The sequence below is a fragment of the Actinoplanes sp. NPDC089786 genome (genome assembly GCF_040684855.1).
Lineage (GTDB): Bacteria > Actinomycetota > Actinomycetes > Mycobacteriales > Micromonosporaceae > Actinoplanes.
In genome coordinates this window covers 226,468-332,522 of the sequence record NZ_JBFBGU010000006.1, presented here as the reverse complement: position 1 = coordinate 332,522, position 106,055 = coordinate 226,468, and the positions used below count along the sequence as shown (strand labels likewise).

Here is a 106,055-nt window from a genome sequence, read left to right as displayed (position 1 = left end):
CAACAGCCGGGCGACACCGCCTGCCCCGGCCACCAAACCTATCCCCAACCAAACAAACGCAACGACCCACGCCACTTAATGAAAGACGGAGGCTAACCATGCCCGTTCTTGAGCAAGGAGGACGGACGACGACCCCGCCACAGCGAGATCATAGATCTTGACCGGCCTACGTGTAACGTCATCGTTCTAGAGACTGTCGGCGGACTCGGGTGCTAACCTGACTCTCTTGCAACCGCACCAATGACCTCCTTACGAAGGGGCATTCCGGTGACCTTGGACCTTCGGCACCTTTATTTTGGTAAGGCCTCAGCCGAAATGAGGTGGCGACAGATCCAGATCGTTTTCTTAAAACCTATCTGGACCGCTGGAATGTACCCGATCAGATCGACAGTCAAGGCAAATTCTTGGTTCTTGGCCCTAAGGGTTCCGGGAAAAGTGCCGCTGCGAACTTTGTCGGGTTGACCTGGATCCGCAAATACGGCGAGCATGCCGTCTTCAGAACAACTGTTGATTTCGATGAGCTCAACCGAACACAGAGTCCATTGTATTCGCTCGACAAGAAGCTTGTCAGCCAGGAGGTGACAGCGTTAACAGATTCGGCATGGAAGCTCTTTATCGGCGTCCGGCTACTGGACAGCCTAGCTGAGGACAATGCTTGTAGCCTTGGCAAGGACCCGCAACTACTGCGACTCCTGCAAGACCTAAAAACTGCCGGGTTAGCCTCTGACGATTATCCTCAGGTGTTGAGAAGAGTTCGAGAAAGAAAAGGGACTATCTCGATACCGAAGTTTTTGAGCGGCGAACTGAAGAGTACAGAAACAGACTCGCTGGGCCCGGGGCAATTGGGTGACGCGATAATTGGCTTGGTTACGAAGGCCGGGACGCCAAATCGGCACATCCTTGCTATCGATGGGCTAGACAAAGCCATCGGCGAAAATGACACTTACTGGAGAACACTCGCGGCGCTCGTGCGCGTCGGCGATACTGTCACACGAAGACTCCGCGAAGAGGGTAATAGAAGCGTCTACATAGTGATCATGTGCAGGACCGATGTATTTCGGAGAATTAGCTTCGCAGACTCGGCAAAGATCGCTGCTGACAGCGGCATACACATCGCATGGGGTGCAGAGATGCAGAACCCTCGCGAGGTAGCGCTCTGGGAATACGTAGCTCAAAAGGCTCAGGTTGATCCGGACGAGCTCATAGCCTGCCTGCCCGACCATCTAAAAGTAGGTAGGGGCCGCGGCAAGCGAATTGCGTCAATGCAGTACATTCTGCAATTCACGAGATATACCCCGCGCGACATTGAGCCTCCTCTTCACCGCAATCCAGGCAAGAGCTCGCAATTCGGGACGCGTAAGCGCTGAACAGCTCCGGGCCGGTGCAGAATCATTTGCTACATCCTACCTGCTTCCCGAAATAACATCAGAAGCGACGGGACTCCTCCCTAGCGAAGCGATAGCCAAACTTCCTCGTATACTTAATAGTCTGCCTGCCACAATTTTCGACCACGACGATCTCGCTAACGCTATGGATGAGGCGCAGATCTCGGGCTTGGTAAGCGCAGACGATCTTGGAGAATACCTTTTTCTGCAAGGTGCATTAGGTAACTATCGACCTCAGGTGCGTTACGTTCAGTTCTATCACCGACGCGACACGTATGACTTCAATCCAAGAGGACCTTGGATTCTGCACACAGGTCTGGCTTATGCGCTCAACATTCCGTTCTCAAAGACCTAAGGACTCGAACCTATCAACGCCACTCGCCATCCTGGAAGGGCAGGTTCAATTCAACGCCGGCCGCAGCCGCACGTTGCCACGGACTACACTGATCAATGGGCGTTCGGGCAGCATGACGCAACAACAAACAGGGCGACAGTAACGCCGAGTGAAGCTAAGCGCTGATGCTCGAGAGCCAAGAAACGATGAGGTGAAGGAAAGTTTCCTTCTTTGCTTCGGTGACCAAGAGCGTCACGGAAGCAACTGCTAGAGAAGCCACCGCAGCCCAGAGCGCTATGCGGCTCACCTTGACTGCATCGGCAGATGCTCCCAGTGAGGCCACCGTTGAGAGAATGTCTCGGTAATCCCTATCGGCAATCAGCAATCTTTTGAACCAGCTCTCTTGGCGTTCCCGGAGTTCATCGTTGACGCTTACCGGCGTGAACCTCGCGCGCCCTTCGCGCTCGTCGTTCTCTACGATCCATGGGGCATAGTCTAACGTGAACTCCGCCTCCTCTTGGTCTCTCCAGGTGCGCTTCCAGAACTGGTCAACGTCACTCGCTACAGTGGTCAGATCAAGGCTTATAGTAAGAAACTTACGTCGCAGATAATTGAGTTGCTTAAGTCGGAAGGCACCGTGCCTTACCTTTGCTCTGTCTCGCATCTCCGCGTATTCTCCCTCGGTCACAGACAAGAAGTCAGATACCGAAAGAGTGACTAAGAAATGCCTGATCCTGCTATCGGCCCAGTATGCGATTGCGCGCTTGGCATTTTCGCCGTATCCGTCGAGCAATGTAGGAATGCTGGAGATCTCGCGCCAGTTGCCCCAGAGTCCCCACGTGCGCCTTCCCTCCAGTGCCGGACACAGACGACTATCGGCCTGCGAAAGTAGCAATTTGGGAAGGTCTGGCGACGTCCGGTGAAGCACATTCTCTGTGAATCCGATGGCCCTAAGTGCAGCGGAGAAACCTTGACCTATTCGATCGCCCTTCGTTGGATCAAACTGATCCATCAGGAGTAGATCAGCTAAGGGCTGCGGCTCCTGGTGGTCGGCGAAGAACCCAGGGCATCGCTTACTCATCCATTCGCGTGCCGTGTCGTGCAAGGCGCGGCGAGCTTCCTGTGTGGCTCTAAATGCGGCCCACATTCGATCTTCGGCTCGCGGTCGACCGCGCCGAATGACTATCGTAGGTTCATGCTTTGCGTGCCAGACATCGTCGAGGTGTCGCGTGGCCAGTTTTGTTAGATGAAAGAAGGCAATAACCGCCGTTAAGCCAACACCTATTTGAACGGCTTTTAGCTCCACTGCATCGAAGTCTTCCGGCAAACTTTCCCGAGTTCCGTCGGGAATCAAGATCTTGCTGTCGACATTAACGACGTCAGCCAGAGGCCACCACCGCCAGCCACCGCCCGAGCGGGAGCTATCAAGATACTCCCTGTTGCTTTCGATGTGACCGATCCATCGCCTTGGCCGGTCCAGTTGCTTGCCTTGATGACCTTTTCTAGGGATGCAAGTTGACTTGGCGGAAAGAGTTCGACCACCCACAGGCCCGGAACGTCCACGTGCTCCTGAAATGGGACAGTTAAGTTATGCAAGCGGTCGTCGAGGCTCCAAGACTTATGCCGGTCATGTTCATTGAATGCGACGAAGAAATTTCTTAAGTACGGCAGTTGATTCTGTAGACGTCGAGGAAGAACCCTTCGGAGACGTGACCGCGAAATCCGACCAATAGCCCGGTAAGGATAGTCGTACCACCGGCGGCCTTCCCCTATTGCCGTTACTCTCCGGTAGTTCTCTTCGAATGCGGCGTGAGAGAACGCTGAGGGGGCGTTCTCGCTAGGCTCTTCATTACCTGATTTGGGGCCAGACTTCCTCTCACCCACGTGGCCACCGCCTTGTCGCGATCGAACTCGCCAACGAGAATGGCCCCCTCACATGATTGACCGAACAGCGTCGGCCAAGTGGTCGAGCGGGCTTCACGACGGCCGAACCATCGTAAGGCGACCGACTGCTCTCTTCGTTAGTCACACAGCTTCCCCACCCTGCAAGCTTCCCCACCCTGCAAGCCAAGGGCCTTCGCTGCGCGCTGAGGGGGAGCATCCAAGCCTCACGGCGGCGTAGCAATCCGGCCAGCCGGCTCGCGTAGTCACTCAGTTGGTCACTCAAGAACCAGAAGAGGCCATGTCCGGTGTCGGACATGGCCTCTGAGCTGGTGGGCGATACTGGGATCGAACCAGTGACCTCTTCCGTGTCAAGGAAGCGCGCTCCCGCTGCGCCAATCGCCCGCTTGGCTATTCGCCGAGGTGGAGACGGGATTTGAACCCGTGTAGACGGCTTTGCAGGCCGTTGCCTCGCCTCTCGGCCACTCCACCGAGTTGACCCCGCACGGTTTAGCTGTGGCGGCCTCTCCGAGCGGACGACGGGATTCGAACCCGCGACCCTCACCTTGGCAAGGTGATGCGCTACCAGCTGCGCTACGTCCGCTTGTCCCCCGGCACGTTCCCGGCTGACGAGGAGAAACTTTAGCCGGTCCCAGCACCCCTTGCCAAACCGGGGTACCCCCGGCGCGTCGCATGGAGTTCTACCAGCGGAAACGTGGTGATCACGAACGGCGCGGGCGGGTGGAGGGGATGACGGCGCGGGGAGGGAGCCTGACCAGCACGGGGAGAGGTACGGCGCGGAGACGGTGCCTGACCGGCGCGGGGAGAGGTAAGGCGCGGGGAGAGGTAAGGCGCGGGGAGGGGTAAGGCGCGGGGGCGCGCGGGGCGGCTGAGGCGCAAGGGTGTGCGGGAGACGACCAGGGGCGCGGCGGAGGGGAAGTTGGGGGTGGAGGGCAGCGGATGCGGGCGGGGCGCGATTAGATGAAGGGTATGAAGATCCGTCAGGTCACTGCGGCGGAGCGGGCTGAGGTGGTGTTTCCGCTTACCGCTTACGCGTTTGAGCCGACTGCCGACTTCGAGGGTCTGCGGGAAAAATATCGGGCTCGGATGCGGTACTTCGAGCATGTGACGACGCTGGTGGCTGAGGAAGCGGGTGGCGAGGCCGTGGCCTGCGTGGCGGCCTATCCGATGCTTCAGAATGTTCGGGGGCGGGTGCTGGACATGGCCGGCGTCTCGTCGGTTGCGTCGCAGCCCGCGAGCCGGCGCAAGGGGTACGTGCGGGAGCTGCTGTGGCAGCTTCTGCGGCAGATGCGTGATCAAGGGGCCGTGGTCAGCACGCTCTACCCGTTCCGGCCGTCGTTCTATGGGCGGTTCGGGTTTGTCGGGATGCCCCGGCGGCGGCGGGTCGGGTTTGCGCCTGGTGGGTTGCCTGCCGTCGAACTTCCGGGGTACGTCGAGCAGGTGCCGATGGCTGAGGGGTTCGCCGAATACACGGGGCTGCTCAGCCGGATGTGCGCGCAGACGCATGGGTTCGCGCTGTTCGACGAGTTGCGCACCCGGGAGTTCGGGGAAGCGAAAGTGTGGCTGGCGCTGGCGCGCGCGGAACAGGGCGAGGTGCTCGGCGCTCTGGCGTACGAGATCAAGAATTTCGGTGATGTGCTCGACGGGCGGGATCTGCTGGCCACGGGGCCGTTGGGGCGGGCTCTGCTGCTGCAGTTCCTCGGGCGCCACGTCGACCAGGTCCGGAAGGTGACGCTGTCGGTCGGCGCTGATGTGGTGCCGGAGCTGTGGGGCACCGACCTGGAAGTGACGCTCGAGGGGCTGGTCGACTTCCCCACGCACGGCGGGCCGATGGCTCGGGTGCTGGACATGCGGGGGCTGGACGGGATCGCGGCGCGCGACGGTGACGTGACCGTCGAGGTGGTCGATGACGCGTTCATCGGCGGCGTGCACCGGCTGGTCGGCGACGGCGGCCAGCTCAGCGTGACCACCGGCGGGGCGTCGCAGGCGCGGTTGACCGTCGCCGGTCTCAGTGCGCTGGTGTACGGGGTGCTGGATCCGGTCGAGGTGATGTCCCGCGGCCTGGGCGAGATCGAGTACCCGGCCGTCGAGAAGCTGCGGGCGATGTTCCCACGCGAGATGCCGTACCTGTTCGCCGACTTCTGAGCAAGAACTTCTGAGCAGAGCCTCTGAGCAGAGCCTCTGAGCAGAGCCTCTGAGCAAGAACCTCCGCGCAAGAACAGCCCTTAACCAGGCCGAACAGACCTTGTCAGCACGCTCCGGATCCGGCCATGATCGGAGCGCACAGGGCCTGGCGGGGCCTGACAAGGGACGGAAAGCACAGATGGCCAAGCATCGCGCGGGGCGCGGCGTCGACCGGTGGATTCTCCCGGCCGTCGGCGTGGTCGCGGTCGCGGGGCTGGCGGTGGCCGGCGGTGTCGCCGCGCTTGGCGGGGACGATGCTTCGCGTGCGGGCAACTCGACCCGGCTGGGCTGCGAGAACCCGGTGCGGGTGGTGACCGCCTCCTCGTTCGCGCCGGTGCTGACCGCGCTCCAGCCGCAACTCGACCGCGGCGATGTGTGCGTACGCGTGGAATTGACCGTGGCCGACGGCCGGGACGCGATCGCCAAGGCCGAGAAGATCGGCGCCGACGTCTGGATCCCGGACGACGCGGCCTGGTCGGGGTCGGCGGGCCGGCTCAACCTGGCCCAGGCGCCCCTGGCCGGCGCGGGCACCACGCTGGCCACCAGCCCGCTCTACATGGTCACCGACCCGGCCACCGGCAGGAAGTTGCGGGACCGGGGCGGCAGCTGGCTGGCGCTGTCCCAGCTCGTCGGCTCGGACAGCGCGGTGCGGCTGGTGATCCGCGATCCGCAGGGCTCCGGCGACGGCATGCTCGGCGCCGGCGCCCCGGCCGAGGCGGTCTGGCTGGCCCGGGACATGGACGCGTCCGCGCTCTGGCTCTCGCGGGCGCAACACCGCACCAGGATCGTCGCGGGAAGCGAGCCGGCCATGCCGGGGCGGTCCGGCGAGGTGGGGGTGATCCCGGAGTACGCCCTGACGAAGGCCCTCCCCGCGGCGAAGACGAAGCCGGCCGTGCTGCCGGGCACCGACCACGCCGCGATGCTGCGCTACACCTGGTATCCGCTGGCCTCGGCGCTCACCGACCCGGGCCGGGCGGCGGCGCTGGAACGGCTCCGGCTGCGCCTGACCACGGCCGACCAGCCGCTGCGGGACGCCGGCCTTCGCACGCCGGCGCAGGCGCAGGCGGCGGTCGGGTCGCTGCCGGCGCCGTCGGCCAGGCCGCTGGGGGTGCTCGGGGCGCACAACGTCGACCACGTCTTCGCCACCTGGTACCAGGCCGACCGGCGGACCGACCTGCTGGTGGCGGTGGACGTGTCCGGCTCGATGGCCGCCGACACACCGGGTTCCGCACAATCCAAGATCGCTCTGGTACGGCGGGGAGTGTCGTCGGTGGGCGGGTTGCTGCCGGACGACTCGCGGATGGGGCTGTGGGAGTTCGGCAGCGAGCTCGACGGGAGCCGTGACTACAAGCAGTTGCTGGGGATGGGTGCCCTGACCGACGGTCACCGGCGCGCGTTACGCGCGTCGGTCGGGCGGCTCACCGCGCAGGAGACCGGGACGGGGTTGTACGACACGATCCTGGCGGCGTACCGGTCGGCTCGCGACTCGTACCGGTCCGGCGTACCCAATCAGGTTCTGGTCTTCACCGACGGTAAGAACGAGTCGGACGAGAAGTCGCTGACCGCGCCGCAACTGGCGGCCGCGCTGGCCAAGGCGGCCGACCCGAAGCGGCCGGTGCTGCTCAGTGTGGTCACGTTCGGTGATGTGAGCGAGGCGAAGGTCGTCGAGAACGCGCTTCAGCCGGTGGCCGGCTATGTGGACGTGCTGCGGTCGGCGGACGAGGTGTCGGCGGTGTTCATCCACGTCGTGGCGGGTGGACTGCACCACTGAGGCGCCACGGACAGGTCCCACGGGAATCGATGTCCGGCCGCCTTCTACCCTGGTGCGGTGACTGATCTCGACGAGACCCTCGTACAGCCCGATCTCATTGCCACGCACTACCTGACGAGCATCGATGAAGTGACCGAGCACCTGCGGGCCGCGAACCAGCTGGGCCTGGGCGTCCGGGTGCGCAGCTACCTCGAGACCGACGAGGAGCTCGACGGGTTGATCGAGCGCTGGGAGGTCGAGCTGCTCACCGGGTCGCCGGTCCACGAAGGTGAGACGGCCGAGGAGGAGCCGACCGAGGCTGCCGCAGCCGAGTAACGCTGTCCGATATGCGAGCATTGCGGCATGGTGCTTGCTCGACGGACACTGCTGGCCACCGGCGCGGCCGCGCTGGTCAGCTCGACGACCGGGGTCGCGCGCGGCTCGGCGACCGAGGTCGCGCACGGCTCGACGACCGGGGTCGCGCGCGGCTCGGCTGCCGGCGGCGCGCGCGGGTCGGAGAAGGACTGGGCCGCGCTTGACGCCTCGCTCGACGGGTCGGTGGAACGGCCGGGGAGCAGCGGGTACGACGCGGCCCGGCGGTTGTACGACCCGCGGTTCGATGGCGTACGGCCACCCGCGGTTGCTCGCTGCGCCCATGCCGCCGACGTCGCCGAGGCGGTGAACTTCGCCCGGCGCAACGGGGTGCCGGTGGTGCTGCGCGGCGGCGGGCACTCCTATGTCGGCGCCTCGACCAGTGCGTCCGCCCTGGTGCTGGATCTGCGACGGCTCGCCGCGGTCGGCTACGACGCGGCGAGCCGGACCGCCACCATCGGCGGTGGGGCGCGGCTGATGGAGGTGTACGAGCGGCTGGGCGCCCGCGGCGTGTCCATCCCGTCCGGGTCCTGCGGCACCGTGGGGATCAGCGGCATCACCTCGGGCGGCGGGATCGGGATGGCGTCGGCCGCGCATGGGATGACCTGCGACGCCGTGGTCGGGGCGCGGCTCGTCACCGCGGACGGGCGGGAACGCGTCGTCGACGCGGCCCGGGACCCGGAGTTGTTCTGGGCGTTGCGCGGTGGTGGCGGCGGGCAGTTCGGGGTGGTCACGCAGTGGCGGATGCGGACCTTCCCGGCCGCGACCACGGGACAGTTCACCCTCGCCTACCCGTGGGCCGACGCGTCCGCGGCGGTGGCCGGTTGGCAGCGCGCCATCACGGGCGCGGGCGGCGCCTGGTCGTCGTTCCAGTTCATCGCCGGGGCGGATCGTTCTCTGGGCGTACGCATCAACGGGTTTGTCATCGGCGCCGCACCGGACGACCAGGCCCGCGCCATCGAGCGGGCGATCGGCCGCGAGCCGCAGTCGGTGAAGCTGAGCCGGCGGCCCTACCTGGACGTCGTGCACGACCGGACGAACAGCCTCGACAGCCGCACCGAGATCGTCGGCAGTGACGTCTTCGCCGGGCCGCTGCCCGAGCGGGCGATCGCCGCGATCATGGCCGCGGTGCGTGACCGGGCCAACGCGGGACGGCCCGGCGTCGCCAAGCTCAAGCAGCTCACGGGCGCCCCGGCCCGGGTGCGGACCGACGCCACCGCCTTCCCGTGGCGCGGCTCCCACACGCTGATGCAGTGGCTGATCATGCCCGGGGCGGGCGACGCGGCGACCGTCCGGGACGCGTACGCCTGGATCGACCGCGGCCATCGCGCGGTCGCCCCGTGGTCGGTCGGGCGCTACGTCAACTACCTCGAACCCGACCCGGCGCAGCTGGCCCGCTATCACGGGCCGAACCTGGCCCGGCTGCGCCGCGTCCGCGCGACGGCCGACCCGGGCAAGCTGTTCCGGTCGGCGTACGCGCTTTAGCCGATCTTTTCGCCGTAGACCTTGTTGACGTTCAGGACCAGCAGGACGCGGCGGTCGGCGACCATCACCGACCGGTACTCGTCCCAGTCGGGGTGCTCGCCGGCCGCGCTGCGGTAGTAGTCGACCAGGGCCTCGACCTCGGGGCCGTTCGGGTCGGCGCCCGGCCCGATCAGCTCGACCGGGCCCTCGGCGGTGGCCCACGACCGCCCGTCGGCGCTGGTCACCTCGAGCGCGGCGCGCGGGTCGCGGCGCAGGTTGGCCGTCTTCGCGCGGCCCGCGGTCACCGAGACATAGATCTTCTCGGCGGTCTGGTCGTAGTACGGCGTGACCGGCGAGAGCTGAGGCAGGCCGCTCGCCTTGATGGTGGCCAGCACACCCAGGCGGCTCGACGCGAGCAGGGCCCGCGGGTCGAAATCAGTCATGGTCGAATCATGCCTCAGTGGAACGGCCGGAAGGGCAGGCGCTTGCCGTCGAGGAGGCGGGCGCCGGCCTTGACCTTGGCCTCGGCGGGGTCCTCCAGGTTCCAGAGAGCGGCCAGCTTCTCGGCCTCTTCCCAGCCGTACCCGGCGGCGAAGTACGCGTTCCGCTCGGGCTCATCGGGGTCATGCGGCTCGGACGGGGTCACGCTGGGTGAGAGCGGCGGGAGCGGCGGCGGTGCGGAGACGAAGGTTCCCACCCCGGGCGCCTGCGCGGACGGGATCGCGTCGCCCTGGATGAACCCGTGCATCTGCACCAGGCCGACCAGCAGGCCCGCACCCAGCACCGCGCTGCCCGCCGACTGCATGATCATCCGGCGGCGCCGGTAGATGCGGGACAGCAGTTGGACGCGGGCGTAGACCACGCCGGGGTGGGGTGCGAGGTACTCGTGGTCCTCCATCGCCTTCAGGAGACGATGCTTCGGGTGAGACACATCCCCTTAGACGGATTCCGCGTCGGTTCTGTGCACCGCCACCTCGCCCGGATTGGGTCGTGACCTGGCGTACATCAAACTCGCCGGCGCCGGACCCCAACCGCGGTGACCGCATCCGGTCAGCGAATCACCCGGCCACCCCGGTGCGGCGACCATGCGGGCATGGGAATCGCGCACGTTGTGCTTCTGATGGCGGCCACCGTGCCGGTGGCGGCCCCACCGGCCGGCGCCTGCTCGAACCCGCAGCCGGCCCAGCCGGTGATCACCGCGCTGCCGTGGGCGCAGCGGACGCTGGACCCGGCCTCGGTGTGGCCGTTCAGCACCGGCCGGGGGGTCACCGTCGCGGTCGTCGACTCCGGCGTCGACCGCGATCATCCGCAGCTGCGGGCGCGCGGGGCGGTGCTCCGCGGCGAGGACTTCCACCTGGTCGGCAGCCTGCCCGGCGCGTTCGACTGCGACTCGCACGGTACGGCCGTGGCCAGCATCGTCGCGGCGCGGCCGGTGGCCGGGGCCGGTTTCGCGGGGCTCGCTCCGGGGGCCACGATCCTGCCGGTACGGGTGAGCGATCGCGGCCTCACCGATGACGGCGCCGTGGAGATGATCGACCCGGACGTGCTCGCCCGCGGCATCTGGTACGCGGCCGACCACGGCGCCAAGGTGATGAACCTGTCCCTGGCCGGCGCCGGCGACCACCCGCGGATCCGGGACGCGATCCGGCACGCCGTGGCCAAGGACGTGGTCGTGGTGGCGGCGGCCGGGAACGGGCAGCGGGGCCGGGCGCCGCAGGTGTCGTACCCGGCGGCCTACGACGGGGTGCTCGGGGTCGGCGCGATCGACGAGGCCGGGCAGCGACTGGACGGCTCGCAGATCGGCTCGCAGGTCGACCTGGTCGCGCCGGGCGGCGACGTGCTCGCCGCGAGCCGGGCCGGCGGGCACCAGTACTGGCAGGGCACCAGCTTCGCGGCGCCGTTCGTGGCGGCCACCGCGGCGCTGGTCCGCTCGGCCTGGCCGGAGCTGTCCGCGCCCGAGGTGGCGAAGCGGATCCTGGCCACGGCCACGCCGGCGCCGGGCGGGCAGGGCAGCCGGGCGTACGGGGCGGGGCTGGTGAACCCGTACCGCGCTGTTACCGACCAGTTGGTAACTTCGGCGCCGGCCAGCGTGCCGCCGGTGTCCCGGCCGCTCGCCCCGGTGCCACGCGCCCCGGTCCCGGCGCTGCCGATCCTCGCGGTCGCCGTGGCGGTGTGCCTGGTCCTGCTGCTCGGCCGGTTCGTGGTGGCCCGCGGCGTCCGCCCCCCGCGTCGCGCCGCGCCACTGGCAGATCGCCCCGCCACGGTCGATGTGCCTGATCGCCTCTTCTGAGGAACAGCACGAAGGAGGGGAGCGACCGGCCGGTCGCTCCCCTCCTTCGTCCGCTCAGTTGAACGCTGCGCTCTGGACCAGCTGTTTGGTCTGCGTGTGCGCGTCCGAGAAGCCCCTGTGCACCTCGCCCATGCCACCGGTGAGCATCTCCCACATGTTGGAGAGGGAGAGGGCGAACTGTTCCATCGGGGTGGTGCCGTCCGTCGCGGCCATCTGAGCGACGATGTCCTGCCACTCCTCGAAGGCCGCCGCGTTGCCGGTCTTGAGGTGGAAAACGTTGTCGATGATCTCCGACACCAGCGCGATCATCTGCTGGTGGGCGTCACCCATCGGCTCGAGGCCAACCATGATCCGTGCCATCGTCATGCCCTCCCTGCGGCGGACGGGTTGAGCGCCCGCTCCATGTTGACGTTGCTGAGCTGCCGGTTGGCGAGCGCCTCCGAGTCGTCCATGATGTTCGCCGTGCGGCCGAACGTGGTGCCCATCAGCTCGGACGACGAGATCAACTTGCCCGACGCCTGGTGGAAGTCATCCAGCAGCTGTTCCCACATCACCGACGACCCGCCGGTGTTGAAGTACGGTCGCAGCTGGTCGCCGAGGCCGGCCACCCGCTGCTGGTACCCCGCCATGTCGCTGGACACGGTCACCATGTTCTGACCGCCGCCGGCAATCGCCTCGGTCTCGCCGTTCATTCCTTCGAAAATCACGTTCACTCCTTCCCGTCCTTCGTCCTGGTGCCGAAGGTAGGTCGGGGCGCCGGGCCGGGACCGGGGTCGTCACCTTCCTGCCAGCGCCCGTTCGCGCGGCGCCGTCGGCGCGACGATCGCTTCATGAGTACGGTCATCGTCCGGCGCCCGGCGCGCCGGCCGGCCCCCGAGCCGCCCTCCGGCGAGCTGATCCTGGAGGCTCCGCCGGAGATCCCCGAGCCCACCCAGCGGCAGCTCTCGCAGATCCTCTACCTGCTGCCGATGGTCGGCCTCCTGGGTTTCTACGGGCTGAACTCCGGCTCGAACGGCTCGTCGACGCGGCTGATCGTGGTCGGCGTGGTCGGCGCGGTGCTGGTCCTGGTGATCATCGTGATGCTCATGCGCGGCAGCGGCCCGAGCAGCTCGGCGATGGCCCAGGCGCGGCGGCTCTACCTGCGCCGGTTGGCCCAGCACCGGGCCCGGATGCGGCGCGACATCGAGCGGCAGCGGGCGGCGACCGCGTTCCTGCACCCGGCGCCGGACGCGCTGTGGGCGGTCGCCGCCGGACCCCGGCTGTGGGAGCGGCGGGCCGACGACGAGGACTTCGCGGTGGTACGGGTGGGCACCGGGCCGCAGTCGCCGGCGACCACCCTGGTCCCGCCCAGCACCAAGCCGCTCGAGGAGCTGGAACCGTTGTCCGCCCTGGCCCTGCGCCGGTTCATCCGGGCGCACGCGGCGGTGCCGGGGATGCCGCTGGCGATGCCGCTGACCGGGTTCGCCCGGGTGCATGTGCAGGGCGACCGGGAGCGGGGCGCGGCGCTGGTCCGGGCCATGCTCGGCCAGCTGGTCGCGCTGCACGCCCCGGACGACGTACGCGTCGCGGTCTGCGCCCCGCACGATCGCCTCCCCGAATGGGACTGGGTGAAGTGGCTGCCGCACGCGGGACACCCGGCGCTGACCGACGCGGCCGGGCCGGTGCGGCTGGTCGCGCCGAGCCTCAACGCGCTGGAGCAGCTGCTGGCCGGGATGCTCGCCAACCGGCCCCGGTTCGACCCGAACGGCCGCTACCCGGTCGGATCGCCGCAGCTCGTGGTCGTCCGTGACGGCGCCGACCTGCACGGTCCCGAGCACCTGGGCGGCGGGCTGGAAGGCGTGGTGGTGCTCGACCTCGGGCCGGCGCCACGGGCGATGGACCGGGGCACGCTGGTGCTGGAGGTGTCGCCGGAGGGTGAGCTGGCGGTGCTGGGGATGGACGGGCGCACCGTGCTGGGCGCCGCGGACGGGCTGGCCACCACGGCCGCCGAAGGGCTGGCCCGGCAGCTCGCGCCGCTGCGGCTGTCCGGCTCCGACCCGGGCGAGCCGGCCCTGGCCGCCGACCTGGGGCTGGAGGACCTGCTCGGCCTGGGCGACCCGTGGACGCACCGGCCGGAGCACGGCTGGCGGCCGCGGCCGGCCCGGGACCGGCTGCGGGTGCGGTTCGGCGTGGGCGCGGACGGCGTACCCATCGAACTGGATCTGAAGGAGTCGGCCGAGGACGGCATGGGCCCGCACGGTCTGCTGATCGGCGCCACCGGCTCGGGCAAGTCGGAGCTGCTGCGCACGCTGGTGCTCGGGCTCGCGGTCACGCATCCGCCGAACGAGCTGAACTTCGCGCTGATCGACTTCAAGGGCGGCGCGACGTTCGCGCGGATGGACGCGCTGCCGCACACCAGCGCCGTGATCACCAACCTGGTCGACGCGTTGCCGCTGGTCGACCGCATGACCGACGCGCTCAACGGCGAGCTGAGACGCCGGCAGGAACTGTTGCACGCGGCCGGGAACTTCGCGTCGTTCCGGGACTACGAGCGGGCCCGGGTGGCCGGCGCCCCGCTCCCCCAGGTGCCCACCCTGCTGGTGGTCTGCGACGAGTTCAGCGAGCTGCTGTCGGCCAAGCCCGACTTCATCGACATGTTCGTCCAGATCGGACGGTTGGGCCGGTCGCTGGGCGTGCACCTGCTGCTGGCCAGTCAGCGGCTCGAGGAGGGGCGGCTGCGCGGGCTGGACGGGCACCTCTCCTACCGGATCGGGCTGCGCACGTTCTCGGCGATGGAGAGCCGGGCGGTGATCGGGGTGACCGACGCGTTCGAGCTGCCGCGCGCGCCGGGGCACGGCTATTTCCAGTACGGCATGGAGCCGCTGGTGCGCTTCAAGTCGGCGTACGTGTCCGGGGTGCACCGGCGGCCCGGACCCGGCGCGATCACGGGCGACGACACCGATGACATCGAGCTGCTGGACTGGACCACCGCCTACCTGCGCCCGGCCGCCGCGCCCGTGACACCGGTGTCGGACCCGGACCGGGACACCGGTGACAGCCTGCTGGACATCCTGGTCGGCCGGCTCGCCGGGCAGGGCACACCGGCCCATCAGGTGTGGCTGCCACCGCTGTCCGCCCCGCCCACGCTGGACGTGGCGGCCAGCGGCGGGTTCGAGCCCCTCAACGCGTTCATCGGCATCGTCGACAAGCCGCTGGAGCAGTGCCGGGACCCGTACCTGATCGACCTCTCCGCGGGCGCCGGGCACCTGCTGGTGATGGGCGGGCCGCGCAGCGGCAAGAGCACCGCGCTGCGTACCGTGATCGCCTCGCTGGCCCTCGCCCACTCGCCGCGCGACGTGCAGTTCTACTGCCTCGACTTCGGCGGCGGCGGGCTCAGCGCGCTGCGCGGGCTGCCGCACGTCGGCGGGATCGCCAACCGGCAGAACACCGGCGCGGTACGGCGGACCGTCGCCCAGGTGACCACGCTGCTGAACGAGCGGGAACGGTGGTTCGCCGAGCACGAGATCGACGGGATCGCCGACTACCGCGAGGCCCGGGCCCGGGGCGAGCACGCCGGGCAGGCGTACGGCGACGTGTTCCTGGTCGTGGACGGCTGGGGCACGGTCCGCAAGGAGTTCGACGACCTGGAGGACCGGTTCACCGACCTGGCGGCGCGGGGCCTCGCCTACGGGGTGCACCTGATCGTCTCGGCGGCGCGGTCGTTCGAGCTGCGGCCGGCCATGCGGGACCTGTTCGCCACCAGGGTCGAGCTGCGGCTCGGCGAGCCGGTCGACACCATGATCGACCGGGCCGCGGCGCAGCGGGTGCCGGAGAACGCGCCGGGCCGGGGCATCGCGCCGTCCAAGCATCAGATGCACCTGGCGCTGCCGCGGATCGACGGGGTACGCGCGGAGGACGGGCTGCGGGAGGCCACCGCCGCGCTGGTGCAGGCCGTCGCCCAGCAGTGGCCGCGGGAGCGTGCTCCGCGCGTACGGCTGCTTCCCGCTCTGGTTCCGCACACCGACCTGCCGGCGCCGGACGACGGCCTGGCCCTGCCGATCGGCCTCGACGAACAGGATCTCGGGCCGGCGCGGGTGGACTTCGCGGCCGAGCCGCACCTGGTCCTGGTCGGTGACGGACGGTCCGGAAAAACCGGCTTCCTGCGTACGCTGGCCAAGCGGATCGTCGCCGGCCGGTCGCCGCAGCAGGCCCGGATCATCCTGGTCGACCACCGGCGCGGGCTGCTCGGCGAGGTGCCCGAGACCCATCTGCTCGGCCACGGCACCAGCGCCGGCGGCACCCGCAAGCTGATGACCGAGGCGGCGCTGGCCCTGCGGCAGCGGCTCCCCGGGCCCGATGTGACGCCGGATCAGCTGCGCAAACGGTCGTGGTGGACGGGACCCGAGCTGTTCGTCCTGATCGACGACCTCGACCTGGTGGCCAGCCGGATGGACGATCCGCTCCAGCCGATGTTCGAGTTCCTGCCGCAGGGCCGCGAACTCGGCCTGCACCTCGTGGTGACCCGGCGCAGCGGCGGGGCCGGGCGGGCGCTGTTCGAACCGTTCCTGTCCCGGCTCCGGGACGTCGGCACGCCCGGCGTGCTGCTCAGCGGCGACCGCGCCGAGGGACCGCTGCTCGGCGGGCTGCGCGCCGAGCACCTGCCGCCCGGGCGCGGCCGGCTCATCACCCGCGGCGAGCCACCCCGGATGATCCAGCTCGCCTGGCACCCACCGTCCGATGAGGACTGACATCGTGAGGAAGGTTGACGACATGGCGGATCTCATGGACGCCGAGACCGGCGGGCTGCGCGACGTGGCCCAAGCGCTCGACCCGGCGGACATCATGGCCGCGAAGGAAGCGGCGACGAGGGCGAAGGCGTCCACGGCACTATGTGGCGACCCGATGCCCGGCTGCCGGCAGTTCAGCCTGGCGGCCGCCCAGGTCGCGGACGACATCATCACGTTCTGCACGGCGGTGGAGGCCGGGGTCCCGGCGTACGCCGCGATGATCCAGGCCGGCGCCGACAACTACGACGCCGGCGAGACCAACGCCGTCAAGGAGATGAGATGAACCGTGGGACAGCCTGACCTGACCGGCGCCATGCAGCGGATCCTCGACCAGGCCGTGGCGCAGCTGAACGGCCACGTTCCGGCCCTGGAGGACAGCGGCGCGGCCTGGCAGACCGTGGCCGACGGCTTGGGTGTCACCGCCGGAACCCTCCGCAACACGTCGCTCGGGGTGTCCGACACGTGGAAGGACGAGATCGGCACGTCGTGCAGCGAACAGCTGGACGGCAGCGCCGGCACGGTCGGCGGCTGGGAGACGGCGCTGACCGCGGCGAACCTGCCGGCCATGGTCGCGCAGCTGGGGGCGGCGGTGCGAACCACCGTGCAGGGCATCCGCGACAAGGCGAACGAGTACAACCAGGTCGCGGCCACGGTCGTCGCCGACGAGGCCGGCCTCGCGGCCCTCGAGATCGAGCTCGCCGGGATCGTGCAGGCGGCGGCGGCGATGCTGGCGGAGCTCGACGGCCAGTTCGCGGATGCGGCCGCCCGGGTCTCCGGCGCGTCCGCCGGCACGGCCTGGGACGGGCCGGGCGCCGGCGCGGCGGCGGCCGCCGGGGCCGAGATCGGTGGGGCCGAACCCGCCGGCGCCGGCGCGGGCGCCGGCGCCGACCCCTCGACAATGGCGGCGACGGCCCCCGAGGGCGTCGGTGGTGGTGGTTCCGCTCCCGCGCCGGTCTCACCCGGCGCGACCATCCCGCCCATGTCCCCGGTCTCCCCCGGACTCGCCGGGTCGCTCCCGCCGTTGAGCCCGAGCCCCTCTCTCACGCCCCCCTACACCCCCTCACTCACCCCTTCGCTGGCCGGCGGGGCCATCACCCCGATCAGTGGCATCTCCCCGGCGGGCATCGGCTCGGCCGGGCTGGGCGGCGGCGGGATCGGCGGGATCGGCGGCGGGATCGGCGGCGGGATCGCCCCGGTCGTCGGGGCGGGCGTGATTCCGCAAGCCGGGCGCAATCTCACCGGCGGGGCGCCCGTGGCCGGTGGCGCGCCGGCGGCCGGTGCGGTGGGTCGTGCCCCGGCGGGCGTTGCCGGCTCCGGCGCGGCGCGCGGGCGGCTCATCCCGCCGCTGTACGGCGCGGGCATGCACGGCGGCGGCGGCAGCGGCGGCCGGCCCGGCCCCGGCGACGAGGCCGACACCCATCGCCACCGCCCGCTCCACGACGTCCCCGGCGTGCCACCGGCCCTGCGAGGCCGCACCGGCCCGATGGCCGCCACCCCCGACTTCCTCACCGGCACCACCACCCCGGCCGACCCCGCCGAGCCGCTCCGCGAGGACATGTGGGAGGCCGAGCGCCCGCCGGACCCCTTCCACCGACGCTGAACCGCCTTGGGGCGTCGAGTCAGGAGGGCTCGATGACGGTCACGCCGGGCCAGCGGGCGGCCGGGCGGTGGCGGGCCAGGCGGGTGCGGGAGAACGGGACGTCGACGCGGGCCGGGTTGCGGCGCCAGACGCCGGCCAGGAGATCGCCGAGGCCGTGCGGCGCGCAGATGTCGATCTCGCCCGGGCGATTGCGGCGTACGGCCACCGCGGTCGCGAATTCCGGCCAGGTGGCGACCGCGTCGGCGACCGACGGGAAGGGCGGGACGGGCGGGCCGCCGAACTTCACGTGGTACCAGGTGTGGACGGCGGCCTGGTTCTTGGCCTCCCAGGGCGGCTCGGGCCAGAGCTCGGCCAGCCGCCCGGTCGCCCGGTCGTCGTCGCCGCGGTCGAGGTGGGCCGGGTCGAAGTAGACGACGTCGACGTCGCGTACCACCGACGGGTCGAAACCCGGACCGTACAGCTCACCCCACACCAGGTCGCGCAGCGCGCCCGCGCCGACCCAGGCGTCGGGCAGCCCGGACGCCGCGACGGTGTCGAGAACCCGGGTCATCCAGCGGGACGAGGTGACGATTGCCCGGAGTCGCTCGGCGTCGGTGGCCATGCACACATTGTTCACCGGTCGGCTGCGGGCGCCTCCTAAGGTGGGTCGGCATGGGGGCTATTTCGCGACGGCGGGCATTGCTGGCATTGGGTGGGACGGCGGCGGTGGCCGGCGGTCTGGAGTGGATGGCGCCGGGGGTCGCCAGTGCGGCCGACGACGCGTACCCGTCGAACACCGCTCTTTACGCCGACCCGGCGCTGACCGAGGGGGTCGACTACGGCCGGCGCTACCGTCGCCACGCCGCATCGCAGCAGGACCAGGGCCCCTTCCCGCAGACGACGATCCTGGCGCTGCACGGCGGCGGGATCGAGCTGGGCACGTCGGAGCTGGGCCTGGCCGTGGCCGGCTACCACCCGGCGACGATGGCGGCCACGGCGCCGGCGCACGACTACTGGATGTTCGAGGGGCTGCGGCGCAGCGGGAACAGTGAGCTGCACGTGACCGCCACGCATTGCGACGACCCGGTGGCCGTGCTGCTCGCGGCCGGCGCCACCCGCGTGGTGAGCCTGCACGGGTGCACCACCCAGCAGGCCGGTCTGCCCGCGAACACCCAGGCGGTGCTGGTCGGCGGGCTCGACGCCACGCTCAAGGGCCGGCTGCTGACCGCCTTCCAGAACGCGGGCGTCCAGGCGGTCGACGCGGCCGGCGCCACCGACCTGGGCGGCACCGACCCGCGCAACATCTGCAACCGCACGTTCACCGGCGCCGGCGCCCAGCTCGAGCTGACCACGCCGCTGCGAGACGCGATGTTCGGCACCAACACGGCCGCCGAGCGGAAGAACACCACGACCGACCTATTCTGGCGGTTCGTCGCCGCCACCCGGACAGCACTGAGCTGAGGAGTCGCAACGATGCGGATCGAGGCACGCGGACTGACGTTCGACGTGGTGACCGGCGGGCCCGAGGACGGCACTCCGGTGCTGCTCCTGCACGGGTTCCCGCAGGACCAGCGCGAGTTCGATCTGATCCGGCCCAAGCTGCACGCCGCGGGGCTGCGGACCATCGCGTACGACCAGCGCGGTTACGCCCCGGGCGCCCGCCCGGCCGACGTGGCGGCGTACACGACGGCCGAGGCGGCCGAGGACGCCGTCGCCGTCCTCGACCAGCTCGGGATCGACCGGGTCCACCTGATCGGACATGACTGGGGCGCCGGCGTCGCCTGGGTGATCGCCGCCCGGCACGCCGATCGGGTGCACACCCTGACCGCGGTCTCGGTGCCCCATCTGAACGCGATGGGCGAGGCGCTCCGGACGGACGAGAGCCAGCGCGAGCGCTTCGGCTACCAGGCCGTCCTGTCCGCGCCGGACGGCGAGGACACCTGCCGGGCCGACGACTTCGCCTGGTTCCGCGAGATCCTCGCCCCGATCGGCGAGCGCGGCGAGCTGTACGTCGACGCGATGCGCGACCCGGCCCGGCTGACCGGCGGGGTCAACTGGTACCGCGCGATCCAGGTGGCCGGGCGGGTCGAGCTCGACCCGGTCACGGTGCCCACCACCTTCGTCTGGAGCGATCAGGACTCGGCGGTCGGCGAGACCGCCGCGCGCCTCTGCGCCGACTGGGTGACCGCCGACTACCGCCTCGTCACGCTCGAGGGCGTCAGCCACTGGATCCCCGAGGAGGCGCCCGGCGCGCTGGCCGACGCGGCGCTGGCCCGGATCACCGCGGCGGGCTAACCTGCGAAAAACAGGAGGTCAGCATGGACAAGGTGGTCCATTTCGAGGTGCCGTTCGACGACGGCGAACGGGCGACGTCGTTCTACCGTGAGGCGTTCGGGTGGGATCTCAACCCGATGCCCCAGTACCAGTACGTGCTGGCGACGACCACGCCCAGCGACGAGTCGGGGCGGGCCGGTGAGGCCGGCGGCATCAACGGCGGCATGCTGAAGCGGCAGGGCCCGATCCAGGCGCCGCTGATCACGATCGGGGTCGACGACCTCGACGACGCGCTGGCCCGGGTGGAGAAGCTGGGCGGCACGGTGGCGATCGGCCGCCAGCCGGTCGGCGACATGGGCTGGAGCGCCTACTTCCACGACACCGAGGGCAACCTGGTCGGCCTCTGGCAGAACGCCTGAGGTCAGACCGGATCACGGGCATGGGCCGGGTCGAGGCCCGCGCCCAGCGGCACCCGGGACACCAGGGTCGCCGGAAGCCGCACCGGCCGGACCTTGCCGTAGCCGAGCATGCCCAGCACCTCCCGGCCGGCCAGCGGATACGCCCGCCCCTGGTCGGTGACCACCATCAGCGTGCCGGCGCCGGCCGCCGCGCTGGGCAGCACCTCGGCCACCGCCACCCGGCCCGGCGGGACGTGCACGCGGTCGGCCAGGGGCAGCCCGCCGGCCGTACGCCCCCGGGTCGGCACCGAGGTCGCGGGCAGCCGGCCACCCACGCGCACCCGCGGAACCCCCGCGCCGTCGTCGTACGTGACACACACCGGGCCGCCGCCGGCCGGGGCGAACTGCGGACGGGTCGCGGGCGCCGCGCCGGGTGACGCCTCGGGCCCGCCGGTAGCCGCGGTGGCCGCCGCCGACACCCCGAGCGGGATCAGCGCCGGCTCGTTGCCGGGGTAGGCGTCGGCCGTGACCGGGGCGGCGAGCTGGATCTCGGACTGGAACGCGGTGATCGGCCGCAGCCGGTCCTCCTCGGCCAGGTAGTACTGCGCCTCGCCGCCGGTGTCGACCACGAGCAGCTGACCGGCCCTCAGGTCGGCCCGGCCCGGCACGGCCCGCGACGGGCGGCCGGCCCGGCGTACCGGAAGCGGGCCGATCGCCTCGCCCGCCGGAAGCACGTCGACCAGCGCGGTTCCCACCCGGGCCACCGGCTCCGCGCGCAGCGCGAGCCCGACCAAGGTCGCGTCCGTGTGCCGGATCCGGTGCCGCCGGCCGTGCCAGATCAGGTGTTCGTCGCCGGACTCGGGCACCTTGACCAGCAGCGCCTGCTCCCCGATCGGGCGGGCGCCGGCCGGGTCGGCGCCGACCAGCAGAGTCGAGGTGTCGACGGCGGCGCCGGTCGCGTCGGCCGACGTCTGCGAGCACAGCGACCAGCCCGCGCCGAGCACGCCGGCGGCGGCGGGCAGCGTGTCGGGGGCGTCCGGGATGCCGATCGCCGGGCCGCGCGCGACGCCCATCAGCGACTCCCGGGAGACCGAGCGGGTGGGACCGTTGGCACCCAGCGCGAGCAGCGCGGACGTGTAGTTGAGGACCGGGTGCAGCGTCTGGTCGAGGTAGACGTAGCGGGCGCCGGTCTCCTTGACCACGATCACCGCCTTCCCGTCCCGCCAGGCGTTGTTGCCGCCGGGCCGGAAGAAGCCGTACGCGCCCACGGCGACCAGCCCCAGCACGGCCAGCGCGACGCTCCCCCAGGCGGCGATGGCCGGGCGGCGGAACGGCGGCTGTTCCGGGTCGGTCTCGTGGATGACCAGGGCGGAGTGCACCCGCTGGCCCAGGAAGCGGTGCGCCTGAAGCAGGTCGCGGCGGGTGGCCATGTCAGCCCGCCAGCCCGCGGACCAGGCCGAACAGCTGCAGCACGGCGCACAGCACCGGCACACAGGCGAGCACCAGCACGGTCTCGAAGTGCTCGGCGTACCGGCCGAGGGCGGCGCCGGGCGGGCGGCGGCTGTAGGTGAGCCCGGCCGCCACGGCCAGCGCGACCAGGGCGAGCAGGATCGGCACGGCGAACTCCGGCGGATGGATCGCGCGCCAGGTGGCGGCCAGGGCCACGGCGATGGTCACGGCCGCGATCAGCAACGGCAGGCGGTGGCGTACGGCCGGATAGAGGCGCGCGCGTACGCCGTACCCGAGCGCCAGCACGGCCAGCAGGATCACCGTCGACACGCCCCGCCCGGTGGCGAGCAGCAGGGCGGCGACCGACGCGGTCAGCGCCCCGCCCCAGAGCATCCCGGTGAGCAGCGCGTCGGACCGGATCACCGCCTGCTCGACCGCCGACCGGGCCGGCTGCGGGTCGTCGCGCACCAGGTCGGCCGCGGTGCGTGGCAGCGTCGGCGCGGGCAGTCGGCCGAGCCGTGCGGCCAGCGGCCCCAGCAGCGGCGAGAACAGGAACACCACCGACGCCACGGCCGCCGCCGCTCCGGCCGGCGTGGCCAGGCCGATCAGGACGAACGCGGCCGCCGGTCCGCAGAGCAGCGCCGCCACCGCCGCCGCGACGAACACCGGCACCCGGTCGGCCACCCCGATCACCCCGGCCGTGGCCGCCACCAGCACCGCCGCACATCCCCCCAGGATCGGCACGCCGATGGTCAGCTCCCCGCCCAGGAACGCGGCCGGCAGCGCCAGCCCGGCCAGCACCGCCCCGGCGCCGGAGTCGCCGCCGGTCCGGGCCAGCAGTGTCCCGCCGGCCAGCAGGGCCGCCGCCACCAGCAACGCCGCCGGCCCGGCCCCGGCCCGCGCGACGGCCACCAGGATCAGCCCGACCGCGGGGGCGGCCGCCGCCAGCCCGGCGATCCGGGTGTGCCGCGGTCCCCACAGCCGGCCCGCCCGCCCGGCCGCGCCGGCGATCGCGTCGACCAGGTCGTCGTACTCCAGCTCGGGCCAGACCAGCGAGCCCGGCACCAGGTGCAGCACCTCGCCGTCGCGGACATGCTGGGCGGCGAGGGTGGCGGCCGGCTCGATCGGGGCGCCGTCCGGGCGGCGCAGCACCCAACCCGCGTCCGGGGTGGTGTCGGTGGGCGCGGCCCGGCGCAGCAGGCCGGGCAGCAGGTCGGCGACCGGGGCCCGGTCGGGCAGGGCCAGGTCGATCCGGCGGGCCGGGGCCGCCACGGTCACCCGCACCAGGCCGGTGGTGTTCATGATGGATCCCCCTGTTGACGAGGCAGCATCCTGCCGGGCGGTGGGTGCGCGGTGGCCCGCCTTCCTACGATGGGCGGGCAGTGGGTGCGAGGGAACGGCAACGGCCGCTAGCGGACATGAGGATGAGCGCGCCATGACGATCGACGACGAGTACGGCGACCTGGTGCCGCTGGGCGACGGCCCGGGCTCGGCCCTGGCCGCGGTGCAGGCCGGCAGCGGTGCGGCGTGGGTGCTGAAGGTGCTGCCGGGGCGACTCGACCGGCGGACCCGCTCCGAGGTGGAGGGTGAGCTGCGCAAGCTCGCCGGTCCGGCGGCGGGCGCGCCGATCGTGGTGGCCGACCGGCTCGTCGACCTGCCCGACGGCCGCACGGCGCTGCGCCGGGAGTTGTGCACGCAGTCGCTGCCCGAGCTGATCGAGGCGTTCGGCCCGCTGTCCGTGCCGGACACGGTCGCGCTGGGCGGGGCGCTGGCCGAGGCGCTGGCCGTGGCCGGGGTCGTGCACGGCGGCGTGACCCCGGGCAACGTGCTGTTCCGGGAGTCGGGCGAGCCGGTGCTGACCGACTTCGGGGTGGCCGTGCGGCGGGCGTACCCGCCGGAGCACGACACCGGCTACCGGGCGCCGGAGACGATCCGGGACGGCGTGCTGGACGAGCGCGCTGACCGGTACGGGCTGGGCGCGATCCTGCACCTGGCCCTGGCCGGGTCGCCGCCGTTCCCGGCCCGGCCCGGCGAGCCCGAGGGCGATCACCTGCTGCGGGTGCTGACCGAGCCGCCGCCCCCGATCGAACGCGACGACCTGCCGTCCTGGCTGGCCGACCTGGTCCGCGACCTGCTGGAGAAGGACCCGGAGCGACGGCCGGCCGAGGTGGCCGGTCGGCTGGCCGGACCGGTGGCCGACATCGGACCGCGGCCGGCCGGCGCCCCGATCATCGAGTTCGGCCCGGAGAAACCACGGCGTCTCCCCCGGCCTTCGGTGCTGGCCGCCGCGGCCGTGGCGGCGCTGCTCGCCGTGGTGGTGGCCCTGGTCGTGCTCAACCAGCCCCGGGACATGGACGTGCCGCCGGTGAACCCGCCGGTCGCCGCCGCGTCCAGCGCCGCGCCGTCGCCGGGCGCGAGCGCCCCCGGTGTACACCTGGAACTGGCCCCGCCCAAGGACCTCGGCACCGTGGTCGAACTGACCTGGACCAGCGACCTGCCCAACCTGGACTTCGTGGTGGCCTGGGCCCCGGGCGGTGGGAAGGCCGAGACAAAGCCCGTGGGTCGTCGGACGACCCACCGGGTGCAGGTGGAGCGGGGCCGCATGTACTGCTTCGAGGTCCAGGCCACGAACGGACTGGAGAGCTGGGTCAGCGCGCCCAAGGCCATCCGCGGCGCCGTCTGCCGTCGCTAGCCGGCGGAAGCAGGGGGCGGGGGTTGAGCAGGGCGCGGACGCGGGCGAGGCGACCGCGCCGGGCCAGGCCGCCACGAACCGCCCGGACCGACGTCCAGGCCCGGACGACCTCCTCGTCGGCCGGCCGCGCGCCCGACCACAGCGTCCGGTCGACGGTCTTGGCCAGGGTACGGATCTCGGCCACCGTCCCGTCGTCGGCGACCGGCCCGGCGGCGGCGCCCAGGTCACGCACGGTCATGCCGGGCGTGACCGGCACGCCGTACGCCCGCAGCCGATCCCGCACCTCGGCCCACGCGCCCAGCACGGCCGCCGCACCGTCCCGCCGCCGGCGCCGCCACGACCGCACCGTCCACAGTGCCGGCACGCCGACCGGCCAGCCCAGGAGCAGCACCGCCAGCACGGCCGTCCAGGTCAGGACCGGCCGATCCGGGGCGGGCGACGGCGCCGGCCCGATCGTCGTGATCTGCGGCTCGCGCAGGTCCTGGGTCGGCGGCAGCGCGGCCCGGGCGCCGGAGACCGCCGCGGCCAGCCCGGTCCCGGCCGTGGCCGTGGCGCCGGAGGCCGACTCGAACGGGTCCAGCGGCACCCAGCCGACCCCTTGGACCGCCACCTCGGGCCAGGCGTAGATGTTGCCGTTCCGGACCACGATGTCGCCGTTCGCCTCGGGCCGGGGCGTGCGGTAGCCGACCACGAGCCGCGCCGGGATGCCGACGATCCGGGCCAGCGCGACGTACGCCGCGGCGAACTGCTCGCTCGTGCCGTCCTTGGTGTCCAGCAGGAACTTCTTGATCTGCGGCCAGCCGTGCCCGGTAGGCAGGGGCCGCCCGTCCGCCGCGTGGTAGCGGGTGCTCAGGAACTTCTCGAGCACCAGCGCGCCCTGGAACGTCGGCAGCTGGCCGCTCATCGCCTCGTCGGCCAGCCGCTGCACCTCGTCGGGCACGTCGGGGAGGTCGTTCAGACCGCTGGACGCCGTCGGGTCGATCGCGGCGCTGCCGAGCGTCGTCCCGTCCACGGCCACGTCAGGCTGCCACCAGCTCAGCGTGTACTCCGCCGGCCCGGACGGCACGTCCTCCCGCAGCAGGGTGCCGTACTCGGGGATGACCAGCGGCTCGATCCCGGTCACCGAGGCGGGCCAGGTCTGGCTGGGCAGCCACGGCCCGCCGGTGTCGGTGACGGTCAGGTCGGCCGTCCGGAGGCTGGTGCCGATCAGCACCTGCGGTCCCGGCGGCAGCAGCGTGCCCATCCGACGGTACCTCGCCGACGGATTCCAGCTCACCCCGTCGAAGTCGTCGAGCACCACCAGCGGCCAGCGGTCCACATCGGACCCACGGGCGACCCGGAACACCTCGGTGTTCCGATTTCCGAGCCGGAAGGCGACCTCGTCCAGCGGGTTGGCCGGCAGCAACGCCGGCACGGGCGCGGGCCGGCCGTTGTACAACGAGAACCGGGCCCGGCCGTCCGGCAGCAGAACCAGACACAGACCGGCCAGGAGTACGCTCGCCGCGCCGGCCGCCACCAGCCTCGGCAGCGTCGCCCGGGTGGCCAGCGTGAGCGCCGCCGCCACGGCGTAGGCCAGCGCCCCGGCCACCGCGGCGCCCGGCGTCAGCGCGGCGTAGCACTGGCTCAGCACCACCACGGCCAGGCTCGGCAGCAGCGCGGCCAGCGGCGACCGCAGCCGCAGCACCAGTTCCGCGCCCAGCACCGCGGCCACCGTGACCAGCAGCGGGACGAACAGCAGCAGGCCGGCGTCGGGCCGGGCCGGCCAGGTCGACTCCAGCACCTGCTGCCAGGAGGAGGTCACCCCGCCGGCCAGGGCGGTGATGGTGGACCCGGTCGGCAGCCCGGCCAGCGTCGTGCCGAACAGCAGCGTCTCGGCCACGGCCAGCAGACCGGCCACGGTGGACAGCAGGGGGCGCCAGTCGAGCAGGACCGGGCGGCGCCCGCAGATCAGCGTCACGGCCAGCACCACGGCCGCCGGGATCAGGACCGGCGCGAGCAGCGGGGTCAGGCCGTAGACCGGCGCGAAGAACAGCCCGGCGATGACGGCGGCCAGCACCGGGCCGGCCGCACGCCAGGTCAGCCCAGTGATTCGTTCCACTGCCGCACCGCCTGTGCCGCACCGAGCGCGCGGAACACGCGTACCCCGGCCGGAGCCTCCAGCCACCCGCCCAGGGCGACCACCACCACCTCGGCGAACCCGGACCGCCGGGCCAGCACCGCCTCCACCGTTGTGCCGCCCCCGGTGATCAGCACCAGTCCCCCGCCGGGCCGCACCCGCGGGACGTCGCCGGCGGCGTCCTGCCGCACCTCGCTCAGCTCGTCCAGCAGCCGTCTCGTGGCCAGCGGCCCGCCCTGCACCGCGACCTCCCGGCCCGACCAGGTGAGCAGGCGGGTGTCCTGGGCGGCCCGGGTCGACGCGCACAGCAGCGAGGCGGCCAGATCCACCGCCTCCTCGAAGAACGCCGGGGTCAGCGCGCCCGGCCGGTTGTCCAGCAGCACCGTGGTACGGCCGCGGCGCGGGTCGGCCAGGTCACGGACCATCAGCCGGCCGGTTCGCGCGGTCGCCTTCCAGTGCAGGTGGCGCACCTCGTCGCCGGGCACGTACTCGCGGACGTCGAGCAGCTCGACCGACCCGCGCAGGGTGACGTCCGGCGCGCCCTCGTGGTGGTGCCGGGGCACGCCCGCGACCAGCGCCCGGGCGGCGTGCTGACGCGGATGCACCCACAGCGTGGTGGTCTCGCCGGTGGCCAGCGCCCGCCGGGCCAGATCGAACGGGTCGGCGCGGTGCAGGGTCAGCGGGCCGACCGTCAACCGTCCGCGTACGGCCGTGGGCAACTCGTAGTTGCGGGTCGCTTCCGCCCCCGGCAGCAGCCCGGGCAACCGCACCTCGCGCGTCGCCCCACCGGCGGCGTCCTCGGCGGTGAAGCCGGCCTGGCGACGCTTCCCGGTGCTGCGGACGCGCAGCCGGGCCAGCGCCGGCCGGCCCCGCTCGACCCGATCGGGATGCACCACCCGGTGCACCCGGACCTCCAGCGGCGGCGCGGTCAGCGCGACCGCGACCAGCACCGCCCCGGCCAGGATCGCGCCCAGCGTGGTCAGCACCGGGAACCGCAGCCACAGGCCGGCCGCCAGCAGCAGCACCGCCGCCACAGAGGCCGCGATGCCCCGGCCGGTGAGCCGCACGGTCAGGCGCTCGCGGTCGGCACCGGCACCGCGGCCAGCACCTCGGCCACGATTCCGTCGGTGCTGCGCAGGTTGAGCTCGGCCTCGGCGGTGCGGATCAGGCGGTGGCCCAGCACCGGCACGGCCACGTCCTTGATGTCGTCCGGGGTGACATAGCTGCGGCCGTCGATCGCGGCGATCGCCCGAGCCGCCCGGACCAGCGCGATGCTGCCCCGGACGCTGGCGCCGTAGCGCAGGGCGGCGTGGTCGCGGGTGGCTTCGGAGAGGCGTACGGCGTAGTCGGCCACCGCCGGGTCGACGTGCTGTCCGCGTACCTCATCGATCGCCTTCCGCAGCGCGGCCGTGTCGACGACCGCCGAGAGGTCGTCGGCGCTCGCGCCCGCCGCGCTGCCCAGCACCACGCCCACCTCGGACTCGCGGTCGGGATAGCCCACCGACAGCCGCATCAGGAAGCGGTCGAGCTGGGCCTCGGGCAGGCGGTAGGTGCCTTCCAGCTCGATCGGGTTCTGGGTGGCGACGACCAGGAACGGGCGCGGCACCTCGTGCGACTCGCCGTCCACCGTGACCCGCCGCTCCTCCAGCACCTCGAGCAGCGCCGACTGGGTCTTGGGGGTGCCGCGGTTGATCTCGTCGGCCACCACCACGTTGGCGAACACCGCGCCCGGGTGGAAGGCGAACGTCTCCTCCCGCTGGCGGTAGACGGTCACCCCGGTGATGTCGCTGGGCAGCAGGTCGGGGGTGAACTGGATCCGGCTCCACTTGCCGCCGATGCTGCGCGCCATCGCCCGGGCCAGCGTGGTCTTGCCCAGGCCGGGAACGTCCTCGATGAGCAGGTGCCCCTCGGCCAGCAGCCCGGCCACGGCCAGCCGGACCAGCTCGTCCTTGCCCTTGATGACCTCACGGACGTTGGCCGAGATCGCCGCGGCGATCTCGGCGGCGCTCGCCGCTACCACGACGAGAGGCGGTTGGAGGAGACGCCGTTGACGGTCGCCCAGATCGTTCCGCCCGAACCGTTGTACGCGAAACGGTCGTCCACCATCAGATAGCCCTTCTCATTCGTCGTCAGCTTGACGCCGTTGAATCTTCCCCACCTCGACGAGTAGATGTCGATGTCCATGCTGGAGTTGGGCGGGAAACCTCGGATCTCGGTCTTGATCCAGGCGCAGTCGGGCCGATTGCAGTCGGGGCTGTGTGTGGTCCCCCCGCCCCGCGACACCCTCACCGATCTCGACGTGGCGGCGGCCGGCAGCAGCACCCTCGTCGAGGCGGCCGTCCCGCGCCCGGCCGCGTTCTGCGCCGCCACCGTGATCTTGTAATTCTTGGCCCGGGTCAGCCCGCTGAGCGTGGTCGACCGGGTGTTCCGGCCGACCGTGCGGCTGCCGCTCGACCCGCCCGACCAGGTCACCCGATAACCGGTGACGGCCGAGCCGTTCTCCTTCGCCGCCCCCCAGGACACCCGGATGTTCCCGCCGGACACCGTGGCCCGCAGCCCCGGCGGCAGGCCCGGTGGTGACGGCGGGTTGGTGGTGGTCGTCCTCTGCGGCGTCGGCCGGTTCGGCGGTGGGTCGGCCGGCGCCTGGTTCTGCGTCCGCCCGGTCGGACGGTTCGGCGGCGTCGTCGTGGTGCCCTGGTTGCGCGGCCGGTTGGCGGACTGCTGCGTCGGCCCGTTCACCGTCGGGCCGGGGTTGGCCGGCGGGGTCGTCTCGCCCGGCGGCGGCACCGGCCGCCGGTCGTCCTTGCCGGCCGGGGCGGGCGGCGTCACCTTGTCGAGCCGGCCGCGGTCGCCGACCACGTACACCTGGTCGCCCTGGCTGCCCTCGACGTACACCCGCTGGTCCTCGCCGCGGGACAGCCGGGTCGTCTGCTTGTCCTTCGGCAGGAGGCCCTCACGCTGCTGCCGGCCGTCCCGGTCGAACGTGCGGACCGATTTGCCCTGGTTGTCGAGCAGGACCACCGCGTCGCGCCCCGCGACCGGCGTCTCGTACTTGCCCGGCGGCAGCGTCACCGAGATGTCGGCCGCCACCCGGCCCTGGCCGAGGCCGGTGGCGTCGACGATGTGCATCTGACTGGCGCCCGGATCGAGCACGGCCACCCGGCCGGACATGTCAGCCGTCGCGATCTTGGCGTCGGCGGGCAGGTCGCGGCCGATCCGGACCGGGCGGCCCAGCCCGTTGCCGTCGACCGGGGTGAACGTGTCGGCGTCGGTGTCCACGAAGACGGCCTGCTTGCCGACCACGGTCAGCGAGCCGGCGTGTCCGGCCGGCGCGCTCGCCCGGCAATCCACCTGCTCCGCCTCCGGCGTCAGGAGACACAGCCCGTTCGAGTCGCGGTGCTGAAGCCACAGGGTGCCGTCCGGGGTGACCACGGGGGTGCCGAGCGGACCGCCGGGACCGGCCGGGATGGTGACCGGGTCGTCGCCACCGAAGCGGACGATCCGCCCCTGCTCCGGATAGACGTAGTAGGGGCCGCCCTTGGCCTCCAGCGCCACCGGCTCCTCGCCGTTAGCCGGGGCCTGCAGCTTGTAGCCCTCTTCGACCTCGAGCGTGGACTTGCCGAAGCGCACGGCGCGGTTGCCGCCGAGCACGTACCCGGCCGTGTCGCCCTGGACCACCTGGGTGTCTTCGGAGTCCATGCCTTCCGCCCGGAACTTGGCGTCCACCGCGCCGTTGCCGTTCACGTGGAAGACCGTGTTCTCCTTGGGCTGGGCGATCCAGTGCCCGAGCTGGGCGAACCGGAGGCCGCCGGAGGAGGCGGAGGCGTCGGTGACGGCCGCGGTCACCCCGGCCGCCACGACGAGGGCGAGCAGGATCAGCGGCAGGCGCCCACCACGGCGCGGCCGCAACACGCGAAGAAGTCGGCTCGTCACTCTCGCGAGCATAGAAGAAGGTGTACATGATCGGTCCATTACGGATACATCGCGGTCAATCACCGGTCGTGGGCAACGACAACTCGAAGATCGCCCCGCCCCGGTCGGCGTTGAAGACCCGCAGCGTGCCACCGTGCGACTGGGCCACCCAGCGCACGATGGCCAGACCCAGCCCGTTCGACCCGCCGTGGCTCTTGAACCGCTCGAACGTCTCCTTGGCCATCGCCGGATCGATGCCCGGACCCTGGTCGGCCACGATCACCCGGCCACCGGCCACGGTCACCTGGACGACCGCCGGCTTGCCCTCGACCCGGCCGTGCCGCAGCGCGTTCTCCAGCAGGTTGCCCACCGCCCGCTGCATCAGGCCCGCGTCGGCCCGCACCTTGGTCGGCGCCGTGGTCACCGTGACCGTGGCCTCGCCGGTCGGCGTCTCCTCGACCACGGCCGCGACCAGTTGGTCCAGCCACACCGGCTCGATCACCATCGGCTCCACACCGGCCGCCAGCCGGGCGCGCATCAGCACCCCCTCGACGATGGTGCCCATCCGGCGGGCCAGCTCGACCGTCCGGGGCAGCAGCTCGGCGCGGTCCTGCGGGTTGGCCACCGCGGCCTCGGCCAGGGCGCGCAGGGCCGCGGTGGGCGTACGCAGATCGTGCGCGGTGTCGGCCAGCAACGCCTCCTGCTGCTCCAGGGCCACCGCGGCCGGCCGGATCGCCCGGGTCGCCAGCAGGAACGACGCGACCCCGACGCCGCCCAGCAGCAGGATGCCGCCGCCGAGCAGATAGAGGGTCAGCTCCCGGTGCTCGGCCAGCTCGGCCGACGGGTCCCACATGGCGACCACGGCGCCGGCATACTTGCCGGTCTTGAAGCGGAACGGCTCGGCGTACACCCGGATCAGCCGGCCGTCGACGGTCTCGTAGCCCGTCTGGATCCGGCCGGTCGCCACCGCCGCCCGGGCCAGGCGCTGCATGACCTCGTCGGGCACCGGCACACAGTCGCGCTCGCTCCGGAAGGCGGTGAACGTCTCGGTGGGACCGGGCAGCACCGCGAACTCCGGGCAGTTCTCGCTCAGCGGGTCATCGGGCAGCGACTGGGTGTCGACCGTGCCGTCCTCGTTGTCGTGCACCAGCCGCGACACGCTGCCGGTGACCCGGCTGAGCAGGCCGTCCATCCGGATCTCGCGCAGCTCGGTGTCCGACCGGACCAGCAACGCGGCGCAGATCAGATAGCCCACCGCGCAGATCAGCGTCACCCACAGGGCGAGCCGGCCGGGCAGCCCGCGCAACTGGTCCAGCACCGACGCGCCGGTCACGGGGCGTCACCCCCGATCCGATAACCCCGCCCGCGTACGGTGTGCAGCAGCTCCGGCTCGCCGAGCTTCCCGCGCAGCCGCTTGATCACCACGTCGACCACGTTCGACATCGGGTCGGCGTTGGCGTCCCAGCAGTGCTCGATCAGATCGGTCCGGCTCACCGCCGACCCGGCCCGGCTCATCAGGAACTCCAGGACGGCGTACTCCTTGCTGGTCAGCCCGAGCAGGACACCGGCCCGGCGCACCTGCCGGCGGGCCGAGTCGAGCTCCAGGTCGGCGTGCCGCAGCACCGACGGCCGGCCCGAGCCCCCACGGCGGCACAGGGTCAGCACCCGGGCCGTCATCTCGGCCACCGCGAACGGCTTGACCAGATAGTCGTCGCCACCGTGCTCGAAGCCCGCCACCAGGTCGGCGATCGTGTCCCGGGCGGTCAGGAACAGCACCGGGACGGCCCACCCCTCCTGCCGCCGCCGGTGCACGTAGTTGATCGCGTCACCGTCCGGCAGCATCCGGTCGAACACGACGCAGTCCGTTCCCTGGCGCGAGAGGATCTCGTCCGCGGCGGCGATGTCCCCCGCCTGCGCCACCTCCAGACCGGCCCCGGCCAGCTCGGTCGTCACCGCCAGCCGCAGGTCGTCGTCGTCCTCGACCACCATCACCCGCACCCGCCGCGCCTCCCCTGGGATGTGTCATCGGAACTTCATGCGCGCCGGCGGATGGTAGCCCCATGCTGTTTCGCATCCTCGGTCCGATCGAGCTGCACACGCCCGCGGCGGTGCATCAGCTCGGCGCGGGCAAACCGGCGACCGTGCTGGCCACGCTGCTGCAGCAGCCTAACGCGTGGGTCACGGTGGATCAGCTCGCCGAGGCGACCTGGCCGGGAGCGGCCATGCCCGCGTCGGCGTCGGCCAACCTGAAGACGTACGTGTGGCAGCTCCGCCGCCTGCTGCCCGATCTGGACGGTGCCGGCCGCATCGACCGCCGCGCCGACGCCTACCGGCTGCGGGTCGCCCCCGGCGAGGTGGACGCCGACCGGGCCCGCTCGCTCGGCGCCTCCGCCCTCGCCGCTCCGCCGCCGGCCCGGCTCCCGCTGCTCCGCGAGGCGCTGTCGCTGTGGCGCGGCCGCCCCTACTGCGGTGTCGAGCCGGCGGCGTCGGCGGCGCTCGCCCTGACCGAGCTGCGGCTCGAGCTGAGCGAACAGCTCGCCGAGGTGCAGCTCGAGCTGGGCGACCACACCAACGCGGTGGGTACGCTGCGCGAAGTCACGTCCGAGGCCCCGCTCCGCGAACCGGCCTGGGCGCTGCTGGTCCGCGCGCTGACCGCCGCCGGCCAGCGGACCGAGGCGCTGCTGGCCGCCCGCCGCGCCGCCGAGATCCTGCGCAGCGAGCTCGGCGTGACACCGGGCCCGGTCCTGGCCGCGGCGTCCCACTCGCTCGCCCCGCCCCTGACCGACGTCTCACCCCGACGCGAACTGCCGCGCGACGTGCGCCTGATCGGCCGGGCGCCGGAGATCGCCCACATCCGCCGGGCCGCGACCGCCCCCGCCCCCCTCGTCCTGCTCACCGGCCCACCCGGCATCGGCAAGACCGCCCTGGCCGTGCATGCTGCCCACCAGCTGGCCCCGAACTTCCCCGACGGCCAGTTCTTCGTCCACATGCGACAGCCGGCCGGCGCCCTGCTCGACCGGCTGCTCCGCGGCCTCGGCCTGTCCCTTCTCCGGATCCCGCCCGACCTCGACGAGCGGGCCTCCCTGTGGCGCTCGTCGGTGGCCGGCCGGCGCATCCTGCTGGTCCTCGACGACGCCCTGACCAGGGACCAGGTGTGGCCGCTGCTCCCCGCCACACCGGGCAGCCTGACCCTGGTCACGGCCCGATCCCTGGCCGGCCACCTCGACGGCGCCACCCGCATCCCGCTGCATCCGCTCAGCCCCACGGCGGCGAAGTCGCTCTACGCGGCGGCGTCGGCCACCCACCCGAATCCGGCCGGGATCGCGGCCGGGCGGGGCAACCCGGGCGCGCTGCTGCTCGCGGCGACCGCCCCGGCGATGCAGCGGAGGGCGGCGGTATGACAACGGCCCGTTTTGTGGTGACGGCGGCCCGCCGTCCGGCCGCACCTGAGCCGCCGGCTCCCGCCGCGCCCGAAACTGCCACGCGGTCGGCTCCTGCCACACTCGGAGCTGCCACGTCGCCGCCTCCGGCAACGCTCGGAGCTGCCACGTTGCCGGCCGCCCCGTCCACAGGAGCGACTGCTCCGCCGCGCCTGTGGACAGCCGACGAAAATCGTCGTACCCCGCGGCTACCTTCCGGCCCACCCAGTGACCCGGGCGGGGGAGGCGGCGGCCGCCAAGATCGACTTCTTTCGCCGTCGCCACAGGACCGCACGGACCCACGCGACTGGACGCTGCCACGCGACCACACGGCACCCCTGGACCGGGCGACCCCGCGGAATCGCACGACGCCACGTGACCTGCCGGCCACACGCGAGCGCGTGACGACACCGGCGCCCGAGGCGACGGCCGGCGCTCGGCGGCTGGCTGCGTTGCCGGTGTTGCGGATCGCCGCGTGGCAGGTCGCGTTCGTGCTCGCCTTCGTCGCCACGGGACAGGGTCCGGCCGGCGCCGTCGCCTTCGGCACGCTGGCCGCGCTCACGCTTGGGCTGAGCGCCGGCCGGATGCGCGGCGAGTGGCTCTCCACGGTCGCCGTCCGGTGGCTGGCCTTCGCGGCCCGGTCGAAGGAGTGGCCCGGCGAGCACCTGCCGCTCCCCCGGGACTCCACGCTCACCTCGGCCGGCGTGCTCGTCTCAGCGGAAGGCATGACGGTCGTCGTGCGTACATCTGAATTCGCCTTTCCCACCCTCGAAGCCGGCGCCGATCTGCAGCTGATCGGTCATCGCGGCCCGCGTCAAGCGGGGCCGGGCGCCTGGCTCGCGATCACCGTGCGCCGCGATGCCGAGACCGCCACGGACGAGCAGCTGCGCGTTCCGCTCGACAACGTGGTCCGGCGGGTGCGCAAGGAGTTCGCGCTGCTGACGGGGCGGGAGGTCGAGGCGGCCGTGCGCGGGCTGGCGCATGCCGGGCCGTCGCGGGAGACCTGGCGGCACTGGCGGTCGGGGTCGATCACCCAGATCACGTTCCGCCTGGCGAACGGCAGCCTCGCCGTGATGGAACGGCTGCTCGCGGAGGGGCGGGAGGCCGCGGTCACGGTCGCGTTGCGGCCGGACGGCACCGGGGTCGTCCGGGTCGCCGCCCCCGAAGCCCGGGCCGCGGAACGCGCCGCGCGCCGGATGACCGAAGTCACAAGCCTGGAAAGGCTGGACGGGCGGCACGGACCCGCCGTCCTCGCCTCGCTGCCGATCGGAGGACTGCTCTGATGACCGTCCACGTCATGCCCCACGCCGGAATCGACGCGGCACTGGCCACGGCCACCCGTGAGGTGCTGGTGGCGCTCGACCGGAGCGCGCCGCTGCGGCGGGCCGACCACGACAACCTGCGGCGCGGTGTGCGCTACCGGATTCTGCTGCCGGACGCGGTGCGGGACAACCCCGTGCTGGCGTTGCGGTTGGGGCGGCTCGCTCCGGCTGGGGCCGAGGTACGCACGGTGCCGGTCGTTCCCACCGAAGCGACCGTTGTGGACGGTGCGCTGGCCATGCTGCCGGGGGCGATGGTGCGCCTGCCCAGCGTGGTCGGCACGGTGGTGGCGCTGTTCGAGCAGCTGTGGGCGTCGGCCGCCCCGCTGACCCCGTGCGAGGTGACCAACGGCGCCGGGCTGAACGTCCGGGAGCGCGAGCTGCTCGCGTTGCTGAGCGCGGGCTGCACCGACGAGTCGGCGGCGGCCCGCCTGGGGATCTCGGTGCGGACGGTCCGCCGGATGATGGCGGCGATCATGATCCGCCTGGGCGCCCGCAGCCGGTTCCAGGCGGGTCTCAAGGCGGCCGACCGCGGCCTGCTCGCGCGGACCGCCTGACAAGTTGCGTCGATTTCTGCGTCCTTTCTGGCATGACCCCGGAGGCCATGGGTATGCGCCCCGCGTCAGAGACGGATGAAAGGACAACCATCATGTTCAAGCGTGTCGCCGCGGCCCTGGGCGTGGCCGGACTGCTGCTCCTGCAGCCCGCCGCCGCCCAGGCCGCTCCCTCCGACCAGGACACCGCCTTCCTGAAGTCGGCACACCAGTCCAACCTCGCGGAGATCGCCGGTGGCAAGCTGGCCCAGCAGAAGGGCGCCAGCCAGGAGGTCAAGGACCTCGGGGAACGCTTCGTCACCGACCACACGAAGCTCGACGCCGCCGTGCGGGAGGCCGCCGAGGCGCTCGGGGTCGACCTGCCGTCCACACCCAACTCGAAGCAGCAGGCGGTCGCCAAGCGGTACGCGGCCACGTCCGGCGACGACTTCGACGCGCTCTTCGTGTCCACCCAGATGGAAGCGCACATGGCGGCCATGGCGGCCGGGCGTACCGAGATCGCCCGCGGCAGCGACGCCCAGGCGAAGAAGGTCGCCCAGGACGCCGCTCCGGTGATCGCCTCACATCATGACGCGCTCTCCGGCGCCGCCCGTGAGCTGGGCGTTCCCGACACGATCGGCACCGGGACCGGCGGGGCGGCGGCGAGCGACTGGTTCACCGCCCCGGTCTTCGGGCTGGTCGGCGGCGGCCTGGTGCTGCTCGTCTGCGCCGCGGCCCTGCTGCTGCGGCGCCGGCCCGCCTACCGATGACCGTGAACCGGCGCCTGGCCGGCTGGACGGCTCTGGCGGCCGGACTGCTCACGGTGGCCGGCGGCGTTCTGCTCGGTGTCGAGTCGAGCCGTCCGCCGGCCGCCGTGGGCCCACCTCCGGCGCTACGGCTGAGCACACCGTCGGAGGCCGCGCCCGGGCCTGTATCCGGGCCTGTTCCCGGGAACGGGCCCGGAAAGAGTGCATCGGCCTGGGCGGTGCCCACCCGGGTGACGATCGGCGCGTTGCGGGTGGACGCGCCGGTCGATCCCGCGGGGGTACGCCCGGACCGCTCGCTGGCCGTGCCCGAGGATCCCGATCGGCTCGGCTGGTGGATCGGTTCCGCGGCGCCGGGCACGCCGAAGGGCACCGTCCTGCTCGCCGGCCACGTCGACACCGCCCGGGACGGCGCCGGCGCGCTGTTCCGGCTGGAGAGGCTCAGCATGGGCGCCCGCATCGACGTCCGCGCCGGCGACCGGGTGATCACGTACCGCGCGGTGGCCCGGCGCAGCTACGTCAAACAGCGGCTGCCCGCGGATCTCTACCGGACCGACTCCTCGCCGCGGCTGGTCCTGATCACCTGCGGCGGCACCTTCCACAACGGCGTGTACAGCCACAACGTCGTGGTTTATGCGGAACCGCTGGGAACCGGCAATATGTAGAGCGTGCGGGTACTGGTCACCGAGGACGACGAGAATCTCCGGATCGCTGTCGACTCCTCGTTGCGTGTCGCCGGTTTCGCTGTGGACACCGCCGGTGACCTGCCCGAGGTCGATCTGGCCCTGAGCGTGAACGTGTACGACTGCGCGGTCTTCGACCGGATGCTGCCGACCGGCGACTCGCTCGACTACGTGGCGCGGCGCCGGCGGGACGGGTGGACCGTGCCGGTGTTGTTCCTCACCGGACGCGGCGACACCACCGACCGGGTCGAGGGCCTCGCCTGGGGCGACGACTACCTGAGCAAGCCGTTCGCGACGGCCGAGCTGGTGGTCCGGGTGCGCAAGCTGTGCCGGTGGGCGGGTGACCGCCCGGCGCCGGTCACAGTGCGGTTCGCGGGCATCGAGATCGACCCCGAGCGGTACGAGGCCAGCCGCGACGGCCGCCCGCTGACGTTGACCGCGAAGCAGTTCGTGGTCCTGGAACGTCTCGTGCGGGCGGCCGGTCGGCCGGTGCCGCGGGCCGTGCTGATCGCCGCGGCCTGGGACGAGCTGGTGCCGCCGGCCTCGAACGTGCTCGACGTGCTGGTCGCCCAGCTGCGCGGCAAGCTCGGCAAGCCGGCCGTGCTGCACACGGTGCGAGGCGTCGGCTACCTGATCCGGGCGAATTGAGCGCGCTCGGCCGCGGTCAACCGGCTGTGCATCTGGCCGCTATCGTGTGGCCGGTGAGAATTCGGTACGTGCTCAACAACGCCTACGGCGCCGGCGGAACCATTCGCACGGTCATCAATCAGGCCAACGCCCTGTGCGCCGAGCACGACGTCGAGATTGCCAGCGTGCTGCAGACCCGGGCGCAGCCGGTGTTCGCCATCGACCCGAGGGTGAACCTGGTCTCGCTGACCGGCCTGCGCGACGACGGCTCCCGCTTCACCGACCCGCCCGGCGGGAACTCGCGCTTCTGGCGCAAGACCCGTCGCCTCCGCAACTTCCTGCCGCACGGCCGGGACTACCGGTTCAAGCGCTTCGATCCGATGCTCGACCTGGCCGTGATCCGGTATTTCCGGCGCGAACGGGACGGTGTGCTCATCACCACCCGGCCCGGCCTGAACCTGCTCGCCGCCTGGGGCGCCCCACGCCGGCTGATCCGGATCGGCCAGGACCACATGAACCTGGGCACCTACCGGCCGAGGCTGCGCAAGGAACTCGTCCGCGGCTATCCCCGGCTGGACGCGGTCGCCGTGCTGACCCAGCACGACCTGGCCGACTGGCGGGCCGCGCTGGGCGACCGGGTACGGCTCGAGCAGGTGCCCAACGGCATCCCGCCGGCCGCCGAGCCCGGTTCGTCGCCGGACGCCAAGGTGGTCGTCGCGGCCGGCCGGTTCTCCCGGCAGAAGGGCTTCGACCTGCTGGTCGAGGCGTGGGCGGCGGTGCACGCCAAACACCCCGAGTGGCGGCTGGCGATCTTCGGCAACGGCCCCGACCGCGAGAAGCTCATCGCCCGGGCCGAGGAACTGGAGATGAGCGATTCGGTACGCATGCCCGGCATCACCCGCAAGCTCGACCAGGAGCTGGCCGCCGCCTCGATCTACGTTCTGAGCTCCCGCTTCGAGGGGCTGCCGATGGTGCTGCTGGAGGCGATGACCCAGGGGCTGCCGGCGGTCGCGTACGACTGCCCGACCGGCCCGCGGGAGGTCATCGAGGACGGCGTCAACGGCCGCCTGGTGCCCCCGGAGGACGTGGACGCCCTGGCCGCGGCGCTGTGCGAGCTGATCGAGGACCCGGAGCGGCTGCGGGCCATGGGCGCCGCGGCGTTGACGAGCAGCGAGCCGTTCTCGATGCCGTCGGTATCCGCCCACTGGGAACGTTTCTTCGCGGAACTGGCGAAAGATCGGTAGCACTCAGCTTTCATTCAGGAAGGCATGAGCCGGGCCACTGGAGCGTGTCCGAATCTTCCCCTCTGTGCTGACCCCGATAGGAGTCCCATGAGGAGAACGCTCAGCCGTCTCGGCCTCACCTGCGGCGTGATGGTGGCGGTCATCGCCCCGGTCGCCACCACCGCCTCGGCCGTCGTCGTCACCCCGTCCACCCCGCGGACCGGAAGGCTGGCGCAGGTCGGCCCGACTGCCGAACACGGCTTCCCGGCCTGGTACCGCGACAGCAACAACCTCCGCCTGGAGGCCTGCGTCACCGCGGACGACCCGCTGTGCCCGGTGCTGCTGGACGAGGTGCCGAACCCGGACGAGCCGGTCTCGTACCCGGACAACTTCCCCGGCGAGTTCTTCTACCAGCTGGCCGGCTCGACGGCGACGCTGACCAACGGCGTACGCGCGACGATCGGCATGGACCTCGAGGGCGCCTGGGCCGGCGAGGAGGTGGTCGACGGCGACCAGATGGTGTTCGGCCGGGTCCGCATCCGGTTCGCCGCGCCGGAGGGTCAGCGGTTCCGGATCACCCACCCGTACGGCATCGACGACATCGTGGCGACCGACCGGGGCGTCAACATGACCGAGGACATCGGCACCACGCCGCTCGCCTTCGGACAGGCCCTGAACAGCCGGATCGGCCCGTTCCTGAAGTGGGACCCGGCCGTGCTCCCGGCCGCCCCGGCGGGCTACACCGGTGACCCGGGCGTCGACCACAAGATCACCGGCAGCCCGTACAACACGAACTTCGTCCGGATCGAGCAGCTCGACCCGGCCACCGGCGGGGTCATCGGCCAGGTCGGCTTCAACGACCTGTTCAGCGTCCAGGGCCGGATGGCCACCAACGCCGGCGTCGACATCGACCGGGCCACGTACACCACCGACGCGGACGGCGCCGGCTTCATCGAGGTCTTCGCCACCAGCGAGCCCGGCCAGGCCGTCGAGGTCGTCAGCAACCCGGCGCTCGGCTTCCGCGGCACCCGGCTGCGCGGCGTGAACGGCCGGTACTACGGCCGCTTCCCGGTGACGAACTCGGTGCCGGACGGCGCGACCGTCGAGGTGGTGAACAACAGCGACCGGCCGGTGGCGCACAAGACGGCGAAGCTGATCGACGTCGTACGCATCACGGACGTCGAGTACAACGCCGACAACGGCCGGCTGAAGGTGGCCGCCACCTCGTCGGACGGCGACGCCAGTCCCGGCGTACTCACCGCCGACGGTTTCGGCCCGATCACCGGCTCACCGTTCACCGGCGTGCAGGCGCCCCCGCCGTCGATCACGGTGCGGTCCTCGGGCGGCGGCTCGGCCACGGCCATGCTGACCGGCACCGGGCGGCTGTTCCTGCCCGACCGTCCCGTCGCGGCGGCGACCACCGGCAACCCGGTCGTGGTCGGCCAGAACGTGCAGCTGGACGGCACCGGTTCCACGGGCCAGATCGACTCGTACGCCTGGACCCAGGTCGCCGGCCCCGAGGTGACGCTCACCGGCGCCGACCAGGCGACCGCGACGTTCGTGCCCGCCGGGGTCGGCACCTACGCCTTCACCCTGGTGGTGACCGGCCCCGGCGGCGTCAGCCCCCCGGTGACGGTGACAACGCAGGTGATCGACGTGCAGACCCCCACGGCCGACGCCGGCGTCGACCAGACCGTGGTCCGCGGCCGGGCGGTGGCCCTCGACGGCAGCCGCTCCAAGGCGGTCGAGACCTACTCGTGGCGGCAGGTGTCCGGGCCCGCGGTGACCCTGACCGGCGCGACCAGCGCCCGCCCCACCTTCACCTACCCGGTGCAGGCGCTGCCGGCAACACCCGGCCCCAACCCGGCGTTCGCCTACAACAACGCGCCGGTCACCTTGGAGCTGACCGTACGCAACCCCGCCGGCATCGCCACCGACCAGGTCATCGTGCGCCCGTCCACGGACAACTTCACCGGCGGCATCACCACCCGCTACCGCACCGGCAACAACGAATGGCGGATCTCCGGCACCAACAGCCTGCTCGCCGGCCAGCGGGTGCAGGTGGTCCTGGGCAGCACACTCACCGGCCGCACCATCGGCACGGCGGCCACGGTCGACGCCGTCGGCGCGTGGAGCGTCCGGGTCACCGGCCCGGCGCCGGGCACCATCCGCACGGTCAGCGTGGTCTCCTCGACCGGCGCGATCGCGCTGGCCCAGGCGGTAACCGTCACCAACTGACGCACTGAACGACTGAGGGGCGGAGGGGTATCCCCCGCCCCTCATTCATGCCACCGAGCGAGAATGCTCATACAACTACTCGGCCTGGTGCTTTGCCTGACTGATCAGTTTTTCAAGATGGGCAGTGTGCTTCGCATTGCCGAGCTTCCCGGCGGCCTCGCGGCTGATCTTCAGGACGGTGACGGCTTGGTCTGGTCGCTTATCTCGGAGCAGGATCTGTCCCAGGATGTCGCCTACGACAGCGATGCCGTCGGGGCGTTGGAGCTGCTGAAGAAGCCGAAACGAGTCGACCAGCAACGGGAACGCGGCGTTGTAGTCCTCGCGGGCGAGCTCGACCTGGGCAAGACCCCATTTTGCTGACGCGATGCCGTCCAAGTCGCGCATGGTTTCCAAGGCCTGCAATCGCTTGGTGTGTAGTTCGGGGCTTCGTCGTAGTCGCCGCGCTGGTAGAGGATGTCGGCGATCTTGCCCCAAGCGACCGTCGATCCGCGGGTGTCACCGAGCCGTTCAAAGACCGGCAGTTGCACTTCACGGCGGATCCGCAGGGCCTCGTCGTAATCACCACGCCGGTAGAGGATGTCGCCGATCTTACCCCAGGTGACCGCCGTCGACCGGGTGTCGCCAAGCCGCACAAAGACCGGCAGCGATTCTTCGCGATGGATACGCAGAGCCTCGTCGTAATCACCACGCTGATAGAGGATGTCGGCGATCTTACCCCAGGCGACCGCGGATACGCGGGTGTCGCCAAGCCGCACAAAGACCGGCAGCGATTCTTCGCGGTGAATGCGCAGAGCCTCGTCGTAATCACCACGCTGATAGAGGATGTCGGCGATCTTGCCTGTGGCGACCGCCGCCGACCTGGTGTCGCCGAGCCGCCCATAGACCGGCAGCGATTCTTCGCGATGGATACGCAGAGCCTCGTCGTAATCACCACGCCGGTAGAGGATGTCGGCAATCTTGCCCCAGGTGACCGCCGCCGACCGGGTGTCGCCGAGCCGTTTGTAGACCGGCAGCTCGACTTCGCGGCGGATGCGCAGGGCTTCGTCGTAATCACCGCGCTGATAGAGGATGTCGGCAATCTTGCCCCAGGTGACCGCCGATCCGCGGGTGTCACCGAGCCGCACAAAGACCGGCAGCAATTCTTCGCGATGGATACGCAGAGCCTCGTCGTAATCACCACGCCGGTAGAGGATTTCGGCGATGGTTCCTTGACAGTTTGCGGCTTCCGTTTCGGATTTTGCGGCCTCGAACAGATCGTTGGCTCGCTGGAGAAACTGTTCGGCACTGTCCAGCTCGCCGCGGTCGATTAGATAAGTGGCGTGTTCTGCGGTGACGCGTGCCTGTTCGAGCGTGTCTCCCTGCTGGGGATCATCGACCTGCGCCTCCCGGACTGCCCGGGTGAACAGTTCCCCGGCGGTGTCGCCGTCCCCGCTGGTCTTCGCAGCGTCGGCGACCCGCCGCAGCAGCAAGATAGGCACTGGATGCTGATGCTGGTCCAGCAGGATGATCGCCTGTTGGCCGAGCCGCAACGCGTCAGCTGCCGGGCCGGCGCGCAGCTCCTCCACGGCGCCGGTCGCGCAGGCGGCGGTGACGTCGGGGTTGTCGGCGTGCAGGGCGATGCGGGTCAGCTGCAGGTCAAGAGCTAAGTCGCGGCGGTGGTTGGCTGGAGTGCCGCCCCATGCGGTGAACAACGCACCCACGACTGCGGCGGCCAGCTCGGTGGCTTTAGTCGCATCGAGTGGGTCGAGGCGACCGGACGCCAAGGCGTTGGCCGCCAACGCCGACTGCTGCGGCTCGAAGCCGTCCGGAAACACGTCGACCAGCCCAAGCCCGACCAGCCGGGCCGCCGACCCACCGGAACGCCGGGCCAAGACCTCGGCTACCGGCTCGGGCACCGGCAGGTCGAACAGGGTCAGCTCACGCAACAACGCGCGATGGGCCGGGCCGGCCTGCTCCAGCAGCGTGTCCAGGGCCAGGTTCTCCAGGAAGGCGCGAACCTCGGCTTCCTCGGGCAGCGCACCCCGGTCGAGGTATGACTCCATACCGGCGACCGCGGCCTCGGCCCGGTCCTCGGTGACCTGGTCGCTCAACACCAGACGGAGACCGATCAGATCCTGCAAGCCCGGATTGCCCCGGCTGACCTTGACCGCCCGCTCGGCCAGCTCGAACCGCTCGATCCGCTGCTTCACCGTGACCTGCGCCTGCTGCCGGTTCAGCAACTTACGCTGGGCGACCGACGACAACGGGCGCAGCGCGATCTGCTCCAGCCGATCTTCCAGACTGTTGAGGGTGAACTGGAAGCGGCTGGTCAGCAGCAGACGGCTGTCGGTCTCGGCCGGGTCGAACGCCCGCACCACCCCGGCCAGCACCGGCGCCAGCCGCGGACCGACCCGATGCGGTCCGTCCGGATCGGCCACCAAGATCCGCTCCAGATCGTCGAAGATCAACAACACTGGGCGCCCACCATCGGCCGCCTGCCCACACGGTCCGCTCAGCAGGTCGGTCAGCAGTTCGCCGAGAGCCTCCGGGTGGTCACGAACCTCCGCTCGCCGGTGCTTGATCAGTTCGCGGGCTTCCGGATTCGAACGCACCGCGTCGTCGAGCACGTCCAGGATCGCGGCCGCGCTGTAATCACCGAAGACCACCGCAGGCGCGAGATCCGGACGACGATCCGCGATCCGGGCGGCCAGACTCGACTTCCCCAGCCGGCCCTGCCCATGCAGCAGCACCCCAGCCCGATCCGGCGACCGCAACGCCCGCAACGCGCGCTGCAGCTCCGGTCGGCGGCCGACGAACATGGCCGGCGCCGCGACCGGCACATGCTGTTTACGGTCCAGGAACACCTTGGTGCCATGCACCGCCGACACCCGCGACCGCCGCCCGGTCCCGCCCACCACCGGGCCACCGCCGGACGGGCCGAACCACAACCTGGCCAGATGCCAGTCCGACCGCACCCGCCGCGTCGACGACCCCAGCAACGCCCGCCGGGCATCCCCGACCGCGACGGCGAGATCCGCCTGGTTGCTGAGCTGCTGATACAGGTTCTCGGCGAAGGTGGTCGCCGCCAGATCGTCGACCGAACCATCCCAGCCGAGCACCGCCGGCACACCCGCCGAGACCAACCCGGTGGCCATCGAGTGCGCGAGCAGCTCACCAGAGTCACCACCATCGCCGGTCCCGGTCCGCCGCCCTGAACCCGCAGGCAGATGTCCAGCGGCCCCGGCCGCCGTGGCGGTCAGGCACGCCGACACGAACAGCAGCCGCGGCACCTTGGTCAGCAATCTGACCAGCTCGTCCGTGGTGGTCGGCCGGTCGTCGCCGACCTCGTCCTCCATCATCAACGCCGGCACCCCCGCCCCGCCCGGCCGCGCCGAGAAGCTGTTCACCCCATGGCAGGACAGGTGCACCACCGGCATCCCGCCCAGGTCGGCCAGCCGCCGGCCCAGCTCGACCGGGTTCCCGGTGTCCTCCACCACAAGATCAACCCGGGTGTCGTCGACCGCCTTGAGGATCGCCGCTTCCTCGGCCTCGAAGTCCAGCTCATGCTGCCGACGCGGCGACGACGCCATGAACGCCAACCCCAGCCGGAACCCATCCAGCGCCGGCGGCGGCTCCGCCACACCCAGCCGACGCACCACACAGAACCGCACGAACGCGTCCGCCGCGAGGAACCCACCACCGGGCCGGGCCAGCAACTCGAACGGCGCCCGCAACACCGCCCACGCCCGGTCCGACGGCGACCGCGGCCCCCGCACCTCGAACACCAGCGGCGACGGAGCCCGATCGACCAGAGCCGTCAGCTGTCCCTCGTCACCGTCCAGCCAGGACCACAACTCCCGGCCGAGCCCGACAAAGACATGATCATCGGCGCCCGACTGCACCGCCCGCACGTAACGCACACCAAGGTCCGACAGCAGCGCCTCGTCGGCCGCGCCCAGCACCCGCCGAGGCCCGACACTCTCCGTGCCGACCAGCACCTCGAAGCCTGCCTCGTCCACCACCAGACCGGTCACGCCACCCGCCCGCCTCTCCACCCCGCCGACAGGCACCGAACCCTGACCACGCCGATCCGGACCCACCCATCATCCGAGCACACTCCCCCAAATCGGTGAACCCGAGATCGCCGCCAACGACCGCCTACATCTGACGGACAGGTCTCGGACGCGACACCACAGCACAGCCGAAACCGATGCCGGCAATCCGCTGGGTCCTGAGGCACCTCGGCCGATGTGGCGCGCTGGCCCGTGCCGTGGCTGTGTCGAAGGAGGCGGAAGGTTCCATCCCCGCCGTCACGCTGGTCATGGGCCGAGCTGGGCTGTCAGGCGCCCACGCTGCCCACTCAACCCCGCCGCCGCTCACCCCCGCAACAGTGGTAGAGCCTGACGGTATCCGGGCGGCGGCGAGGACGAAGGCCGGCGGGAGCGGCGGCGGGCGGGACGATGGGTCGCTAGTGGATGGTCAGCTGGGAACGCAGGTGGCGGCTGGAAGCGCTGGAGACCTGCTCGGCCACCGCGTCGCGGATCAGGGTGCTTCGGTGGCGCACGTGGCCGTCGGCGTCCTCGGCCAGCAGGTGCGCGTGCATCAGGCGGTCGATGCAGGCCAGCACGTCGGTGACCGGGCGGCCGGTGAGCCGGGCCAGGTCGTCCACGGTCAGCTCGCCCAGCGCCGCGCACAACCGCAGCACCTCCCAGCTGGGCTCCGGCATCCACTCGGTCCGGGTCCGGGCGACCTGCATGGCCACCGCGGCGGTCACCGCGGGGCTCCGGTCGGCCACCGCGACCAGGGCGGCGACGCCGCCGGTGCGCTCGATCAGCTTGGGGTCGAGCGGCGCCAGGTCGAGTTCGGTGAGCGGGCTCAGCCGCAGCACCAGCGGACTGCCCAGGCCGGCGATCGGCCGCTCGCGGATCTGCGACGGGTAGCGGTAGGTGAGCACCACCCGCAGCCGCGCGCAGTGCCGGCCCAGCCAGGCCAGCTCGGCCACGCTCACCTCGTCCAGCCCGGCGGCGTCGTCGACCGCGATCAGCAGCGGCACCGGCCCGCACAGGGTGTCGGCGACCGCGGCCAGTTCCTCGCGGCGCAGCGCGCGCTGCTCGGCCATCGCCGCCTCGACGGTGGCCGGCACGACGCCGCGGACGCCGAGGTCGGCGAGGGCGCTGTGCAGCCAGGTGAGCCGGAGCGCGCCGGCCGAGGCCGGGCCGTGCCCGATGCCGACCCGTTCCGGCGCTCGCCGGCGCAGCTCGTCCAGCAGCGCGGTCTTGCCGGCGCCACTGGGCCCGACCAGGTGCACGACCGGGACCTGGTCGTTGCTGAGCAGCAGTTCGATCTCGGCGTTCCGGCCGAGGAAGCGCTGCCGGTTCTGTTCCGGTGCGGGGTTGGGGGCGCTCCGGGATTCTCCCGTCAGCGAAGGCGGCGAAGGCGGCGGCGAGGGCGTGGCCGACCGGCTGAGCAGCACGTTGCGCTGGAGCTCGGCGGTCCGGGCGGACGGCGCCACGCCCAGTTCGTCGTCCAGCGCCTTGCGGCAGCGCTCGTAGAGGCGCAGCGCGTCGTCGGGGCGGCCGAGGGCGGCGGCGGCGACCATGCCGATCTGGTAGGCGGACTCCAGGAACGGGTCGAGTTCGATGGCGGCCAGGGACAGGCGTAGCGCCCGGGCCGGGTCGCGGTCCATGATCCCGTCGGCGATCTCCAGGTGGGCGTTCTGCAGCGCGACGCGGACCTCGTTGCGGACCGGTTCGGCCCAGTCGGCGTACGGGTCGTCGGCGAACGGCAGCTCGTGGGCCAGGGCGGTGATCTCCTGCTGGAGCGGGAGGCGCTCGGGCGAGCCGGTGGGCACCAGGTCGAGCCCGCGGATCCGGTGGTGCAGGTCGGCCAGGTCGAGCCAGGCCCGGGACGTGTCGAAGAGGTAGCCGCCGGCCCGGGTGACGATGAAGTGGGTGGCCGCGGTGCCGTCCGGCTGGAGGCGGCGGCGGATCACCGAGACGTAGTGCTCGAGCGCGGCCACGTGGTTGCCGGGCAGGTCACGGCCCCAGACGGCGTCGGCCAGCGCATCCTTGGACTGGATCCGGTCGTAGCGGGCGGCGAGCACGCTGAGGACCTGACGGGCACGTCGGGGCAGCCCGGCGGCGGGCAGGCTCACGCCGTCGTCACCGGCCACGTCGAGCCGGCCGAGCACTCTCACCCGCATGGCGCCCCTCCTGACGAACCCGGTGCTCTGATCGGCAGGGCAGTGCCCGGGCTGAAGCCTTTCGCCCGGGTAACCGCTTCCCCATGTCTCCCGTTGATTTCCTCAGATGACGCGGATAGACGTGCGTTGATGATGAGGAAGCGCTTCCCCGTGACGCATACTCCCGGCACCCGTTTCCCCGCGGAGGTAGCCCATGCGTTCATCCCCCTTCCTCAGATCCCTGCTCGCGGCCACCCTGGTCGCGAGCGTCACCGTGATCGCCGCCGCCGCCCCGGCGACGGCGGCCACCCGCACGGTCCAGGCCGAGTCGTACGCCGCTCAGTCCGGTGTCGTCCTGGAGCAGACCGCCGATACCGGCGGCGGCCAGAACGCCTCCTATCTCGCCAACGGCGACTGGATGCGGTACGACAACGTCGACCTCGGCGCGGCCGGCAACCTGGTCATCCAGGCCCGGGTCGCGTCGGTGCCCGGCGGCGGCACGATCGAGCTGCGCACCGGCTCGGCCACCGGCCCGCTGCTCACCACGTTCTCGGTCACCGGCACCGGCGGCTGGCAGAACTGGGCCACCGTCAGCGCCACCGTGGCCAGCCATCCGACCGGGGCGCAGACCGTGTTCGCCCTGCTCCGCAACGGTGGCGGCGACTTCGTCAACATCAACTGGTTCTCGTTCGGCGACGGCCAGCCCGGCGGCGCCGGCTGGGTGGTGATGGACCAGGGGGTGTGGCAGCAGCAGCTGGCCCAGTTCGACGCCATCCCCAACCGCACCATCCCGGGCGGCGCGGTCCGCGTGCCCGAGTTCAACGCCACCTGCTCGTACAGCCACTCCCGGCCGGACGACCCGATCGTGTTCCCGAACATGCCGGGCGCCTCACACATGCACAGCTTCCTCGGCAACCCCTCGACCAACGCGGCCACCACCACGCAGACGCTCCTGCAGAACGCGGGCACCACCTGCCGGCCGGGTCAGGACCTGTCGGCGTACTGGATTCCCAGCCTGACCGACCGCGGCCGGGTGATCGAGCCCAACGACGTGGTCGTCTACTACGGCTCGCGGCTGCCCGACCCGACCCGGACGAAGCCGTTCCCGCAGGGCTTCCGGTACATCGCCGGGGACGCGCGGCTGCAGGTGCCGACGCCGGCCGGGTCGGTGAACGCGTTCTACTGCGCCGGGCCGGGTGGCGAGATCGGCCGGAGCACCGACGGCAACTGGCCGATCTGCGCGCCGACCGCCACGCTGATGTTCCAGCTGGTCTTCCCGGACTGCTGGGACGGCGTGCACCTGGACAGCCCGTCACACAAGGAGCACGTGGCCTACACCTACACCGGCACCTGCTCGGGACAGTTCCCGGTGGCCATCCCGTCGGTGTCGTTCCTGATCGCGTACCCGACGTCGGGCAGTGCTCAGGGTTTCACCCTGGCCTCGGGCATGGCGTCCTCGATGCACGGTGACTCGTGGATGGCCTGGGACAACGCGGCTCTGGGACAGCGGGTCAAGAACTGCGTCGTCCAGAACGCGAAGTGCAACAGCGCCGGCAACTACTGACCTGCCGGCAACGAAAGAGGAAAGGTCACTAGAAATGAGGGCGGCGGTCGCATAGCGTCGCAGATGTTCATCGACGTTCATCGTTGGGAGCTTCTGTGCATGTTCTGCTGACCGCCGCCCTTGTCCTCTCGCTCGCACCGGGTGCTCCGGCGGCGCCGGCGGCGCAGGAATGGACCGTGGCCCAGGACGCGATGACCGCGCGGCTCACCCTCGACGGCGGCCGGCTGAGTTTCGGCGTGGGCCCCTTGTCGCCGGCCCCGATCGGGATCCGGACGACCGCGGCCGACCTCAGCGGCGGCCTGACCTTCACCGGGCGCACCAGCCGCACGGTCCGTGAGCAGTACACGATGACCACCGGCAAGCAGCTCGAGCGGAACACCGCCCTGCGTGAGTCCACCTTCGACTTCACCGGCGCCGGTGGCGCGCGGCTCCAGGTGGTCGTGCGGGTCTCGGCCGAGGGCGCGGCCTATCGGTACGTCCTCCCGGACGGCGCCACCGTCACGGCCGAAGCAAGCTCCTGGGCGATCCCCCCGGAAGCGGCGGCCTGGCTGCTGCCGTACTCCCCGAACTACGAGGAGACCCGGATCCAGACCACGGCGGGCGCCGCGCCGGCCGGCGACTACGGCTTCCCGTCGCTGTTCCGGATCGGCGGCACCTACGCCATGCTCAGCGAGTCGGACGTGGACGGCCGTTACGACGGCGCCCGGCTGACCCACGCAAGCAGCTCTGCCTTCAGTCCGGCGTTGGGTGGTGGCGGGGCTGCGGAGGGCGGGGCGTACACCATCAGGCTGGCCGACCCGGCGATCACCGCGACCGGCCCGCTGAGCACCCCGTGGCGCGTCGCCGTCGTCGGCGACCTGGCCACCGTGACCGCGAGCACGCTCACCGACGACCTGGCGCCGAAATCGAAGATCGACGACACCTCCTGGGTACGCCCGGGCGTCGTCGCGTGGTCCTGGCTGTCCGAGCACTCCAGCCCGGCCGACCCGGTGCGCCAGAAGCAGTACATCGACTTCGCCGCGCGCAACCGCTGGCCCTACGTGCTGATCGACGAGGGCTGGAACGCGTCCTGGGTGCCCGAGGTGGTCCGCTACGCCCGGGCCCGTGGCGTCGACGTGCTGCTGTGGTTCCACTGGAGCGCGTTCGACACCGAGCAGGAACGCGACACCATGCTCCCGCTGGTGAAGTCGTGGGGCGTGGCCGGCGTGAAGATCGACTTCATGGACTCGGACAGTCAGGCCCGGTTCCAGTGGTACGACCAGATCCTGCCCGCCACGGCCGCACAGAAGCTGATGGTGAACTTCCACGGCGCCACCATCCCGCGCGGCATCCAGCGCACCTGGCCGCATGTGATGACCCTCGAGGCGGTCCGCGGCGCCGAGCAGTTCCGCACCCGCGCGGCGACCAACACGATCTTCCCGTTCACCCGCAACGTCACCGGTGGCATGGACTACACGCCGGTCACCTGGGCGGTCACCGACCGGGACACGACCGATGCCCATGAGGTGGCGCTGGCCGTGGTCTACGAGTCGGGCTGGCAGCACCTGGCCGACAAGCCCGAGACGTACGAGGCCCATCCGGAGGCGTTGCGCACGCTCAGCCAGATCCCGACGGTGTGGGACGAGACGCGGCTGCTCGCCGGCGCCCCGGGCACCGAGGCGGTGGTGGCCCGGCGGGACGGGAAACGCTGGTGGATCGGCGGGATCACGGCGACGCCCGCGCACACCTGGACGACCGGCCTCGACTTCCTGGGCACCGGCCGCTGGCTGGCCGAGACGCTGCGGGACGGCGGCCACGGCCTGGTCCGGGAGAGCCGGATCGTGCGGAGGACCGACACGCTGGCGGTGCCGGTCGCCACCAACGGCGGCTTCGTGACCGCGCTCTGCCCGTACACCGGAGCGGCGACCTGCGACCGGGCGGTCGAGCCGGTGCCGGCGACGGTCCTGACCGTCGACCCGCCCTCGGCCGAGGTTCAGCCCGGCGACACGGTTCATGTGAAAGCGACGTTCACCCTTCCGGCCGGCGGCCCGATCACCGACGTACGACTCGCGCCCATCGACCACGCGCCCGTCACCCAGGCCCGTCTCCGCGGCGGCGAGTCTGTCGAGGGTGAATGGGACCTGACCGCGCCCACCGGCGTCACCGGTGACGTCGACCTGCCGATCGTGGCCACCTACACCTGGCATGGCGAGACCGTGCACGTCGAGCAGGCCGTCCGCCTGTTCATCCCGCCGCCCGCCCCGACCGGCGACACGTGGGTGAGCGACCTGGCGTTCCTCAACGAGTCGAATGGCTGGGGCCCGATCGAACGCGACCGCGCCAACGGCGAGAGCGCCCCGGGCGACGGTGGTCCGATCTCGCTCCGCGGCACCACCTATCCCAAGGGACTCGGCACTCACGCGCCGGCCGAGGTGGCGGTCTGGCTGGGTGGCGCCTGCACGTCGTTCGCCGCGACCGTCGGCGTGGACGACGAGGTGACCTCGCCCGGCTCGGTGAGCTTCGAGGTTCTCGGTGACGGCCGCCCGCTGGCGAGCACCGGCGTGCTGCGGGGCAGCGACCCGGGCTTCCCGGTCACGGCCGACGTGACCGGCGTCCGGCAGCTGACCCTGCGGGTCACCGACGGCGGCGACAACAAGAACTACGACCACGCCGACTGGGCCGCCGCACGCCTTGCTTGCCGGTAAAACACCCGTCCAAATCCTCAGGACCCGGCCGGACAGGTCGATCTGACGCTTCGTGATCCCCCCGCCCGTTCCCGCGCTCAGCCCCGGCACCCGCCTGGTGCACGTGGCTCGCCAGCCCATCTTCGATGCGGCCGGTGATGTCGTGGCGTACGAGTTGCTCTTCCGCGGCCGGATGGACGCGATCGACGCCGGACGCCGGGACGCCTACGCCACCAGCCAGGTCATCCTGAACGCGTTCGCCGAGTTCGGGGTGGGCGCGGTGGTCGGCGACCGCACCTGCTTCATCAACGTGACCCGTGAGTTCCTGATCGGCGAGCTCACCCTCCCGTTCGGCCCGGAGGGCGTAGTGCTCGAGGTGCTCGAGAGCATCACCGTGGACGACGAGGTGGTGGCCGGCGTGACCGCGCTCGCCGAGGCCGGCTACCGGATCGCGCTCGACGACTTCGAGCTCGGCACGGCGCACGAGCGGCTGCTCCCGCTGGCCTCGTACGTCAAACTCGATCTTCTGCAGTCCAAGCCCGGCGACCTCGCCGAGGTGGTCCGCCGCTGCCGGGCCTACCCGGGCATCGTGCTGGTCGCCGAGGGCCTGGAGACCGGCGAGCAGCTGGCGCTGACCAACCGGTACGGCATCGAGCTGCGCCAGGGCTACGTGCTCAGCCGCCCGCAGGTGCTCACCGCGACCGCGCTGACCCCGTCCCGGATGCACAGCCTGCAACTGCTCGGCGCGCTCAGCACCGTCGACGGCGACCTCGACCACGTGCTCGAGATCATCGCCGCCGACCCGGCCCTGACGCTGCGGCTGCTCCGTGCCACCAACTCGGCCGCCGTCGGCATCCCGGGCCGGGTGTCCTCGGTGCGGCAGGCGGTAGTTCTGGTGGGTCTGGCCCAGGTACGCCGGTGGGCGATGCTGATGGCCGTCGAGGAGGCGGCCGACGCCACCCCGGCCCAGATGGCCGACGCCCTGACCAGAGCCCGGCTCTGCGAGAACATCGCACCCTCGTTCACGGTGAGCCCGGACGCGGCGTTCATGGCCGGCCTGATCTCGGCCGTGGCCCAACTGCTCGGCACCTCCCCGTCCGCGCTCGCCCACGAGCTGCCGCTGAGCCTCGAGATCGGCACCGCGCTGGCCCGCGGCGCCGGCCCGCTCGGCCAGGTGCTGCGGGTGGTCAGCGCGTACGAGCACGGCGACCTGACCGAGGCCGCCACCGCGTACCGCGGCGACGACCTGGTGGGCAGCGTGATGGCCGCGATGCGCTGGTCGACGATGACGCTGGGAGCGGCGCTGTGACCGCCCCGGCCCTGCTCCGCGACGAGCGCGCGACGCTGCTGGAGAGCGTCGCCGAGCTCGAGGCCCGGCCGGTGTCGGCCCTGCGGACGATCGTCGAACCGGCCACCGAGATCCGCCGCCGGGCCGAGGAGCTCGGCGAGTCCGAGATCGCCCAGCGTGCCCGGCTGCTCGTGATCAGCGTCGGGCTGCGCGAGGGCAAGATCGAGCAGAGTGGCCGCGAGGCGCACCAGGTGCTGGCCTGGGCGCAGCAGAACGGCCACGCGTACCTGACCGCCCGGGCGCATCAGGAACTCAGCATGTTCTACCGCCTGATCGGCGACCTGGAGTCCGCGCACACCCACGGCGTCGAGTGCGTCTCGAAGCTGCCCGACGACGTGCCGCCGCACATCATGGCCCGGCACGTGGTGCGGATGGCCATCGCGGTCGACGAGAACGGGCACCACGCCGAGGGCGACCGCCGGTTCCAGGAGGCGCTCGACCTGGCCACGGCGGCCGGTGACATCGAGCAGACCGTGCAGATCCTGAACAGCATGGCCTACACCGAGTACGAACGGGAGAACGAAGAGTCCGCGCTGGCCCTGGTGCAGCGCATGCGCGACATCGAGGCGAAGAGCGCGTTCTCGTTCAGCGCCGGCCAGATCGACACGATCGCCCGCATCGAGATGATGATCGGCGATCACGACGCCGCCATCGCCACCCTGAACGCGGTCCTCGACCCGTCGTCCTCGGTGGTCGGCAACGAGGGCGACGCGATCGCCATCTGCCTGCACTCGCTGGCGCTGGCCTACCGGCTGGCCGGCCGCTACGCCGAGGCCCAGGAGGCGCTCAACGGCGTCCTGACGCTGGCCGACGAGCGGAGCCTGCACCGGATCCGGGCCCTGGCCCGTGAGGAGCAGGCCGCCCTGTACGCCGCGACCGGCCAGTTCGAGAAGGCGTACGAGGAGCACCGCGAGTTCCACACCGAGATGAACGCGCTGTCCTCGCTGGCCCGGGAGGCCCGGGCCCACGCGCTGCAGGCGGTGTACGACGCCGAGGAGGCCCGCCGGGTCGGCGAGCACTTCCGCGAGATGGCCCACCGGGACGCGCTGACCGGCCTCTACAACCGCCGGTACGTCAACGAGCGGATGCCGGCGCTGCTCGGCGAGGTGGCCTTCGACGGCACTCCGTTGTCGCTGGCGCTGATCGACCTCGACCACTTCAAGCGGATCAACGACACGCTCTCGCACAGCACCGGCGACTCCGTGCTCCAGCACCTCGGCCAGTTGTTGATGGCCGAGGCGGCCGGCGGCGGGGAGATCGCGGCCCGGATGGGCGGCGAGGAGTTCGTGCTGATCTTCCCGGCCACCGAGGCGGACGAGGCGGAACGTCGCTGTGAGGCGCTGCGCCGGCGGATCGCCGATTACCCGTGGTCGACGATCACGGGCACGCTGCCGGTGACCGCGAGCATCGGCATCACCACCGTGTTCGACGGTCAGTTGCCGTCGTCAGCGATCCTGTCCCGCGCCGACCGCAACCTCTACGCCGCCAAGCACCAGGGCCGCAACCGCGTCGTCGCCGACTGACGGCACGACGCGGTCACGGCCGCGGTGGCACCGTTGATCAGGGCTTGATCGGCAGGGTCTCGCCGGCCAGGATCTTCTTGCCGCCGGCGACCTTGGCGTCGTAGGGGCTGGGCAGCTTCCACAGCTTGGCCAGCCGGGCGGCGTCGTCGTAGTCGTAGCCCTCCTTGAAGAAGGCGTCGACCTGCTTGTCCTTGACCGGCTGGTCGGCCGGCACGACGTAGCCCGGCTTGACCGGGAGCTTCTCGCCGTCGAGCAGCTTCTGCCCGGCGATCGCCTTGACCTGGATGAGCTCCTTGTCCTGCATCTTCCAGAGCTTCTGGAGCTTCTTGCCCTCGCCCAGGTCGTAGCCGGAGGCGAAGTACTTGTCGAGCGCCTTCTCCTCCTGGTCGGAGACGCCCGGGCCGGCGTTCGGCCGCGACGCGTCCTCCGTGGCGCCCGGCTTCGCGGCCGGGCTAGGGCCGGCGGCCGGGGCGCCGGCCTGCACGACGGCGACCCCGCCGGAACTGGCCGCGGCCGCGTCGTCGGCGCGGAGCAGGCCGGGGATCGAGAATGCGCCGGTGATGACCGCGGCGCCGAGCACGGCGCCTCCCGCGGCCTGGATCAGGCGGCGGCGACGGGTCTTGGCGTGCTCGGCCGACTCCAGGGCCTCGCCGAGCTCGTGGGAGTCATGATTCTCGTTGGTCACGTCTCTTGAAATGCACCAGCGCCCGGTTCTGTGCACTCAGGGCTCGAGAATTCCGTCGGCGATCTTCCCGGCGAGGGCGAAAGCCGACGTCGCCGCCGGTGACGGGGCATTCCGCAGGTGGGTGACGACACCAATCCGGTCGATCATGAAGTCGTCGACCAGCGCGCCGTCGCGGCCCAGCAGCTGCGCCCGCACCCCGGCGTGAACCGTGCCGTCGAGGTCGCCGACGGACAGCGACGGCACGTACCGGGCCGCCTCGCGGACGAACGCCCGCTTGTCCACGGCCATCCTCATCTCGTGCAGGCCGGTCCGCCAGAACCGCCGGGCCAGCCGCCAGGTGCCGGGCCAGGTCGCGGTCAGCCAGACGTCCCGGGGGCGCCAGCGGGCCAGGGTGTACGCGTCACGGGCCGGCGCCAGCAGCGCGGTCGGGCCCAGCATCGTGTGGCCGTCCACGTGCGGTGTCACGTGCACGCCGAGGAACGGCAGCCGCGGGTCGGGCACCGGATAGATCATGTGCCGGGTGAACGGTTCCCGCAGCCGCAGGTAGGCGCCCCGGAACGGGATGACCCGGGTTCCACCGGCCGCGCCCAGCCGGTCGGACCAGAGGCCGGCGCAGACCACCACCCGGCGGGCGCGGAGGGAGCCGCCGCGATGGTCGACGACCCCGTCCGGGCCGACCCGGGTCACGTCGACGCCGAGGCGCACGTCGGGCAGGGACGCCGCGATCGACCGGGCCACGGCGGCGAAGTCGGCGATCCCGGTGTCCGGCGCGTGCAGGGCGGCCACGCCGCGTACAGCCGGTTCGAGCTCGGTGAGCTCCGCCGCCCCGATCCGCCGGAGCGAGGGCACCCGGTTGGCCACGCCTCGATCGAAGAGGGCGGCCAGGCGCGGGATCTCGTCGGCCGAGGTGGCCACGATCAGCTTGCCGCAGCGGACGTGCGGGATGTCGTGCTCGGCGCAGTACTCGTACATCATCCGGGCGCCGCGCACGCACAGCCGCGCCTTCAGCGACCCCGGCGGGTAGTAGATCCCGCCGTGGATCACGCCGGAGTTGTGGCCGGTCTGGTGGGCGGCCACCCGGTCGGCCCGGTCGAGCACGACGATGGTGTCGGCCGGCCGCCGGCGCTGAACCTCGCGCGCGACGGCCAGCCCGACGATGCCGGCGCCGACCACCACAAGATCGGCGTCCATACCGGCGAACCTACCCCGCGGTCCAGTACAGGGCCCGGGCGAACGGGGCGTACAGGCCCTTGGGGTGGGCCCGGAACAGCGGCTCGGTGCCGAACAGGACGGCCCGGCCGCCCCGCGCGGTCGGCCCGCTGATCACCGCCGCCCGCCCGGCCGCCTCGGTCGAGGACGGCAGCCAGTGGCCGGCCACGAGCGGGGTCGAGGCGTACCGCTGCTCGACGGTGAACCCGGTGCCGGTGAACCACAGCGGCGAGTAGACGAACGAGTGCGGCGGCGAGCCGGCGCCCACCACGGGCCCGGTGTTGTCCACCGCGACCACCCCGTTGGCGTCGCTCCGGGCGGCCACCGCGGTCGCCGGGAGCAGCCCGGCCGCGGCGTTGAACGCGGCGCCGGTCGAGCCGCGGGTGACCACGCCGCCGCGGGCCAGCAACTCGTCGACCTCGGCCCGGCCGGTCGCGTTGAGCCCGGCGTAGGACAGCCCGGACGAGACGACCAGGGTGTCCACGTCGGACAGATCGGCGCCGGCGTTGAGCAGCGCCGTGGAGACCACGCGCGGCTGGAATCCCATGTCCCGCAGCACGAACAACTCGTCGGCCGAGACCGCGGCCGCGATCGTGGGCCTGGTCAGCGGGGTGCCGGTCGCGGACCGGGGCGCGGCGGTGAACCGTACCCCGAAGCGGTCGGCCACCAACGAGGCCGCGTCGCGCGCCGCGGCCGGTACCAGCACGGTGGCCGCGGTGGTCTGCCGCACCGCCACCCCGAGATCGAGCAACGTGTTGAGCGCCCGCACGTCGCTGCCGTCCCGGAGGGTCAGCAGGAGGTCCCTACCTCCCGACGGCACGTGACCGGTGGGACCGGCGGCGACCACCGGACGGGTGGACACGCGCGGGGCGGCTGCGCGGCTGATGTCGACCGGCGCGCCCCAGAGCAGGCGGTGGCTCCAGCCCGAGATGTCGTACATCTGCGGCACCAGCTGGGAGATGTCGCGACCGGCCTCGAGCAGCACGTTGGCCAGGCCACGCTTCGGCTGGCGCATGTCGACGAGGTAGGTGCCGCGCGGGTAGGAGCGGCCGGTGAGCGTGAAGGCGTGCGTCGCCCGGGTCACCCGCACGTCGTTGGCGATCAGGTGGTCGACCAGCCGGGCCGCGGCCGGGCCGCTGTCCGGGATCACGTACGCGCGCGGGAAGGTCGTCGAGTAGCGGTCCTCCGGGCCGAAGCCCTCGACAAAACCGTCCGGGATCTCCGGCGACGGCTCGCCCGCCCAGCCCCGCCGGAACTGCTCGATCTGGCCCTCCAGCAGAGATCGTCGGTGCACATCGGCGTACGAGATCGCCGCGGTGACGGTCGCCGAAGCTACGTCGGTGTTGACCGCCGAGCGGCGGCGCAGCTCCTCGACCGGCAGCGAGTCGTAGACGCCCCGGTTGACCTGTAGCGGAATCTCCACGGTGTGGCCGACCGCGCCCTGGTAGATCGCGTACATCGGGGTGAAGATCGGCGGCCAGTCGTCCCAGTCGCCGGGCGAGTAGTCACGGAACGGGATGTCCGCCCGCGCGGTCTCCGGGTGGCCGAGCCGCTGGATCGCCGCCTCCATGCCGAGCGCGTTCGGCAGCGCGTGCTTGATGTACAGGTCGTACTCGTAGTTCTGGCCGTGCGGCGGCGTGGCCGGTTCGATCAGCGTGGTGCCGGTGTAGCCGTGCTCGTCCAGCATCACGAACGGCTGCGTCCCGATCACCACGTCGCGCACCGCCCGGGACTCGGGCTGCGACCCGGTCGCGTGGTCGCGGTTGATGTCGAAACCGGCGCCGTTGACCCGGGTCCCGGCGATGCGACCGTCCGGGTTGTTGGTCACGGTCACATACACGCGGGTACGCGCGAGCAGCGCCGCCGTGGCCGGGTCGGTCGCGCCGGCCAGCCGCTCGATCACCCGCAGCGCCCCGTCGGTGCCCTCCCACTCGTCACCGTGGATGTTCGCGTTGATCCAGACCGGGGTCTTGTAACCCAGCTTCAGCGCCGCGTCCCGGTTCGCCTGACGCGGATCGTCCTCGATCAGCGCCCGCCACCGGTCCTGCTTCCGGGCCTGGGCGGCCGTCTCGGGCGCGGTCACGGTGACCAGGTAGAGGTCGCGGCCCAGGGCGGAGTGCCCGATCACCTCGGCCGACACCCGGTTCGAGGCCTGCTGCAACGCGTTCAGCTTCGGCGCGATCCCGTGGTACGGCACGAGCCCGAGCTTGATCGACTTGTCGGCGGGGTTCTCCGGGTAGACGCGCAGCACGTTCTGGCGGGGGTAACCCGTCGTACCCGTAGCGATCTTGAACGTGGACGCGGATTGCCCGATCGGCGGAATCTCCGCGGCGACCGAGTTGCGCTCCGGCCCGTTGCCGAAGTCGCGAGTGGAGGGACTGTCGTCCGGTGCGGCCGGCGCGGGGTTACCGAGCAGGCCCGTCATCAGCAGTGCGGCAGCGAAGCCGGTGAAGGTGCGCTTGAGATCCACGAGGTGACCCTACGCAATCACCATCATGAATTTAAGTGGTTGTCGCCGCTCGCAGCCTCATCGGCGGACCCCGGAGGTTCTTGAGCCGCACGGCACCCTAATGGGATGCTCGGTGCCATGTGCACCGAGAAGTGTTCGCAGCTCACCCGCCGTGCCGCCGTGATCGGGGCGGCCGCGGCCGTGACCACCGCCGCACTCGGCGCCTCCGCCGGCCCCGCGTCCGCCTCCACCGGTCACCCGGTGCTCGGCCGTCACCTCCAGGACCTCACGCACCCGTACACCACCTCCTTCCCCGCGTTCGAGCCGGACGAGGCGCCGCGGCGGGAGACGTACGCGACGATCGAGGACGACGGCTACTACATGCAGGAGTGGCGGGTCATCGAGCACACCGGCACGCACGTCGACGCGCCCGGGCACTTCATTCCCGGCGGGCGCCTCTCGACCGAGCTGCGCCTGGCCGAGCTGATCACCCCCGCGGTCGTGGTGGACATCGCGGCCCGTGCGGCGCGTGAGCCCGACACGATGGTCACCGTCGACGACCTTCAGCGGTACGAGCGGCGCCACGGCCGCATCCCCGACGGCGCGGCGGTGCTGATGTATTCCGGCTGGGCCGCCAAGGCCGGCGACGCCTCGGCGTACCGCTCGCACTTCCCCGGCTTCTCGGTGGAGGCGTGCGAGTGGCTGCTGCGCCGGCGCCGGATCCGGTCGCTGGGCGTGGACACGCTGAGCATCGATCCGGCGCCGTCGGAGACGTTCGACGTACACCTCGCGCTCCTCGGCGCCGACCGCTACGGCCTGGAGAACCTCGCCCACCTCGACCGCATGCCGCCGGCCGGCGCGACCATCGTGGTCGGCCTGATCCCCTACGAGCAGGGCTCCGGCGGCCAGGCCCGCATCTTCGCGACCTGGTGAGCCCTTCTACGCGGTGACACTCAGGAGGAACTCGGCCGCCGGCAGGGCGAAGACGGCCACCACGCCGGCCATGCGCGGGATCGTCGGCGTGCGCGCGAGAATCGCGTAGGCCACCACCACGACCGGCGCCATCCCCCACTGGAACGCCACCGGGTGGTAGCTCAGCCACAGCGCGGTGGCCACCACCCACATCACCAGCCCCGCCCGATAGCACCGCTCCGCGCCCCACCGCACCGCCGACGTGATCAGCCCCGCCGCGCGATCGGCGCCCTCGTCGAGCACCGTGGTCGGCAGATAGAGCGCCGCCGCGAGCAACAACCCCAAGATCACCCAGATCATCGGGTACGCCGTGACGGGCCGATGCAGCGCCCATCCCGCGGCCGGCGCCAGCACCCCGACGACCAGCGCGTTCACGGCCACGTCGAAGCCCGGCCGCGCCTTGAGCCGCAGCGGCGGCGCGCTGTAGGCCCACCCCAGCCCGAGCACCACGACCGCACCGGCCAGGAAGACCGGCCCCAGTGCCGCCGCCACGACCAGCGTGGCGGCGGCACTCCCCCGGTGCCAGCGCCGCAGCAGGTCCGGGCTGAGCTGCCCGGTGACCAGCGGCGCTGTGGCCTTGCGCGGATTGACCCGGTCGCTGGGCAGGTCGTACAGGTCGTTCTGGGCCAGCACGGTCGTCCACACCAGCGGACCCAGCAGCACGGCCAGCAGCACGGCCCGGCCCGGCGGCAGGAGCTGCCCACCGGCCAGCACCGACCCGAGAAAGGCCCCGCCCCAGCCCAGCGGCCAGAACCACGGCCGGGCCAGCCGGATCATCGCTGCCGTCCGGATTCTCGCTGCCGTCCGAGCCAGTGCCACCATGCCCTGAACGCTAGGAATTTCCGGCGGCCGCGTGATCCCGCGCGAGCGCGAACCGCCTCCCCCTGGCGAGGGAGCCCGCTACGTGGCCGACCAGCGGATCACGGTGCGCGTACGCAGAGCGACCTTGCCGTTGATCTTGACCCGGTACTTCTCGGTCACCGTGCGCCGCGTCTGCCACTGCTTCGACTCCGCCTTCCGGCCGCCGCGCTCGACCGTGACCGGGCGCAGGTACCACCAGCGCCCTTCGGTGCCGGCCGGGCCGAACAGGCGGATGTACTTCGTTGTCGCCCGGAACGGGTCATCCGTCATCGGCCACGGCGCGCCGCCGACGTTCAGCAGCGGCTGCAGCGCGCGGTACCAGGTCCAGGCCATCTTCTGGTAGCCGAACTCGTTCGGGTGCAGCCGGTCCAGCAGGTCGGTCCCGTCGACGCCGGTCTGGTCGACCAGGCCCACCCGCTCCCCCTTGCTCGCGACCACGGCCGGGATCCGCGCGTTGTAGGCGTCGATCTGCTTCGAGTACATCCGGCGGGCGGTCTCGTCGTTCGACCCGACGACCTTCGCCACCAGCACCCGCACGTCCGGCGACGCGGCCAGCAGCTGGCCGATGAGCAGGCTCAGCCGATCCGCCGCGCCGACCGCCTCCGCGGCGCTGCGCATGTCATTCGTCCCGATGTGCAGCAGCACGATGTCGGGCCGATAGGTCGCCATCCACCCGTCGGCCTCCGCGGCGATCTGCCGGATCCGCCAGCCCGAGTGCCCTTCGTTGTCCCGGTCGACGCCGGCCTCGGCGCCGGACGACTGCGACCCCACGAAGTCGACGTCCACGCCGGCGGCACGGAGCCGCTGCTGCAGTGCGACGCGGTACGACCCCATCCGCACCGACCCGATCCCGTACGTGATCGAGTCACCGAGCGGCATGATCCGCACCGGCCCCGAGCCGTCCTCCGCCACCGGCTGCGTCTCCAGGCCGCTCTCCGCCGCCGGCACCGTCTCCGGGCCGGCCTCCGGCGCCGTCTCCGAGCCGGCCTCCGCCACGGTCGCCGCGACCGCCGGCGTCGCACCGGGCAGGGCCACGGCACACGCGCCGGCGCCGCCGACCACGGACAGAGCGACGACGGACGCCAGGGCCAGACGCAACGTGTTCATGCCCTTCGTTATCGAACGCGAGCGGGAGCGGATTGAGCACACTCCCGGTGCGGTTCAGGAGCCCCGCGGCCTACAGCCCCTCGACGATCAGCGTGATCTTCCCGTCGTCCTCGAGCCAGAAGTCCTGGACCATGCCGGTCATCAGGACGTCGCCGCCCAGACTCCACCGGACCGGCGAGGCGAGCACCTGCTCCCTCGAATAGGCGTCCAGGGCTCCGGGCTTGAGGTGCAGGTCGAAGCGGACCGGCTCGTCGGACACTGCGGCTCCTGACGTCGAGGATCGAGGGAAGCCCGGACCGTACGTGAGCTTTGCCCCGCTTCCGTCGCACCGGCTGTGCGGGCGCTGGTGGCTCGCCGAAGTGTCGTACCGCCGTGGCATGCTGGCGCCCGTGATCGTGGAGTTCGAGTCCGAGCTGTGGGTCTGGGCGGCCCGGCGCGACGACAGCTGGACCTTCGTGAGCCTGCCCGTGGACGAGTCCGAGGAACTCCGCGAGCTGGTCGGCGGCCTGGCCCGCGGCTTCGGCTCGGTGCGGGTCCGCGCGGCCATCGGCGGCAGCAACTGGCGTACGTCGATCTTCCCCGACGCCGCCCGCCGGTGCTACGTGCTGCCGGTGAAGAAGGCGATCCGCCGGGCCGAGAAGCTCAACCCCGGCGACACCACCCTGATCACCGTCGAGACCGTCGATGTTTGACCACCTGGTGGCCGAGATCGGCGCCGACCCCCAGGTCGTGGGCATCGTCCTGACCGGCTCCCACGCCCGGGGCACCGCCACCGACCGATCAGACATCGACCTGTGCGTCGTCACCCACGCCCCCCGTGAGCGCCGCCGCGAAAAGGTGATCGACGAGTTCTCCCGCACCCCCCGGCAGTTGGCCGACACCAGCGACACCTACCAGCGCTACACCTTCCGCGGCGCGCGTGTCCTCCTCGACCGAGGCGGCGTCCAGCCCTTGGTCGACCAGCAGGCCACGCCCACCCCCGCCGAGGCGCGAACCTGGGCCCGCGACAACCTCGACGGTTACGTCAACTTCCTCTACCGCGCCGCGAAGTCCCAACGCGACGGCCACCCCACCGCGGCCGCCCTCGACCTGGCGGAAAGCATCCCGTGGCTGCTGACCACGGTCTTCGCGCTGCACGGCCGGCTGCGGCCGTACAACAAGTATCTGTCCTGGGAGTTGGAGAAGTTCCCGCTCGGCGACCCATGGAACGCCCTGCCCGAACGAGCTTCAACCCACCCGGCGTCCCTCTTCCCCGACGTGGAACGCCTGGCCCGAACGCAAGGCCACGCCGACCTACTCGACTCCTGGGGCGACGACCTGTCCTTGATTCACCGCTCCTTCGACCCCAGCCGCGGCATCATCCGCTGAACCCCCAACGCGACCACCCCGAGCACAAGACCCAGCAACGCGTTGAACACCGGAATAGCCACGTATCCCGGCAACGGAATAGCTTCGGCCGAGGCAAGAACCGGCTGCAGAGACAGGTTCAAGAGAATCGCGAACACTCCATAAGCAACCCCGGCCACGCCCAGCGTAAGAACCGGATTCCCCACCCGCGCCACCACAACAGCCACCACCTGAACCACACAGATGACCACGGTGACCACAATCGGCCCGACCGGCTTCCCCAACACCCCACCGTCAAAGGCGCCGACAACACTGAGCACCGGCCGAACCAACCCGAACAACCCCAACACCACTGCAAGCCGAAAATTCATACCGCCGACGCTAGAAACCCCGGCGCCCCCACGAATCCGCTCAGTGTCGACGATCCAGCCGGGGTTTCCCCTGAGTTCCGACCCGCATGCCTGCGGCGCAAACCCAGTCCTGACGTTCGAAGGCCCAGCTCAACGACTATGAGCTGGGCCACCATCAGGAGGGCGACGGACGAGTCGGCCTGTACGCCGGACTATGTGCGGCGCGGCTGTGTTGAGCTGCGGAAACGGCGGTGCAGAGCCCGTCTAGGGCGTCGCCAGGGCGTGGGTGCCTTCTTGGCTGCCCCGAACAGGGCATCGATTGCCGCGCGAGTGCGTTCCTCATTGGCCGGCATGAGGTGTGTGTAGGTCCGCAGGGTGAAACCGGGATCGGCGTGGCCGAGATACGCAGCGAGTGCCTTGACCGTCTCGCCAGCGTCGAGGAGGGCGGAGGCGTAAAAGTGGCGGAGCGCGTGCATCCCGATCGCACGAGTTCGCTCGATCCCGGCCTGTTCCACTGCCGGGTGCCAGACGTCCGGGTTGAAGTCGCTGCGATTGATCGCGTTATTTCGCGTCGTGGTGAACAGCAGCGTTGCGGTAACACGGCCCGCGTTCCGGGATCCTCCCAGGGCAGGGCGACTGCGACGGGCGGTACTTCGGCAATGTGCGTCGCGAGCCTTCCTGCTACGACATCGGACAACGGGATTTCGTCGTTCCTTGTTGTTCTTCGGCAGGCCGTAGACGAGCCTGGAACGCACCCGTTTCACCTGCCGCCGCACGTGGAGCCAGCCGCCGATCAGGTCGAGGTCGTCGACGGCCAGGCCGAAGATTTCCCCCTGCCGTAGCTCGCACCCACTGTCTAGTACTCCAGCAGGAGATCCGTTCTGACCTGCGGTGACGGTGCGGGTTTGTCCGTGAGCAGCAAGCAGCCACCGTCGAGTCTCAGTGGTTGTGTGGACCTCAAAAGATGCGGCGGTGGCTGCCGCCTACAGAGTAGACGCCCAGCGATGGGCTGAGCTGTTCGAAGAGCTGCTGGACACGATCGAGGAACGCTTCACCCGCCCGGAACCGCGGCGTCGGGTCAGGGACTTCATCTCGGGATTGCTGGCGCCTTTACCAGTCAAGAACTGCTGGACGATCGCGGAACACGCCGGTGACGATGGGCCAGGTGGGATGCAGGATTTGATCGGCCGGGCCAGCTGGGACGACGCCGGAGTCCGCGCTGATGTCCGAGACTTCATCGCCGCCCGACTCGGCCATCCCGACGGGGTTCTGCTGGTCGACGAGACTGGCGATCTGAAGAAAGGCACCCACACCGTCGGGGTGCAACGGCAGTACTCCGGCACCGCTGGGAAGATCGAGAACTGCCAGCTCGCGGTGCATCTGTCCTATGCGGCACCGGCCGGGCACACTCTGCTCGATGTGGCCCTCTACCTGCCGAAATCCTGGACCGATGAACCGCAACGACGCGTTGAGGCAGGAGTGCCTGACACCGTCGCCTTCGCGACGAAACCGCAGCTGGCTCGGCGGCTGATCGAGACCGCGGTGGCCGGTGGCCTGCCGTGTCGATGGGTCGCCGGCGACGAGGCCTACGGCGGTGACCCGAACCTCGCCCTGGCGCTGCGCGGCCTGCGGCTCGGCTACGTCCTCGCGGTCGCCTGCTCGCATCGCGTCGCGACCGGCCTCGGTGTCGCGCGGGCCGACCGGATCGCTGACGGTCTGCCTAAGCAAGCCTGGCAGCGGATGTCCGCCGGCGCCGGCGCAAAGGGATTCCGTTACTACGACTGGGCCTTCATCACCCTGCCGCACACCGCCGACCAGCACACAGGTCACCATTGGCTGCTGAACCGCCGTAACCGCACCACCGGCGAACTGGCCTTCTACCGCTGCCGGTCACCCGAACTCGTCGCCTTGCACCAACTGGTCGCAGTCGCCGGCCGTCGCTGGAGTATCGAGGAATCGTTCCAGGCCACCAAGACCGGCCTCGGTCTGGACCAGCATCAGCACCGCCGCTGGAAAGCCTGGCACCGCTGGACCACCCTGGTCATCGCCGCCCACGCCTTCCTCGCCGCCACCACCACGGTCAGCACCGAAAGTCCGGACGGCCTGATCGACATCACCGTCAACGAACTCCGCCGACTGTTCCACGCCTTGATCCTCGACCCCGCACGACGCGTCGCCGACGCCATCGCCTGGTCCATCTACCGCCGTCGGCACCAAGACGCGGCCAAGACCAGCCACTACGCCCGGCAAGCCCTCACCGAGCCCTAAAACGGATCTCCCGCTGGAGTACTAGGTCGACCATCGGTTGGTACCGGGCCGGGACGGCAGCGCGGATGGTTCGGACATGCAGTGAGCGGCGCCGAGACGCAGGCGGACCGCGCGCTGAGCTGGCCGAACTCTTAGTCAGTGAGAGCGACGCGGCAGGGCCCGGACTCGGAGATCCATCGGTCGGACGTTACTGCGATCTTGGCGTCTATCTTGAGATCACTCGACAAGGTTCGACCCGCAGGCCCAATCGAACACGTTCGTGCGGTTGAACGTGGAGACCCGGACGGCGATCGATTCCCGCGCACCAAGCTGCATGACGATGCCACCGTCGCACAGTTCCAAGTCGACAGAGCTGACACAAGCTCAGCCGCCATGGACAGCGTCAGGGACGCAGCTGTCAGGGTTCGTGAGAAGTTTCTATACGGGTTCAAGGCGGCCCGCTTCGCGGGCCGCTCGCGCCGCCCAGCAGGGCCGGGCCGGAGGGCCGCCGCTCCGGGGACCCCGCGCCCCAGCCTTCGGCGGGCGCACCCCGGGCGGTTCCAGCCCGGCGGCAGGCGCGAACAGGAACAAAGTAAAGCCCTGGTCCGCATCTCAGAGGAGGGCCCAGGGCTTGGTTGCATTCGCGTTATGCGGATTTCTTGATGTGGCAGGTCGCAGCTAGGAGTGCTGCCTACGATCCGGGGAGTTCCGGCAAGTTCGCCGAGCTTGCGGGACCGACGTACCCCCACGGAGGAGGGCAGCTCTATGACACTCGCTGACTTGAAGGCCAGGTACGAAGCGCTCAAGATTCAAGCGGGTCAGCTAGCGACAGGCACGGCCCGAGATGTGCAGAAGGGCATCGAAACCGACGACTGGAACGACGCGATTGCCTCATCAACGGGACCCCTTGCGGCGGTGGTGGCGGAGGCAGAGGAAGTTCAGCAGCAGATCGCCATGCTGGAGAAGGAGTGAACTGATCGGGTTGAGGAATCCTTTCTCGTTCCCCCTCAGGGACCCCCAAATACGTCCTCGCCGGACGGGCAGGCTCCCGGGATGACTGAAACTGCGCCGCTCGCGCTCTGTAATTGTGCTGCGGTTCGGAGCGGTGTGGGGGGCCTGTGGGCTGCCCGGTTCGGGGCGTCTCTGGGGCGTCGGGGCGTCTCTGGGGTGTCGGGGCGTCTCTGGGGTGTCAGGCGCCGCCCAATGTTGACCAACGCTGACTAGCGACACCTACATATAAGGAGAGGTCAGTGCCGCCCTCGCGATCGTGACCTTGAGGGCGACGGACGAGTCGGCCTGTACGCCGGATTCTGTGACCGGTGCCGGAGCACCGCGGCGGTCATCCATCTCGGCCTGCCGTTGCCGACAGGCTCTTGCGGCCTACCCGCAGGCTCGGGCGAGCAGCCCTCGAACGCCTGCGCCGGCCACCCCCGGCCCGTGGGCCGTGAGCAGCCTTGCTTGGCCTTGCTCCGGGTGGGGTTTACCGAGCCATCCCGGTCGCCCGGGATGCTGGTGAGCTCTTACCTCACCGTTTCACCCTTACCGGCGGGGGCGAACCCCCGTCGGCGGTTTGCTTTCTGTGGCACTTTCCCGCGGGTCGCCCCGGGTTGCCGTTAACAACCACCCTGCTCTGCGGAGTCCGGACGTTCCTCGGCGGCATCCGTCAAGGATGCCGACGCGACCGCCCAGCCGACTCGTCCGTCGCGACGCCCAGTCTACGGTGCCCGTAGATTCAACCTTGCCATGGACCTTGGACACGTACTTCTGCTGCTCCTCGCCGGCCTGCTCGCCGGCGGGGTGAACGCGCTCGCCGGCGGCGGGTCGCTGATCACTTTCCCGAGTCTGATCGTGACGGGTCTGCCGACGGTCGAGGCGAACGTCACGAACTCCGTCTCGGTGTTCCCGGGCTACGTCTCGAGCGTGTTCGGGAGCCGGCACGATCTGGCCGGGCAACGCCGGCGCATCCCGGCGGTGCTGCCGGCGTGTGTCGTGGGTTCCGCCGCCGGTTGTGCGTTGTTGCTGCTCACACCCGCTCGGGCGTTCGAGTTGATCGTTCCGTTCCTGGTGCTGGGGGCGGCCGCGACGCTGTTCTTCCAGGATCGGCTGCGTGGCCTGGTCGGGCATCCGCGTGCGCTGAGCCCGCGCCGCCGGGCGATCACCCTGCAGGTGGTCGTCCTCATCGGCGCCGTCTACGGCGGTTATTTCGGGGCCGCGCTGGGCGTCATGTATGTCGCGGCGCTCGCCCTGGTCCTCGACGAGACGCTCAATCGCATCAATGCCCTGAAGAATGTCCTGTCCGCCACCGTGGGCGCCGTCACCGTTGTCGTGTTCGCGATCTTCGGCCCGGTCAATTGGCTGGCCGTGCTGATTCTCGCTCCGGCGACAATCGTCGGCGGGTACGCCGGAGCACGCCTCGCCCGCCGCCTCCCGGCCCGGGTTCTGAAGGCGCTGATCGTCACCTTCGGCACGACAATCGGCCTGATCCTGCTGGTGCGGGCCTTCGCCTGATCCAAAAAGCCTGATCTAAAAAAAGGGGGGGTGCGGGCCTTCGCCTGACCCGGAAAAAGGCCACCGCCTGACCCGAACGAGGGTCACCCGGTTGGCGGGCCGTGCCACGCTGGCCGGGTGTCCGAGGAATTCGCCGATCAGTTTCTCGAACAACTGCAGGCCGAAACGTACGCCCGCCTGGGAATCACGCCCGACTTCGAGAGCCTTTCCGCTCCGCCCGGAATGGCCGTGACCGTATGGGAGCAGTCTCTCGGGCGCCCGCTCACCCCGGCCGAGGTCCGCGAGGCCGAGGCCTTCCCCACCGCCGATTACGCCATGCGACCAACGAAATTCGAACACCCTTTCGCGTACGCGATGATGCGCACTCTGACCCGGCACATCGAGAAGGTGCTGGCCGACCACGACATCGGCCTGCCCAGCCGGCCGCGCTTCGGGACCCTGGCGACCGGCCAGGTCAACGCCATGACCGTCGCCGTTCCCGGCGGCGGCCATCTGGTGCTGCTCGAGAACGAGTTGCTGACCTTCGCCAACCTGATCTGCAAGGCCATCGTGCTGGCCTGCCCGGCGACGGAGGCCGAGGACGGCTGGTTCGGGTTCTCGACCGAGGCGCCGGCGCATCTCGACGAGGACGACACCGCCGTGGTCCGGTTCACCGAGACGCTCCTGGCCTATCTCGTCGACGGCCGCCCGGCCGCCGCCCCGCAGTATCTCCTCGGCAGCTGGCGCCAGCAGATTGTGACGTCGCTGCTCCGCGACGCCGTCGAGTTGTTCGTCGTGGGTCACGAGTACGGCCACATCATCGGCGGTCATCTCGGTTCGGCCCGGCTGCGGTCGGCCGGAGTGGTGCCGGTCGAGCAGGTCGACTACCCGTGGCAACAGGAGTACGAGGCGGACTACATCGGGGTCCACCTCGGCGTCCTGGCCATGCGCGAGAAGATCGAGGTCGACGCCGACTACGCCTTCTGTGGTTTCGAGATCTTCTTCAGCGCGCTGGACATCATGGACCGGGCCGCGAGCCTGCTGCAGTTCGGCGACGAGTCGGCCCGGCGGCTGGGCAGTCACCCGCCGAGCTTCGACCGCCGGGCGACGCTGCGCGACTCGGCCGTGCGCCTGGTCGGCGGGGACGAGTCGGGGCACCCGCTGGGGCTGGGCCGGGCGTACGCGGCGGTGCTGGACACCCTGTGGGAGCGGGCGCGGCCGGCCGTCGTGCGTGCGCGCCGGCACGGCGTACGCCTCGCACCGATGTGGACTTTCGCCCTGACCACCCCGGCCGCTCAGGAGGCGACGTGACACCCGACCGCGACACCCGGCGGATGCTGATCGTCGACAACGACGACGTCGACTTCGCCCGGCGCACCGCGGCCGAGCACGACGTGGCGCTGCAGCGGGTCGAGATGCGCGGTCTCGAGCCGGTGCTGACGACCACCCTGCTGCTGTTCGGCGCCGCGGCGGCGGTCGGGCTGGTGACGTCGCTGGTGGACCGGCACCGCGGCGGCCAGATCATCGACCTTCGCCCGGGTACGCCCAGGCCGGTCTACCGCAGCAAGGACGTGATCTTCGGCCTGGTCGTCATCTTCGCCCGGGACGGCCGGGTGACGGTCGAGGTGAAGGAGCCGGCCGGCATGTTCGGCCAGGTGCTCGAGGCGCTGACGGCGCTGCTCGGCGAGCTGGCCGGCGCCGGTGTCGCCGACATCGCTCCGGCGGTCACCGAGAAGGTCGGCGACGCCGCCCGGATCAGCACGGAATCAACCGGCTCACAGTGACGAGAGGCCGTCCGGCCCGATCGCGAAGATCACCTCGTGGGGCTGGCGGCGGAGCAGCGCCTCCTGCGGGGTCAGGCCGAGCAGGTGGCGCAGCAGCAGCCGGCTGACCATCTCGTGGGTGACGATCAGCGGGCGCCGGGCCGGGTCGGCCGCGATCTTCTGGAGCGCGCGTAACGCCCGCGGGTCGGCGTCGGCGTAGCTCTCGCCGCCGGGGAAGCGCCACTCGTACTTGTCCTCGGCCCGGTCCCACCACTCGGCCGGGTAGCGGGCCTCGATCTCGGTGTCGGTCAGGCCGGCGAAGGTTCCATGGTGGATCTCGGCCAGCTCGTCGACCACCACCACGGACAGGTCGAGGGCTTCGGCGATCAGCCGCGCGGTGGACGTCGCCCGGCCCTGGGGGCTGGTGAAGACCCGGTCGGCGCCGGTCGCGGTGACCGCGTGCCGGCGGGCCTGCTCGATGCCGACCGCGGTGAGCGGCGCGTCGAGCTGCCCCTGCCGGCGCCCGACCACGTTCCATTCCGTCTGGCCGTGGCGGGCCAGCAACACCCGCTCCCAGTTGCCGATCACCGCGTCAGTATGGCGAAGTCACCACGAGTAACCAACAGACCCCCATGAATCTTGTCCGGATGCCACCGGGTATGGCCCTCTCAGGCCGCCTGCACCCGGCCGCCGAGTTGCTGGGCGACCTCCAGATCGTTGCCTTCGAACCAGGTCTCGGCCACCTTGCCGCCGGTGAGGCGGAAGATGATGATGCCGGTCTCGTGCACCTTCTGGTCGGCCGCGGGCAGGTCCAGGTAGCCGCCGCGGTAGGTGGAGCGGACGGTGTAGCGGATCACAAGCCGGTCACCCGACTCGATGGCGTCCTCCATGACCGGTTCCTGGTCGGCGAAGGCCGTCGAATACCACTGCAGCCAGTCGATGAAGTCGTCGCGGGTGCCCGTGCCGCCCGGCCCGTGCGGCAGGTAGTCGTCGGTGGCCAGCTCGGCGAAGGCCTCCCGGTCGCCGCGTGCGCACATCTCGAACCAGGCCCGGGCGATCTCCTTCGGCTGCATGGCCTCACCTTGCCGGATCGAGCGGCATCCATGCCAGAAGACACGCGCTACGCCCAGGTACGGGCATACTCCGCAAAATCCGTGCTGTGCACCGGAATGACACAGATCAGAAGCCCGCCGGGTACGCGCAGCGTCCGGCACCCCTGCCAGCTGCCCACCTCGACGGCGCCGAGCCCCACCAGCCGTGCCGTCTCGGCGTCCACGTCGTCGGTCTCGATGTCCAGGTGATAGCGGGCGTCGCCGTCCTCCAGCGCCTGCACCGCCACACTGACATGCGGCAACGCCCCGGCCAGCGAGGTGTACTGCTCCTCCCCCGCCACCGGCGTGGCCGGCACCCCCAGCGCGGCCCCCCAGAACGCCGCGGCCGCCGCCGCTTCGCCGCCAGGAACATCGATCAACAGCGTGGACAACCGGCTCCGATGCATCCCGCGACGCTACCCCAGGACCGAAAAGCCCCGAACGGGCGATCTTGGTGAAGGAAGGCGTCGGAAAACGCAGGACTGGTTTGATCCTGGTCTTACCGCTGTAGTAGGAAGCTTTCGTGGCTGACGACGTATTGGGCACCATCGAAACGCAGGTCGCGATGTTGATGCGGCTTGGTGAGGCGACCCGCCGCGCTACCGATCTGAAGCCGCATCGCGCGCTCGACCGGTCGGCGTACGTGATTCTCCGGCATCTGGAGTCGGCCGGCCCGTTGAACGTGTCCGCCCTCGCCGACCGCCTCAACCTGGACGGCTCGACCGTCACCCGGCAGGTCACCGCCCTGGAGAACGCCGCCCTGGTGGAGCGCCGCCGCGACCCGAACGACGGCCGGGGCACGGTGATCGCGGCCACCGACCGCGGCCTGGAGCAGATGGAGGCGGTCCGGGTGGCCCGCCGCGCCGTCTACGACCGGGTGCTGCGGAGCTGGACCCCGGACGAGCGCGCCGCCCTGGCCACGACGCTGACCAGGTTCAACGGGTCGCTGGAGGAATACATGAGGGCGCCGCGCCCCTGAGGCGAGGGACGCGGCGCCGTGTTACCGGGAGCGGATCAGGTGGAGGAAGCCAGTTCGTCGTCGGGCTTGGCCCGCGAGGACTCCAGCCGCGGGTCGCCCTCGTCGGCGAAGTAGTCGTCCGCCGTGGTCGAGTCCACGCCGTCCGGTGTCTTGGCCGCCCGCAGGATCAGCGTCACCACGACCGCGACCAGCAGGTTGACCAGGACGGTCACGAAGCCGACGTAGATCGTCTTCTTGGTGTCGAACCCGAAGTCGGACAGCGGGAAGGCCGAGCCGCCGAAGTGCGCCCGCTTCGTCGCCAGGTTCGGGATCTGCCACAGCATCCAGAAGCCCAGGCCCATACCGGCCGCCCAGCCGGCGATCAGCCCGCCGCGGTGGAACCACCGGGTGAACAGGCCGAGCGCCACCGCGGGGGCGGTCTGCAGGATGATGACGCCGCCGATCAGCTGCAGGTCGATGGAGAACTGCGGATCGAGGAAGATGATGAAGCCGACCGCGCCGACCTTGACCAGCAGCGACGTGATCTTGGCGACCGACGCCTCCTGCGCGTGGGTGGCGTCCTTGCGGAAGTACTCCTTGTAGATGTTGCGGGTGAACAGGTTGGCCGCGGCGATCGACATGATCGCGGCCGGGACCAGCGCGCCGATGCCGATGGCGGCGAACGCGATCCCGGCGAACCAGGACGGGAACTGCGTGTCGAACAGCAGCGGGACGACAGTGTTGCTGTCGACCGTGCCCTCCCGGGCGCCGGGCAGCGGCTTGACGCCGGCCGAGATGGCCGCGTAACCGAGCAGCGCCAGCAGCCCGAGCAGGAAGCTGTAGGCGGGCAGCGCCGACATGTTCCGCTTGATCACGCTGCGGTTCTTGCTGGCCAGCACGCCGGTGATGGAGTGCGGGTAGAGGAACAGCGCGAGCGCCGACCCGATGGCCAGGGTGAAGTACTGCAGCTGGTTGTTGGCGTTGAGCGTGATGCCGTCGCCGGGCGCCGGTGAGGCATTGAACTTGGCCTGCGCGTCGTCGAAGATGCTGCCCCAGCCGCCCAGCTTGTAGGGCAGGTAGATCACCGCGACCAGGATCACGATGTAGATCAGCGTGTCCTTGACGAAGGCGATCAGCGCGGGGGCGCGCAGACCCGACTGATAGGTGTACGCGGCCAGGATCGCGAACGCGATGATGATCGGCGCGTGCCGGGCGATCACGCTGTCCCCGGTCATGCCCATCGTCTTGAGGACCGCTTCGATGCCGATCAACTGCAGCGCGATGTACGGCATGGTGGCCACGATGCCGGTGATCGCGATCAACAGCGCCAGCGTGGGCGAACCGAACCGGTTGCGCACGAAGTCGGCCGGGGTGACGAAGCCGTGGCGGTGCGACACCGACCAGAGCCGGATCAGGATCAGGAAGAACATCGGGTAGATCACGATGGTGTACGGCACGGCGAAGAACCCGGCCGCGCCGGCGCCGAAGATCAGCGCGGGGACCGCCACGAAGGTGTACGCGGTGTAGAGGTCGCCACCGACCAGGAACCAGGTGATCCAGCCGCCGAAGCTGCGCCCGCCCAGCCCCCACTCGTCGAGGTGGGCCATGTCCTTCGGCGCCCGCCACCGCGCGGCGACGAAGCCCATCGCGCTGACCAGCAGGAACAACAGCGCGAAGACGATGATCTGGGTGATGTGCTCGCCCATTGGGTCACCGCCTCTTCGTGGTCATCTTGTAGACCACGGTCGTGGTGATCACGCCGAGGAGGATGAACGAGAACTGGATCCAGTAGAAGGCCGGGAATCCCCACAGCCGCGGTGAGTCGAAGTTGAAGAGCGGGGTGATCAACGGCACCACGATGGGGATGACGAGCAACCAGTTCCACGGGCTGCGGTCACTCCGCGGCTGAGGCGTTGGTTCGGACATGGGCGGGACCGTCCCGTGAGCAGCGACAGGGTAATCGTGAGGTTAACGACGACACCGGTTCTTAACCGATCTTCCTGCGCCGAACGGCTCCGGTGGTGCGCCGAACGGCACCACCGGAAAGCCGCTCCTACCGCAATCCGCGCGCGATCGTCCTGGTCAGCGTGGCATTCGCGTCGTCGCCGTCCAGCGACCACACCATGGCGCCGCCGAGGCCCTTGTTCTTGATGTAGTTCGTCTTCTGGAGCAGCTGCTCCGGGTCGTCGAACGTCCAGAAGGTGGTGCCGTTGTAGAGATAGGTGTGTCCGGCGCGCTTGTCGCGGTACACCGTGTACCCCTCGGCCGGCAGGTTCTTCAGCGTCTTGTAGTCCTCGGTGCCCGCCGCGAAGAGGCCGGGCGCCGGGCCGGTGGCCGCGCCGAAGAGCCCGTCGGTCACCCCGGTCCAGCCCTGGCCGTAGTAGGGAACGCCGAGCACCAGCCGGCCGCGCGGGGCGCCCCGGTCGAGCCAGGTGTCGATCGTGGTGGTGATCGAGAAGTCGGGGTTGTCGGGCGCCCCGGCCGGCACGCGCAGCGCCGACTGCTGGTTGGCCCGCTGCTCCCACGATCCGTGGAAGTCGTAGCCCTGCACCGTACCGAAGTCGAGGTAGTTGAAGATCTTGTCGGCCTCGAAGCCGGCGTCGATCTTGGCCGGGGCGGCCGGCAGGAACGCGGTCAGCTCGTACTTGTGGTGCCGGGCGCGCCCGAGGCGGTCCAGCGAGTCGCGGAAGGTGGCCAGCAGCCGGGTGAAGTTGTGCTTGTCCTCGGGCCGGATCACGTTGCCGGCGTTGCCCTCCGAGCCGGGCCATTCCCAGTCGAGGTCGATGCCGTCGAAGATGCCGGCCGCGGCGCCCGGCGCGGCGCCGGGCAGGTTGCCCCGCAGCCACAGGTCCACGCACGAGTCGACCAGGCGCCGGCGGGACTGCCCGGTGGCGGCGGCGTCGGAGAACCACTTGGACAGCGTCCAGCCGCCCAGCGAGATCAGCACCCGCAGCCGCGGGTTGGCCGCCTTGAGCTCGGCGAGCTGGTTGAGGTTGCCGGCGATCGGCTGCCCGGCCACGTCGGCGACGCCGTCCACGCTGGTCTCGGCCGGGAACGGCACCTGCCAGTCGGCCCACGGGTCGGCCGAGGCGCAGAGGCCGTCCTCGGTGACGTTGCCGAACGCGTAGTTGATGTGGGTCAGCTTGCTCGCCGCGCCCGAGGTCTGCAGGTTCGCGACCGGGAACTGACGACCGTAGATGCCCCACTGGGTGAAATATCCGACCTTGACGTACGGACGGCTGTGCGCCTGCGCCGGGGCGGCGGCGACGGTGAGCGACACCAGCATGGCGGCGCCCACGGCGAGAAGACGGCGGAGCGGACTTCGCATGAGCACTCCAACAGTGAAGAAAGTTTCCTGTTGGTGATGGAAGCTAGCGGCGGGCATCGACCCCGGTCAAGACGTCAGCGCAGGTGGGCCGTCTCGTTGACCGATCTGACCGCGATGTTCCCATCCGGCCAGACATCCATCATGGACACGCCGGCCGCGTCCAGGAACAGCCGATGCAGGAACCCGTCACCCGCGTCCAACGCGTCGCGCAGAATCAGCTTCAGCGGCGAGACATGCGAAACCAGAACCACGGTCATTCCCGGGTACGCCGTGAGCACGGCCCCCAGAGCCCGCCGCGCCCGCGCCGCCACCGTGCCGAACGATTCGCCACCGGGCGGCGCCACGGCCGTCGAGTCGAGCCACGCGTCCATCTCGCCCGGCCAGCGCTCCTTCACCTCGGCGAAGGTCAGACCCTCCCAGTCGCCGAAGTCGCACTCGATCAGATCGTCCAGCACGGTCACCTCGACGCCGCCGACCTCGGCCGCGATCAGCTCGGCCGTGCGTACACATCGGGTCAAGGGCGAGGTCACCACCGCGCCGACCTCGCGGGCCAGCCCGGCCACCCGCCCGGCCGCGGCCATCGCCTGCGCCTCACCCTCGTCGGAGAGCGGGATGTCGCCGCGGCCCGAGTAGCGGCCCTGCTTGGTGTAGGCGGTCTCGCCGTGCCGGACCAGGATCAGCCGGGTGGCCTCCTCGGTCGAGGCCGGCGGCGCCCAGGACCGCGGCGTCGCCCGGCTCTCCCGCTTCTCCGCCTTCTCCGGCGAGGGCGAGGGCGAGGGCAGCACATCCGGGACCTTCTTACCGGCGGCCTCGTCCATCGCGCGGTTGGCCAGCGCGTCCGCCGCCCGGTTCTGCTCGCGCGGGATCCACTCGTAGGTGACCTCGGCGAACCGCCCGACGAGCTGCGCGGCCTCGGCGGCCAGCGGGCGCAGCCCCGGGTTCTTGATCTGCCAGCGGCCGGCCATCTGCTCGATGACCAGCTTGGAGTCCATCCGCACGTCGACCCGGGTGGCGTTCAGCTCGGCGGCCGCCTGGAGCGCGGCGATCAGGCCGGAGTACTCGGCCACGTTGTTGGTGGTGACGCCCAGCGACGCGTACCGCTCCAGCAGCACCTCGCCGGTGGCCGCCTCGCGCACCACCGCGCCGTACCCGGCCGGGCCCGGGTTGCCCCGCGACCCGCCGTCGGCCTCGACGACGACGTGGATCTGAGCCGGCCGGCGCTCGGCGGTTCGGCGCTCGTTCACCGCGATGATCCGGACCGTAGCGTCGTGACTCCCGCGCTCACAGGCCGGATTCCGCGGTACGAACCATGATCCGCCGGCACTCCTCGCAGCGGACGACCTCGTCGGCCGGGGCGGACTTCACCCGGTTCAGGTCGGCGCCGTACAGCTCGATCCGGCAGCCGCCGCAGCGCCCGGCCCGGAACAGCGCGGCGCCCAGCCCGGAGTCGGTGCGGATCTTGTCGTAGAGGGTGACCAGGTCGGCCGGCAGATCGGCGGCGAGCGGACCCCGGGAGGCGGTCTTGAACTCCTCCTCCTTGGTGATCTCGGCCAGCGTCTCGTCCCGTCGCTGCTCGGTCGCGGACCGCCGGGCGACCGCCTCGCCCAGCCGGGCCTTCACGTCGGCCAGCGCCGCCTCGGCGGTCTCCTTCTGCTCCATCAGCTCGAGCTCGGCGTCCTCCAGCTCGGACTGCCGGCGGTTGAGCGTGGCCAGCTCGTGCTGGAGGCCCTCGATCTCCCGCATGGCGGCGCCGGCGTCGAGCCGCTTCTGGTCGCGGTCCTTGCGGGCGCGTACCTGCTCGATGTCCTTCTCGAACCGGGTGATGTCGCGGTCCAGGTCGTCGACCGCCACCTGGGCGCGGACGCGTTCGTCCTCGAGTGCGGAGATCTCCCGCGCGACCGCCTCGATCTCGGCCAGCTCGGGCAGGCTGCGGCGGCGGTGCGCCAGCTGGGCCAGGGCGGTGTCGACGGCCTGCAGGTCGAGCAGGCGCCGCTGGGCTTGCGGTGCGGCCTTCACGATCGGGACTCCTTCTTCGGGCTATCAGCATGCACAGTCCACGGGTCCGTGTCCACATCGGACACCACCACGTCGACCGGGAAACGGTCACGCAACCAGCCGGCCAGTTCGTCCAGCCACGGCCGCTCGCTCGCCCAGTGCGCGACGTCGATCAGGGCCGGGCCGCCGCTCGCGAGGTGTTCGCCGGCCGGATGATGACGAAGATCGGCGCAGAGGTACGCGTCCACGCCGGCTCGCGTGGCGACGCCCAGGAAGGAGTCGCCGGCGCCGCCGCACACGGCGAGCGTACCGATCATCCGTTTCGGGTCGCCCGCCGCGCGCACCCCGGCCGCGGTGGCCGGGAGCCGGCTCGCGACGAACGCGGTGAGATCGGCCAGGGTCATCGGGCTCATCGTCCCCACCCGGCCCAGGCCCAGCGTGTCGCTGCCCTGGTAGGGCACGAGCGGACGGGTGCCGGCCAGGCCGAGCCGGTCGGCCAGGGCGTCCGAGACGCCCGGCGACGCGATGTCGGCGTTGGTGTGCGCCACGTAGAGCGCGATGCCGGCGCGGATCAGGCGGTGGATGATCCGGCCCTTGTACGTGTCCGGCGCGACCGAGGAGACGCCCTTGAGCAGGAGCGGATGGTGCGCCACGATCAGCTGGGCGCCGGCGCTGATCGCCTCGTCCACCGTTTCGGGGACGCAGTCGACCACGCAGAGGATCCGGTCGACCGGGGCGTCGAACTCGCCCAGCACCGGGCCGACCCGGTCCCAGTCCTCGGCGTGCTCGCGCGGGTAACGCTCGTCGAGGGCGGCGACGACATCGGTCACGGCGGTGGTGGTCACGGCCGCCAACTCTATAGCTACTGGGAGAGCGCGCCGGGCTCCACCGTCACCTTCTCGCTCACCACCTGCAGGGCGCGCCGCCAGGGAAATCGCGACCGGAAATGGTCGGTGTGCCCGGGCTTGCCGAGCCGGCGGTCGTCGTAGAGCACGTGCACACCCCACGCGGTGAGCTTGGCCAGGCTCTCGTGCAACGCGGGGTGCCGGGCCATGATGTTGTTCGTGTACGGGACCACGGCGGTCGGGATCTCGAAACCGTAGGCCTCGATGAGCAGGCCCAGCACCAGGGTGTCGGTGATGCCGGCCGCCCACTTGTTCACCGTGTTGACCGTCGCGGGGGCCACGATCATGGCGTTGGCCTGGGGCAACTGGTCGGGTTCGCCCGGTTTCTTGTACCAGCTCCGGACCGGATGACCGGTCTGGCGCTGGAGGGCGTTGACGTCGACGAAGTTGCGGCCGTCGGGAGTCGTGATCACACACACCTCCCAGCCCTCGTTCTGCGCCAGCGTGACGAGCTTGCCCACGTCACGGGCCATCGGCGAGCCGCACACCAGGATGTACAGCACGCGTGGGGGGTTGATCGTCACGTGCGGACCCACCTCATACGCCGACTCCCATCTGTTCGGCCAGCTCCGCGATCGGCGCGGGCGGCGTCCCCCGCGTGCGTCGCAGCACGTCGGAGAGGACCTCGTGGGCGAGCGGGCGGCAGCGGATCTCGGACGGGGCGAGCCGGTCGCCCTCGAGCAGCATCTCGCTGGCCTTCTCGACGTCGCCGATCTGGGCGTACCCGCGGGCGATGTCCAGGTAGTAGTGCGCCCGGCGCTCCGGGAGCATCGCCTGGAAACCCTCGTGGTCGATGCGTTCGTACATCTCCACCGCGGTCCGGCCGTCGCCGAGCTCGACCGCGGCCGCGGCCCGGTGCAGCTGCACGTTGGTCGGGCCGAAGCTGGTCCAGTAGTGGTTCTGGTCGCCGCCGAGCTGGATGGCCGCCTGCTCGGCGCCGCTGATCAGGTCCCGTACGGTCGCGCTGTCCCCGATCCGCGCGGCCGCCATCGCGCCGTTGAGCAGCAACATCCCGTAGACCGACAGCCGCTCGTCGCGGGTGTGGTCGGAGCCGGAGTCGTAGCCCGGGGCCAACCGGTTGGCGATGTTGACGTTCACCTCGAGCGACGGACGGGCCCGCCCGAGCGCGAGCAGCGCGCTGCCGACCCGGTAGCTGGCGATGCCGGCCAGCAACTGGTCGCCGGCCCGCTGGGAGACGGCGATCGACCGGTCGGCCGCCAGCCAGGACAGCTCGTGCTCCCCCACCTTGCGCAGTGCCGAGGAGGCGATCTGGTAGACCTGTCCCAGCAGGTGCGCGGCCCGCTCCTTCTGTTCGCTGTTGGCGTGCGCGGAGTCCGACGCCTGGGCGTCCCGAAGCAGTTTCGGCAGCGTGCGCGCCAGAACGCCGTACTTGGCGTGCTGATAGGTCAGCCAGGCGTGGCTGACCGCCTTCTGCATCTCGTCCAGCGGCGGACACTGCGGCGCGGGCTGGAAGAACGCGCTCATCTGGTCATATCGCTCCAGAGCGGCGCGGATCTCCTCGACCTCGACCTGGTCGATGCAGTTCGGCGTCTCCGGGCGGCGCTCGACGTCCTTGCCCAGCAACAGCTGGACATCCACCTGCAGGACATCGGCGATCTCGTAGACGACGGAGAACTTGTCGAGCCGGCGGACACCTCGCTCCACCTTGTCGACCCAGCTCTTCGACTTGCCCAGCCGGTCGGCGAAGACCTGCTGGGACATCTTGCGGCGGCCGCGCCAGTAGGCGACGCGACGCCCGATCGGCAGCTCGTCCACGGGTGCCTCCCCAACTCATCCGGCGACCCCCACCGGTGAGCTTCCCTTGTGTCGCCCGCAGTGTCGACCACACGTGCCACCTCTGGTCGCACAAGCTGTGTGATCGCCGGCATGGCGAGACTCGTATTTTTACATGCAAGTTGCAAAAAGTGGATCTGAGCGGACCAACGACGCGTGTCGTGCTTGGACACGGCAGTCGCGGCTGATATGGCCGTACCGATCCTTGACCGGGGGTTTTCCAACCATGCAGAGGAATCGCCGACGGCCGTTCGGCCGAGCCGCCTTCCTCGATCGGCTTCGCCGGTGGCGGTTCATCCGTCGCTACGAGACGCACGGCTGGCGGGTGCTCGACGACGATGTCGAACAGGGACAGATCAGGCTGGCGACCGGCCTGCGCTTCGACGCCCTGGCCGTGCCGGACACGATCGGCCTGCGCGTCCTCGGCGCCACCCGGCTGCACGCCGAGCTGGACCTGCCCGACCTGCGCGGCCCGGTGCTGGGCACGCCGGCCGGTTCCTGGCTGTTCCTGGTCGGCCCGGGCGCGCCGCTGCGGTCCGACCTGGAGGGTGTGCTCGGCATCGTCCGCCACGGCCGCGGCTCCTGGGTGCCGGCCGCCCCCGGGCGCACCGACGAGGGACCGATCCGCTGGGTGGTCGCCCCGGAACGGGTGGGCTGGCGCCTGCCCGCCTCGGCCGCCGTGCAACGCATGCTCGCCCGCCACCTGACCGGCGCACGGCCCATACCCCGGCTCGCCGTCCCGCGCCAGACCTCGACGTCTCGCCGAGCCGCCTGACCACGCATCGCGGCCGGGGCGTTGCGTCATGTGGACAATCGGACACGCCGCTGCCCACCCGACCGCCGGATCGTTGACGCTGGTAGCGGTCGGTTGACGGGCATGGGCGGGGGCACACATGTCGAGAGACAACGTAGTGGGACGGTTTGCGCAGGTCGAGTCACCCGAAGGGGTGAATGCGATTTTCCGGCACGCGGGCACCCGTCCGTCCGGTTCCCGGCCCACGGGTTCCAGACCCACGGGCAGCCGCCCGGCCGGCACCCACCGGCCCCTCCGAGCCCTCAGCCCGAACTTCGGCTGACCGCCCGGTCGTTCCGGCGCCGGTCACCCTCGGGTGAGCGGGCAGCAACGCCCGGCGGTCGCGGCACGGGCGCGACCGCCGATGAAGGTCGCGGAGGCGGCGAGCAGGTGCTGTGCCCGTACCTCAGCCTGATGTTGATCTTCAGGCCTTGGAGCCGGTCGAGCGGGCGCGGACGTGCATGCGCTCGCCCTGGGGGCCGAAGATCGAGAGGAACTCGACGGCCTCGCCGGTGGCGCTGCCGAACCAATGGGGCACGCGGGTGTCGAACTCGGCCGCCTCGCCCGGCGGGAGGACCAGGTCGTGGTCGCCGAGGACGAGGCGGAGGCGGCCGGTCAGGACGTAGAGCCACTCGTAGCCCTCGTGGGACTTCGGTGTCGGCTCGGTGCGCTTGCCGGCCGGAATCAGGTGTTTGAAGGCCTGGACACCACCGGGTTGCCTGGTCAGCGGGACGATGGTCTGGCCGAAGGCCTGGACCGGGCGGGCGTAGACGCGGGGGTCGCCGGTCGGCGGGGCGCCCACCAGGTCGTCGAGCGGGACGCGATAGGCCTGGGCCAGGGGCAGCAGCAGCTCGAGGGTGGCGCGACGCCGGCCGGACTCGAGGCGGGACAGGGTGCTGACCGAGATGCCGGTCGACTCGGACAGCGCGGTCAGCGTGGTGCCCTGTTCCTTGCGCAGCGCCCGCAGCCTCGGACCGACGGCCGCGATGACGTCGTCTTTTGCCATCATGGCAAGCAAGTTTGCCACGCAGCGACGGCTGGTGGACCGTCGGACCCATGACTTATGACGTGGTGATCATCGGCGGCGGGGCCGCCGGACTGAGCGGGGCGGTCGCCCTGGGCCGCGCGCGGCGGAGCGTGCTCGTGATCGACGGTGGCGAGCCCCGCAACGCACCGGCCGCGGGCGTGCACAACTACCTCACCCGGGACGGGATGTCGCCGGCGGCGCTGGTCGCGGCCGGGCGTGAGGAGGCGGCGCACTACGGCGTGGAGTTCCGCTCGGGGCAGGTCGGCGAGGTGACCGGGGTGGCGGGCGACTTCCGCGTCGGCGAGGTGAGCGCGCGGCGGATCATCGTCGCCTCCGGCGCGCGGGACATCCTGCCGGACATTCCGGGCCTGGCCGAGCGGTGGGGCCACACGGTGTTGCACTGCCCGTACTGCCACGGCTGGGAGGCACAGGACACGGCGATCGGGGTGATCGTGACCTCGGCCTCGCCGATGTCGGCGATGAAGGGGCTGCTCTGGAGCCAGTGGACCGGCGACCTGCTGCTGTTCCTCAACGACACGTTCACCCCGGACGCCGACCAGGCCCGGCAGCTGGCCCGGCGTGGCGTGCAGACCGTCGCCGGGAAGGTCGAGGAGGTCACCGACGCGGGCGTACGCCTGGCCGGCGGCGCCGTGATTCCCCGCGATCACCTGGTCGTCGCCACCCGGATCGAAGCACGGGTGGACTTCCTGGCGCCGCTGGGTCTGAAGCCGGTCGAGCACGCGACGGGGATGGGCACCCACCTGGCCGTCGAGGACCCGAGCGGCCGCACCGCGGTGCCGGGGGTGTGGGCGGCCGGGAATGTGGCCGACCCGATGGCCCAGGTGATCGGCTCGGCCGCCGCCGGCCTGGCCGCGGGCGCCGCCGTCAACGTCGACCTGATCATGGCCGACGTGGCGTGATCGGGTTTCCGGGCGGGCCGCATCGCCGAGGGGGTACGAGCGGCCCGCCCGCCTGCGGGTACTCCCCGCAGGTACCAGACGAGATCGGCGCTCGCCGGGCCCACTTGAGCCGCCCCCGGTTGCGGACCGGGTGTTTGTCATGGATGTCGGACCTCCGCTCAACCCGGCCACCGGCCGGTCCGCCCGGCTCGGACCGGCCGGCCGGGATCACCTCGGGGTGGTCGGGCGTTCCGGGCGGTCAACCTCGCCCAGATGCTCGAGCCGGGCCCGGATGCCGGCCGGGCTGCGGCCGAATTCGTCGGACAGTTCGCGCCGCGAGGCGCCCTCGCGGTGGCGGGCGAGCAGCCGCTCGTCGTCGCCGGGACTCCAGCGGGCGCCGTGGTTGGCCGCGCGGCGGCGGCGCGCCGTCACGCGGTGGTGTTGGGTGTGCAGGGCGACGAGCCCGGCCAGGGTGGAGGTGAGGACCTCGGCCATGGCGGGGAGCTCACCGCGCGAGATCCCTCCGCTGATCTCGCTCAGCACGCGCCCGTCGCGGTCGCAGCCGACGACGGCCAGGTCGATGCGGGTGTCGGGAGCGCCGGTCGCGGTGATCAGGAACTGGGTGTGGCCGACGGTGATCTGACGTTCGAGGGACAGCTCGGGAGGCGGCGCCTCCGGCGGCGGGTACCGGTTGTCATCCATGCCCGAAAATCTAGAGCCACCCCCTGACAGTTTTCCCCGACGCGAACCCGCCCGCTCCGCCCCCGTTCGCCGGCACCTTGACCACGCGTGACGGCACGGCGACAGTCGATGGATGACGGCGGCGCCGGGAAGCCTGTGGCGCAACCGCGAGTTCACCCTCCTCTGGCTCAGCCAGGCCCTGTCCGACCTGGGCAGCGCGATCGCCGCGCTGGCCGTGCCCCTGCTCCTGCTCGGCTCCGGCTACTCGCCGGCGCAGGCCGGCCTGGTCGGCACCGTCGGCCTGGCCGTGATCGTCCTGGGCCGGCTGCCGGCCGGGGTGCTGGCCGACCGGGTCGACCGCCGCCGGGTGATGCTGGCCTGCGACGTGGTGCGCCTGCTGGCCTTCGGCGCCCTGGGCGTGCTGGCGATGCGGGGCGCGGCCACGCTCGCCGTGGTGGTCCTGGTCACGGTGATCGCGGCGTCGGCCCAGGCCTGCTTCGGCACGGCCGAGCACTCCGCGCTGCGCACCATCGTGCCGGTGGCCCAGTTGCCGGCCGCGGTGGCCCGCAACGAGGCCCGCTCGTACGCCACCTCGCTGGCCGGGCCCCCGATCGGCGGTCTGCTCTTCCAGCTGGCCCGGTCGCTGCCGTTCGTCGGCAACGCGGCGACCTTCCTGCTGTCCCTGATCGGCGTGGCGCTGATCCGCCGCCCGCTCCAGCAGCCGCGCGCCGAGCAGCCGGCCGGCCACGCGAGCGCGCTCGCCGAGGGTCTGCGGTTCGTCTTCGGCAACCCGTTCCTGCGGGCCGTCCTGCTGATCGCGGCCCCGCTGAACTTCGCCATCCAGGGCATCATCTTCACGCTCATCGTCACGTTGCAGCGGCACCACACCCCGCCCTCGGTGATCGGCACAGTGGAGACCATCGTCGCGGTCGGCGGCCTGCTCGGCGCCCTGGTGGCGCCGACGCTGCAGTCCCGGGTCCGCCTGCCGGTCCTGATCCGCGGCATCTGCTGGACCGCCGCCGCCTTCCTGGCCTGCAGCGCCCTGTTCGCCGAGAGCGTGGCCGCGGCCGTGCCGATCGCCGCCGCCGTCTTCCTCGGCCCCGCCTCCAACGCCGCGCTCTTCGCCCACCAGGCCGCGATCACCCCCGACCGCCTCCAGGGCCGCGTCGTCAGCGTGGTGATCACGGTCGCCACCTCGGTCGCCTCGTCGGCGCCGCTGCTGGCCGGCACGCTGATCACCGCCTGGGGCAGCGCTGTGGCGATCCTGTTCTTCGCCACGGCGGTGGCCGTCTCGGCGGTCGCCGCCACGGTCAGCCGGGGCATCCGGGTCATGGGACCGGTGGAAGAGTTGGCCGGGTGACCGTCCCGTCGCCGGTGCTCCGCGCGTTCGGCCTGACCGGCCCGGCCCGGCCGCTCAGCGGGGGCAAGGGCGGCACGTGGCGCTGCGGCCCCGCCGTCCTGAAGCCGGCCGAGGGCGAGCCCGAGACCGTCTGGCGCGCCTCGGTGCTGGCCGCCCTGCCACCGTCAGCCGAGTTCCGCGTCGCGCAGCCGCTGCGCACCGCCACCGGCGAGGTGGTCGTCGACGGCTGGGAGGCGACGACCTGGCTGCCCGGCGAGCCCGACCCCGGTCGCGTCGACGACGTCATCCGGGCCGGCGAGGCCTTCCACGCCGCGCTGCCGGGCCTGCCCCGCCCGTCGTTCCTGGACGACCGGGACGACCCGTGGAGCTGGGGCGACCGCCTGGCGTTCGGCGAGCCGGTTCCGCCCGGCGCGACCGCACCCAGCCGCCTGCTCGAGCCGCTCCTGGCCGCCCGCCGCCCCGTGGAGGCGGACAGTCAGGTCGTCCACGGCGACCTGCTCGGCAACGTCCTGTTCGCCGAGGGCCTGCCGCCGGCGATCATCGACTGGCCGGCCTACCACCGCCCCACCGCCTGGTCGGCCGCCGTGGCGGTGGCCGACGCCCTGGTCTGGCACCGGGCCGGCCCAGGTGTGATCACCCGCTGGGAGCGGCACTTCGCCGAGTGGCCCCAGATGCTGGTCCGCGCCCTGATCTACCGCATCGCCACCTGGTCCGCCGCCCGCTGGGAGCAGCCGCCCGACGACGCCTACCGCCCCACCGTCGACCGGGTCCTGAGCTACGCCGGTCAATGACCCGACAGGCCCATTACGCAGGGCCGACGCAGGGGTTACGGTGCGGGAATGGCCGCATTCTGGCTGGGCGCGGTGGTCGGTGGCTGCGCGGTCGCCGTCGCCTCGGTTTGGGCAGGTTTCTTCCTCTATCGACGACACCTCGAGGCCATGGCGGCCGCCAAGATCCACCTGGAGGCGGTCCGCCGCACCCAGTACGAGTCCGACCTCCGCTGGCGCCGCCAGGCCGCCGATTGGGACAGCTTCGCCGGCCAGGTCCTCTCCAGCGCCGACGGCCACCGCTTCGGCTACCTGCTGACCCTGATACCCACCCACTCAGGCCTGCGGCGCTACGAAGATCAAGATCAAGCCGAGGTACGCGCACACGACGGCCCCGCCCCCTCCGCGACCTGAGCGACAGTCCGGCCCGTGCCGCGTCCGCCGGGCTGAGCTGCCCACTCACTCCAGCGCTCCCCGCGAACCAGACGCCAGCGCCGTCCCCACCCGGTCAACCCCACCGCGAATCATCGCCCCGTACTCATCATCCGGAAGCGCATCAACATGCGTGACCGCCACCGCCAGATGCTCCCGCGACTCGGCCAGCCTCCCGAGCCGCCGATACACATCGGCCAAATTGAGATGCAGCGACGGCAGAAACGCCCGAACCTGCCACGCCCCGTCATACCGGCGAGCCCGCTGATCATCCAGATCCGAGACCGCCGCCAACGCCCGCAGATCCCAGACGAGCTCATCCGTCAGGTCATCCTGAAGATCAGCCAAATAGTGCGCCACGCTGCACCGATGCAGCGCATCCCCACCCTCCCCCACCCGTTCCCACAGCCCCGCAAGCGCGTCCCGGGCCGCCCCTCGTTCCCCCGCCCGCCCAAGCTCAACCGCAGCCCCCACCGCCGCCATAACCTCATCAGCCATGCAGAGAGCCTGACCCCTCGACCAGATCGAGGGTCAAGCCGCGAGAGTCCGAGCTTCTCGATCCGCTGACAGGACGCACCACACCGCAAGACCGCCAGGCAGCACCGATCGCCCTGACCGAGCAAGGCGCGGAGTTCAAACTTCACCAGGCCCGGCCAATCGCAATGCCGGGCCGGCCGGATTTACACAACGATTCGCAGAACCGAAATCTGTGATCTGTCTCGGCTCGAATGTCGATGTGGTCTTTTGGCCGATGAACGCGACAACTCGGCTCTGGTACGCGCTCTAACTCCGCCGTCCTGGAGGACGTCCGTAACAAATGCCTGTGCTGCGCAACCTGAACCGGCACTTCGCCAAACCTTCGGTCAGCAGCCGGCCTCCCCACCATCCCAGTGCATGACATGCGTCATATCGTCGTCTCGATGTCATGAAGCTGACCTCAAGGTCTAAGCCCAAAGGGTGGCGGCCCGTCGAAGACGTGGCAGCCAGCCCACCGCAAAGCCGGCGGCAAGCGACACCGTGGGGGCGTCCGGGGGCTCGGCCCCCGGAGCCAGCATGACGTGAGGACCCGGTGAGTGCGTTCCGCGAACAGACTCCTCCCCGGAACGTGGGCGCGGTAGGTTTCGAACCTACGACCCCTCGCTTGTAAGGCGAGTGCTCTCCCACTGAGCTACGCGCCCGGGTCGACGCGCCAGGAGCGCGCCGCCGAGATGGTCATTCTATCGGAGCTGGGAAACCGTCTACAGCGCCGCCAGGGCTGCTCGCCAGGCTGCCTGGTCGCGGCGTTCGCCGGGACCCAGTTCCTCGGCGAGGACGATGGTTCCGCCGCGGTCGATGATGAAGGTGCCACGGTTGGCGAAGCCGCCGGCGGTGTGGAAGACCTGGTACGCCTGGGCCACGCCCCCGTGTGGCCAGTAGTCGGCCAGGATCGGGAAGTCGAAGCCCTTCTCCGTGGCCCACACCTTGTGGGCGTAGGTGGAGTCGACGCTGACGGCCAGCACTTGGACGTGGTCGTTCTGGTATTCGTCCAGGTGTTCCGCGACCTCGGTGAGTTCGCCCTGGCAGGTGCCGGTGAACGTGAACGGGTAAAAGATCAGCAGCACCGCCTTGCGTCCGGCGAAGTCGTGCAGGCTGATCTCCTGGTTGTTCTGGTCCTTGAGGGTGAAGTCCGGCGCCTGTTCACCCACCGCCAGCGGCATCTACTTCTTCTTCGCGGCTCGCGGTGCGACCAGTCGGGCCCCGGTCCAGTCCTTGCCCGCGTTCAGCGTGGACGTCTGCTGAAGTCCGGCAGCCGGGGCGGATTCGGTCACGTCGCTCGGCTCGACGTGCCCGTCGCGACCCGCCTTCGGGGTCAGCAACCAGACCACGCCACCGTCAGCGAGGGGGTTCAGGGCGTCGGTGAGCAGCTCGAACAGATCACCATCACCGTCGCGGTACCACAGCAGCACCGCGTCGACGACCTCGTCGGTGTCCTCATCGACCAAATCACCAACGCGTTCGGTCAGGGCGTCACGTAGGGATTCGTCGACATCGTCGTCGTATCCCATCTCCATGACCACCATGTCCGGCTCGAGGCCGAACCGGTCCGCCAGGCTGCGTACGCCGTCGGCCTGACCAGCGGTCGCGCTCACTGTCTAATTCCTCCTATACGGTTCTGTCTTGACTGGGGGTCAGTCCACACACTTGCAGGCCCGCGCGCAAGTGGCGCACCGAGTGTGTGGCAATTTACCGTGCCAGCAGGGCGTGGGCACCCTGTGTGATGGCATCTTCACCGACCAGGACGTACGAGGCTGCCGGACCGAGCGGGATCAGGGAATCGGCCGAAGCGATGAGCCTGGCCGATCCGACGAATCCGCCGTCCACCAGGGCGGCCAGAATGCCTTCGCCGACGCCGCCGGTGCGCCGGGTCTCGTCGACGATCAGGACGCGTCCGGTGGCCGCCGCCTCGCGCCGGAGGTCGGCCGTGGGCAGCGGGGACAGCCAGCGCAGGTCGACCACGCGGGAGCCGTACCCCTCGTCGGCCAGCTTGGCCGCCACCCGCAGCGACATCCGCAGGCCGTTGCCGTAGGTGACGATGGTCAGGGCGTCGGCCGACCCGACCGGGTAGGTGCGGGCGCGGCCGACCGGGACGTGCTCGTCGTTCCATCGGCCGGGCTCGGTGTACGGCGCCAGCCACTCGTTGTCGCCCGGTTCGTACAGGTCACGGGTGTGGTAGAGGGCGATCGGCTCGAGCATGACGCACACGCTGCCGTCGACCGCGGCGGACGCCACGCAGGAGCGCAGCATGGCCGCCGCGTCGCCGGGCCGGGCCGGCACGGCCACCACCAGGCCGGGCACGTCACGCAGCACGGCGACCGCGTTGTCGTTGTGGAAGTGGCCGCCGAAGCCGGGCTGGTAGGCGAGCCCGGCCACCCGGACCACCATCGGGTTCCGGTAGGCGCCCTGTGAGAAGTACGACAGCGTGGCCGCCTCGCCGCGCAGCTGGTCCTCGGCGTTGTGCAGGTAGGCCAGGTATTGGATCTCGGGGATCGGCAGCCGCTCGCCCAGCCCGGGCCCGCGCAGCCCGCCGCCGAGCGCCAGCCCGAGGATGCTGGTCTCGTCGAGCAGCGTGTCGAAGACCCGGTCGGAGCCGAACCGGTCGCGCAGGTTCTTGGTGACCCCGTAGACGCCACCCTTCCGGGCGACGTCCTCGCCGAAGATCTCGGCGCCCGGCTGGCCGAGCATGGTGTCGGTGAGCGCGGCGTTGATGGTCTGCGCCAGGGTGAGCGGGCCGTTCTGCTCGGGCGGTTTACCGCCGAAGACCCGGGAGCGTTCCTTGGCGGCGATGCCGGTGGCCCGGACCGCGGCGTCGGCGATGTGGCGTGCGGCGCGCAGCGGCCGGCGCGGGGCGAGAGGGGCGATCACGTCGGCGGCGCCGGACAGCTTGGGTTCGCCGATGACGTCTTCGGCGACCTTGCGGACCTGCCAGCCGATCTCGTCGTACCGGGAGATCAGGTCGTCGGGTTTGCTCTGGCCGGCCTCGACGAGCAGTTCGGCCGTGCGGACCAGCGGGTCGCGGCTCAGGTCGGCGGCGATCTCGTCGGCCGAGCGGTAGGCCACCTCGGCGTCCGCCCCGGCGTGACCCATCAGCCGCACCATCGAGAGATGAAGAACGGCGGGGGTACGCGTGGAGCGCACGAACTCGGCGGCGGAGGAGGTCGCATCGAAGACGGCGGCCAGATCGCACCCGTCGGCCGTGAAGTAGCGGATCCCGGGCCGGGTGGACAGCACGGAGCCGACCCAGCCGGACGGCGACGGCACGCTGATGCCCCAGCCGTTGTCCTCGCACACGAACAGCAGCGGCAGCGGCACGGACGTGTGCCCGAAGTATCCGGCCGTGTTCAGCGCCGCCACGGCCGAGGCGTGGTTGACCGAGGCGTCGCCGAAGGAGGCGACGACCAGGCCGTCGTCGGCGGTGACACGGGCCAGGCCGACGGCCCGGGGCAGGTGGGAGGCGATCGTCGAGGTGGTCGGGATGATGTTCAGGTCGGCGCGCCCGAACACCTTGTGGCGCCCGCCGGCGATGGGTTCGAGCGAGGAGGCGACGACGCCGCGCAGCACATCCCGGGCGGCCGTGATCAGGGCGTCGGCCGACGATGAGGCGGCGCCGGCCCGGGCCAGGAAGAAGCCGGCCGAGCGGTAGTGGAGCAAGGCCGGGTCGGACGGGCGCAGGGCGGCGGCCAGCGCCGCGTTGCCCTCGTGTCCGGAGGAGCCGATCGTGTAGAAGCCCTCGTTGAAGCTGCGCAGCCAGCGGGCCGCGAGGTCGAGGTGGCGGCTGGTGAGCTGGGCGTCGAAGAGCAGTTGAGCCTGGGCTCCGGTGAGCGCGGAGCCGTCCCGGACGGGTTCGTCGGGCGAGCGTCGCTCGGCGGGCGGCTCCAACGCGGACACCGCGTCCCGGAATCGCTCGTCGAGGTTCTGCGGGGTGGTCACGGGTCCATCGTTGCCGACCCATGCGAGACGCGCCAACGCTGTGGACAGTCACCGACACCCGGAGTAGCTTCAAGGTTCAGAACATTCTGAACCTTGAGGAACTTACGTGACCGAACTGACCCCCGAACGTCGGTACGCCGAAGATGCCGGGCTCGTCCTGACCAGCATGGGCATGCCCCAGGCGTACGGGAAGCTGATGGGCTGGCTCCTGATCTGCGAACCGGCGGCACAGAGCGGCGCCGAGATCACCGCGGCGCTCGGGCTGTCCAAGGGTTCGGTGAGCGGCGGCCTTCGCATGCTCGAGACGGCCGGGCTGGTGCACCGGGTCGCGATGCCGGGCCGCCGGGGGACCTTCTTCCGGATGGCGCCGGACGCGCTCATGCGGGCCGCCGGGTCGGAGAAGTTCACGCAGTTCCGTGAGCTGATGGACCGCGGGCTCGACGTGGTCGGCGGCCGCGACGCGCCGGGGGCGGAACGGCTGCGCGAGACCCGCGACTTCTACGCGTTCATCGAGGTCGAGCTGCCCAAGCTGATCGAGCGCTACCACCGGGAACGGGGAGAGACATGACGGCCATCAGCACGCGCGGTCTGGTGAAGACCTACGGCCGCGGTCGCCGCGGCCTCGCCGGGCTCGATCTCCAGGTCGAGAGCGGTGAGGTGTACGGCTACCTGGGCCCCAACGGCGCCGGCAAGTCGACCACGATCCGGATCCTGCTCGACCTGATCCGGCCGACCGGCGGCGAGGTCAGCGTGCTGGGCCTCGACCCGCGGCGGGACGGCGTCGAGCTGCGCCGGCGGATCGGTTACCTGGCCGGGGACTTCGTCGTGGCCGGACGACAGACGGGACGCCAGCTCCTGGCGTACCTCAGCGGTCTGCGTGGCGGCCGGGGCCGCGACCGGTTCGCCCAGCTGGCCCACCGTCTCGACCTCGATCTGGATCGGCCGATCCGCGGCCTGTCCAAGGGCAACCGGCAGAAGGTCGGGCTGGTCCAGGCCTTCATGCACGAGCCCGAGCTGCTGGTGCTGGACGAGCCGACCAGCGGGCTCGACCCGTTCCTCCAGCAGGAGTTCGTCCACCTGGTCCGGGAGGCGACGGCGCGCGGCGCGACGGTCTTCATGTCGTCGCACGTGATGAGCGAGGTGCAACAGACCGCCGACCGGGTCGGCATCATCCGGGACGGCCGGCTGATCACCGTGGAGAGTGTCCACTCGCTGCGGGAACACGCTGTGCGCAGCGTCACGCTCACGCTGGCCGGCCCGGCGCCGGCGGACGAGTTCCAGGGGCTGCCCGGCTTCACCGACGTCACGGTGACCGGCGCGACCGTGCGCGGCCGGCTCGCCGGGCACACCGACGAGCTGGTCAAGGCGGCGGCCCGGCACACCGTGGTCGATCTCCTCTGCGAGGAGCCCGACCTGGACGAGATCTTCTTCCACTTCTACGGGGATCAGCATGTTGCTGCTTAGAGCGCTCTGGGAGAACCGACGATCGCTGCCGGGTTGGACGGTGGCCATCGCCGGCGTCGGTCTGATGTACGCCGCTTTCTGGCCTTCCATGCGTACGCCGGAGATGTCCAAGGCCCTGGCCGCCTACCCGCAGGACATGCTGGCCGCGTTCAACATGAGCGACCTGACGTCGGCGGCGGGCTACCTGGGCAGCACGGTCTACGGGCTGATGGCGCCGCTGCTGATCGCGGTGTTCGCGATCACGTGGGGCGCCCGCGCGGTGGCCGGTGACGAGGGCGAGGGCACGCTCGACCTGATCCTGGCCCATCCGGTGGGCCGGCTCACCCTGGCCCTGCAGCGGTTCGCCGCGCTGCTGGCCGGCCTGGTCGTGGTCGGCGCGGCGCTGCTCGCGGCGATGCTGGCGGTGCGCGGCGCGGCCCAGCTCGGCGACGTGCCGGTCGGTGGGCTGGTGGCGATGAACCTGCAGCTGGTGCTCCTCGGCGCGTGCCTGGGCGCGGTGGCGTTCGCGGCCGGGGCGGCGACCGGCAGCCGCGCGGTCGCCCTCGGCGCCGGCGCGGTCGTGGCGGTGGTCGGATACCTGGCCAACAGCGTCATGCCGATGGTCGACGGCCTGTCCTGGACCCGGAACGGGTCGATCTTCCACTGGTATCTCGGCGGGTCGCCGATGCTGGACGGTCTCCAGCCGGGCGCGGCGGCGCTGGCCGCGACCGCGGTGCTGCTGGTGCTCGCCGGGAGCTTCGTCTTCACCCGGCGTGACATCGGCTGATTCGGCTGCGACGCCTCCGGGTGTGATGCTGCACTCGTCGTGTGATCCTGCGTACGTTCTCGCTGAGCGTGCTGTGCCTCTCAATGTCCGGTGTGGCCTTCCTCGTGATCGACCTGTACTTCTAGGTGATGCGTTCCGAGGTGATCACCATCCGCACCGGCGACCGGCCGGTGGTCCGCGACATCACGAGCGAGGCCGCCGACTTCGTGCGTTCGCTCGGTGACGGGCTGCTCCACGTCTTCGTGCCACACGCCACGGCCGGGCTGGCGATCATCGAGACCGGCGCCGGGTCGGACGACGACCTGCTCACGGCCATCGACGACCTGCTGCCGGCCGAGGACAAGTGGCGGCACCGGCACGGGTCGCGGGGGCACGGGCGCGACCATGTGCTGCCGGCCTGGATCCCGCCGTACGCGACGCTGCCGGTGCTCGGCGGGCAGATCGCGTTCGGCACGTGGCAGTCGCTGTGCCTGGTCGACCCCAACGGGGACAATCAGACCCGCCAGGTACGTTTCAGTTTCCTGAACGGTTAGTTACCCGCGGGTACGACGGTCGGCGTGACGCTTGGGACCGCCAAGGGGCAGGATGGAGACAACACCGCGTGGCGCACACAATGCGGCGCGCGGCCGACACACGACAAGAGGACTGCCTGTGGCTACGGAGCGCAAGCGCCCGGTGATCAGCGACGGCCTGCCGAGCCAGCTTCCGGACATCGACCCCGAGGAAACGAACGAGTGGGTCGAGTCGCTGGACGGGGTCATCGACGAACGTGGCGCCAAACGAGCCCGTTACGTGATGCTGCGCCTGCTCGAACGGGCGCGCGAGCGGCAGGTCGGCGTGCCGCCGCTGACCTCGACCGACTACATCAACACGATCCCGCCCGAGCAGGAACCCTGGTTCCCGGGTGACGAGTTCGTCGAGCGGCGCATCCGGGCGTTCATCCGGTGGAACGCGGCGATGCTGGTCCACCGCGCGCAGCGTCCCGAGATCGGTGTCGGCGGTCACATCTCGACGTACGCCTCGTCGGCCTCGCTCTACGAGGTGGGCATGAACCACTTCTTCCGGGGCAAGGACCACCCGGGCGGCGGCGACCACATCTTCTTCCAGGGCCACGCCTCCCCCGGCATGTACGCGCGGGCGTTCCTCGAGGGCCGGCTGAGCGAGAACCAGCTCGACGGCTTCCGGCAGGAGCTGTCGCACTCGGGTGGCGGCCTGCCGTCGTACCCGCACCCCCGGCTGATGCCGAACTTCTGGGAGTTCCCGACGGTCAGCATGGGCCTCGGCCCGCTGAACGCGATCTACCAGGCCCGGTTCAACCGCTACCTGCAGAACCGCGGCATCAAGGACACCAGCCAGCAGCATGTCTGGGCGTTCCTCGGCGACGGCGAGATGGACGAGGTCGAGTCGCTCGGCGCGATCGGCCTGGCCGCCCGCGAAGAGCTCGACAACCTCACCTTCGTGATCAACTGCAACCTGCAGCGGCTGGACGGCCCGGTCCGCGGCAACGGCAAGGTGATCCAGGAGCTCGAGTCGTTCTTCCGCGGCGCCGGCTGGAACGTGATCAAGGTCGTCTGGGGCCGGGAGTGGGACCCGCTGCTCGCCGCGGACACCGACGGCGCGCTGGTCAACCTGATGAACGTGACGCCGGACGGCGACTACCAGACCTACAAGGGCGAGTCCGGCGCGTACGTGCGGGAGAACTTCTTCGGCCGTGACCCGCGCACGCTGAAGCTGGTCGAGGGACTCAACGACGACCAGATCTGGCAGCTCAAGCGGGGCGGCCACGACTACAAGAAGCTGTACGCGGCGTACAAGGCGGCCACCGAGCACACCGGCCAGCCGACCGTGATCCTGGCCAAGACCATCAAGGGCTGGACGCTGGGCTCCCACTTCGAGGCCCGCAACGCCACGCACCAGATGAAGAAGCTGACCCTGGACGACCTCAAGCAGTTCCGGGACCGGCTCTACCTGGACATCCCCGACTCGAAGCTGGAGGAGAACCCGTACCTCCCGCCGTACTTCCACCCGGGTGAGAACTCCGACGAGATGCAATACCTGCAGCAGCGCCGCAAGGAGCTGGGCGGGTTCCTGCCGTCGCGCCGCACCACCACGATCCCGCTGAACATCCCGTCGTCGGACCGGTTCGGCGACGTCAAGCGCGGCTCGGGCAAGCAGAAGGTGGCCACCACGATGGCCTTCGTCCGCCTGCTCAAGGACATCATGAAGGACAAGGAGTTCGGCGCCCGCTGGGTGCCGATCATCCCGGACGAGGCCCGTACGTTCGGCATGGACTCGTTGTTCCCGACCCGCAAGATCTACTCGCCGCACGGCCAGACCTACACCTCGGTGGACCGGGAGCTGTTCCTGTCCTACAAGGAGGCCACGAACGGCCAGATCCTGCACGAGGGCATCAACGAGGCCGGCTCCACGGCCAGCTTCATCGCCGCCGGCACGGCCTACGCCACGCACGGCGTCCCGATGATCCCGCTGTACATCTTCTACTCGATGTTCGGCTTCCAGCGGACCGCGGACGAGCTGTGGGCGGCGGCCGACCAGATGACCCGCGGCTTCCTGCTGGGCGCGACCGCCGGGCGGACCACGCTGAACGGCGAGGGCCTCCAGCACGAGGACGGGCACTCGCTGCTGATCGCGGCGACCAACCCGGCCGTGGTGGCCTACGACCCGGCGTACGCGTTCGAGATCGCGCACATCGTCGAGAACGGCCTGCACCGGATGTACGGCGAGAAGCAGGAGAACATCTTCTACTACCTCACCATCTACAACGAGCCGATCGTGCAGCCGGCCGAGCCCGCCGATGTGGACGCGGACGGCATCCTCCGGGGCATCTACAAGTACTCCCCGGCCTCCGACGCGACCGGCGCCCGGGCCAACATCCTGGCCTCCGGCAGCGCCATGGGCTGGGCCCTCAAGGCCCAGCACCTGCTCGCCCAGGACTGGGGCGTCGCGGCCGACGTCTGGTCGGTGACCTCCTGGACCGAGCTGCGACGGGACGCGATCGAGGTCGAGGAACACAACCTCATGCACCCGGGCGACCAGCCGCGGAAGCCGTACATCCAGCAGAAGCTGGAGAGTTCCGAGGGCCCGGTGGTGGCGGTCAGCGACTTCATGCGGGCGGTGCCCGACCTGATCAGCCGCTGGGTGCCGGGCGACTACACCTCGCTGGGCACCGACGGCTTCGGCATGAGCGACACCCGGCACGCGCTGCGCCGGCACTTCCACGTCGACGCCGAGTCGGTCACCGTGGCCACGCTGCGCCAGCTCGCGATGCGCGGCAAGGTCCCGTCGCACGTCCCGGCCGAGGCGGCCCAGAAGTACGCGATCGACGACGTGACCGCGGCGCCGGTCGGCGAGACCGGCGGCGACAGCTAGTTCCACTCCGCTGAGCGCGGGTTCCCGAATTCCGGGAGCCCGCGCTCAGTTGTTTTTCGGGTGCGCCGAATAGCCGGATATGGCCCAGATCCGACACAAGATCCTCGCTCTCGGGCTCGGCGGGGTGCTCGGCACCGCCGGGGTGCTGTTCGCGGTGGGCGCCTGGCAGAGCGACACGTTCGCGGACGACACCGAGGCCCAGGTCGGCCGGCTCACCTCGGAGGACCTGACCCGCAGCACCGAGGAATCGTCGCGCCTGGTCGCCACGGTCGGTGACGAGATCCAGAACCGGGTTCAACGGCAGATGGGTACGGTGACGAAGCTGCTCGCCGAACGCGGCGGCGCCACGTTCGGCGGCGAGACCGTCACCTGGACCGCCACCAACCAGGTCAGCCAGGCCAAAAGCACGGTCCGGCTGCCCCGGATGACGATCGGCGGCCAGTGGCTGGGCCAGAACACCAGCCTGCGACGGAAGACCCCGTTCGTGGACGACGTGACCTCGCTGGTGGGCGGGACGGTGACCGTCTTCCAGCGGATGAACGACGCCGGCGACCTGCTGCGGGTGGGCACCAACGTGCGGGCCAAGAGCGGGGCGCGGGCGATCGGCACCTACATCCCGACCACCGGGGCGGACGGCGCCCCGAACGCGGTGGCGGCGGCGATCAAGGCGGGCAAGTCGTACCGCGGCGTGGCCATGGTCGTGGACACCTGGTACATCACCGCTTACGACCCGCTCAAGGACGCCTCCGGCCGGGTGATCGGCGCGCTGTACTTCGGCGTGCCACAGGCCGAGGCGCTGAAGAACCTGACCGCGGCGATCAGCGCCAGCGAGATCCGGGAGAACGGCTGGGTCAGCGTCTACAGCACGGGCAAGGCCGACGCCGGCCGGCTGATCGCCTCCAGCCTGGACGACACCGCCGGACGGACCGGCCTGGACGCGGTCGACGCGGCCGGCACACGCTACGTCGAGCGGATCGTCGCCGAGGCGCCGAAGCTGGCCGCCGGAGCCACCTGGCAGGCCACGTTCGAGCTGCCCGGCGCGGCCGGGGCGCCGGCCGGTGACACCACGACCACGGTCGCGTTCTACGCGCCATACTCGTGGGCGATCACGGTCGGCGGTTACGACGCCGACACCACGGGCGCGGTGGACGCGGTGCGCGACGGCCGCCGGACCATGCTGCTCGTCTTCCTGGTCGCGGCGCTGCTGCTGGCCGTGGTGGGCGGAGCGGTGGCCGCCGTGCAGTCCAGCCGGATCGCCGGGCGGCTCCGGGACCTCACCGGCGCCCTGGACCGGCTGGCCCGCCGCGACCTGACCGTCACCCTGGCCGGTGGCGCAACCGACGAGATCGGGCGGGCCGGCGCGGCGCTGAACAGCGCGGTGACCGAGCTGCGCGAGGTGATGGTCGAGGTGAACGGCGCGTCCGCGGACGTCTCCCGGGCGGCCGGCGAGGTCAAGTCCACCGGCGCCGACCTGACCACCTCGGCCGAGACCGCCTCGGGGCGCGCGGGCCGGGTGGCCGGGTCGGCCGAGAGCGTGTCGCACGCGGTGCAGACGGTGGCCTCGGGCGCCGAGGAGATGGGCGCGTCGATCGGCGAGATCTCCAGCAACGCCCAGGAGGCGGCGAAGGCGGGCCGGGACGGCGTCGAGCTCACCGCCACCGCGTCCGGGGTGATCGAGGAGCTGCGCGGCTCGACCACCAAGATCGCGGACGTGGTGCGGCTGATCGCCAGCATCGCCGAGCAGACCAACCTGCTGGCGCTGAACGCGACCATCGAGGCGGCCCGGGCCGGGGACCTGGGCAAGGGCTTCGCGGTCGTCGCCGGTGAGGTCAAGGATCTCGCCCAGGAGACCGCCAAGGCCACCGAGGACGTGACCACCCGGGTCACCGCGATCGAGGGCGACACCGCCCGGGTGGTGACCGCGATCGACCGCATCACCGCCGCGATCGGGCAGGTCAACGACTTCCAGACGGCGATCGCGGCGGCGGTCGAGGAGCAGGCCGCGACCACCGCCGAGATGACCCGCAACATCAACGAGGTGGCCGGCGGCAGCATGGAGATCGCCACCGGCATCGGCGAGGTGAGCTCGGCCGTGGAGAGCACCCGAACCGTCGTTGCGGTGTCGCACCAGGCCGCGACCGAGCTCGACGACACCGCCCGGCGGCTATCCGGCCTGGTCGCCCGGTTCACCGTCTGACCGGGCCCGGACCCGGTCCAGGTGGGCGTCGAGCCGGTCGAAGCTGATGTCCCAGAACTGGCGGTAGTCGTCGACCCAGTCGGCGGCCGGGCGCAGCGACGCCGCCTCGAGCCGGCACGGCCGCCACTGCGCCTCGCGCCCGCGGGAGATCAGGCCGGCCCGCTCGAGCACCTTGAGGTGCTTGGAGACGGCCGGCAGCGACAGCTCGAACGGCTCGGCCAGCTCGTTGACCGTGGCCTGGCCGTGGGCGAGGCGGGCCAGGATCGCCCGGCGGGTCGGGTCGGCGAGCGCGGCGAAGACCACGCTCAGAGGATCCGTCGCCACGCCGGTGTTCGCTAGGCCGGAACGTAGGTCAGGACGGCCACACCGGTCTTGGTGGTCCAGGAGTTCGCCAGCGACAGGGCGACCTTGGTGCCGTCGTCCCACAGCTTGCGGCCGGCGCCGACCACGACCGGGAAGACCATGATCCGGTATTCGTCGACCAGGTTGTGCTTGGTCAGGTGGTTGAGCAGGTTGCCGCTGCCGTTGACGATGATGTTGTCGTGCTGTTCCTTGAGGCCGCGCACCGCCTCGGCGACGTCACCCTCGATGAACGCCGCGTTCCACTCGGGCTCGGTGAGCGTGGTGGTGGCGACCTGCTTGGGCATGGCATTGAACTTGCGGCCGAACTCGCCGGTCTCGGCCTCCATCGCCGGCCAGGCCTCCTTGAAGCCCTCGTAGGTGACCCGGCCGAGCAGCTGGATGTCGGCGGTCATGGTGTTCTGGAACTGCCAGTCCTGCAGCTCGTCGTTGAAGTAGGGCCCGCTCCAGGACGGCTCTTCGAAGACGCCGTCAAGAGTCACGTACTCCACCGCGTAGATCTTGCCCATCCTCAGCTCACCCCTCGTGCTTCACCTCTTGGTTAATTAGCTGGATGGTAAATTACGCATCCGGACCGCGTGGCGTCAAGCGACACTGGACGGGGTTTGTCCGGACGTCTAATCTCCGAGAAACTTTCAGCTTTCCCAAGGGGTGCAGATGGCGGTCGCGGCGCTCGCCGAGCCGGTCGTGCCGGTCCGGCGGACCTGGGTCGGGCTGCTCTTCGCGGCCAACCTCGGCCTCTTCACGGCCAGCTTCACCCCGGTGCAGATCCTCCTGCCGCTCCAGATCGCCGCGCTCGGCATCAGCGGCAAGGAGGCGGCGCTGGGCCTGGTCACCGGCCTGGCCGCGGTGTGCAGCATCCTCGCCGCGCCGCTGGCCGGCATGCTCTCCGACCGCACCCGCCCGAGGCTGTTCGGCCGGACCTTCGGCCGGCGACACGTGTGGACGCTGGGCGGCTGCCTGACCGCGGCGCTGGCGCTGGCCTGGCTCGGCCAGGCGCCCGACCTGGTCACCGTCGCGGTCGGCTGGTGCGTGGCCCAGGTCGGGCTGAACGCGATGCAGGCCTCGCTGAGCGCCGCGGTGCCCGACCGGGTGCCGGTGGCCCAGCGCGGGTTCGTGTCCGGGTGGGTCGGCATGCCGCAGGCGCTCGGGCTGGTGATCGGCGCCGTACTCGTCACCGCGGTCTTCGCCGGCGTACCCACCGGATATACCGTTCTCGCGGTCGTGCTGGTCGCGCTCGGCGTGCCGTTCGCGCTGGCCACACCGGACGATCCGATCGAGCGGACCCAGGTCGTGCGGGCCACCTGGCGGATCAGCCTGCGTGAGCACCCAGACTTCGCGTGGGCCTGGGGCACCCGGTTCCTGGTGCTGCTCGGCAACGCGCTCGGCACGCTCTACCTGCTCTATTTCCTGACCGACCGGGTCAAGCTGGCCGACCCGGAGACCGGGCTGCTGATCCTGATCATGCTCTACACGGTCGGGATGGTGCTCACGGCGGTGTTCTTCGGCCGGATGTCCGACCGCACCGGCCGGCGCAAGATCTTCGTGATCTGGTCCGGCGTGGTGATGGCGGTGGCGGCGCTGATCCTGGCGCTCCGGCCGACCTGGCCCGCCGCCATCGTCGCGGCGCTGGTGCTGGGCCTGGGCTTCGGCATCTACCTGGCGGTGGACACCGCGCTGATCACCCAGGTCCTCCCCGCGGCCAACGACCGCGCGAAGGACCTGGGCGTGATCAACATCGCGTCGTCCGCCCCGCAGGTGCTGGGGCCGGCGATCTCCGCCCCCCTGGTCACCCACCTGGGCGGATACCCGACGCTGTTCGGGGTCACCGCGGCCGTGATGCTGCTGGGCAGCGTCCTGGTCACGCGGATCAGATCGGTGCCGTGAGGCCGGTCCCGGCCGTTCTCGGGGCAGGCGTCAGGCCGGCAGGGTCCAGCGCTGGTTGGCGCCGGCGAAGCAGTCCCAGATCTGCAGGCGGGTGCCGTTGGCCGAGGCGTTGCCACTGGCGTCCAGGCACTTGCCGCTGCCGGCGTTGACCAGCGTCCCGTTCGACTGCGCCGACCAGCTCTGCGCGCCGGTGCCGTTGCAGTCGTAGATCTGGACCAGGCTGCCGTTGGCCGTGCCCGCGGCGTTGACGTCCAGGCACTTGCCCAGCCCGCGGATGGTGCCGTCGGCGCCGATGGTCCACTGCTGGGCGTTCGAGGAGTTGCAGTCGTAGAGCTGCACCGCGGTGCCGTTGGCGCTGCTCGCCGCGTTGATGTCCACGCACTTGCCGGCGATGCCGGTGATCTGACCCGTACGCCCGCTCGGCGGCGGCGTCGTGCCCCCGCCCGTCGCGGTCTCGTAGATCGCGCTGACCAGCGACGTCGAGCCGGTGGTGTCCTGCGACAGCTCCCAGTTCATGATGCCGCCGGCGTTGGCCATGGCCCAGGTGGTCTTGCGGCGGATGGTCGGCAGGCCGTTGTAGCACTCGCCGGCCGAGGTGCAGTCCCGGTTGGCGTTCGCCGGGTCCCGCGCGACCAGGGCGCTGTACGCGACGTAGTCGACGCTGCCGCCCCGGCTGTAGAACGGCACGCCGAGCACGGTCTTGGCCTTGGGCAGGCCGCGGCCCTTCCAGAAGTTCGCCGCCGCGATCGACCAGTCGTAGTTGGCGTGCGGGCTGCCGCCGTCGTACGCCATGATGTTCAGCCAGTCCACGACGCCGAACACGGCCGGCTGGACGAAGTTGGCGGTGCCGCCCTCGCTGACCACGGCCGCGGTGAGCAGCTTGCCCTCGGCGTGCAGGGCGTTGCCGAGCTGGGTCATCAGGGCGGTGTAGTTGGTGCTCTCGGCGCTGGAGTCGGGGTACTCCCAGTCGATGTCGATGCCGTCGAGGCCGTAGGTGCGCACCGCGCTCATCACGGCGTTCACGAACGTCGTACGGGTGCCGGAGCCGGCCGCGAGCGCCTCGAAGTTGTTGTCGTTGCCGTCGTTCCAGCCGCCGATCGCCAGCGAGACCTTGGTGTTGTTCTGGTGTCCGAGCGTGACCAGCTGCTGGAGCTTGCCGGTGTTCTCGATCGGCTGGAGCGACCCGTTGGCGTTGGGCAGCGCGAACGCGTAGTTGATGTGGGTCAGCTTGGCGTACTGGATGGCGGTGACGCTGCCGGCCCAGGACGGCATGTAGCCGACGCTCTTGAAGCCGTTGGGGAGGACGGCGGCCTGGGACGGGCTCTGGAGGGTGAAGGCGGCGGTGGTTCCGGCCACGAGCACCGCGGCGGAGGCGGCCAGGGCTCGAAGTCTGCGCTTCATGGGGATGGCCCTTCACTGACGGAGGTGAATGTTCGGGGCCTGAATATTAAGAAGGTTTACTAATATTCGTCAATACATGACGTGATGGAAGCCCGGTGACAACCGGGTCGACGAGCGCCGTAGGCTTGTCGGGTGACTGTGCGCGTACGCTTCGCCCCTTCTCCGACCGGAATGTTCCACGTCGGCGGCGCCCGCTCGGCGCTGCAGAACTGGATCTTCGCCAAGCAGCACAACGGCGTGTTCGTGCTGCGTGTCGAGGACACCGACGCCAGCCGGAACCGTCCGGAATGGACCGAGGGCATCCTCGCGGCGATGGACTGGATCGGCATCGAGCGCGGCGCCTACGAGGGGCCGTACTACCAGTCGTCCTACGCGGCCGAGCACACCGCCGCGGCCACCCGGCTCTACGGCGAGGGCCGCGCGTACTACTGCGACTGCACCCGTGAGGCCGTCGCCCTGCGCGCCACCGGCAAGACGCCCGGCTACGACGGTTTCTGCCGCGACCGCGGGCTCCCCCCGGGCGAGAAGACAGCCCTTCGCTTCCGTACGCCGGACCAGGGCGAGACCGTGATCAACGACCTGGTCCGGGGCGAGCCGACGTTCAAGAACGAGCTGCTCGAAGACTTCGTCATCGCCCGCAGCGACGGCAGCGCGGTGTTCCTGCTGGCCAATGTGGTCGACGACATCACCATGGGCATCACCCACGTGATCCGCGGCGAGGAACACCTGCCCAACACGCCCAAGCAGCAGCTGCTCTGGGACGCGCTCGGCGTCAAGCCCCCGGTCTGGGGACATGTGCCGGTGATCGTCAACGAGAAGCGCCAGAAGCTCTCCAAGCGGCGCGACAAGGTGGCGCTGGAGGCGTACCGCGACGAGGGCTACCTCGCCGCGACCATGCGCAACTACCTGATGCTGCTCGGCTGGGCCCCGTCCGGCGACCGCGAGATCGTGCCGTGGTCCGAGATCGAGGCGGAGTACCGCATCGACGAGATCAGCCACGCGCCGGCGTTCTTCGACGTCAAGAAGCTGCGCGCGTTCAACGGCGACTACATCCGGGCGCTGACCGCCTCGGAGTTCGCGTCGGTCTGCGCGCCCTGGCTCAACGGCACCGACACGATCCCGGCCCCGCCCTGGGCGCCGGCCTCGTTCGACATCTCGGTCTTCATGGCGGTGGCGCCGCTGGCCCAGACCCGCATTGCCGTTTTGTCGGAAATCGTGGAGTATGTGGATTTCTTCTTCCTCGACGAGCCCACGATCGACGAGGCTTCCTGGGCCAAGGCCATGAAAGACGGCGCAGCGGACATTTTGGACGCTACGGCCGCCGCGTTCTCGGAACTTCCGGAGTGGTCGGCGGAGCCGCTCAAGGAGGCGCTCGAGGCGGTCGGCGTCGCACGCGGGCTCAAGCTGGGCAAAACGCAGGCGCCGGTCCGGGTGGCGATCACCGGGCGGTCCGTCGGGCTGCCGCTCTTCGAGTCGCTCGAGGTGCTCGGCCGCGACCGTACGCTCGCCCGGATCGCCGCCGCCCGCGGCCGTCTCTGATCCCGTTGTCCGAACCGTTATCCGAGCTGGGGCAACCTCCGGCCGGCGGGTGACGTCATAGAGATGTGGCCGTCCGCTGGCCGGGTGACCGGCCCCCCATCGGGTTGCCGGTTACGTATACCATTCGCCTGCCGATCATCGGCAGGCATCGGCCGGTCGGCGGATCCCAGATAGCTCCAAATCGTCCCTTCGTCAGATGCGGCGAGCCGAGTTTCCGGGAAGTCTGTCTACGACGGGGCGTGGCACGGGTCGGCGGGGAGGCCGGGATGGTTCGAGGGGTGATCACCCGATTCGTGTCGGCGGCCTGCGCGCTCGCCGTCGCTTTCGCGATGATCGTCGGGTTGGCGCCGGGCATCGCTCAGGCGGCCCCCAAGGCGCCGAAGCCCAACGCGGTGATCATCACCGGTCCGAAGATCGAGAAGATCACCATCTACAGCGCCAAACAGAGCGAGCTCTTCCAGCTCCTGCTCAGCGAGGTCAGCTGGATGTCCACGGCGACGCCGCAGACCACCGCCCCCACGGCCAAGAACCTCGGCGTCAAGTACGTCGTCGTCGTCGCGGCGGCCGGCAAGCAGCAGCAGATCTACGACCTCTACCCGCTGGCCGTCGGCGGCCCCCGCGCCCACCGCGCCGCCAAGCAGCCCAGCGGCAAGACCGTCGACGGCTGGTTCTACGGCCGGCTGACCATGTCGGAATCCCTCCGCTACGCCGGCGTCCCGCTCGAGAAGCGCAGCGACGTCATGAACGGCGGCATCGGCGGCGGGTTCACCGAGCGGTCGACGGCCGAAGAGGTCAACCCGGTCGACACGGTCAACGACGCGCTCACCCAGCTGCGCCAGCTGTTCCTGCTCAACGGCGCGGTCCTGATCGTGATCCTCTTCGGCCTGGCCGGCATCGCGTTCCTCATCCGCCGCAAGGTCTAGCGGGCTTTAGGAACCGGAACTTTCAGCACCGGGCAGGCGGCGTCCGGTCCGGTGCAGTCCTCGTTCGGGTCAAAAGCCGACATGACGCGTACGTCCACCGCGACGCCGGCCACCTGCGCGGCGCTGAGCGGCGGACGCCCGTCGGCCCGCCGGCCCGTGCCGCGTTCGCCGGTGGCCATCACCGCGATCACCCGCCCGTCCGACACCCGCCGGGCGATCGCCTCGTGCACCTGCCAGTCCACATCCCGGTCGTCGCTGTAGCGGGCGTACTCCATGCCACCGTCACCCATCGGCCGGGCGCAGGCCTCCCGATCGTTCCGGAGCGGAAAACAGAGCCCGTCCGGCGCCGCGTAGACGGCCACCTCGACCAGCCCGCGAGGCCGCCCCGTGGTGGCGTGGGCCACCGCGTACTGCCGCCAGCCCGGCCCCGCCCCCGGCTCCCGAGGCACCGCCTTGAGCCCGTTGTCCCGAAGAACCGGCTGAAGCGCGACCAGCAGCGGATCCACCACCGGCGCCGGCCCCACCACCGGCGTGGCCTGCCGACGCATCTGATAGGGCGTCGGAATGGCCGCCGTGGCCAGCGCATACCCGAAGCCGGCCACCACCGCCGCCGAAACCATCCCCGCCGCGACAATCTTCCGAACCCGCCGCCGCCGCATCTTCTCGGCCCGCCGATAGACCGCCGCGACCCCGTCCCCAACCGGCGGCTCCCCCACCAGAACCCCGGCCAGCAGCCCACCCCGCCCCGCATCCACCCCGCCGCCGGCTTCCCCGGCCTCCCCCCGCCCCGCGCCCGCTACCGCCCCACCACGGCCCGCACCCTCAGCCGCCGCGACCTCGACACCGGCTTCACCCGCCTCGCGGTCCGGGGCCCGCAACGACCCACCGCCGGCTCCCGCCGCGTCGACCTCAGAACCGGCGTCATCTGCCTCATCGCGGCCAGCAGTCCCCACGGCGGCTTCAGCGGCCTGCTCGCGGAGGTCATCGGTCGCGCGCTCAGCGATCCCGTCGTGCGTCCCTTTCTGGTCCCCCGCTGCGGAGGCGTTCCTCAAGGTGGCTCCGTCCGCAACGTGCGCGAGATCATCCAGGCGCACCCCGTTCTGGGCGGGCGTAGCCGCCTTGCCGTTCTGGGTGGCGTCGCCGGCCAAGCCAGAGGAAGGTGCGACCGAAGCGGGCGACGCGGCCGGTGCGGAAGGTGCCGCCGACGCGGGGGTCGTCGCGCG

Annotated in this window: 93 protein-coding genes, 4 tRNA genes and 1 other RNA gene; 48 read left to right on the top strand and 50 right to left on the bottom strand. The window is 71.0% G+C overall.

Annotated features, from left to right (window positions below):
• Window positions 1-320 precede the first annotated feature (320 nt).
• Window positions 321-1,367, top strand: coding sequence for a hypothetical protein (locus AB0O15_RS21935; RefSeq protein WP_364321275.1), 1,047 nt, complete (start codon window positions 321-323; stop codon window positions 1,365-1,367).
• A gap of 527 nt (window positions 1,368-1,894) precedes the next feature.
• Here the strand turns inward: AB0O15_RS21935 and AB0O15_RS21930 are convergent.
• The 4 genes from AB0O15_RS21930 to AB0O15_RS21915 all read right to left on the bottom strand — a co-directional run bounded on the left by AB0O15_RS21930 (window position 1,895) and on the right by AB0O15_RS21915 (window position 4,204).
• Entirely contained in the window at window positions 1,895-3,265 is a 1,371-nt protein-coding gene (locus AB0O15_RS21930; RefSeq protein ID WP_364321272.1) for a hypothetical protein, read from the bottom strand.
• A 665-nt stretch (window positions 3,266-3,930) separates the two neighbouring features.
• Window positions 3,931-4,005: transfer RNA gene (locus AB0O15_RS21925), tRNA-Val, on the bottom strand.
• 16 nt (window positions 4,006-4,021) lie between these two features.
• Window positions 4,022-4,092, bottom strand: a tRNA-Cys gene (locus AB0O15_RS21920).
• 39 nt (window positions 4,093-4,131) lie between these two features.
• A tRNA-Gly gene (locus tag AB0O15_RS21915) sits at window positions 4,132-4,204 on the bottom strand.
• Window positions 4,205-4,581: 377 nt separating this feature from the next.
• Between AB0O15_RS21915 and AB0O15_RS21910 the strand changes: the two genes are divergently transcribed.
• The 4 genes from AB0O15_RS21910 (at window position 4,582) to AB0O15_RS21895 (ending at window position 9,412) form a co-directional block, all read left to right on the top strand.
• Complete coding sequence (locus tag AB0O15_RS21910; RefSeq protein ID WP_364321269.1) at window positions 4,582-5,766, top strand: GNAT family N-acetyltransferase; 1,185 nt, start codon at window positions 4,582-4,584, stop codon at window positions 5,764-5,766.
• 178 nt (window positions 5,767-5,944) lie between these two features.
• Window positions 5,945-7,576: a VWA domain-containing protein gene (locus AB0O15_RS21905; RefSeq protein ID WP_364321266.1), complete on the top strand. Its 1,632-nt coding sequence runs from the start codon at window positions 5,945-5,947 to the stop codon at window positions 7,574-7,576.
• A gap of 57 nt (window positions 7,577-7,633) precedes the next feature.
• A complete protein-coding gene (locus AB0O15_RS21900) occupies window positions 7,634-7,891 on the top strand; it encodes a hypothetical protein (RefSeq protein ID WP_364321263.1) in 258 nt (85 codons plus the stop codon).
• A gap of 27 nt (window positions 7,892-7,918) precedes the next feature.
• Window positions 7,919-9,412: an FAD-binding oxidoreductase gene (locus tag AB0O15_RS21895; RefSeq protein WP_364321260.1), complete on the top strand. Its 1,494-nt coding sequence runs from the start codon at window positions 7,919-7,921 to the stop codon at window positions 9,410-9,412.
• On the opposite strand, the gene AB0O15_RS21890 is transcribed toward AB0O15_RS21895, so the two are convergent.
• Together AB0O15_RS21890 and AB0O15_RS21885 are read right to left on the bottom strand one after the other, a co-directional pair.
• Window positions 9,409-9,834 (bottom strand): PPOX class F420-dependent oxidoreductase, encoded by a 426-nt coding sequence (locus AB0O15_RS21890; RefSeq protein ID WP_364321257.1) that lies wholly within the window; start codon window positions 9,832-9,834, stop codon window positions 9,409-9,411. The genes AB0O15_RS21895 and AB0O15_RS21890 overlap by 4 nt on opposite strands.
• 14 nt (window positions 9,835-9,848) lie before the next feature.
• Window positions 9,849-10,289, bottom strand: coding sequence for a hypothetical protein (locus tag AB0O15_RS21885; protein ID WP_364321254.1), 441 nt, complete (start codon window positions 10,287-10,289; stop codon window positions 9,849-9,851).
• Between the two features lie 195 nt (window positions 10,290-10,484).
• Between AB0O15_RS21885 and mycP the strand changes: the two genes are divergently transcribed.
• Window positions 10,485-11,681 (top strand): type VII secretion-associated serine protease mycosin, encoded by a 1,197-nt coding sequence (gene mycP, locus AB0O15_RS21880; RefSeq protein WP_364321251.1) that lies wholly within the window; start codon window positions 10,485-10,487, stop codon window positions 11,679-11,681.
• A 54-nt stretch (window positions 11,682-11,735) separates the two neighbouring features.
• On the opposite strand, the gene AB0O15_RS21875 is transcribed toward mycP, so the two are convergent.
• Window positions 11,736-12,041, bottom strand: a complete 306-nt coding sequence (locus AB0O15_RS21875) for a hypothetical protein (RefSeq protein ID WP_364321248.1) — start codon at window positions 12,039-12,041, stop codon at window positions 11,736-11,738.
• Between the two features lie 2 nt (window positions 12,042-12,043).
• On the bottom strand, window positions 12,044-12,388 hold the full coding sequence (locus tag AB0O15_RS21870) for a hypothetical protein (protein ID WP_364321245.1): 345 nt from the start codon (window positions 12,386-12,388) through the stop codon (window positions 12,044-12,046).
• A 123-nt stretch (window positions 12,389-12,511) separates the two neighbouring features.
• Here AB0O15_RS21870 and eccCa point away from each other — a divergent pair, with 123 nt between their 5' ends.
• Genes eccCa through AB0O15_RS21855 form a run of 3 tightly spaced genes read left to right on the top strand, consistent with a single transcriptional unit; the run spans window position 12,512 to window position 18,047 of the window.
• Entirely contained in the window at window positions 12,512-16,408 is a 3,897-nt protein-coding gene (gene eccCa, locus AB0O15_RS21865) for a type VII secretion protein EccCa (RefSeq protein WP_364321242.1), read from the top strand.
• Window positions 16,409-16,430: 22 nt separating this feature from the next.
• Window positions 16,431-16,730 (top strand): hypothetical protein, encoded by a 300-nt coding sequence (locus tag AB0O15_RS21860; RefSeq protein WP_364321239.1) that lies wholly within the window; start codon window positions 16,431-16,433, stop codon window positions 16,728-16,730.
• A gap of 3 nt (window positions 16,731-16,733) precedes the next feature.
• Entirely contained in the window at window positions 16,734-18,047 is a 1,314-nt protein-coding gene (locus tag AB0O15_RS21855) for a hypothetical protein (RefSeq protein WP_364321236.1), read from the top strand.
• A 19-nt stretch (window positions 18,048-18,066) separates the two neighbouring features.
• Here the strand turns inward: AB0O15_RS21855 and AB0O15_RS21850 are convergent, their stop codons facing one another.
• Window positions 18,067-18,648, bottom strand: coding sequence for a nucleotidyltransferase family protein (locus AB0O15_RS21850; RefSeq protein ID WP_364321233.1), 582 nt, complete (start codon window positions 18,646-18,648; stop codon window positions 18,067-18,069).
• A 50-nt stretch (window positions 18,649-18,698) separates the two neighbouring features.
• On the opposite strand from AB0O15_RS21850, the gene AB0O15_RS21845 reads away from it, so the two are divergent.
• The 3 genes from AB0O15_RS21845 to AB0O15_RS21835 are packed head-to-tail and all read left to right on the top strand — an operon-like array spanning window position 18,699 to window position 20,719.
• On the top strand, window positions 18,699-19,487 hold the full coding sequence (locus AB0O15_RS21845; RefSeq protein ID WP_364321230.1) for a poly-gamma-glutamate hydrolase family protein: 789 nt from the start codon (window positions 18,699-18,701) through the stop codon (window positions 19,485-19,487).
• Window positions 19,488-19,499: 12 nt separating this feature from the next.
• On the top strand, window positions 19,500-20,321 hold the full coding sequence (locus AB0O15_RS21840) for an alpha/beta hydrolase (protein WP_364321227.1): 822 nt from the start codon (window positions 19,500-19,502) through the stop codon (window positions 20,319-20,321).
• A 23-nt stretch (window positions 20,322-20,344) separates the two neighbouring features.
• Complete coding sequence (locus AB0O15_RS21835) at window positions 20,345-20,719, top strand: VOC family protein (protein ID WP_364321224.1); 375 nt, start codon at window positions 20,345-20,347, stop codon at window positions 20,717-20,719.
• 2 nt (window positions 20,720-20,721) lie between these two features.
• On the opposite strand, the gene eccB is transcribed toward AB0O15_RS21835, so the two are convergent.
• Both eccB and eccD read right to left on the bottom strand, forming a co-directional pair.
• Window positions 20,722-22,128 carry a type VII secretion protein EccB gene (gene eccB, locus AB0O15_RS21830; protein WP_364321221.1) on the bottom strand — a complete coding sequence of 469 codons (1,407 nt, stop codon included), beginning with the start codon at window positions 22,126-22,128 and terminating at the stop codon, window positions 20,722-20,724.
• A gap of 1 nt (window position 22,129) precedes the next feature.
• Window positions 22,130-23,449, bottom strand: a complete 1,320-nt coding sequence (gene eccD / locus AB0O15_RS21825) for a type VII secretion integral membrane protein EccD (RefSeq protein ID WP_364321218.1) — start codon at window positions 23,447-23,449, stop codon at window positions 22,130-22,132.
• Window positions 23,450-23,582: 133 nt separating this feature from the next.
• On the opposite strand from eccD, the gene AB0O15_RS21820 reads away from it, so the two are divergent.
• A complete protein-coding gene (locus tag AB0O15_RS21820) occupies window positions 23,583-24,839 on the top strand; it encodes a hypothetical protein (protein WP_364321215.1) in 1,257 nt (418 codons plus the stop codon).
• On the opposite strand, the gene AB0O15_RS21815 is transcribed toward AB0O15_RS21820, so the two are convergent.
• The 6 genes from AB0O15_RS21815 to AB0O15_RS21790 are packed head-to-tail and all read right to left on the bottom strand — an operon-like array spanning window position 24,796 to window position 32,856.
• A complete protein-coding gene (locus AB0O15_RS21815) occupies window positions 24,796-26,937 on the bottom strand; it encodes a transglutaminaseTgpA domain-containing protein (protein ID WP_364321212.1) in 2,142 nt (713 codons plus the stop codon). The genes AB0O15_RS21820 and AB0O15_RS21815 overlap by 44 nt on opposite strands.
• Window positions 26,916-28,022, bottom strand: coding sequence for a DUF58 domain-containing protein (locus AB0O15_RS21810; protein ID WP_364321209.1), 1,107 nt, complete (start codon window positions 28,020-28,022; stop codon window positions 26,916-26,918). Before AB0O15_RS21810 ends, AB0O15_RS21815 begins: the two co-directional genes overlap by 22 nt.
• Window positions 28,023-28,024: 2 nt before the next feature.
• Window positions 28,025-28,975 carry a MoxR family ATPase gene (locus AB0O15_RS21805; RefSeq protein ID WP_364321206.1) on the bottom strand — a complete coding sequence of 317 codons (951 nt, stop codon included), beginning with the start codon at window positions 28,973-28,975 and terminating at the stop codon, window positions 28,025-28,027.
• Window positions 28,969-30,888 (bottom strand): fibronectin type III domain-containing protein, encoded by a 1,920-nt coding sequence (locus AB0O15_RS21800; protein WP_364321203.1) that lies wholly within the window; start codon window positions 30,886-30,888, stop codon window positions 28,969-28,971. The genes AB0O15_RS21805 and AB0O15_RS21800 overlap by 7 nt, the downstream gene beginning before the upstream one ends.
• Window positions 30,889-30,943: 55 nt before the next feature.
• Window positions 30,944-32,200, bottom strand: a complete 1,257-nt coding sequence (locus AB0O15_RS21795) for a HAMP domain-containing sensor histidine kinase (RefSeq protein ID WP_364321200.1) — start codon at window positions 32,198-32,200, stop codon at window positions 30,944-30,946.
• Window positions 32,197-32,856 (bottom strand): response regulator transcription factor, encoded by a 660-nt coding sequence (locus tag AB0O15_RS21790; RefSeq protein ID WP_364321316.1) that lies wholly within the window; start codon window positions 32,854-32,856, stop codon window positions 32,197-32,199. Before AB0O15_RS21790 ends, AB0O15_RS21795 begins: the two co-directional genes overlap by 4 nt.
• 71 nt (window positions 32,857-32,927) lie before the next feature.
• Here AB0O15_RS21790 and AB0O15_RS21785 point away from each other — a divergent pair, with 71 nt between their 5' ends.
• From AB0O15_RS21785 to AB0O15_RS21750, 8 genes are all read left to right on the top strand, one after another.
• A complete protein-coding gene (locus tag AB0O15_RS21785; RefSeq protein WP_364321197.1) occupies window positions 32,928-34,268 on the top strand; it encodes a BTAD domain-containing putative transcriptional regulator in 1,341 nt (446 codons plus the stop codon).
• Window positions 34,269-34,687: 419 nt separating this feature from the next.
• Complete coding sequence (locus tag AB0O15_RS21780) at window positions 34,688-35,569, top strand: hypothetical protein (protein ID WP_364321194.1); 882 nt, start codon at window positions 34,688-34,690, stop codon at window positions 35,567-35,569.
• A complete protein-coding gene (locus tag AB0O15_RS21775; protein ID WP_364321191.1) occupies window positions 35,569-36,162 on the top strand; it encodes a LuxR C-terminal-related transcriptional regulator in 594 nt (197 codons plus the stop codon). Before AB0O15_RS21780 ends, AB0O15_RS21775 begins: the two co-directional genes overlap by 1 nt.
• Before the next feature lie 92 nt (window positions 36,163-36,254).
• Window positions 36,255-36,908, top strand: coding sequence for a DUF4142 domain-containing protein (locus AB0O15_RS21770; protein ID WP_364321188.1), 654 nt, complete (start codon window positions 36,255-36,257; stop codon window positions 36,906-36,908).
• Window positions 36,905-37,567: a class F sortase gene (locus AB0O15_RS21765; RefSeq protein WP_364321185.1), complete on the top strand. Its 663-nt coding sequence runs from the start codon at window positions 36,905-36,907 to the stop codon at window positions 37,565-37,567. Before AB0O15_RS21770 ends, AB0O15_RS21765 begins: the two co-directional genes overlap by 4 nt.
• A 3-nt stretch (window positions 37,568-37,570) precedes the next feature.
• Window positions 37,571-38,233: a response regulator transcription factor gene (locus AB0O15_RS21760; protein ID WP_364321182.1), complete on the top strand. Its 663-nt coding sequence runs from the start codon at window positions 37,571-37,573 to the stop codon at window positions 38,231-38,233.
• Between the two features lie 53 nt (window positions 38,234-38,286).
• Window positions 38,287-39,456: a glycosyltransferase family 4 protein gene (locus AB0O15_RS21755; protein ID WP_364321179.1), complete on the top strand. Its 1,170-nt coding sequence runs from the start codon at window positions 38,287-38,289 to the stop codon at window positions 39,454-39,456.
• Window positions 39,457-39,543: 87 nt separating this feature from the next.
• Entirely contained in the window at window positions 39,544-41,673 is a 2,130-nt protein-coding gene (locus AB0O15_RS21750; protein WP_364321176.1) for a hypothetical protein, read from the top strand.
• Window positions 41,674-41,906: 233 nt separating this feature from the next.
• Here the strand turns inward: AB0O15_RS21750 and AB0O15_RS21745 are convergent, their stop codons facing one another.
• The gene (locus AB0O15_RS21745; protein WP_364321173.1) at window positions 41,907-45,686 is read right to left on the bottom strand and encodes a tetratricopeptide repeat protein; all 3,780 of its coding nucleotides are present in this window, start codon (window positions 45,684-45,686) and stop codon (window positions 41,907-41,909) included.
• 434 nt (window positions 45,687-46,120) lie between these two features.
• A complete protein-coding gene (locus tag AB0O15_RS21740; RefSeq protein WP_364321170.1) occupies window positions 46,121-47,854 on the bottom strand; it encodes a BTAD domain-containing putative transcriptional regulator in 1,734 nt (577 codons plus the stop codon).
• Between the two features lie 193 nt (window positions 47,855-48,047).
• Between AB0O15_RS21740 and AB0O15_RS21735 the strand changes: the two genes are divergently transcribed.
• The 4 genes from AB0O15_RS21735 (at window position 48,048) to AB0O15_RS21720 (ending at window position 54,931) form a co-directional block, all read left to right on the top strand.
• The gene (locus AB0O15_RS21735; RefSeq protein ID WP_364321167.1) at window positions 48,048-49,397 is read left to right on the top strand and encodes a DUF1996 domain-containing protein; all 1,350 of its coding nucleotides are present in this window, start codon (window positions 48,048-48,050) and stop codon (window positions 49,395-49,397) included.
• Window positions 49,398-49,492: 95 nt separating this feature from the next.
• Window positions 49,493-52,081 carry a glycoside hydrolase family 97 catalytic domain-containing protein gene (locus AB0O15_RS21730; RefSeq protein WP_364321164.1) on the top strand — a complete coding sequence of 863 codons (2,589 nt, stop codon included), beginning with the start codon at window positions 49,493-49,495 and terminating at the stop codon, window positions 52,079-52,081.
• Between the two features lie 52 nt (window positions 52,082-52,133).
• Window positions 52,134-53,369, top strand: coding sequence for an HDOD domain-containing protein (locus tag AB0O15_RS21725; protein WP_364321161.1), 1,236 nt, complete (start codon window positions 52,134-52,136; stop codon window positions 53,367-53,369).
• On the top strand, window positions 53,366-54,931 hold the full coding sequence (locus AB0O15_RS21720; RefSeq protein ID WP_364321158.1) for a tetratricopeptide repeat-containing diguanylate cyclase: 1,566 nt from the start codon (window positions 53,366-53,368) through the stop codon (window positions 54,929-54,931). Before AB0O15_RS21725 ends, AB0O15_RS21720 begins: the two co-directional genes overlap by 4 nt.
• A gap of 37 nt (window positions 54,932-54,968) precedes the next feature.
• Here AB0O15_RS21720 and AB0O15_RS21715 read toward each other — a convergent pair whose 3' ends face one another.
• Genes AB0O15_RS21715 through AB0O15_RS21705 form a run of 3 tightly spaced genes read right to left on the bottom strand, consistent with a single transcriptional unit; the run spans window position 54,969 to window position 59,295 of the window.
• Window positions 54,969-55,616: a hypothetical protein gene (locus AB0O15_RS21715; protein ID WP_364321155.1), complete on the bottom strand. Its 648-nt coding sequence runs from the start codon at window positions 55,614-55,616 to the stop codon at window positions 54,969-54,971.
• A 36-nt stretch (window positions 55,617-55,652) separates the two neighbouring features.
• Window positions 55,653-56,807: an L-2-hydroxyglutarate oxidase gene (lhgO, locus tag AB0O15_RS21710; RefSeq protein ID WP_364321152.1), complete on the bottom strand. Its 1,155-nt coding sequence runs from the start codon at window positions 56,805-56,807 to the stop codon at window positions 55,653-55,655.
• 10 nt (window positions 56,808-56,817) lie between these two features.
• A complete protein-coding gene (locus AB0O15_RS21705) occupies window positions 56,818-59,295 on the bottom strand; it encodes a M14 family zinc carboxypeptidase (RefSeq protein ID WP_364321149.1) in 2,478 nt (825 codons plus the stop codon).
• Between the two features lie 105 nt (window positions 59,296-59,400).
• Between AB0O15_RS21705 and AB0O15_RS21700 the strand changes: the two genes are divergently transcribed.
• Window positions 59,401-60,207, top strand: coding sequence for a cyclase family protein (locus AB0O15_RS21700; protein WP_364321146.1), 807 nt, complete (start codon window positions 59,401-59,403; stop codon window positions 60,205-60,207).
• 6 nt (window positions 60,208-60,213) lie between these two features.
• On the opposite strand, the gene AB0O15_RS21695 is transcribed toward AB0O15_RS21700, so the two are convergent.
• The 3 genes from AB0O15_RS21695 to AB0O15_RS21685 all read right to left on the bottom strand — a co-directional run bounded on the left by AB0O15_RS21695 (window position 60,214) and on the right by AB0O15_RS21685 (window position 62,473).
• Window positions 60,214-61,068: a UbiA family prenyltransferase gene (locus AB0O15_RS21695; RefSeq protein ID WP_364321143.1), complete on the bottom strand. Its 855-nt coding sequence runs from the start codon at window positions 61,066-61,068 to the stop codon at window positions 60,214-60,216.
• Window positions 61,069-61,146: 78 nt separating this feature from the next.
• Window positions 61,147-62,214 (bottom strand): SGNH/GDSL hydrolase family protein, encoded by a 1,068-nt coding sequence (locus AB0O15_RS21690; protein WP_364321140.1) that lies wholly within the window; start codon window positions 62,212-62,214, stop codon window positions 61,147-61,149.
• A 70-nt stretch (window positions 62,215-62,284) separates the two neighbouring features.
• A complete protein-coding gene (locus AB0O15_RS21685; RefSeq protein ID WP_364321137.1) occupies window positions 62,285-62,473 on the bottom strand; it encodes a hypothetical protein in 189 nt (62 codons plus the stop codon).
• A gap of 130 nt (window positions 62,474-62,603) precedes the next feature.
• Between AB0O15_RS21685 and AB0O15_RS21680 the strand changes: the two genes are divergently transcribed.
• Together AB0O15_RS21680 and AB0O15_RS21675 are read left to right on the top strand one after the other, a co-directional pair.
• Window positions 62,604-62,906 (top strand): DUF1905 domain-containing protein, encoded by a 303-nt coding sequence (locus AB0O15_RS21680; protein WP_364321313.1) that lies wholly within the window; start codon window positions 62,604-62,606, stop codon window positions 62,904-62,906.
• On the top strand, window positions 62,899-63,582 hold the full coding sequence (locus tag AB0O15_RS21675) for a nucleotidyltransferase domain-containing protein (protein ID WP_364321134.1): 684 nt from the start codon (window positions 62,899-62,901) through the stop codon (window positions 63,580-63,582). Before AB0O15_RS21680 ends, AB0O15_RS21675 begins: the two co-directional genes overlap by 8 nt.
• On the opposite strand, the gene AB0O15_RS21670 is transcribed toward AB0O15_RS21675, so the two are convergent.
• Window positions 63,543-63,932 carry a hypothetical protein gene (locus AB0O15_RS21670; RefSeq protein ID WP_364321131.1) on the bottom strand — a complete coding sequence of 130 codons (390 nt, stop codon included), beginning with the start codon at window positions 63,930-63,932 and terminating at the stop codon, window positions 63,543-63,545. The genes AB0O15_RS21675 and AB0O15_RS21670 overlap by 40 nt on opposite strands.
• A gap of 191 nt (window positions 63,933-64,123) precedes the next feature.
• Entirely contained in the window at window positions 64,124-64,705 is a 582-nt protein-coding gene (locus tag AB0O15_RS21665; RefSeq protein WP_364321310.1) for a tyrosine-type recombinase/integrase, read from the bottom strand.
• A 235-nt stretch (window positions 64,706-64,940) separates the two neighbouring features.
• Here AB0O15_RS21665 and AB0O15_RS21660 point away from each other — a divergent pair, with 235 nt between their 5' ends.
• Both AB0O15_RS21660 and AB0O15_RS21655 read left to right on the top strand, forming a co-directional pair.
• Window positions 64,941-66,179 carry an IS701 family transposase gene (locus tag AB0O15_RS21660; RefSeq protein ID WP_364321307.1) on the top strand — a complete coding sequence of 413 codons (1,239 nt, stop codon included), beginning with the start codon at window positions 64,941-64,943 and terminating at the stop codon, window positions 66,177-66,179.
• A 744-nt stretch (window positions 66,180-66,923) separates the two neighbouring features.
• Window positions 66,924-67,130 (top strand): hypothetical protein, encoded by a 207-nt coding sequence (locus AB0O15_RS21655; RefSeq protein WP_364321128.1) that lies wholly within the window; start codon window positions 66,924-66,926, stop codon window positions 67,128-67,130.
• Between the two features lie 311 nt (window positions 67,131-67,441).
• Here AB0O15_RS21655 and rnpB read toward each other — a convergent pair.
• Window positions 67,442-67,855, bottom strand: an RNA gene (gene rnpB, locus AB0O15_RS21650) — RNase P RNA component class A.
• Window positions 67,856-67,901: 46 nt separating this feature from the next.
• Here rnpB and AB0O15_RS21645 point away from each other — a divergent pair.
• The 3 genes from AB0O15_RS21645 to AB0O15_RS21635 all read left to right on the top strand — a co-directional run bounded on the left by AB0O15_RS21645 (window position 67,902) and on the right by AB0O15_RS21635 (window position 70,429).
• Window positions 67,902-68,666, top strand: coding sequence for a sulfite exporter TauE/SafE family protein (locus AB0O15_RS21645; protein ID WP_364321125.1), 765 nt, complete (start codon window positions 67,902-67,904; stop codon window positions 68,664-68,666).
• A gap of 117 nt (window positions 68,667-68,783) precedes the next feature.
• Window positions 68,784-69,956, top strand: coding sequence for a hypothetical protein (locus AB0O15_RS21640; protein ID WP_364321122.1), 1,173 nt, complete (start codon window positions 68,784-68,786; stop codon window positions 69,954-69,956).
• Complete coding sequence (locus AB0O15_RS21635) at window positions 69,953-70,429, top strand: hypothetical protein (RefSeq protein WP_364321119.1); 477 nt, start codon at window positions 69,953-69,955, stop codon at window positions 70,427-70,429. The genes AB0O15_RS21640 and AB0O15_RS21635 overlap by 4 nt, the downstream gene beginning before the upstream one ends.
• On the opposite strand, the gene AB0O15_RS21630 is transcribed toward AB0O15_RS21635, so the two are convergent.
• From AB0O15_RS21630 to AB0O15_RS21620, 3 genes are all read right to left on the bottom strand, one after another.
• Window positions 70,421-70,996, bottom strand: coding sequence for a histidine phosphatase family protein (locus AB0O15_RS21630; RefSeq protein WP_364321116.1), 576 nt, complete (start codon window positions 70,994-70,996; stop codon window positions 70,421-70,423). The two genes, AB0O15_RS21635 and AB0O15_RS21630, sit on opposite strands and share 9 nt — an antisense overlap.
• Window positions 70,997-71,076: 80 nt before the next feature.
• On the bottom strand, window positions 71,077-71,481 hold the full coding sequence (locus AB0O15_RS21625) for an ester cyclase (protein WP_364321113.1): 405 nt from the start codon (window positions 71,479-71,481) through the stop codon (window positions 71,077-71,079).
• Window positions 71,482-71,528: 47 nt separating this feature from the next.
• Window positions 71,529-71,906, bottom strand: coding sequence for a VOC family protein (locus AB0O15_RS21620; RefSeq protein WP_364321111.1), 378 nt, complete (start codon window positions 71,904-71,906; stop codon window positions 71,529-71,531).
• A 116-nt stretch (window positions 71,907-72,022) separates the two neighbouring features.
• Here AB0O15_RS21620 and AB0O15_RS21615 point away from each other — a divergent pair, with 116 nt between their 5' ends.
• Window positions 72,023-72,478 (top strand): MarR family transcriptional regulator, encoded by a 456-nt coding sequence (locus AB0O15_RS21615; RefSeq protein ID WP_364321107.1) that lies wholly within the window; start codon window positions 72,023-72,025, stop codon window positions 72,476-72,478.
• A 35-nt stretch (window positions 72,479-72,513) separates the two neighbouring features.
• On the opposite strand, the gene mctP is transcribed toward AB0O15_RS21615, so the two are convergent.
• From mctP to AB0O15_RS21575, 8 genes are all read right to left on the bottom strand, one after another.
• Window positions 72,514-74,163, bottom strand: coding sequence for a monocarboxylate uptake permease MctP (gene mctP, locus AB0O15_RS21610; RefSeq protein WP_364321104.1), 1,650 nt, complete (start codon window positions 74,161-74,163; stop codon window positions 72,514-72,516).
• A 4-nt stretch (window positions 74,164-74,167) separates the two neighbouring features.
• On the bottom strand, window positions 74,168-74,383 hold the full coding sequence (locus AB0O15_RS21605) for a DUF3311 domain-containing protein (RefSeq protein WP_364321101.1): 216 nt from the start codon (window positions 74,381-74,383) through the stop codon (window positions 74,168-74,170).
• Window positions 74,384-74,510: 127 nt separating this feature from the next.
• Window positions 74,511-75,785 (bottom strand): glycoside hydrolase family 18 protein, encoded by a 1,275-nt coding sequence (locus AB0O15_RS21600; RefSeq protein ID WP_364321098.1) that lies wholly within the window; start codon window positions 75,783-75,785, stop codon window positions 74,511-74,513.
• A gap of 74 nt (window positions 75,786-75,859) precedes the next feature.
• A complete protein-coding gene (locus AB0O15_RS21595; protein ID WP_364321304.1) occupies window positions 75,860-76,990 on the bottom strand; it encodes a bifunctional RNase H/acid phosphatase in 1,131 nt (376 codons plus the stop codon).
• Between the two features lie 76 nt (window positions 76,991-77,066).
• Complete coding sequence (locus AB0O15_RS21590) at window positions 77,067-77,801, bottom strand: C4-type zinc ribbon domain-containing protein (RefSeq protein WP_364321095.1); 735 nt, start codon at window positions 77,799-77,801, stop codon at window positions 77,067-77,069.
• Window positions 77,798-78,634, bottom strand: coding sequence for a Nif3-like dinuclear metal center hexameric protein (locus tag AB0O15_RS21585; RefSeq protein ID WP_364321092.1), 837 nt, complete (start codon window positions 78,632-78,634; stop codon window positions 77,798-77,800). The genes AB0O15_RS21590 and AB0O15_RS21585 overlap by 4 nt, the downstream gene beginning before the upstream one ends.
• Window positions 78,635-78,642: 8 nt before the next feature.
• Window positions 78,643-79,209, bottom strand: a complete 567-nt coding sequence (locus AB0O15_RS21580) for a flavoprotein (RefSeq protein WP_364321089.1) — start codon at window positions 79,207-79,209, stop codon at window positions 78,643-78,645.
• Window positions 79,210-79,222: 13 nt separating this feature from the next.
• A complete protein-coding gene (locus AB0O15_RS21575; RefSeq protein ID WP_364321086.1) occupies window positions 79,223-80,461 on the bottom strand; it encodes a helix-turn-helix domain-containing protein in 1,239 nt (412 codons plus the stop codon).
• Window positions 80,462-80,705: 244 nt separating this feature from the next.
• Between AB0O15_RS21575 and AB0O15_RS21570 the strand changes: the two genes are divergently transcribed.
• A complete protein-coding gene (locus AB0O15_RS21570) occupies window positions 80,706-81,254 on the top strand; it encodes a DNA primase (RefSeq protein WP_364321083.1) in 549 nt (182 codons plus the stop codon).
• Window positions 81,255-81,696: 442 nt separating this feature from the next.
• Here the strand turns inward: AB0O15_RS21570 and AB0O15_RS21565 are convergent, their stop codons facing one another.
• Window positions 81,697-82,281: an XRE family transcriptional regulator gene (locus tag AB0O15_RS21565; protein ID WP_364321080.1), complete on the bottom strand. Its 585-nt coding sequence runs from the start codon at window positions 82,279-82,281 to the stop codon at window positions 81,697-81,699.
• 47 nt (window positions 82,282-82,328) lie between these two features.
• Between AB0O15_RS21565 and AB0O15_RS21560 the strand changes: the two genes are divergently transcribed.
• The gene (locus AB0O15_RS21560) at window positions 82,329-83,219 is read left to right on the top strand and encodes an NAD(P)/FAD-dependent oxidoreductase (RefSeq protein WP_364321077.1); all 891 of its coding nucleotides are present in this window, start codon (window positions 82,329-82,331) and stop codon (window positions 83,217-83,219) included.
• 207 nt (window positions 83,220-83,426) lie between these two features.
• Here the strand turns inward: AB0O15_RS21560 and AB0O15_RS21555 are convergent, their stop codons facing one another.
• Window positions 83,427-83,900 carry a hypothetical protein gene (locus tag AB0O15_RS21555; RefSeq protein WP_364321074.1) on the bottom strand — a complete coding sequence of 158 codons (474 nt, stop codon included), beginning with the start codon at window positions 83,898-83,900 and terminating at the stop codon, window positions 83,427-83,429.
• Between the two features lie 112 nt (window positions 83,901-84,012).
• On the opposite strand from AB0O15_RS21555, the gene AB0O15_RS21550 reads away from it, so the two are divergent.
• Genes AB0O15_RS21550 through AB0O15_RS21540 form a run of 3 tightly spaced genes read left to right on the top strand, consistent with a single transcriptional unit; the run spans window position 84,013 to window position 86,420 of the window.
• Window positions 84,013-85,239, top strand: a complete 1,227-nt coding sequence (locus AB0O15_RS21550) for an MFS transporter (RefSeq protein ID WP_364321071.1) — start codon at window positions 84,013-84,015, stop codon at window positions 85,237-85,239.
• The gene (locus AB0O15_RS21545; RefSeq protein ID WP_364321068.1) at window positions 85,236-86,030 is read left to right on the top strand and encodes a TIGR02569 family protein; all 795 of its coding nucleotides are present in this window, start codon (window positions 85,236-85,238) and stop codon (window positions 86,028-86,030) included. The genes AB0O15_RS21550 and AB0O15_RS21545 overlap by 4 nt, the downstream gene beginning before the upstream one ends.
• 48 nt (window positions 86,031-86,078) lie before the next feature.
• Window positions 86,079-86,420 carry a hypothetical protein gene (locus AB0O15_RS21540; RefSeq protein ID WP_364321066.1) on the top strand — a complete coding sequence of 114 codons (342 nt, stop codon included), beginning with the start codon at window positions 86,079-86,081 and terminating at the stop codon, window positions 86,418-86,420.
• A gap of 45 nt (window positions 86,421-86,465) precedes the next feature.
• On the opposite strand, the gene AB0O15_RS21535 is transcribed toward AB0O15_RS21540, so the two are convergent.
• From AB0O15_RS21535 to AB0O15_RS21515, 5 genes are all read right to left on the bottom strand, one after another.
• Window positions 86,466-86,936 (bottom strand): hypothetical protein, encoded by a 471-nt coding sequence (locus AB0O15_RS21535; RefSeq protein ID WP_364321063.1) that lies wholly within the window; start codon window positions 86,934-86,936, stop codon window positions 86,466-86,468.
• A 608-nt stretch (window positions 86,937-87,544) separates the two neighbouring features.
• Window positions 87,545-87,616: transfer RNA gene (locus AB0O15_RS21530), tRNA-Val, on the bottom strand.
• 60 nt (window positions 87,617-87,676) lie between these two features.
• Complete coding sequence (locus AB0O15_RS21525; RefSeq protein WP_364321060.1) at window positions 87,677-88,135, bottom strand: peroxiredoxin; 459 nt, start codon at window positions 88,133-88,135, stop codon at window positions 87,677-87,679.
• Window positions 88,136-88,567 (bottom strand): DUF3052 domain-containing protein, encoded by a 432-nt coding sequence (locus AB0O15_RS21520; RefSeq protein ID WP_364321057.1) that lies wholly within the window; start codon window positions 88,565-88,567, stop codon window positions 88,136-88,138. It abuts the gene before it with no gap.
• Between the two features lie 94 nt (window positions 88,568-88,661).
• On the bottom strand, window positions 88,662-90,854 hold the full coding sequence (locus AB0O15_RS21515) for a thiamine pyrophosphate-dependent enzyme (protein WP_364321301.1): 2,193 nt from the start codon (window positions 90,852-90,854) through the stop codon (window positions 88,662-88,664).
• 166 nt (window positions 90,855-91,020) lie between these two features.
• Here AB0O15_RS21515 and AB0O15_RS21510 point away from each other — a divergent pair, with 166 nt between their 5' ends.
• From AB0O15_RS21510 to AB0O15_RS21485, 6 genes are all read left to right on the top strand, one after another.
• Complete coding sequence (locus tag AB0O15_RS21510; protein WP_364321298.1) at window positions 91,021-91,473, top strand: MarR family transcriptional regulator; 453 nt, start codon at window positions 91,021-91,023, stop codon at window positions 91,471-91,473.
• Entirely contained in the window at window positions 91,470-92,369 is a 900-nt protein-coding gene (locus tag AB0O15_RS21505; RefSeq protein WP_364321054.1) for an ABC transporter ATP-binding protein, read from the top strand. Before AB0O15_RS21510 ends, AB0O15_RS21505 begins: the two co-directional genes overlap by 4 nt.
• Window positions 92,356-93,135 (top strand): ABC transporter permease subunit, encoded by a 780-nt coding sequence (locus tag AB0O15_RS21500; protein ID WP_364321051.1) that lies wholly within the window; start codon window positions 92,356-92,358, stop codon window positions 93,133-93,135. Before AB0O15_RS21505 ends, AB0O15_RS21500 begins: the two co-directional genes overlap by 14 nt.
• A 128-nt stretch (window positions 93,136-93,263) precedes the next feature.
• Entirely contained in the window at window positions 93,264-93,668 is a 405-nt protein-coding gene (locus tag AB0O15_RS21495) for a YjbQ family protein (RefSeq protein ID WP_364321048.1), read from the top strand.
• Window positions 93,669-93,786: 118 nt separating this feature from the next.
• Window positions 93,787-96,525: a pyruvate dehydrogenase (acetyl-transferring), homodimeric type gene (aceE, locus tag AB0O15_RS21490; RefSeq protein WP_364321045.1), complete on the top strand. Its 2,739-nt coding sequence runs from the start codon at window positions 93,787-93,789 to the stop codon at window positions 96,523-96,525.
• 79 nt (window positions 96,526-96,604) lie between these two features.
• Window positions 96,605-98,722 carry a methyl-accepting chemotaxis protein gene (locus tag AB0O15_RS21485; RefSeq protein WP_364321042.1) on the top strand — a complete coding sequence of 706 codons (2,118 nt, stop codon included), beginning with the start codon at window positions 96,605-96,607 and terminating at the stop codon, window positions 98,720-98,722.
• On the opposite strand, the gene AB0O15_RS21480 is transcribed toward AB0O15_RS21485, so the two are convergent.
• Together AB0O15_RS21480 and AB0O15_RS21475 are read right to left on the bottom strand one after the other, a co-directional pair.
• The gene (locus AB0O15_RS21480) at window positions 98,690-99,046 is read right to left on the bottom strand and encodes a metalloregulator ArsR/SmtB family transcription factor (RefSeq protein ID WP_364321039.1); all 357 of its coding nucleotides are present in this window, start codon (window positions 99,044-99,046) and stop codon (window positions 98,690-98,692) included. The two genes, AB0O15_RS21485 and AB0O15_RS21480, sit on opposite strands and share 33 nt — an antisense overlap.
• A gap of 11 nt (window positions 99,047-99,057) precedes the next feature.
• Window positions 99,058-99,591 carry a dihydrofolate reductase family protein gene (locus AB0O15_RS21475; RefSeq protein ID WP_364321037.1) on the bottom strand — a complete coding sequence of 178 codons (534 nt, stop codon included), beginning with the start codon at window positions 99,589-99,591 and terminating at the stop codon, window positions 99,058-99,060.
• A gap of 148 nt (window positions 99,592-99,739) precedes the next feature.
• On the opposite strand from AB0O15_RS21475, the gene AB0O15_RS21470 reads away from it, so the two are divergent.
• Entirely contained in the window at window positions 99,740-100,969 is a 1,230-nt protein-coding gene (locus tag AB0O15_RS21470; protein ID WP_364321034.1) for an MFS transporter, read from the top strand.
• Window positions 100,970-100,999: 30 nt separating this feature from the next.
• Here AB0O15_RS21470 and AB0O15_RS21465 read toward each other — a convergent pair whose 3' ends face one another.
• Window positions 101,000-102,370 carry a glycosyl hydrolase family 18 protein gene (locus AB0O15_RS21465; RefSeq protein WP_364321031.1) on the bottom strand — a complete coding sequence of 457 codons (1,371 nt, stop codon included), beginning with the start codon at window positions 102,368-102,370 and terminating at the stop codon, window positions 101,000-101,002.
• A 132-nt stretch (window positions 102,371-102,502) separates the two neighbouring features.
• Between AB0O15_RS21465 and gltX the strand changes: the two genes are divergently transcribed.
• Together gltX and AB0O15_RS21455 are read left to right on the top strand one after the other, a co-directional pair.
• On the top strand, window positions 102,503-103,909 hold the full coding sequence (gltX, locus tag AB0O15_RS21460) for a glutamate--tRNA ligase (RefSeq protein WP_364321029.1): 1,407 nt from the start codon (window positions 102,503-102,505) through the stop codon (window positions 103,907-103,909).
• A gap of 278 nt (window positions 103,910-104,187) precedes the next feature.
• Window positions 104,188-104,832 (top strand): hypothetical protein, encoded by a 645-nt coding sequence (locus AB0O15_RS21455; RefSeq protein WP_364321026.1) that lies wholly within the window; start codon window positions 104,188-104,190, stop codon window positions 104,830-104,832.
• Here the strand turns inward: AB0O15_RS21455 and AB0O15_RS21450 are convergent.
• Entirely contained in the window at window positions 104,829-105,980 is a 1,152-nt protein-coding gene (locus AB0O15_RS21450; protein WP_364321023.1) for a hypothetical protein, read from the bottom strand. The genes AB0O15_RS21455 and AB0O15_RS21450 overlap by 4 nt on opposite strands.
• Window positions 105,981-106,055: the final 75 nt, after the last annotated feature.

What these genes read in the sequence shown, in the direction of transcription:
- eccB (WP_364321221.1), bottom strand. Translation starts at nt 22,128, where the DNA reads ATGGCCACCCGCCGCGACCTGCTTCAGGCGCACCGCTTCCTGGGCCAG.
- AB0O15_RS21775 (WP_364321191.1), top strand. Translation starts at nt 35,569, where the DNA reads ATGACCGTCCACGTCATGCCCCACGCCGGAATCGACGCGGCACTGGCC.
- AB0O15_RS21735 (WP_364321167.1), top strand. Translation starts at nt 48,048, where the DNA reads ATGCGTTCATCCCCCTTCCTCAGATCCCTGCTCGCGGCCACCCTGGTC.
- AB0O15_RS21620 (WP_364321111.1), bottom strand. Translation starts at nt 71,906, where the DNA reads ATGCATCGGAGCCGGTTGTCCACGCTGTTGATCGATGTTCCTGGCGGC.
- AB0O15_RS21885 (WP_364321254.1), bottom strand. Translation starts at nt 10,289, where the DNA reads ATGGAGGACCACGAGTACCTCGCACCCCACCCCGGCGTGGTCTACGCC.
- AB0O15_RS21700 (WP_364321146.1), top strand. Translation starts at nt 59,401, where the DNA reads ATGCTCGGTGCCATGTGCACCGAGAAGTGTTCGCAGCTCACCCGCCGT.
- AB0O15_RS21485 (WP_364321042.1), top strand. Translation starts at nt 96,605, where the DNA reads ATGGCCCAGATCCGACACAAGATCCTCGCTCTCGGGCTCGGCGGGGTG.
- AB0O15_RS21850 (WP_364321233.1), bottom strand. Translation starts at nt 18,648, where the DNA reads ATGGCCACCGACGCCGAGCGACTCCGGGCAATCGTCACCTCGTCCCGC.
- AB0O15_RS21845 (WP_364321230.1), top strand. Translation starts at nt 18,699, where the DNA reads ATGGGGGCTATTTCGCGACGGCGGGCATTGCTGGCATTGGGTGGGACG.
- AB0O15_RS21835 (WP_364321224.1), top strand. Translation starts at nt 20,345, where the DNA reads ATGGACAAGGTGGTCCATTTCGAGGTGCCGTTCGACGACGGCGAACGG.
- AB0O15_RS21770 (WP_364321188.1), top strand. Translation starts at nt 36,255, where the DNA reads ATGTTCAAGCGTGTCGCCGCGGCCCTGGGCGTGGCCGGACTGCTGCTC.
- AB0O15_RS21790 (WP_364321316.1), bottom strand. Translation starts at nt 32,856, where the DNA reads ATGGTGGTCGAGGACGACGACGACCTGCGGCTGGCGGTGACGACCGAG.
- AB0O15_RS21785 (WP_364321197.1), top strand. Translation starts at nt 32,928, where the DNA reads ATGCTGTTTCGCATCCTCGGTCCGATCGAGCTGCACACGCCCGCGGCG.
- AB0O15_RS21555 (WP_364321074.1), bottom strand. Translation starts at nt 83,900, where the DNA reads ATGGATGACAACCGGTACCCGCCGCCGGAGGCGCCGCCTCCCGAGCTG.
- AB0O15_RS21820 (WP_364321215.1), top strand. Translation starts at nt 23,583, where the DNA reads ATGACGATCGACGACGAGTACGGCGACCTGGTGCCGCTGGGCGACGGC.
- AB0O15_RS21525 (WP_364321060.1), bottom strand. Translation starts at nt 88,135, where the DNA reads ATGCCGCTGGCGGTGGGTGAACAGGCGCCGGACTTCACCCTCAAGGAC.
- mycP (WP_364321251.1), top strand. Translation starts at nt 10,485, where the DNA reads ATGGGAATCGCGCACGTTGTGCTTCTGATGGCGGCCACCGTGCCGGTG.
- AB0O15_RS21535 (WP_364321063.1), bottom strand. Translation starts at nt 86,936, where the DNA reads ATGGCTGATGAGGTTATGGCGGCGGTGGGGGCTGCGGTTGAGCTTGGG.
- AB0O15_RS21565 (WP_364321080.1), bottom strand. Translation starts at nt 82,281, where the DNA reads ATGATGGCAAAAGACGACGTCATCGCGGCCGTCGGTCCGAGGCTGCGG.
- AB0O15_RS21690 (WP_364321140.1), bottom strand. Translation starts at nt 62,214, where the DNA reads ATGAACACGTTGCGTCTGGCCCTGGCGTCCGTCGTCGCTCTGTCCGTG.
- AB0O15_RS21470 (WP_364321034.1), top strand. Translation starts at nt 99,740, where the DNA reads ATGGCGGTCGCGGCGCTCGCCGAGCCGGTCGTGCCGGTCCGGCGGACC.
- AB0O15_RS21560 (WP_364321077.1), top strand. Translation starts at nt 82,329, where the DNA reads ATGACTTATGACGTGGTGATCATCGGCGGCGGGGCCGCCGGACTGAGC.
- AB0O15_RS21505 (WP_364321054.1), top strand. Translation starts at nt 91,470, where the DNA reads ATGACGGCCATCAGCACGCGCGGTCTGGTGAAGACCTACGGCCGCGGT.
- AB0O15_RS21695 (WP_364321143.1), bottom strand. Translation starts at nt 61,068, where the DNA reads ATGGTGGCACTGGCTCGGACGGCAGCGAGAATCCGGACGGCAGCGATG.
- AB0O15_RS21890 (WP_364321257.1), bottom strand. Translation starts at nt 9,834, where the DNA reads ATGACTGATTTCGACCCGCGGGCCCTGCTCGCGTCGAGCCGCCTGGGT.
- eccD (WP_364321218.1), bottom strand. Translation starts at nt 23,449, where the DNA reads ATGAACACCACCGGCCTGGTGCGGGTGACCGTGGCGGCCCCGGCCCGC.
- AB0O15_RS21605 (WP_364321101.1), bottom strand. Translation starts at nt 74,383, where the DNA reads ATGTCCGAACCAACGCCTCAGCCGCGGAGTGACCGCAGCCCGTGGAAC.
- AB0O15_RS21750 (WP_364321176.1), top strand. Translation starts at nt 39,544, where the DNA reads ATGAGGAGAACGCTCAGCCGTCTCGGCCTCACCTGCGGCGTGATGGTG.
- AB0O15_RS21500 (WP_364321051.1), top strand. Translation starts at nt 92,356, where the DNA reads ATGTTGCTGCTTAGAGCGCTCTGGGAGAACCGACGATCGCTGCCGGGT.
- AB0O15_RS21840 (WP_364321227.1), top strand. Translation starts at nt 19,500, where the DNA reads ATGCGGATCGAGGCACGCGGACTGACGTTCGACGTGGTGACCGGCGGG.
- AB0O15_RS21765 (WP_364321185.1), top strand. Translation starts at nt 36,905, where the DNA reads ATGACCGTGAACCGGCGCCTGGCCGGCTGGACGGCTCTGGCGGCCGGA.
- AB0O15_RS21860 (WP_364321239.1), top strand. Translation starts at nt 16,431, where the DNA reads ATGGCGGATCTCATGGACGCCGAGACCGGCGGGCTGCGCGACGTGGCC.
- AB0O15_RS21670 (WP_364321131.1), bottom strand. Translation starts at nt 63,932, where the DNA reads ATGAATTTTCGGCTTGCAGTGGTGTTGGGGTTGTTCGGGTTGGTTCGG.
- mctP (WP_364321104.1), bottom strand. Translation starts at nt 74,163, where the DNA reads ATGGGCGAGCACATCACCCAGATCATCGTCTTCGCGCTGTTGTTCCTG.
- eccCa (WP_364321242.1), top strand. Translation starts at nt 12,512, where the DNA reads ATGAGTACGGTCATCGTCCGGCGCCCGGCGCGCCGGCCGGCCCCCGAG.
- AB0O15_RS21465 (WP_364321031.1), bottom strand. Translation starts at nt 102,370, where the DNA reads ATGAAGCGCAGACTTCGAGCCCTGGCCGCCTCCGCCGCGGTGCTCGTG.
- AB0O15_RS21655 (WP_364321128.1), top strand. Translation starts at nt 66,924, where the DNA reads ATGACACTCGCTGACTTGAAGGCCAGGTACGAAGCGCTCAAGATTCAA.
- AB0O15_RS21600 (WP_364321098.1), bottom strand. Translation starts at nt 75,785, where the DNA reads ATGCGAAGTCCGCTCCGCCGTCTTCTCGCCGTGGGCGCCGCCATGCTG.
- AB0O15_RS21645 (WP_364321125.1), top strand. Translation starts at nt 67,902, where the DNA reads ATGGACCTTGGACACGTACTTCTGCTGCTCCTCGCCGGCCTGCTCGCC.
- AB0O15_RS21625 (WP_364321113.1), bottom strand. Translation starts at nt 71,481, where the DNA reads ATGCAGCCGAAGGAGATCGCCCGGGCCTGGTTCGAGATGTGCGCACGC.
- AB0O15_RS21550 (WP_364321071.1), top strand. Translation starts at nt 84,013, where the DNA reads ATGACGGCGGCGCCGGGAAGCCTGTGGCGCAACCGCGAGTTCACCCTC.
- AB0O15_RS21495 (WP_364321048.1), top strand. Translation starts at nt 93,264, where the DNA reads ATGCGTTCCGAGGTGATCACCATCCGCACCGGCGACCGGCCGGTGGTC.
- AB0O15_RS21910 (WP_364321269.1), top strand. Translation starts at nt 4,582, where the DNA reads ATGAAGGGTATGAAGATCCGTCAGGTCACTGCGGCGGAGCGGGCTGAG.
- AB0O15_RS21675 (WP_364321134.1), top strand. Translation starts at nt 62,899, where the DNA reads ATGTTTGACCACCTGGTGGCCGAGATCGGCGCCGACCCCCAGGTCGTG.
- AB0O15_RS21475 (WP_364321037.1), bottom strand. Translation starts at nt 99,591, where the DNA reads ATGGGCAAGATCTACGCGGTGGAGTACGTGACTCTTGACGGCGTCTTC.
- AB0O15_RS21895 (WP_364321260.1), top strand. Translation starts at nt 7,919, where the DNA reads ATGGTGCTTGCTCGACGGACACTGCTGGCCACCGGCGCGGCCGCGCTG.
- AB0O15_RS21905 (WP_364321266.1), top strand. Translation starts at nt 5,945, where the DNA reads ATGGCCAAGCATCGCGCGGGGCGCGGCGTCGACCGGTGGATTCTCCCG.
- AB0O15_RS21540 (WP_364321066.1), top strand. Translation starts at nt 86,079, where the DNA reads ATGGCCGCATTCTGGCTGGGCGCGGTGGTCGGTGGCTGCGCGGTCGCC.
- AB0O15_RS21740 (WP_364321170.1), bottom strand. Translation starts at nt 47,854, where the DNA reads ATGCGGGTGAGAGTGCTCGGCCGGCTCGACGTGGCCGGTGACGACGGC.
- AB0O15_RS21570 (WP_364321083.1), top strand. Translation starts at nt 80,706, where the DNA reads ATGCAGAGGAATCGCCGACGGCCGTTCGGCCGAGCCGCCTTCCTCGAT.
- lhgO (WP_364321152.1), bottom strand. Translation starts at nt 56,807, where the DNA reads ATGGACGCCGATCTTGTGGTGGTCGGCGCCGGCATCGTCGGGCTGGCC.
- AB0O15_RS21875 (WP_364321248.1), bottom strand. Translation starts at nt 12,041, where the DNA reads ATGGCACGGATCATGGTTGGCCTCGAGCCGATGGGTGACGCCCACCAG.